We start from the raw sequence: 113075 nt of genomic DNA, 5'->3' as shown, positions 1-113075 counted from the left end.
GCAGAAGACACAGCATTTTTGGCCCTCAGAATCGCTTGTTCCTGATCGCCTTCTTCAAAGCCGTTTGTCACCATGACAGCCTGTTGAACAAATGATTTCGCCTGCTGAAACAGTTCGTTTCTCATTTAATATTCAACCTGTCTTTCGGCCGAATCTCGTGCCGCGGCATGCTGGTGAGCTTCTTCTAATGTAGCCCGATATGGAAATCTTGCGGCGTGTAGCCCGATGGAGTCTTTACCCTGCTGAATAAACCTTCTGGATTTGCTTCGTTTACCCATTGTGAGACTGCCCCCTTCCATACTTTGACGAGATGAGTCGTCTCCCATAGTATGCTGGGGCGGGTAAAGGTTTATAAGTGGGAAAAATTAAAACACTCCGCTCTTTATATTGAGAAATATTCTTTCAAAAATTGGGCGACCCCATCTTCTTCATTGGAACCCGTCGTTTTGTCAGCGATCTGCTTGACTGCGTCAATTCCATTTCCCATGGCGACGCCGCATCCTGCAAATTCAAGCATTTCTAAGTCGTTATCTTCATCGCCAAAAGCGATGATCCGTTCTCGCGGCACGCCGTAGTAATCACTGATTTTCTGCAAGCCAATCGCTTTGTTCATGCCGCTTTTAATAATCTCAATCACATGCCACGGGGCTGCCCATCTTCTGTGATCAATCACCTCGGCGTGCACATCTGTTAGATAAGCGCGTATCTCTGGCACATCTTCCTCTTTCGCATGGATGAGCACAGAGGTGACATCCTCACCGAGATTTTCACGCAAATCGCCTACGGTGACATTTGTTGTGTTCATGTTAAAGGCATCAATCAGATGCTCATCATGATAATGGAAGTACACATCATCGATGACTTCAGCAAGTATATTATGTACGTTGTAGGTCTCGCTGATATCCACAAGCTGTTTGACAACTTGAAGCGGCAGTGAGGTATGATACCGTCCCCAGCTGTCATCTTGGGGATGGTGGACAAACGCTCCGTTGAAATTGACGATCGGCGTTGTCAGATTCATCTGCTCATAGTACATGGAACTTGAACGGTACGGCCGGCCGGTGGAGATGCAGACGTAATGTCCGCCATTTTTTAGGCGCTGTATCGTTTGAAGGGTGTTTTCTGATATTGTTTTATCGTCCTTTAATAATGTTCCATCTAAATCTAATGCGATTACATAGGGTTTTGTCTCCATGAAAAGCTCCTTTAACCATAGATTTTACGTGAGTTGCCTTAATTACAGTGTAGCTTTTTACCATCTTTATTGTCTACATGTTACACTTATGATTATGGTTATCCTAAGGAGGGGACATTGTGATTCAAATTGAAAATCAAACCGTTTCCGGCATTCCGTTTTTACATATTGTAAAAGAAGAGAACAGGCACCGTGCCGTTCCTCTTGTTTTCTTTATACATGGCTTTACAAGCGCAAAGGAACACAACCTTCATATTGCCTATCTGCTTGCGGAGAAGGGCTTTAGAGCCGTTCTGCCGGAGGCGCTGCACCATGGTGAACGGGGAGAGCAAATGGCTGTTGAAAAGCTGGCCGGCCATTTTTGGGACATCGTGCTAAACGAGATTGAAGAGCTTGAAGTACTCAAGAACCATTTTGAGAAGGAAGGCCTGATAGACGGCGGCCGTATCGGGCTTGCGGGTACATCAATGGGCGGCATTACAACACTTGGCGCCTTAACGGTTTATGACTGGGTACAAGCCGGCGTCAGCCTGATGGGAAGCCCGAATTATGTCGAGCTGTTTCAGCAGCAGATCGACCACATCAAATCTCAGGGCATCGATATCGATGTGCCGGAGGAAAGGGTGCGGGAGCTCATGGAGCGCCTTAAAGTGCTGGATCTCAGCCTTCAGCCGGAGAAACTTCGCCAGCGCCCGCTTTTATTTTGGCATGGCGTTAAAGATCAAGTCGTGCCTTACGCGCCGACCCGGAAATTTTATGACACGATTAAATCTTATTACAGCGAGCAGCCGGAACATCTCCAGTTTATTGCGGATGAACGAGCCGATCACAAAGTGCCGCGGGCCGCTGTGTTAAAAACCATTGAATGGTTTGAAACGCATTTATAAAGCACAAAGGTGTAAACACAGGCCGGATTTACGTTATACTGTAGAAAAAAGGAGTGAGGGAATGTGGAAGAAGCATTAAAAGAAAACATTATGGGCGCCCTGGAACAGGTTGTCGACCCTGAGCTTGGCGTTGATATCGTAAACCTCGGGTTAGTATACGATGTTGATATGGATGAAGACGGCTTAACGCACGTCACAATGACACTGACGTCAATGGGATGCCCTTTAGCGCCGATTATTGTTGATGAAGTGAAAAAAGCGCTTGCGGACATTCCGGAAGTGAAAGAGACGGAAGTTCACATTGTGTGGAATCCGCCGTGGACTCGGGACAAAATGTCAAGATATGCAAAAATCGCGCTTGGCATACAATAAAACAAAAGAGGACAGCCTTACTGTGAGGCTGTCCTTTTTACAGCTGAAAAGGAGTGAAGCAAAATGATGTACCTGCTTGCCGTTCTATGCCCGCCGCTTGCTGTTTTGTTTACGGGAAAGCCGTTTCAGGCACTCCTCAACCTCATATTGACATGCATCTTTTGGCTGCCGGGCGCCATTCACGCTTGTTTTATCGTGGCTGACCGCCGCGCTGAAAAACGGGCAAGACGATAATCTGGAAAAAAGAGGACGCAAACATGGTATAATGGCCATAAAAAACAGCAGGGAGAGCGCCATGAAAAAGAAATTGCTTGCATTCGCGCTGTGCACCGGTGCGTATGCGGCCCTGTTTGCGTACTCTGTTCACTCAGAGCAAAAAAGCGGCTCCGGCGAGATGACCGATGTCAGCCGCTTGATGCCGGTGAAAATTAAGCAGACAGTGAAAGGTCAGGAAGAAAATAACCTCATTGACACAGTCAAAGAGGCCAATCGAAAAAACATAAAAATCTCAATAGCCGGAACCCAGCATTCGATGGGCGGCCATACATATTACGAGGACAGCATCGTTCTCGACATGACAGGCTACAACAAAATCCTCGCTTTCGATAAAGAGAAAAAAACCATCAGGGTCCAAAGCGGGGCGACGTGGAATGACATACAGAAATACGTAAATCCATACGGGCTTGCGGTAAAAGTCATGCAGTCACAAAATATTTTTACAATCGGAGGATCTCTCAGCGCCAATGCCCACGGGCGTGATATCCGCTATGGGTCGCTGATTGATACAGTCAAATCATTCCGTCTTTTAAAAGCCGACGGCACAATTGTCACCGTCACTCCAAAAGATGATTTATTTTCAGCAGTTATCGGCGGGTACGGTCTTTTTGGCGTGATTCTCGATGCTGAGCTTGAATTAACGGATGACGAGCTGTACGTCATGCAGACGGAAAAAATGAACTACAGTACATACGCTGACTATTTTACAAAGCATGTCAAAGGCAATCCCGGTGTCCGCATGCACCTCGCTCGCATCTCAACAGCAGAAAAAGGATTTCTGAAAGACATGTATGTCACAAATTACGTATTATCAGAAGAGCAGGATCAGCTGACATCTTACAGCGATCTCAAAAAGGATGAGCATACACAGGTGACGAAATTCGCGCTCGGCCTGTCAAGACGGTACAGGTGGGGCAGAAACTGGCTGTGGAACACCCAGCAATCCTATTTTCTAAGCCAAAATGGAACAAAGATCTCACGGAATAACGTCATGCGGTCAGAATCAAAATTTCTCGAATACGAAAACAATGAAAATACAGACGTGCTGCAGGAATACTTTGTGCCGGTGAAGGAGTACGCTTCCTATATTGATGACCTGAGACAAACGCTGTCACACGAAGACCTGAATCTGCTTAATATCACGATCCGGTATGTGCAAAAAAACGAAAAGGCTGACCTGTCTTATGCGAAGGATGATATGTTTTCGCTCGTGCTTTTAATCAACGAGGGCTTTTCAAAAGAAGACCAGGCTGACGCTGCGAGAATCATCAGGCGCATGACAGACGTTGCGCTCAAACACGGAGGAAGCTATTATCTGCCGTATATGACATATCAGACAAAAGCGCAAATGAGACAGGCGTATCCGAAAAGCGAAGCGTTTTTTCAGAAAAAACGGGCGTATGATCCGGATGAGCGGTTTATGAATTACTTTTATCAGAGGTATAAATAATGGGGAAAAACAAATTAAAATGGCTGACACTTTCACAAAGCAGCGTGTTTTTCGCAAGCAGTTTAATCTTTCCGTTTTATATTCTGTTTGTGAAGAATATCGGCTCAAGCTACACGCAGTTCGGGTTTTCCTACGGATTATTCGGACTGAGCGGAGCGCTCATTTACCCGCTCCTCGGCCGGCTTTCTGAAAGGATCGACAGCCGCTATTATCTGCTTGCGAACTCATGGGGCATGGCGGTTCTGCTTTTGTATGTCCCGCATGTAAACAGCGTTCTTCAAGTGTACATCGTGCAAGTGCTGTTAGGTCTCTTTGGGGCGATGCAAAAACACGGAGAAAAAGTATTAATCGCCGACTTTACAGACACCGGGGAACGCGGAAAAAAGATTGGGAATTATCATTTTTGGACCGCTGTTTTTTCAGCGGCTGCCATTATGCTCGGCGGTTTTCTCGCCGACTTTTTTACGGTGCAAATGATTTTTTATACAAGCTCTATTCTATATTTTCTGAGCGGATTGATGATGATGAAAACAGGCTGACACGGTCAGCCTGTTTTTTTATGCAGCTGTAAATGGCGCCGGATCAACAACTTGAAGCGATTTATGCCTGCTTTTTATGAGCCGGTTTTTTTATTGAACAGAAAATTTATAAATGAATAAAAATATTAAATATACGATTGAATTAATTTTTATTCATGTTATAATGTTAAATAATTTCACAAAGACCAAGAAGGTGAATTCGTTTTGAAAATAGGAATTGTAGGCGCTACGGGTTATGGAGGCGCCGAACTTGTCAGGATTCTTACACATCATCCTCATGCAGAAGAATGTATACTTTATTCATCCAGCGGGGAAGGAAAGGTCTATAGTAATGCTTACCCTCATCTTACCGGCTTGGCTGAGCAGAGGCTGAAGCCCATTGATATGAATACAATCAAACAGGAAATCGATGTCATGTTTCTTGCTGCGCCCCCGGGAGTATCAAGTGAACTGACTCCGCAGCTTGCAGAGGCGGGAATTCCGGTTATTGACCTGTCAGGTGATCTGAGGATCAAAGAGCCTGCTGTATATGAAAAGTGGTATAAACGGACAGCGGCACCAAAAGAAACAATTCAAGAGGCGGTTTACGGTCTTTCGGAGCTGAATCAAAGGAACATTCAGCAGGCGAAGCTCATCGCCAATCCGGGGTGTTTCCCGACGGCTGTGCTGCTAGGCCTCGCGCCTTTGGCTCAAAAAAAGCTGCTTGATGAATCGTTCGTTATCGTTGATGCGAAAACAGGCGTTTCCGGTGCGGGGAGGAAAGCATCCATGGGAACCCATTTTTCTGAGCTTAACGACAATTTTAAAATTTATAAGGTAAATGAACATCAGCACACCCCTGAGATTGAACAGACGTTAAAAGAATGGCAGCCAGAGTTGAAGGCTATTACATTTTCTGCTCACTTGGTTCCGATGACAAGGGGAATCATGGCGACGATGTATACGCAATTAACATCTGACCTATCTGCAGAAGATCTGCACGATTTATATTCGGAATTTTACCAAGATTCATATTTTGTGAGAGTGAGGCCAAAGGGTCATTACCCGCAAACGAAGGAAGTGTTCGGCAGCAATTTCTGCGATGTATCTGTTACCCTCGACGAAAGAACGAACAGGGTCACGATCGTATCGGTAATTGATAATCTGATGAAGGGTGCCGCTGGGCAGGCAGTACAAAATTTCAATATCATGAATGGCTGGAACGAAGAGACAGGTCTTACCATGACACCAATTTATCCATAGAACAGGAGAGAATCGAACCATGATTCAGTTGAGTGAAGATCAAATAGTGAAAGTAAAAGGCGATGTATCCTCGCCAAAAGGATTTCAGGCAAAGGGCGTGCATTGCGGGCTGCGCTACTCGAAAAAAGACCTTGGCGTCATCCTCAGCGAGACACCGGCAGTGAGCGCGGCAGTTTATACGCAAAGCCACTTTCAGGCGGCTCCGATTAAAGTCACACAGGACAGCTTAAAGCATGGATCAGCTCTGAAAGCAGTCATTGTCAACAGTGCCATTGCCAATGCTTGTACAGGGGAACAGGGCTTAGAGGATGCATACAAAATGCGGGAGAGCCTCGCTTTACAGCTGGGCATTGAGCCGGAGCTTGTCGCCGTTTCTTCAACTGGTGTCATCGGCGAACATTTAAATATGGAAAACATTCAGGCCGGCATCGAGCTTTTGAAAGAAACGCCTGCGGGATCTGGAGATTTCGAGGAAGCGATTTTAACGACAGATACCGTCATCAAGCAAACGTGCTATGAACTGACAATCGGCGGTCAAAAAGTCACCATCGGCGGAGCGGCTAAAGGCTCCGGAATGATTCACCCAAACATGGCAACGATGCTGGGGTTTGTGACAACAGACGCGGCAATCGAAGAAAAAACGCTGCAAAAAGCGCTCCGCGACATCACTGACGTCTCTTTTAATCAAATTACAGTTGACGGAGAAACCTCTACCAATGACATGGTATTGGTCATGGCAAATGGCTGCGCGGAAAATGAGTGCCTTACGGAAGATCATAAAGACTGGCCGCTCTTTAAAAAAGCGCTTCTGATGGCTTGCGAAGATTTGGCTAAGGAGATTGCCAGAGACGGAGAAGGCGCGACAAAACTAATCGAAGCCCAAGTAAAAGGGGCGAAAAACAATCTTGATGCAAACGTAATTGCCAAGAAAATTGTCGGTTCGAACCTCGTAAAAACCGCTGTATACGGAACAGACGCGAACTGGGGGCGCATTATCGGGGCTATCGGGCACAGCGCGGCTCAGGTGAAGGCTGAAGAAGTAGAGGTTTATCTCGGGGGCCAATGCCTGTTTAAAAACAACGAGCCTCAGCCATTCTCTGAATCTCTCGCGAAAGAATATCTCGAAGGAGATGAGATTGCCATTGTCATCAAGATGCATGAAGGAGACGGGAACGGAAGAGCATGGGGCTGTGATCTGACCTATGATTATATCAAAATTAATGCGAGCTATCGCACGTAATAAAGGGGAGCGCAATGAAGAAAACAATCGTTTTTAAATGCGGGGGAAGTGTCATCCGTGAGCTGTCGGAAGAATTTTTTCAAAACCTGAAAGAATTGATGGAATCAGGATGGAAATTGGCAATCGTGCACGGCGGCGGACCGGAAATTACACATATGCTGAGACGGTTAAACATCAAAACAGAGTTTTCAGGCGGACAGCGGAAAACAACCAAACCGGTATTGGAAGTCGCTGAAATGGTACTGTCCGGCTCAGTGAATAAATTTTTCGTTGCCGAGCTTGCAAAACACGGGCTCCGGGCTGCGGGAGTGTCCGGCAAGGATGGGGGCCTTCTCGAAGCAGACTATCTCGATCCGGACACATACGGGGAAGTCGGAGAAATTAAAAAGGTTAATGCCTCTATGGTAAACGCGCTGATGGATGAAGGCATTATCCCGGTAATCGCGCCCCTGTCCTTGACGAGCGATTACAAAACACTGAATGTCAATGCTGATCTTGCGGCTTCGGCAGTCGCCGGGGCGCTGAAAGCCGATAAGCTGATGTTCGTCACAGACGTGGAAGGAATTATGAAGGAAAAACAGCGTCTCGACATCCTGACCCCTGAGGAAATTCAGACTCTCATTAAACAGGAAGTGATCACAGGCGGGATGATACCAAAGGTCAATTCAGCCTTGTCAGCATTATCGGATCAGGTATCAGAAGTGATGATTGTAAATGGAAAAGGATCGTTTTTCTCTGATCAAACATTTCAAGGAACAAAAATCGTCAAAGCAAAGGAGGCTGTTTCATGAGCAGCTTGTTTCAAACCTACGGACGGTGGAACATTGAGATAAAGAAAGCGAAGGGAACTTGCGTTGAGGATCAAAACGGCAAAACATACCTCGATTTCATTCAAGGGATTGCGGTTTCCAACCTAGGCCACTGCCATGAAGCGGTCACAGAAGAGGTCAAAAAACAGCTCGACAGCGTATGGCACGTATCCAATCTGTTTGAAAACAGTCTTCAGGAGCAAGCGGCACAGCAGTTAGCTGCAAACAGTGCCGGGGATCTCGTTTTTTTCTGCAACAGCGGAGCGGAAGCGAATGAAGGCGCGATTAAGCTGGCGCGAAAAGCAACTGGAAAAACGAAAATCATCACATTTCTTCAATCATTCCACGGCCGCACCTATGCAGGGATGGCAGCTACCGGACAGGATAAAATCAAAACAGGCTTCGGCCCGATGCTGGAAGGCTTTCACTACCTCCCGTACAATGATCCTGCCGCTTTTGATGCTCTTGGGGAGGAAGACGGTATAGCCGCGGTAATGCTTGAGACCGTACAGGGAGAAGGCGGAGTCAATCCGGCCAGTGCAGAATTTTTAACAGCCGTACAGTCATTTTGCAAGGAAAAGCAGGCGCTTCTGATCGTAGATGAAATTCAGACCGGTATTGGACGGACAGGAAAAGGCTTCGCATACGAATACTTCGGCCTCTCACCTGATATCATCACAGCTGCAAAAGGATTGGGGAACGGCTTTCCAGTCGGTGCGGTAATCGGCAAGAAAGAGCTGGGAGCAGCGTTTACTCCTGGATCTCACGGAACGACCTTCGGAGGGAATATGCTGGCGATGGCCGCCGTCAATGCAACATTGCAGGTTGTATTCCAGCCTGAATTTCTGCAAGAGGCTGCTGATAAGGGTGCGTTTTTGAAAGAACAGCTGGAGGCTGAACTGAAGAGTCCTTTTGTGAGGCAAATCCGCGGCAAAGGATTAATGCTTGGAATTGAGTGTGATGGGCCTGTTGCAGACATCATTGCTGAATTGCAGACATTAGGCTTGCTCGTACTGCCGGCCGGACCGAACGTGATTCGTCTGCTGCCGCCGCTCACCGTGACAAAGGATGAAATAACAGAAGCCGTCAGTAAGCTGAAACAAGCGATTGCTCAGCATACCGCTGTTAATTTGTGATTTTTTTTTCGATATGAAAGCATAAAAATTCATTTTTGTAATTAATTATTCATCAAGAGGTGGGCTTTTAGATGGAAGGTTATTTAGTATTAGAAGATGGAACGGTGTTCAGCGGAGAACTGGACGGACATGAAAACTGCACGGGCGAAGCTGTGTTTTTCACAGGAATGACGGGCTATCAGGAAGTGCTGACAGACCCGTCATACAAAGGACAGATTATCGTATTTACGTACCCGCTGATCGGCAACTACGGTATTAATGAAAACGACTTTGAAAGCAAAAAACCGCAAGTGAAAGCAGCGGTTGTTTACGAGGCGTGCGATCATTTTTCTCATCATGAAGCGGTATACAGCCTTAAGGAATATCTGAAAAAATGGAACATCCCGCTTTTGTCCCATGTCGATACGAGGGCTGTCGTCAAAAAAATCCGAGCGAATGGAACGATGGGGGCGGCTGTCACTGCCTCTAAAGAAGCGAATGAGATTGCCCTGCAGCCTGAGAACGTCGCAGAACAGGCGTCCGCACAGGACATCAGCACAATCGGTGAAGGAAATAAACATATCGCTCTCATTGACTTTGGCTTTAAAAAATCAATTGCAGCCTCACTCGTGAAACGAGGCTGCAAGGTCACAGTTATACCGTATCAGCAAATGGAATCGGTTTACGGCATAAAGCCGGACGGTGTCGTGTTATCCAACGGACCCGGAGATCCGAAAGCCATTACACCGTATATGGAACAAATCAAAAACATTGTCAGCCGCTTTCCGACACTCGGCATATGTCTCGGCCACCAGCTGATTGCGCTCGCTTTCGGCGGAAATACGTTTAAGCTGCCGTTCGGACACAGGGGCGCAAACCATCCGGTCATCGACCGTGAAACGAAGCGGGTGTTCATGACCAGCCAAAATCACAGCTATGTGGTCGATGAAAAATCCATTAATCAAGAAGAGCTGACGATCAGATTCCACCATGTCAATGACACGTCAGTTGAAGGGCTTTCCCATAAAAAGCTGCCTGTCATGAGTGTGCAATTTCACCCGGAAGCCCATCCCGGGCCGGCGGAAAGCGAATGGATTTTTGATGATTATTTAAAGAATGTGATACCAGCAAGGAGAGAAATCGCCCATGCCTAAAGACACCAGTATTTCAAGCATATTAGTAATCGGCTCAGGCCCGATCATCATCGGCCAGGCGGCAGAATTTGATTATTCAGGCACTCAAGGGTGCATCGCGCTCAAGGAAGAAGGCTATCGGGTTATTCTCGTCAACAACAACCCGGCAACAATTATGACCGATGAAGCTTTCGCGGATGACATATATTTTGAACCGCTGACGGTAGAAAGCCTGACAGACATTATTAAGAAAGAAAAGCCCGACGGACTTCTGGCCAATTTAGGCGGGCAGACTGCACTGAATCTAGCAGTTGAACTTGAAGAAGCAGGTATCTTAAAGGCGCACGGCGTCAAACTTCTGGGTACATCCGTTGATACAATACAAAAAGGAGAGGACCGGGAAAAATTTCGTTCTTTAATGAACGAGCTGAATCAGCCAGTTCCAGAGAGCGAAATTGTCGATAACGAAACAGATGCCCTTCGTTTTGCGGAATCCATCGGCTTTCCTGTCATTATCCGGCCTGCTTACACGTTAGGCGGAAAAGGCGGGGGCATCGCGCCTACGAAAGAAGCATTTACCGCCATGATCAAGCAAGCGCTCCTGGCTAGCCCGATCAATCAATGTCTGGTAGAAAAGAGCATTGCCGGCTTTAAAGAAATTGAATATGAAGTGATGCGCGACAGCAACAACACATGCATTACCGTCTGTAATATGGAAAACATTGATCCGGTCGGTGTGCATACAGGCGATTCGATCGTAGTGGCGCCTTCACAAACATTAACTGATGAAGACTATCAAATGCTCCGGACGGCAAGTCTGACGATCATTTCGGCACTTGATGTCGTAGGCGGGTGCAACATTCAGTTTGCGCTTGATCCGTTCAGCAAGCAATACTACGTCATTGAAGTGAATCCGCGTGTGAGCCGTTCATCTGCTCTCGCGTCAAAAGCAACAGGTTATCCCATTGCGAAAATGGCTGCGAAATTGGCGGTCGGATACACGCTTGACGAATTAAAAAACCCGCTTACAGGCTCCACTTATGCGAGCTTCGAACCGGCATTGGACTATGTCATCGTCAAGTTTCCGCGCTGGCCGTTTGATAAATTCAAAAACGCGGACCGCAAGCTCGGCACAAAAATGAAAGCCACCGGAGAAGTGATGGCGATTGAACGTAATGTAGAAGCGGCGCTCCAAAAGGCGGCAGCCTCCCTTGAGCTGAAAAACGTCGGCACGCATCTGCCGGAGCTCGGCGGCTTATCAATTGAAGCGCTCTGGGAGCTGGCAATCACACCTGACGATCGAAGATTTTTCGTTGTGATGGAGCTGTTAAGCCGAAGCCTATCAATAGAAGAAATCCATGCAAAAACAAAAATCGACCCGTTTTTCCTTCACACCTTTAACAATATCATCAAGCTGGAAAATCAGATCATGGAAGCGGGGAGCGACCTCTCTTTTGATTTATTGAAAAAGGCAAAGGAAAAAGGGTTTTCAGACGCAACGATTGCCTCGCTTATCGGCAAGACAGAGGTAGAGGTGCGCGCTCTTCGCAAAGAGAAGGGGATAACGCCTTCCTTCAAAATTGTTGATACTTGCGCAGCTGAGTTTGATGCGAAAACCAACTATTTCTACTCCACGTATTTCGGAGAAACCGATGGAGACATCAGCCGCAAAGAGAAAAAGCGCGCGCTGATTATCGGCTCAGGACCGATTCGCATCGGGCAGGGCGTTGAATTCGATTACAGTGCTGTTCATGGGGTGTTAACGCTGCAAAATCTTGGGTTCGAAACGATTATGATTAACAACAACCCGGAAACCGTGAGCACTGATTATGAAATTGCGGACCGCCTGTATTTTGAACCGCTGACAACGGAGCACATATTAAACGTGGCGGAACAGGAAAACATTGACTTTGCGATCGTGCAGTTCGGCGGCCAAACCGCGATCAATGCTGCTGAAGCGCTCGAAAAAGCCGGAATCACGCTTCTCGGCACATCGTTTGAAACGCTCGACGTGTTAGAGGATCGCGATCAATTTTATCAGCTTCTTGATGAACTCGGATTGCAGCACGCTAAAGGAGAAATTGCTTATACAAAAGAAGAGGCTGCAGAGAAAGCAAACGGCATCGGCTATCCGGTATTAATCCGTCCTTCTTATGTCATTGGCGGAATGGGCATGATCATCGTTGAATCGGAAGCTGCGCTTTCTCAGCTGCTGGACGGAGAAGACAGCATGCCGTACCCCATTTTAATTGATCAGTACGTGTCAGGAAAAGAAGTCGAAATTGATCTGATTTCCGATGGTGAAGAAGTCTTTATCCCGACATATACCGAACATATTGAGCGGGCGGGCGTCCACTCAGGAGACAGCTTCGCCATTCTCCCGGGGCCTTCCGTCACAAACAAGCTGCAGCAGGGAATAAAAGATGCTGCGCAAAAAATTGCCCAAAAGCTTTCGTTTAAAGGCATTATGAACATCCAATTTGTGATCGATAACGAAACCATTCTCGTTCTTGAAGTGAACCCGAGAGCGAGCCGTACAGTTCCGGTCGTCAGCAAAGTCATGGGCGTCCCGATGATTCCGCTCGCCACACGGCTGCTGGCGGGGGCATCTCTAAAAGATGTAAACCCGGCAATTCAAAATCACCATGGTGTTGCTGTAAAGTTCCCGGTCTTTTCATCACATGCGATTCAAGATGTAGATGTGAAGCTTGGACCGGAAATGAAATCGACAGGAGAAGGCATGTGTGTTGCATACGACGCCGACAGCGCCTTGAAAAAAATCTACACGCGTGTTTGGAATCAAAAAGGAAGCATTTATTTGCAAAACGGACCGGAGGACTTGAAGACATTAGCGGAAAACGCCGGCTTTACAGTTCATGAAGGCACATTCGCCTCATGGATGGAACAGGATGAAAAAGCGCTCCATATCCATTTGAACGGCTCTGAAGAAGCACGCAAAGAGCGTTTGGAAGCCATGACACACGGCATTACCGTCTTTACTGAAGAGGAAACCGTACGGGCGTTTTTGCAAAGCGGATCAGGCAGTCCGCACCCTGTTTCCCTCAGAGATCTTTATAAAAAGGAAGTGGCATCATGCACACAGTGAATATGGGAGAAATGCAAACCAATCTATTCGGAAAAGACCTATTAACGCTAAAAGATCTCAGTGAACAGGATATAAGCGCGTTGCTTGCTGAAGCCAGTGTACTGAAACAAAACAAGATTCAGCCTATTTTTCAAGGCAAAACCCTTGCGATGATTTTTGAAAAATCATCCACGCGGACACGTGTTTCATTTGAGGCCGGCATGGCGCAGCTTGGCGGAAACGCCCTCTTTTTAAGCCAGAAAGATCTGCAGCTGGGCCGCGGTGAAACTGTGGCTGACACGGCAAAAGTGCTCTCGGGCTATGTAGATGCAATCATGATCCGGACCTTCGAGCATGAAAAGGTGGAGGAGCTTGCTGAACACGCTGATATTCCGGTCATCAACGGGCTTACTGATAAATATCATCCTTGCCAAGCGCTGGCGGACCTATTGACGATCAAGGAAATCAAAGGCGATCTCAAAGGTGTGAAAGTCGCATATATCGGTGACGGAAATAATGTGGCGCACTCCCTGATGATCGGCTGCGCAAAAATGGGCTGTGATATCTCGATTGCTTCACCTGAGGGATACGAAGTGTTAGACGAAGCGGCGGAAGCAGCCAAGGCATCAGCCCTTCAATCCGGTGCTTCCATTACACTTACAGCTGATCCGATTGAAGCCGTAAAACATGCGGACGTCATTTATTCAGATGTATTCACAAGCATGGGACAGGAAGCGGAAGAGCAAGAGCGTCTCGCAGTCTTCGCGCCTTACCAGGTGAATGCATCGCTTGTCAGCCATGCTAAACCTGACTATACATTTTTGCACTGTCTTCCTGCACACCGTGAAGAAGAAGTGACGGCAGAGATTATTGACGGTCCGAATTCCGCTGTATTCCAGCAGGCCGAAAACCGTCTCCATGTGCAAAAAGCGCTGTTAAAGGCGATCCTTTACAAAGGGAAATAACCGAAAAAACTGCTGAGCCGGGTCTCAGCAGTTTTTTTATGGAAACATATTCACACCCGCTTAGGCGCATACTACACGAAAAAGGAAAAGGAGGAAAAACAGTGGGACAGCAGCATCAATTCCGGCCCGGGCAGAAAGCGCCCAACAACGGCATCTACGTAGAAATCGGCGAGACGGGGAGTATGGTCAAAAACCCGCAAAAGGTCCATCTGTCAGCAGGAGATATGTTTCCTGAAACATCTAATCACAACCGCCTGTGGACGTATAAAAGAAAACCGTGAAAACGAAAAAACCCAAAACAATACATGTTTTGGGTTTTTGGCTTATTAATGCTGGCTGGCATTGTTGTTCATAGGCATGATTGCTGCTAGCGCCATGATCAGCACATATAAAACGACAGCAATTACGGATGATGTTGTGAAGTTATACGCTACACTGTTCATGCTGGCAATCAAATAGCATGCCATATGCGATAAAAGGAACGTCCAAATAAAAGCAATAATAAATCGCACGTTTCCACCTCGTCCTTCTCATTCTATTCTAGAAGTTATCATACCATACATAAAGCTAAGGGGGAATCTAATTTTAGAAGAAAGTGAGGTGACAAAAGAGTCTGATTCGTCACATTTTTAATGGTAAAATATAAAAAATAAATATCTTCAATTGGTATAATAGCCAAAACATAGAAAGGCTAGGACTTTACCTTATTCGTTTCTTTTCTTTTTACATAAGATAGCGTGAGATGAAGTGTGAAAGGAGGCGGGCAAGCGATGGGAATAACGGAAAGGTATTTTCAATTGGGAACGGAGCATAACGTGATTCATCTGCCCTATCGTCCGAACGGCTTTGGCATCTTTGTCCTCGGGGACAGAACCCACTTTGTCGGTAATGATTCAAGCTTTTGGCTTCAGCATTACGGCAGAAATCAGCTTTTAAATATGCTGAGGGACGAAGGCTATACCATTTTTAACAGCAATCTGTTCGGAAGGCACTGGGGCGCGGAAAAAGCGGTCACCTATGCCAAACAGCTGATACATTTCGTGTTGAAGCAGGAAATACTCAATCCGAAGATTCATATTTTAGCAGAAGGGATGGGCGCTCTCGTGGCCGATGAACTGCTTCGTTTTTCCCCGGATCATATCCGCTCAGCCGCGATGTTGAATCCTTGTCTCGATCTTCAGGCGCATTATGAATCAGAAAAAGAAAATAAATTTTTCTATAAACAATTTTTGAAAGAGGTATCGGAAAGCTACGAAATCTCCGAAAAAGAAGCGGCTTCACTCCGTTATAAAACAATCGAAAGCTATCCGAGCAGCGTACCGGTTCATATATGGCAGCGGATGACCGGAGCACCGTATCCGTACAGCCTGCATGCGGAAGTATTTAAGGAAAAGCAGCAGCAAAACCAAGGCTGTCCGGTTGACATAACGTTTCATTTATTTGAGCACCCAAGCAGGATCTATGCATCAATCTGCAAATTCTTTCACAGGCATGAAAAAGAGTTATAAAGAATACAATAACAATAGCCTTCTCTTTTGCGGAGGCTGTTTTGCTTTGGATAAATGAAAAACCGGAAGGGCGGCAGATGAAATGGAATCAACGCTGATTGTAGGGGCGGATGAATTTTTCGGCCTTTCTTTATGCGAGCGAATGATGGATGAAGGCATATACGTCGATGTCGTTTTGGCTGAAACAGATGATGAAAACAGACAAATGTACTTAGAAGAAAGACTCATGTGGCTTGGAAGAAACGAGCACTTTCGGCAGCTTGAGCACATTGAGGATCAAAAGTATGATACAATTTGTATCCAATATGACTGCGGCTTTTTGCCTTTGGACCAATATAAATCCGCTTATGTATTGGTATACGAACAAGACCGAAAAGAGTGGGAGAAACGTAAAAAGACAGGTTCAGAAAAAGCGGTGATCCTTCCTAAAATGTATGGGCCGTGGAAAGAAGAACAGGAGGAAGAGGGCTTTTATACAGAAGATGTAGCTGACGAGCTGTTGAGATTCCTGCTTGAGCCCGGCCGTGATACCGGCAAAGATTGCATTTTTGATTTGCAAGTCACGAAAAAAACTTCAAAAGATGAAGCGAAAACAAAAATTCTCGAGTGGAAAAGACAATTTTCATCAATTTTCGACAAATATTAAGAAAAACCTTCCATGTTTCGAGTTTTCTAGATACAATAAACGTATCATTTGAATACATGTGATAGCTTGTCAAAAGGAGTTGAACATGACTTGATCACAAGGCTTGTCATGATCTTTTCTGTCCTCCTTTTATTAAGCGGATGTGGACAAACTCCGTTTAAAGGAAAAATTGAGAAGGTCGGCATGCTCTTTCCTGATACGATTAATGACCTCGTATGGGGCACAAAAGGGTATAAAGGATTACTGAATATACAATCTAAATACAATGTGGACGTCTACTATAAAGAAGGCGTAAAAACAGATGAAGATATTATAAATGCGATTGAAGATTTTCATAAGCGCGGCGTCAATCTCCTCTTTGGCCATGGAAGTGAGTATGAAGAAGTATTTAACTTGGTGAGTGAAGACTATCCGGATATGCAGTTTGTGATTTCAAATGCAAAAGCAAAAGCGGACAATGTCACAAGCGTTCATCTCAGCGGGGAAGCAATCGGCTTTTTCGGCGGAATGACCGCTGCCCATATGTCAAAAACCAATCAGGTCGGCGTCATCGCTTCTTTTTCATGGCAGCCAGAAGTGGACGGCTTTATAAAAGGGGCTAAGTATGAAAATCCTAATATAGAAGTGAATACAAAATATACGGATCACTGGGATGATGATTCGACTGCGGTGAACCTTTATCAAAAAATGAAGAATGAAGGCGCGGATGTTGTGTATCCAGCCGGAGACGGGTATAATGTTCCTGTCATTCAGCAAATCAAAAAAGACGGCCTATATGCGATCGGCTATGTCACAGATCAATCCGATCTTGGCGAGAACACCGTGTTAACCAGCACGGTGCAAAATGTGGACAAGGCCTATGAAATTATAGCTGAGCAATTCGACAAAGGGACTTTAAAAGGCGGCGATCACTATTACGATCTGAAAAGCCGAGTTGTCGAAATGGGAACCTTCAGTCCGCTTGTGGACAAAGCCTTTCAGGAAAAAATCGCTAAACTGGTCAAAACATATAACAAAACAGGTGAACTGCCAAAAAACGAGTAACGGGGTGACTTTACATGCAGCACGAAAAATCACTTGAGTTTCTGCAAATAGCAATGAAATATCTGCCTGAAGCGAAAGAGCAGCTTGAAAAATCAGGAATAGAGCTGTCGATGGAGGCCATTCAGCCGTTTATGAATTTATTTACAACGGTAATGGCTGAAGCCTATGAGCTGGGTAAATGCGACGCGAAATCTGAAACCGAATAAGAAGAAGCCACTTTCTCGAAAGTGGCTTTTCACATGATTTTCTTTTTAATAGCGGATACCATAGGCGCGAGCTCCTTCAGAGCGGGCTTGATTTGATCGAGAGAGTTCATAATCGAACCGATTTGGTTCATAATATACATGTAATCAATCGTCTCTTCTTCGTTTGCCGGGGAAACCCCCTCCTCCTGCACTTCTTCTTTTTCTGTTTTTTGTTTGGCGTTATCGCCGAACATCATTTTTGAAAACACATCCACCTGCATACGCCTCCTTTTCCATATACCATACTCTATGAGTAAGATGGACCGATAGTTTAGACGAATATATTGCCATGTGAAAAAAAATAAGATAGAATTAGTACCTGATACTAATAATTGATCATAACCTGATTGATCTTCTAAATTAACTATATAAAGGAGTCTTCCCTTATGAAAGCTGGAATACTTGGAGTTGGACGTTATATCCCTGAGAAGGTTTTAACAAATCATGATTTAGAAAAAATGGTTGAAACTTCTGACGAGTGGATTCGTACAAGAACAGGAATAGAAGAAAGAAGAATTGCCGCTGATGACGTATATTCATCACATATGGCTGTTGCAGCAGCGAAAAAAGCGCTGGAACAAGCTGAAGTGTCCGCTGAGGATCTCGATATGATTCTCGTTGCGACTGTCACACCTGATCAGTCATTTCCTACAGTTTCTTGTATGATTCAAGAACAGCTCGGCGCAAAGAAAGCATGTGCCATGGATATCAGCGCGGCTTGTGCAGGCTTTATGTACGGGGTTGTAACGGGTAAACAATTTATTGAATCCGGAACTTATAAGCATGTCCTTGTTGTCGGTGTAGAAAAGCTCTCAAGCATTACAGACTGGGAAGACCGCAACACAGCCGTTCTGTTTGGTGACGGAGCGGGCGCTGCGGTAGTCGGGCCAGTCAGTGATGACAGAGGAATCCTTTCATTTGAACTAGGAGCAGACGGCACAGGCGGTCAGCACTTGTATCTAAATGAAAAAGGACATACAATCATGAATGGACGTGAAGTTTTCAAATTTGCGGTCCGCCAAATGGGTGAATCATGCGTAAACGTCATTGAAAAAGCCGGGCTCTCAAAAGAGGACGTCGACTTTTTAATTCCGCATCAGGCGAACATCCGCATCATGGAAGCTGCACGTGAGCGTTTAGAGCTTCCTGTCGAAAAGATGTCTAAAACTGTTCATAAATATGGAAACACTTCTGCCGCATCCATTCCTATTTCTCTAGTAGAAGAATTGGAAGCCGGTAAAATCAAAGATGGCGATGTGATCGTCATGGTAGGATTCGGCGGAGGATTAACTTGGGGCGCCATTGCAATCCGCTGGGGCCGATAAAAAAAGGTGAGGTGCACACAAGATGAGTAAAAAAAGAGTAGTTGTTACAGGGCTCGGGGCATTGTCTCCGCTTGGCAACGACGTCGATACAAGTTGGAATAACGCAATCAACGGTGTGTCCGGGATCGGTCCGATCACTCGTGTTGATTCTGAAGAATATCCGGCTAAAGTAGCCGCTGAATTAAAAGACTTTAATGTTGAAGATTACATGGACAAAAAAGAAGCAAGAAAAATGGACCGTTTCACTCAATATGCGGTTGTCGCTGCGAAAATGGCAGTTGAAGACGCAGGTCTTGAAATTACTGATGAAATCGCGCCGAGAGTCGGTGTTTGGGTTGGTTCCGGAATCGGAGGGCTTGAAACGCTTGAGTCTCAGTTTGAAATCTTCTTAACAAAAGGCCCAAGACGGGTAAGCCCGTTTTTTGTGCCGATGATGATTCCTGATATGGCGACAGGGCAAATTTCTATCGCTTTAGGAGCAAAGGGAGTTAACTCTTGTACGGTAACTGCATGTGCAACAGGAACAAACTCTATCGGTGACGCATTTAAAGTGATTCAGCGCGGCGATGCAGACGCTATGATCACAGGCGGAACAGAAGCGCCGCTGACTAGAATGTCATTCGCGGGCTTCAGTGCCAACAAAGCGCTTTCTACAAATCCGGATCCGAAAACAGCGAGCCGTCCGTTTGATAAAAACCGTGATGGATTCGTTATGGGTGAAGGTGCGGGTATTATCGTTCTTGAAGAACTTGAGCATGCACTTGCACGCGGCGCCAAAATTTACGGAGAAATCGTCGGTTACGGTTCGACGGGAGACGCTTATCATATCACAGCGCCTGCCCAAGACGGCGAAGGCGGAGCGAGAGCGATGCAAGAAGCCATTAAAGATGCGGGCATTGCGCCTGAAGAGATTGACTATATCAATGCTCACGGCACAAGCACATATTACAATGACAAATATGAAACAATGGCGATTAAGACAGTTTTTGGCGAGCATGCCTATAAACTTGCGGTAAGCTCTACAAAATCTATGACGGGCCACCTTCTAGGCGCGGCGGGCGGTATTGAAGCCATTTTCTCTATCCTTGCCATTAAAGAAGGCATGATCCCGCCAACAATCAATATTGAAACACCTGACGAAGAATGCGATTTAGATTATGTGCCTGATGAAGCACGCAGACAGGATCTCAGCTATGTTCTCAGCAACTCACTGGGATTCGGCGGACATAATGCAACGCTAATCTTCAAAAAATATCAGTAATCATGACGCCAAACCGGCTGCCCTAAAAGGGTAGCCGGTTTTTTTCGTGCGCATAGGATAAAAAAGAGGAGGCGATAGCATGAGCGTGGAACAAACATACAAATGGTTTGAAAAAGCCGCTTCAATAGATGATCTGGCGCATTACATTGTCCCACTCTTTTCAGGAACAAAGAAAGAAGACTGGAAAGGCATCTTGGGACATTTGCAGCATCACGGAATGTTTAAAAACATAAAAGAGGGTATAAGCACGTCTTCCATTCTGAAAGAAAAAGGACTTTTCAGGCATATACAAAAAGAGGAGCAGTATCTCAGAAAGAAGTGGCAAGGGCCTGACGTGCCAATCGTAGCACTGCCGGTTGATGAACGTAACAGAAGAATCCGTTTAGAATTCGGGTCAAAATCAGGGCTCGCCTTCCCAGATAAAATGTTTCTCTTTCTCTCGTCAGATATCGAATTGTCCTCGGTTTCAGCCCTTATGACACATGAATATCATCATGTTTGCCGGTTAGATCATATGACAAAAGAGGAAAAAGACGTCACATTACTTGATACAATCATCATGGAAGGGCTGGCAGAATATGCTGTTTATGAGAGGTTAGGCCAAAGCCAAACGGCTGAATGGACCACCTGGTATACCCCTCTGCAGCTTGAGGTTTTTTACGAAAAAAAGATTGCACCTCATCTGAACATCAAACGGGGTCATCGGTTGTTCGATCAGCTTTTATACGGCAAAGGATATCAGCCGAAAATGCTTGGATACGCAGTCGGATTCAATATTGTAAAAAAATATTTAACAGAGAACAGAGCCAGTACAACAGAAGGGTTGTCCATCTCTCCTGAAACCTTTTTGAAAGCAACGCTTTAAAAGAATAAAATAATGGAATTCCATTAATAATATTACAATTATCCTAAAAAATTCTTGATTTTGCAAAATGATTGTAATAATATACAACTATAAAATTTTTCGATAATTCAATATTATTTATTATTTCTGAATAGAGGGATTACTTTCTCTTGAAAACGTTTGGCGACAAGAGGGGGAAAGGGGAGCTAGCATGAGCACACTTTTAGAAGTGAATAATTTAAAGACTTATTTTTTTAGAAAAAAGGAGCCGATCCCTGCGGTGGACGGAGTCGATTTCTACATCAAAAAAGGCGAAACCGTCGCGCTTGTAGGCGAATCGGGCTCCGGCAAAAGTATTACTTCATTGTCTATTATGGGTCTCGTCCAGAGCTCAGGCGGGAAAATCATGGACGGTACGATTAAACTCGAAGACAAGGACCTCACCACATTCACTGAAAATGACTATTGCAAAATCCGCGGAAACGAAGTATCCATGATCTTTCAAGAACCAATGACCTCCCTTAATCCGGTGTTAACGATCGGAGAACAAATTACCGAAGTGCTGATTTACCATAAAAATATGAAGAAAAAAGAAGCGTATCAAAGAGCTGTCGAACTCTTGAAGATGGTTGGGTTTTCGAGAGCTGAGCAAATTATGAAGGAATATCCGCACCGTCTATCTGGCGGCATGAGACAGAGGGTAATGATTGCCATCGCGCTCAGCTGTAATCCAAAACTGCTTATTGCCGATGAACCGACAACGGCGTTAGACGTGACGATACAAGCCCAAGTGCTGGAGCTAATGAAAGATCTCTGCCAGAAGTTTGATACTTCAATTTTGCTGATTACACATGACTTAGGTGTCGTATCGGAAGCAGCCGACAGAGTCATTGTCATGTACTGCGGACAAGTCGTAGAAAATGCCTCAGTCGATGAGTTATTTTTAGAGCCCCTTCATCCTTATACAGAAGGCCTGCTTATGTCTATTCCAGTCATAGATGGAGAGATTGATAAATTAAATGCGATTAAAGGCAGCGTGCCGACACCGGATAATCTGCCGCCGGGGTGCCGTTTTGCTCCTAGGTGCCCAAAAGCGATGGATAAATGCTGGACCCATCAGCCTTCGCTTTTGACACACAAAAGCGGAAGGTCAGTGAGATGCTTTTTATATGAGGAAGAAGGTGCCGAACAATCATGACAGCAGCTAATCAGGAAACAATTTTAGAACTTCGGGACGTAAAAAAATATTTCCCGATCCGCTCAGGCTTTTTTCAAAGAAAAGTTGGTGATGTGAAAGCGGTGGACGGTGTTTCGTTTTCTTTAAAAAAAGGAGAAACACTCGGAATCGTTGGAGAGTCGGGCTGCGGAAAATCGACTGCCGGCCGAACGATGATCAGGCTGTACAAACCGACTGAAGGCCAGATTCTCTTTAAGGGACAGGATATTTCCAATCTGTCAGAGGAGAATTTACGAAAAAACGTTCGCAAAAATATTCAGATGGTCTTTCAAGATCCATTTGCTTCGCTGAATCCAAGAAAAACGCTGCGTTCTATTATTAAGGAGCCTTTTAACACACATCACATGTACACGATGCGAGAACGAAATGAGAAAGTCGAAGAGCTGCTTGCGAGAGTAGGCCTTCATCCGTCGTTTGCCTCACGCTATCCCCATGAATTTTCCGGCGGACAGCGTCAGCGGATTGGCATTGCGAGAGCCCTCACGCTGAATCCGGAGCTTATCATTGCAGACGAACCGGTTTCTGCACTTGATGTATCGATTCAGGCCCAGGTCATCAACTTAATGGAAGAATTGCAGGAAGAATTTAATCTGACGTATTTATTTATCTCTCACGATTTAAGTGTCGTCCGCCATATCAGCGACAGGGTCGGAGTAATGTACCTCGGTAAAATGATGGAATTGACCGACAAGCATGAGTTATATGACAACCCGCTGCACCCATACACCCAAGCCCTTTTATCATCTGTCCCGGTTACAAGAAAAAAAGGATCTGTCAAACGCGAACGCATCGTCCTGAAAGGAGAACTGCCCAGCCCGGCCAATCCGCCAAAAGGCTGTGTTTTCCATACAAGATGTCCTGTTGCAAAACCGATATGCAAGGAACAAATACCAGAATTCAAAGAAGCTGCTCCCAGCCATTTTGTGGCTTGTCACCTTTATAGCTAACTGTCGCGCGCACAGCTTTGAGAGGGGGTATGCTACTACATAAACAGCAGCTAAGAAGAACGAACATTTCAAGAGGGGGAATATCTAATGAAAAGACGTAAAACCGCACTGATGATGCTAAGTGTATTAATGGTGATGGCCATCTTTTTATCGGCCTGCTCGGGATCGAAGTCAAGCAGCAGCGAGAAAAAATCAACCGGCAAACCGCAGCAGGGCGGGGACTTGGTTGTTGGTTCAATCGGTGCCCCGACACTTTTCAACTCATTATATTCAACGGATGAATCGAGTACTGATATAGAACAAATGATTTACAGCTTTTTAACAAAAACAGATGAAAAATTAAATGTCAAAATGTCATTGGCTGAGAGTGTCAAAGAGCTGGATGGCGGACTGAAATATGATGTAAAAATCAAAAAAGGCGTTAAGTTTCATGACGGAGAAGAACTTACTGCTGACGATGTAGTATTTACGTTTAACATCCCGCTGAACAAGGATTACAAAGGTGAGCGCGGCTCTAACTTTGAAATGCTGAAATCAGTAGAGAAAAAGGGAGATTACGAGGTTTTATTTACCCTGAAATACAAAGACCCTAACTTCTATAACAATACATTAGACAGTTACGGTATTCTTCCGGAGCATATTTTAAAAGATGTACCGGTTGCGCAGCTTGAAGATAATGAATTTAACAGAAAAAATCCAATTGGATCAGGGCCTTTCAAATTTAAAGAATGGAAAGATGGGCAATACGTCAAGCTCGTTGCCAATGATGATTACTATGACGGGCGCCCGTATTTAGACAGTGTCACGTATAAAATCATCCCTGATGCCAATGCTGCGGTTGCCCAGCTTCAAGCGGGGGATATTGATTTCTTTAACGTTCCGTCAACTGATTATAAGACAGCCGAATCGTTTAATAATGTCAAGGTTGTAACAGACTTGGCGCTGAGCTACTCATATATCGGCTGGAATGAGAAAAACGAGCTCTTTAAAGATAAAAAAGTACGCCAAGCGCTCACCACCGCTTTAGACCGTGAAACGATGGTGCAAACTGTATTGGATGGAGACGCGGAAGTCGCTTATATTCCGGAAAGCCCGGCTTCCTGGAACTATCCGAAAGGCGTAGAAGTGGCTAAATTTAAATACAACGTGAAAAAAGCGAAGAAGATGCTCAAAGAAGCCGGCTGGGAAGATACTGACGGTGACGGCATCTTAGATAAAGACGGCAAAAAATTCGAATTCACGCTGAAAACGAACCAAGGAAATAAGGTGCGTGAGGATATTGCAGTTGTTGTCCAAGAACAGCTGAAGAAAGTCGGTATTAAAGTAACGCCGCAAATCGTGGAATGGAGTGCGCTTGTTGAACAAACCAGTGCCCCTAATTGGGACTATGACGCAATGGTGTTAGGCTGGAGTCTGTCCACTTTCCCGGATCATTACGATATCTTCCATTCAAGCCAGTCTGAAAAAGGCTTAAATAATATGTGGTACAAAAATCCAGAGGTTGATAAGCTTCTGAAAGCTGCAAAATCGATCAGTGACCGTGACGAATACTCTAAAGCCTATGAAAAGATTTACCAAAAGCTTGCTGAAGATCAGCCGTATACCTTCCTTTATTATCCGAACAACCATATGGCGATGCCAGCTAACTTAGAGGGGTATGTGTATCATCCGAAACGTACACTATATCAGATTGAAAAATGGTGGCTTGCCCAATAATTTTCCCTTGAAGGGGAGGGAGCGAATTTCCTTCCCCCTTCTATATTGAAAAAGAACCACAAAGGGGACAAGAATATGGTTACATATATCATTCGAAGAACATTAGCTTCGATTCCTATCCTACTAGGAATTACAATTTTGTCTTTCGTCATTATGAAAGCGGCTCCCGGAGATCCGATGACGCTTATGATGGACCCTACCATCAGCCAGGCAGACAGAGCGCAGTTTATTGAAAAATACGGCCTGAATGACCCGGAATACGTTCAATATTTAAAATGGCTCGGCAATATGGTTCAAGGGGATTTCGGAACGTCTATTATCAGAAAAGGAACGCCTGTTTCAGAGCTGATTATAGCAAGGCTGCCTAACACACTCCTCCTTATGCTGGTGTCGACGATTTTGGCGCTGATCATTTCAATCCCATTTGGTGTGATTTCTGCAAAAAAACCTTATTCCAAGCTGGATTATGGCATTACATTTACTTCATTTATCGGTTTAGCCATTCCGAACTTTTGGTTCGGTCTGATTTTAATTATGGTGTTTGCTGTGAACCTCGGCTGGTTCCCAACTGGGGGAGTCGCTACTCTTAACACGGATTTTAGCTTATTAGACCGGATTCATCATTTGTTATTACCCGCATTTGTGTTAGCTACGGCAGATATGGCTGGCTTAACGAGATATACAAGGTCAAATATGCTTGATGTGTTAAACCAAGACTATATCCGAACAGCCAGATCAAAAGGCTTTAAAGAAAATCGCGTGCTATTTAAGCATGGCTTGCGGAATGCGCTATTGCCTGTTATTACGATCTTCGGATTAATGATCCCCTCTTTTATCGGTGGAGCAGTTGTCGTAGAGCAGATTTTCACTTGGCCGGGGCTAGGAAAACTGTTTGTGGATTCGGCATTCCAGCGTGATTATCCGGTTATTATGGCAATGACCGTAATTTCAGCGGTGCTTGTCGTGGTCGGAAACCTCGTTGCAGACATCCTTTACGCGATTGTTGATCCGCGGATCGAATATTAAGAGGAGGAAAACAGAGATGTCAGAGCTGCAAACAACTCCCTCGCCGGAGATCAGACTGAAAGAAAACATTTCGAAAAAACCAGAGACGATGACCAAGATCTTCTGGGAAAAATTTTCGAAAAACAAGCTTGCCATTCTAGGTGCCGTCATTCTGTTTATCATTGTTATGTCGGCTGTTTTCGCTCCTTTGATTGCACCTTATCCCCAAGAGCAGCAAAGCTTGCTTGATAAGTATAAAGCGCCGGGCCTTGAACATTTGATGGGAACGGATAAATTCGGCCGCGATATTTTCAGCCGGATTTTATATGGAGCGCGCGTCTCTTTATTGGTCGGTTTTGCTTCTGTAGTCGGTTCTATTTTAATCGGAACTGTATTAGGAGCGTTAGCAGGTTATTTCAGAGGAATTGTCGACGCTGTCATTATGCGTTTAGTCGACATTGTATTATCCATTCCGGATATTTTCTTGCTGATCACGCTGGTTACCATTTTCAAGCCTGGCGTGGACAAACTGATTTTAATTTTCTGTCTCACCGGCTGGACAACAACGGCACGATTGGTAAGAGGAGAGTTTCTATCGCTTCGTTCAAGGGAATATGTTCTGGCTGCTAAAACAATCGGAACGAAGACTCACAAAATTATCTTTTCACATATTCTCCCCAATGCATTAGGACCGATTATTGTGTCAGCAACATTAAAGGTAGGTTCAGTTATTCTCGCTGAGTCCGCGCTGAGCTACTTAGGCTTTGGGATTCAGCCGCCAATCGCAAGCTGGGGAAATATGCTTCAAGACGCACAAAATTTCACAGTGATGATTCAAGCATGGTGGTACCCATTATTTCCCGGGCTATTTATTTTAATTACCGTGCTGTGCTTCAACTTTGTCGGAGACGGTTTGCGGGATGCTCTTGATCCTAAAAATATTAAATAAAAATGAAAATCATGTTTGTTAGAAAATGTAACGAATTCCTAAAGTAAGCAGATTTCCTTTGTCAGAAAATATACGAGGAAGTCTGCTTTTTATGTTTATAACAGAAACCCAGTTATTCCAGATTTCCTCAATCTCTATGGAATAATTTCTCTGCACCTTGCCTATACTGTGGACAACAGTTTTTATAAAGTGAGGGGTTAGAGATGTTATTTCTTCATGATGTGTGGGTCAATTGGTTTGAAGGGGAAGAAAATGGCTACAATGTATGCCACTTTCATGAATGGCGCAAGGAAGATACGGTTGAGCTTTTGGATCAGGTGCCTCTCTTAAGGGTGCCGTCAGTATTGTTTCATTACATAGAAAACGATTTGTCAGAGCTTCCAAAAGATTTGCTTGAAGAGGTTCATCAAAAATCGTACATTCGCAAAAATCATGAACGCACAAAGCTGGAGTATTGTTTTGTTGTGACGGACGGAATCGGCATTTTGGCTGTTGATACAATCGGCTACACGATCCCTGTCCGAAAAAGCCGCCTTATTCCGCGCCAGGAGCAGCTCGTGTATGAAATGGTGAAAGATGTAGAGCCGGAAACGTATGAATTTGAGCCGAAGAAGCTGGAGTCCTCAAAAGAATATCATATCTTATCATTGGCACCAGAGCACGTCAGAGGATTAACGAGAAAAGAGCGGCAAATTAAGCAGCTTATGTTTATGGCGCTCGATCAATTAAAAGGGCTGAAAAACCGTGCGGAGATTGGCTACTGGTACACAGAGTGGAACCCGCATATGTATGAGCAAATCAAACGGATGAGCTTTGAAGAGATTTGGGACATGCTGTATAACGAAACCATTGAAGGCTGGTCGGACAAGCATTTGGCTTTTTGCGAAAACCTGATCAAAGGACAGCCTTTTTTCGAGAAGCTTTGGGAAATAGAAAATGAATCAAAGGTAAATTAAAAAAAACCGCTCTTTGCAAATCGCAAGAGCGGTCTTTTTGTTATCGTCTTTTTCGGCCGAGACCCATGGCATTTTCCATTTTTTTGAGCATTTTGTTTGCTGTTCGGTTCGCCCGCTCAGCGCCTTCATCAAGAATCCGGTCTAATTCTTCGGACTCAATCAGTTCATGATAACGGTCTTGAATTGGCTTCAATGCACTGACTACCACTTCTGCTAAATCACCTTTAAACTCGCCATAGCCTTTTCCTTCGTATTTCGCTTCAAGTTCTTCAATCGTCGTATTGCCGAGAATTGAATAAATCGTAAGAAGGTTGGAAACGCCCGGTTTGTTTTCTTTATCAAATTTTACAATACCTTCAGAATCTGTCACAGCGCTTTTGATTTTCTTTTCAAGCTGCTTTGGTTCGTCCAGCAATGTAATAAAAGATTTCTGGTTCGGATCAGATTTACTCATTTTCTTCAGCGGGTCAGTCAGAGACATGATCCGGGCGCCTACTTTTGGAATCTTCACTTCCGGAATTGTAAAGATGTCGTTATATTTTTTGTTAAATCGCTCTGCAAGGTTTCGTGTCAGCTCAAGATGCTGCTTTTGATCCTCGCCGACAGGCACAAGATCTGTTCCGTACAGCAGAATGTCAGCAGCCATCAGCGGCGGGTACGTTAACAGGCCCGAGACAACTGCTTCTTTGCCATTTGACTTGTCCTTAAATTGAGTCATTCGTTCAAGCTCACCGATATAAGCGACGCACTGCATCATCCATCCGGCCTGTGCATGTGCGGGAACCTCTGATTGAATAAACAGTGTTGCCTTTTCAGGGTCGAGACCGACAGCTAGATAAAGCGCAGCCAGACTGCGGATGTTTTTTCTCAGCTGAAGCCGATCCTGAGGCACTGTGATCGCATGCTGGTCTACGATGCAAAAATAGCTGTGATAATCATGCTGCAGTTCGACAAACTGCTTCATTGCACCGATGTAGTTGCCGAGTGTAACGGAACCGCTTGGCTGGATGCCTGAAAAAATCGTCTGTTTCATTGGAAAATCAACCTCATTTCTTAGAACATAATAAAAAAGGCTCATTCTTCCCCTATAAAAAAGGGACGAATGAACCGTGGTACCACCCTGATTATTCCATTAAAATGGAATCACTCTGACGTTTGTAACGGAGACTGCTCCGGCTGAGCCTACTTTTTGGTTCGGTCAGCTGCTCCAAAGTCCATTCCACATTGCCCGATATCTGCTCCCAGCACCGCAGACTCTCTTCAAACGGGTGAAATGTGTACTACTCTTTTTCATAGCAAGCTTTTCTTTTGATTGCTTCATTATAAATCAATTATAACCAATTGTCATCCTGAAAAAACGTTCTTTTTGCATGAAAATTGTAATGATATAAATAAAAGAACAGTTGTAAATCGCCCAAATGATAACCGCTCTCAGCAGTTAAACAGCTAGATATTATATGTATAAAGCAATATGGATTGGAAACTCCTAAAATAGTTTTTAATCAATTTATGCTTTAAACGGTAGAAGGATATCGCGTTATTGGCAGAAAAACTAACGAAGTTTAAAAATTTTAAATTGATAAAATAATATTGCAATAAAGAATTTGTTTCATTATAATGAACTTGTTCACTCTATTGTTACAGCTTTTTTACAAAAATAATCAGAAAAGACGGAACAGAATAAAAGTTATGTAAACTCAGGTTCATTTGTCTGATATTTCTGAGGATTTGGCCGTAAGGAGCTGAAAAAATGATTATTAGGGGGTTTGTGGATATGAAAAAACGTTGGTCGATTGTCACGTTAATGCTCATTTTCACTCTCGTGCTGAGCGCATGCGGCTTTGGCGGCAGCGGTTCAAACGGTGATGGGAAAAAAGACAGCAAAGGGAAGACGACTCTTAACATTAATATTAAAACTGAGCCGTTCTCCTTACATCCCGGCTTGGCAAATGACTCGGTATCAGGCGGGGTTATCCGTCAGACTTTTGAAGGATTGACACGTATTAATGCAGAGGGTGAGCCTGAAGAAGGCGCAGCTTCTAAAATTGAAACAAGCAAAGATGGAAAAACCTATACGTTTACGATTCGTGATGATGCAAAGTGGTCAAACGGTGACCCTGTCACAGCGCAAGATTTTGAATATGCATGGAAATGGGCGCTTGATCCTAATAACGAATCACAATACGCTTACCAGCTCTACTACATAAAAGGTGCTGAGGCGGCAAATACCGGTAAAGGCAGCCTTGATGATGTGGCAGTGAAAGCAGAAAACGATAAGACATTAAAGGTTGAACTAAACAACCCGACTCCATACTTCACTGAATTAACAGCATTTTATACTTATATGCCGATTAACAAAAAAATTGCAGAGAAAAACAAAAAGTGGAACACAAATGCCGGAGACGATTATGTGTCAAACGGGCCATTTAAGATGACGGCATGGAAACACAGCGGGTCTATCGATCTTGAAAAGAATGATCAATACTGGGAAAAAGACAAAGTCAAACTGAAGAAAATCAATATGGTTATGATCAACAACAACAATACTGAACTGAAAAAATTCCAAGCTGGCGAACTTGATTGGGCCGGTTTGCCGCTCGGACAGCTTCCGACTGAATCGCTCCCTAGCTTGAAAAAAGACGGTTCTTTACATGTTGAGCCAATGGCGGGTGTGTATTGGTACAAATTCAATACTGAAGCGAAGCCGTTAGACAACGTCAATATCCGTAAAGCATTATCTTATGCGATTGACCGCCAATCGATTGTTAAAAACATTACACAGGGTGAACAAATCCCGGCAATGGCTGCGGTGCCGCCGACAATGAAGGGGTTTGAAGATAACAAAGAAGGCTACTACAAAGACAACGATGTCAAAACGGCAAAAGAATACCTTGAAAAAGGCCTGAAGGAAATGGGCTTAAGCAAAGCATCTGATCTGCCGAAAATCAAATTGTCTTATAACACAGATGACGCACATGCGAAAATCGCTCAAGCCGTACAAGAAATGTGGAAGAAAAATTTAGGCCTGAATGTTGAGCTTGATAACTCGGAGTGGAATGTATATATTGATAAGCTTCACAGCCAAGATTATCAAATCGGCCGTATGGGCTGGCTTGCCGACTTCAATGATCCTATGAACTTCCTTGAAATGTTCCGTGACAAAGACGGAGGTAATAACGATACCGGCTGGGAAAATCCGGAATTCAAGAAGCTTTTGAACCAGTCACAAACTGAAACTGATCCAACTAAACGTGCTGAGCTGCTGAAAAAAGCAGAAAGTATTTTCATTGATGAAATGCCAGTAGCGCCAGTTTATTTTTATACGATTCCTTGGGTGCAAGACGAAAATCTGAAAGGAACCATCATTACTGGAACCGGAGAAATTTATTTCAGAAACGCGTACTTTCAATAAGTCTTATTTGTGAAAACAAAAACCTCAAGGTATATGGGGACTTATTTCCCATATACCTTTCTTACTGATGGATTGTAAAAATGTAAAAATCATGGAGGTGTTCCCCCTTGCTAAAATATATTGGAAGACGTTTAGTCTATATGATTATCACATTATTTGTGATTGTAACCGTGACATTCTTCTTAATGCAAGCAGCACCGGGCGGGCCGTTTTCGGGTGAGAAAAAGCTTCCGCCTGAAATTGAAGCAAACTTAAATGCGCATTATGGTTTGGACAAGCCGCTGTTTGTACAATACGCGAGCTATTTGAAATCTGTTGCAATGTGGGATTTCGGACCGTCATTTAAATATAAAGGTCAGAGTGTCAATGACCTGATCAGTTCAGGTTTCCCCGTTTCATTCACTCTTGGAGCAGAAGCTATTCTCCTCGCTTTAGCGTTTGGTGTATTGTTTGGGGTGATTGCAGCCCTTTACCATAATAAGTGGCAGGATTATACCGTCGCGATTTTAACGATCTTTGGTATTTCAGTTCCGAGCTTTATCATGGCGGCTGTGCTGCAATATGTGTTCTCCATGAAGCTTGAGCTGTTTCCGGTCGCGGGGTGGGAGTCCTGGTCATACACCTTTTTGCCTTCCATCGCACTTGCTTCCATGCCGATGGCGTTTATTGCCAGACTTTCCCGTTCAAGCATGATCGAAGTGTTAAACAGTGATTATATTCGCACAGCGAAAGCAAAAGGGCTGTCGCGTCCTGCAGTTACAGTGCGGCACGCCATCCGAAACGCGCTGTTGCCAGTCGTTACATATATGGGCCCTATGGCCGCTCAAGTTTTAACTGGAAGCTTTATCATTGAAACCATTTTTGGAATCCCGGGGCTTGGTTCACACTTCGTAAACAGTATTACAAACCGTGATTATACAGTCATTATGGGTGTAACGGTGTTCTTCAGTGTCATCCTGCTTTTATGTGTATTAATCGTAGACGTGTTATACGGCATTATTGATCCAAGAATTAAGCTTTCCAAAGCAAAGAAAGGAGCCTAGGCCATGCAGAACATTCCAAAAAACATGTTTGAACCAGCCGCAGCGAATGCCGGCGATGCTGAGAAAATAAGTAAAAAGAGCCTTTCCCTCTGGAAAGATGCGATGTTACGCTTCCGCAGCAATAAGCTTGCGATGGTCGGGCTTGTTATTATTGTTCTCATTATTCTCATGGCGATTTTTGCGCCTGTTTTCTCAAAATATGATTATTCGACTACCAATCTCTTAAATGCGGATAAGCCGCCTTCAAAAGATCACTGGTTCGGGACTGATGATCTAGGAAGGGACATTTTCGTCCGTACATGGGTAGGTGCGCGAATTTCAATCTTTATCGGTGTCGCAGCCGCTGTTCTTGACTTGCTGATCGGTGTTATTTGGGGCAGTATTTCAGGGTTCCGCGGAGGCAGAACAGATGAGATTATGATGCGTATCGCAGATATCCTTTGGGCTGTTCCTTCATTATTAATGGTTATCCTGCTGATGGTCGTTCTTCCGAAAGGGCTGTTAACAATTATTATTGCTATGACGATTACGGGCTGGATTAACATGGCCAGAATCGTTCGCGGACAAGTGCTGCAGCTGAAGAACCAGGAATACGTGCTTGCGTCGCAGACACTCGGGGCGAAAACATCCCGTCTGCTGTTTAAACATATCGTGCCGAACGCAATGGGCTCTATTTTAGTCACGATGACACTAACTGTTCCAACCGCGATTTTTACAGAAGCCTTTTTAAGCTATTTAGGACTTGGTGTTCCGGCTCCTCTTGCAAGCTGGGGAACGATGGCTTCTGACGGATTGCCTGCATTGACCTATTATCCGTGGCGTTTGTTTTTCCCTGCCGGTTTTATCTGCATTACGATGTTTGGTTTTAACGTTGTCGGCGACGGATTAAGAGACGCATTGGATCCTAAGTTACGTAAATAAGGGAGTGATACGGGTGACACGCCTATTAGAAGTAAAAGATTTAGCGATTTCATTTAAAACATACGGCGGAGAGGTCCAGGCGATCCGCGGAGTGAATTTCCATCTGAATAAAGGAGAAACATTGGCAATCGTCGGGGAGTCAGGCTCCGGAAAAAGTGTGACATCTCAAGCGATCATGAAGCTGATACCGATGCCCCCGGGTTATTTTAAACGCGGTGAGATTTTATTTGACGGCAAGGATTTAGTGCCGCTGTCCGAAAAAGAGATGCAAAATGTACGGGGGAAAGAGATCGGAATGATATTCCAAGATCCGATGACCTCTTTAAATCCGACAATGAAAGTCGGCAAACAAATTACGGAAGTGCTTTTTAAACACGAAAACATTTCAAAGGAAGCTGCGAAAAAACGTGCTGTTGAGCTGCTGGATTTAGTAGGGATCCCAATGCCGGAAAAACGGGTCAACCAATTTCCGCACGAGTTTTCAGGCGGGATGAGACAGCGTGTTGTCATTGCGATGGCACTTGCGGCGAATCCGAAGCTGTTAATTGCCGATGAACCGACAACTGCTCTCGACGTGACCATCCAAGCGCAGATTCTTGAATTGATGAAAGAATTGCAAAAGAAAATCGACACTTCCATCATCTTTATCACTCACGATCTCGGTGTTGTGGCAAACGTTGCTGACCGGGTCGCTGTCATGTACGCGGGACAGATTGTAGAAACCGGTACGGTAGACGAAATTTTTTACGATCCGAGACATCCGTATACTTGGGGGCTGCTGGCATCCATGCCGACACTTGACAGCTCAGGAGACGAACAGCTGACGGCAATCCCGGGCACGCCGCCTGATTTGACAAATCCTCCAAAAGGAGATGCCTTTGCGCTCCGGAGCTCATATGCGATGAAAATTGATTTTGAACAGGAGCCGCCAATGTTTAAGGTTTCCGATACTCATTATGTGAAATCGTGGCTGCTTCATCCTGATGCGCCAAAGGCAGAGCCGCCTGAAACGGTAAAAGCGAAAATGCGTACGCTGGCGAATACGTATCAAAAACCTGTCTTAGTGAGAGAAGGTGAATAAATTGACGGAGAAATTATTAGAAATCAAACATTTAAAACAGCACTTTGTTACGCCGAGAGGAACGGTTAAAGCCGTAGATGACCTGTCGTTTGATATCTATAGGGGCGAAACATTAGGTCTGGTTGGTGAATCTGGCTGCGGTAAATCGACAACAGGCCGAAGTATCATTCGGCTGTACGAAGCAACTGATGGCGAGGTGCTGTTTAACGGTGAAAATGTTCACGGTAAAAAATCCCGCAAAAAGCTGCTCGAATTCAACCGAAAAATGCAAATGATTTTCCAGGATCCATATGCATCGCTGAATCCGAGAATGACAGTCGCAGATATTATTGCAGAAGGCCTCGACATTCATAAGCTGACGAAAACGAAGAAAGAGCGTATGCAGCGGGTTCATGAGCTCCTGCAAACAGTCGGTTTAAACAAGGAGCATGCCAACCGTTATCCGCATGAATTTTCCGGCGGACAGCGGCAAAGAATCGGGATCGCGAGAGCTCTTGCCGTTGATCCTGAATTTATTATCGCGGATGAACCGATTTCTGCATTGGATGTGTCTATTCAGGCACAGGTCGTGAACTTAATGAAAGAACTCCAAAAGGAAAAAGGGCTCACCTACTTGTTTATCGCTCATGATTTATCAATGGTCAAATACATCAGCGACCGTATCGGAGTGATGTATTTCGGAAAGCTGGTTGAACTTGCGCCGGCAGATGAACTTTACGAAAACCCGCTACATCCGTATACAAAATCATTGCTTTCTGCCATTCCGCTTCCTGACCCGGATTATGAGAGAAATCGTGTCCGCCAGAAATACGATCCGTCCGTGCATCGGCTAAAGGATGGAGAAAAGATGGAATTCCGTGAAGTAAAACCAGGTCATTTTGTGATGTGCACGGAAGAAGAATTTAAAGCCTACTCATAATAAGTTGAAAATCCTTCAAAACAAATGTTTTGAAGGATTTTTTGATTTGGCTGATAGAAAGTAAGAGTCATATATTTTACAATTAGAGGAAAAACGGAGGCGGACACTATTCAAATTATTCATCAGAAAAATGTCTTTGCGCTGCTTCTGTCGCAATCTCTGCAATCTTTAGCTGGAGTACTGGTGACAATCGTTTTAATGGTAAGGGTCTATCAAATGACCGACTCTGTCTTTTTTTCGGGTCTTATTTTATCATTCATGTCGTTTGCAAGTGTTGCGGCAAGCTTTTGCATTTCAGATGCACTCCATAAGCTTGGTTTTAAAAAGGTGCTTGCCGGTGCAAGTCTGCTGAGAGCGGTCTTTGCGATGCTAATCGCATACAGTGTCAGCCAAAACGGAATTTCCTCCTTGACCTTGACGCTTCTGTTTGTTTTTTGTTTTTCATTTTCGGGCGCCTTTTTTCAGCCGGCAAGGTTCGCGCTGCTGCCTGTCATTGTTTCAAAAGAGCATTACGTGAAAGCAAACGGCGTGATTTCACTCGCTAATCAATTGTTTTTAACAGCTGGCTGGGGACTTGGAGGTCTTCTTACATATGCTGTATCTTTTGAGTTCGTTGTCGGCAGTGCCATTTGCCTGTTTGTCTTTTCCGGAGCTTTCATCAGCCTGCTTCATGTGAACGATGAAGGAATGAAAAGAACAGCTGAAACAGCATCTGCCAGAAGTGTATGGAAGGATCTGATGACAACCCCGATTGTAAGAGACATCACTGCAATGGACATGATAGAAGCTCTTGCCGGCTCAGTTTGGTCATCTGCCATTCTTTTGGCTTTTACAGTGGCTGTTCTGCATGAAACAGAAGTGTGGTGGGGAATCTTTAACGCTTCTTATTTTATAGGTGCTTTGATCGGCAGTGTCATTGCCATCCATTTTTCTGCATTTTTTGAGCGAAACATGGGGTGCGCGATTATATTCAGCTCACTTGTGATGTCAGTGCTGACATTTTTCTTTGCGGTTTCTCCCTTGCCGCTTTTATGCGCCCTGGCTTGCGCGGCGATGGGGCCTTTTTATCAGGTCAGAGATATTTGTCAGGAAACCGTATTGCAGGAGGTCATTCCGGCACATAAGCGCATCGGGATCATGGCTGCCAAAAACGCGATGTTGACTCCTTGGTCTGGTGTTACCTATTCCATCATGGGACTGCTGGCTGATGCTGCTGGTGCAAAAACAGCTTTTATTTCGGCGGCTGTATTATACGGCATTACTTTTTTGATTGCGTTGGCGCATCCCGGCCTGATTCATTACAAACGGGAAAAACACGCGAATTGAGCATGATCAAACATCTCCGGTGGAACGACGAATCGTCTTACTTGCCGAAAAAAAAATGAAACCATGCGGAAAGTTCGTACGTCTTTATAGATGTAAGGCTGTTTAAACAAGAAGAAATGGGGTATATCTAAAAGTATGAAGACAACGAACTCATAAGGAGCAAATCAATGAACTGGTACGAAAAGCTTAGCGAGTACTTTCCAATTGAAGAATTGAAATCAAAAGCGCATATGGAAGCTCTTTTGAAAGAGCGAAGCGATATTTATCATAAAGACGAAGGCAAGCATCATATTTTAATGTTTGCGGAATTTGAATCTTTTATCTTCGTTGATTATCTGTATGTGTCAAAAGATGCAAGAGGGCAGGGGCTTGGCGGCAAACTGATTGCCAAGCTGAAAAAGAAAAATAAGCCGATATTGCTTGAGGTGGAGCCTGTGGATGAAGATGATGCTGATACAGAAAAACGCCTGAGATTTTATCAAAGAGAGCATTTTAAGCATGCTCAGTCAATTGGGTACCGGCGCCGGTCATTGGCTACGAATGAAGTCAACAAGATGGAGATTCTGTACTGGTCACCGAAAACAGAATCAGAAGAAGAAATCCTTGAAGCCATGAAACAGACATATGAAAACATTCATACTTATAAAGATGAGAAATGGTACGGGGAATCATACGAAAAAACGGATGAAGTCCTGACACTCATTGATGAAGAAAAGCAAAAAAATATTTTCGATGAGTTAAGCTAATTGAGAATGCAAACACATGAATAAAATAAAAATTTGCTGGATTGACACATTTTTTTCTTAGGATACTGTTCACACTTACTTTTTTATAGTATAATACCTATAAAGATTCCTTTTTTAGAGTAATTTCAATTTAAGAATAAAATAGATGTTCATCCTACTAATTAGAGGAGTGAAGATGAATGGTTACATTATACACATCACCAAGCTGTACTTCATGCAGAAAGGCGAGAGCGTGGCTCGAGGAGCATGAGATTCCTTATGTAGAAAGAAACATTTTCTCTGAACCTTTATCAATTGATGAAATAAAACAAATCTTAAGAATGACTGAGGACGGAACAGATGAAATCATCTCAACCCGTTCAAAAGTATTCCAAAAATTGAATGTGAACGTTGAATCAATGCCGCTGCAAGACTTGTACCGCTTGATCAACGAGCACCCAGGTTTGCTTCGCCGTCCGATCATCATCGATGAAAAACGTTTGCAGGTCGGATACAATGAAGACGAAATCAGACGTTTCCTGCCAAGAAAAGTCCGCTCTTTCCAATTAAGAGAAGCACAGCGTTTGGCAAACTAATAGATCGCACGTTAAAAAGAAGGCTGAGACATCATCAGCCTTCTTTTATTTTTCAACCTGCTGATAATAAATGCTGGCAAGGATGACAAAGACGACAGTTAAAATGGGGAGAAGCGCTTCAACGGCGCCGTGCTGAGCCATAAAAAAAGACAGCTTTTTATCCCGGACAATCATTTCTCCGCCTGTATAAGCCAATAATCCGCTTCCCGCATAAATCAATAAAGGTATTTTCTCAAGCGCGATGTGGATAAGTTTGCTTCCCCAAATAATTACCGGCACCGATACACACAGACCAATCATAACGAGAGAAAGCTCACCGTGCGACGCTCCTGCGACAGCAATTACATTGTCCAGCGACATAAACAGGTCTGCGAGTACAATTGTTCGTATGGCTTTCCACAGAGAGGTGCTGCTTTTGACGTGCTGGGCGTCTTTTTTTTCAATTAATAGCTGGTATCCCAAATATAGAAGGAAAATTCCGCCGGCGCATTGCAGGAAAGGAATATTTAAAAGATAAACTGCTGCGCTTGTTAATCCGATTCTCATCGCAACGGCGATAAATGTTCCGAGAATAATGGCTTGCTGTCTTTGCTTGTCCGGTAAATTTCGGCTGGCCATGGCGATCACGACTGCATTATCGCCGCCGAGAATCAGATCAATTCCGACGATAAGCAGCAGCGATATCAGATAGTCATGCTCCATGAATCGGCACCTCGCTTTCGTTCCATCGCTTGTACCACTAATATATGAAGCGGGAGGCAATTTATGATAGCGGAGCGGAAGACAAGCCATTTTTTGGCCGAAGATGCATTTTTATTTCTTTTGTGACTGATTTATCATAAAATAGAAATACAAAGGAATTCACACTTGCCTTGGTTCAAGGTTAAGATGTGGACGGAATGGGTAAAGTGTAGTAAAGTACTATTAATCGGGAGCTTAGATGTCCCTTCAACATCTTATATAGAAGGGAAGGTTGGCAAATGGAAATTGAAAGAATTAACGAGCATACAGTAAAATTTTATATGTCTTATGGAGATATTGAAGATCGCGGTTTTGACAGAGAAGAAATTTGGTATAACCGTGAGCGCAGTGAAGAACTATTCTGGGAAGTTATGGATGAAGTTCATGAGGAAGAGGAATTCGCTGTTGAAGGTCCTCTTTGGATTCAAGTTCAGGCACTGGACAAAGGATTAGAAATTATCGTCACCAAAGCCCAGCTTTCCAAAGACGGACAAAAGCTCGAACTGCCGATTCCTGAGGATAAAAAGCAAGAACCAGCATCTGAGGATCTTGACGCCTTGCTGGATGATTTTCAAAAAGAAGAGCAAGAAGTCAATCAGGAAGAGAAGGAGCAAAAGCTTCAATTTGTCTTGCGGTTTGATGACTTCGAAGATGTAATTTCTCTATCTAAATTAAACGTTAACGGAAGTAAAACGACTTTATATTCGTTTGAGAACCGATATTATTTATATGTGGATTTTTACAATTTGACTGATGAAGAGGTTGAAAATCAGCTAAGCATCCTGTTGGAGTACGCGTCTGAATCCTCAATCAGCATACACCGTCTTGAAGAATACGGCAAGCTGGTTGTATCAGAGCACGCTCTTGAAACGATAAAAAAACACTTTGCATCATAGCAGACCGATTTCTTGCCGGAAATCGGTTTTTTTCTATTTCAAAACAACATATTGAAGCTGGAAAATCAAAAACATACATATAGGCAAAACATCAGCGAACAGGAGTTCATCGGTTATTTCCAGAAAGAGTTATGAATCTGGAAAGGAGAGATGACAATTGTTTAGTGCTGTGACAGAAGACGGCCAAGTGTTTCACCTCATAGGCAGGCAGAGGAGAGAACAATTAAAGCAGACCAGGTTTTTCTGCCCGGTGTGTGCAGAGGAGCTCGATGTGAAGCTAGGGTCTCAGAAAGCGCCGCATTTTGCCCATAAACAGAACAAGTCCTGCACGATAGACATAGAACCTGAGAGCGCCTATCACTTAGAAGGAAAACGGCAGCTTTATGTATGGCTGAAAACGCAAAAGGCTTCCCCGCTCTTAGAGCCGTACGTGAAAGAGATTAAACAAAGGCCCGACATCTTGGCAAAAGTAAAGGGGGATACGCTTGCAGTTGAATACCAATGCGCGACTCTCGCTCCAGATGTCTTTCAAAAAAGAACAGCCGGTTTCAAACAAGCAGGAATGATACCGCAGTGGATTCTTGGGGGCAGCCGCTTAAAACGGACATCATCATCCTTTTACCAGCTGTCCGCTTTCCATTGGCAGTTTATCAATGCCAGTCCGAACAGTGATCTGTTATGTTACTGCCCCGAAACACATTCTTTCCTGAGGCTCAGCCACATGATCCCGTTTTACACAACCCATTTTTACTGCTCCGTTCAAACGATTCCAATCCGCCAGGCAGCGGCTGAAGATTTATTTTTCACTGAACCAAATTCGTCGTTTAAGCACTCAGATTGGACAGGGGCCATTCTCCGTTTTCGCCGCAAAACTCATCGGTTTCTCTCTAAAGATATGAATCGGATCAGGCTTCTGTTTTATGAAAAACGGCAAACACCTCTCTCTTTTCTTCCGACAGAGGTGTTTGTTCCTGTAAAGAAAGGAGCTGTTTTTAAGAGTCCCGTTTTTGTATGGCAGGGCTATCTTTATCTGTTTATTACGGATCTTGGATATAAACATGCGCCCATTCGCTTTTCAGCCGTTTTGCAGCACTGCAAAATACACATTCATAAAAAGAACATTCTGCTAAGAGGCGTATACAGGGATCAGGATTTCATTGAGGCGGTTAAACAGTACATTGAGTTTTTGTGCAAGAAGGGATTTTTGAGGGAGACTCAGAAAGAAGTATATGTGCTGAATCAGCCCGCAAAGCGCAGCCAATCATTACAGGATCTCATTGAAAAAGACAGAAGCTGTTTTATCGAATGAGTTTTCCTGATTTGGCTCACCCTAAGACAAAGGTGGTGGGCTGGTTGTGAGAAGCACAAAAGGAAAGGTTTTTCGTGTTTTTACTGCTTTTTTGGCATTCGTTCTCTTCATAACTGCATATGATTTGACAAATGGCAGTGAAAAACCGGAAGATATTCACAACACAAGTTTATTGAGAAACAACCGTTTTTTCAATTGGCTTGAATCAAAGAAAACGAGGGGGATCACCATGGCTGAGGAAAAAAAAGCTAATCAACTGCCTGACCGAAGCGAGGTAAAGGTAGAGGACACATGGAGACTAGAGGATATTTTTCCTAGTGATGAGGCCTGGAATAAAGAATTTCAAGCTGTCAAAGAATTAATACCGGAATTATCTAAGTATAAAGGCAAGCTGGCTGATTCAGCTGATCATTTATACGAAGCCCTTACTTACCAAGATAAGGTGATGGAGCGTTTGGGCAAACTTTACACATACGCGCATATGCGCTCAGACCAAGATACCGGGAACTCCTTTTATCAGGGGCTTAATGATAAGGCTGGAAATCTGTATACACAGGCCGCAAGCGCAACAGCCTATCTTGTTCCGGAGATTTTATCCATAGAGGAAGACAAACTGCAGCAGTTTATTCTTGAAAAAGAAGAGCTGAAGCTTTACTCACACGCGATTGAAGAAATCACAAAGGAACGCCCGCACGTGCTGAGCGAGAAGGAAGAAGCGCTGCTGGCTGAAGCTTCTGAGGTGCTGTCTTCGTCGTCAAATACGTTCAGCGTGTTAAATAATGCCGATATTACATTCCCATCAATTAAAGATGAAGAGGGAAAAGAAAAACAGATCACTCACGGCAATTTTATTAATTTCTTAGAAAGCGAAAACCGCGAAGTCCGCAAAAATGCGTTTGACGCTGTATATAAAACATACGGTCAATATAAAAACACAATGGCGACTACCTTGAGCGGGACTGTGAAAAAAGACAACTTCTACGCAAGAATGAAAAAGTACAAATCAGCACGCGAAGCTGCGCTTTCTAACAACAGTATCCCTGAAGAGGTATACGACAATCTCGTCAAAACGATTAACAAGCATCTTCCGCTGCTGCATCGTTATATTGCACTGAGAAAGAAAGTGCTTGAGCTGGATGAAGTGCATATCTATGATCTGTATACACCGCTTGTGAAGGATGCGGGAATGAAGGTTACGTACGAACAAGCTAAAGATTATATGCTAAAGGGGCTTGCACCTTTAGGAGAAGAATACCGCTCTATCTTAAAAGAGGGGCTTGAAAACCGCTGGGTTGATGTTTATGAAAATAAAGGGAAACGCAACGGCGCTTACTCTTCTGGAACATACGGCACAAATCCGTATATTTTAATGAACTGGCATGATAACGTCAATAATCTCTTTACGCTAGTCCATGAGTTCGGCCACTCTGTTCACAGCTACTATACGAGAAAACATCAGCCATATCCTTACGGCAATTACAGCATCTTTGTCGCGGAAGTTGCCTCCACGACAAATGAAGCGCTGCTTGGTGAATATTTGCTGAACAATTTAGAGGACGAAAAACAGCGTTTATATATTCTCAACCATATGCTTGAGGGCTTTAGAGGAACTGTCTTCAGACAAACGATGTTTGCAGAATTTGAACATCTTATCCATATAAAAGCGCAAGAAGGAGAGCCGCTCACACCTGAGCTCTTGACCAATGTATATTATGATCTGAATAAAAAGTATTTCGGAAACGACATGGTGATTGATAAAGAAATCGGACTCGAATGGTCACGGATTCCGCATTTCTATTACAACTACTATGTATATCAGTATGCGACAGGGTACAGTGCGGCCCAGGCGTTAAGCAGCCAAATTTTGAAGGAAGGCAAGCCTGCGGTTGACCGTTATATTGACTTCCTGAAAGCGGGCAGCTCACAATATCCGATCGACATCTTGAAAAAAGCGGGCGTTGATATGACGTCTCCAGAACCGATTGAAGCTGCGTGCAAAATGTTTGAGGAAAAACTTGATGAGATGGAAGAACTGCTGTTAAAAGTAAAGCAGTCTTAAAAAAATTGCCTGTGCATAAATGATGCACAGGCTTTTTAAAATCCTTTAAAGGTTTTCCGATGGTTCAGGCGGTACAAGGTAAACAGAATAGAGAGAAATAGCAGAGGGGATGTAATGTAAAGAGGCAGCATATGCATCATAGCTAATAAATTTAAACAGAAAAAAACAACAATGCACACAATTGAGATTACATTAAACATCATGGCGATCCTCCTCGTCCTTGTTCCTTACAAGCATATGAATGAAATCTGTCAGTTATGTTTTGTGACAAAAATATGAACATTAAGCTTAATGGTTGTCAACAGTCGACAACTTTTGATATGATAAGGATGTGAAATTGATCACAAACAAACATTACCCCTTTGTTTGACCGTGAAAAATTTCTCCCATCCCCTTTGTTGTCGTTAAGACATATGAAACCGCGCTTATCCCGGCGCGGTTTCTTTAGTGCTTTGAACAGAACATATGTTTTATTTTTGCGCAAAAAAACAGCCTCAAGCATATACACGCCTGCGGCTATTTTTCACATGATTGGTATTCATCAGAACTGCTTGTGAGGGACTGCCAAAACATTCCGTGCTTGGCCTCTACTTTGGCAACCTTTTTAGCAAACGCCAATTTTTTCATTTCCTTTTCTACCTCTTCAAGACTCAAATCATATACAAGAGCGATTTCCTTAGAGGCAACGAAACGGAAATATTCAATAAAACATTCCAGAGGCGGTGTTTCCGACGGCTTCGGCTCGTCGCCAAGCATCTCAAATAAGATTTCTTCATATACATGATATGAATAGCTGCCGGGGACTTTAAGTCCTTCATCTTCATGCTGCGTATTAAAAAACGTCAGCGTCGGGGTGGCTGTAACATCCATCTCAGCCGCGATTTTCATGTCGCATTGAAGCGCCTTTACCGCGCTTTGGGAGTGAAGGTCTTTTTGAAATTCCTCGAGATCTAGGCTTGTTTTTGACGCTATTTCCAAAAGCACGTTTTCATCCGTTATATTCTTCTTCGAAACGAACAGACTCTCTTGCATATTCCGAAGAAATTGCATACCGGCTCTTCTTCCTTGAAGTTCGGCTGCCTTAAATGCGAGAGCGGCCATATATGGAGAAGAGAGCGGCTGATCTTGCTCAAACCATACACTGCCGTCACACGGCATACCGGAGCGGCTAGCGATCTTTTCCCAGGCTTCTGCCAGAAGATGCTTTTTGCGTTTCTTATTTAACGCTGTAAGGCTTGCGGATGCGATGATGCGTAAGGTGAAAAAACGTCCGTATCTGATTTTCATTTTTTTTATGACAGGCTCTAAGGACCAGCATTCGGGACATAAAGGGTCAACAAACATGTAGATTTCCAGCGGTTTTTTTGGATGGCCGTGGCAATGGGCGAAGTATTGCTCATGCTGATAGTTTGTCAATATGATCGATCCTCCGCTTCTGTTTGATTCACCATATGCCTTGCTGTCAACTCCAGCCGGCCAAACAAAAATTCACGAATATCGCCCTCTAGTCCTACATGGTCCATTGCGTCTTTCATACAGTTGAGCCACGCATCGGCCCTCTCGTTTGTAATTGGAAAGGGAAGATGTCTTGCCCTGAGCATGGGATGGCCGTGTTCCTCAGTATAAAGGGGAGGCCCGCCTAAATACTGTGTCAAAAATTGCTTCTGTTTCCTGGCCGTTTCTGTTAAATCGCTCGGAAATATGGGCTTAAGCAAAGGATGAGACGCGACACGCTCATAAAAAGTATCAACAAGTTGCGATAGAAGTTCTTCTCCAATCGCTTCATAAGGTGCGTTAAACGATTGTCCCATGTTGACTACTCCTTTAAATATGGCTAATAGGAATCATAATTCCTATTGCAAAAAGTTATTTTCTGTATTTATTTCAATTCATCTATGATTTATTTTAGCAACAAGGCATCATTTCTACAAACAAACTGCCTTTTATGTGCTTGAAGACAGGGTTCGGCTTTAGAGCCGGGTTTGTAATTCATATCATATCACATACAAATCATGAATGTGTAAGATTTCACTCCGCAAAAAAACCGGAGGGCAAGAGCCGCTCCGGTTACGCGTAATAGGTTGCTGTTATTTTTTTTACATAGTTTTGAGTTTCTCTGAAAGGCGGAATGCCTCCGTATCGATCAACGTTTCCAGGTCCGGCGTTATAAGCTGCTAACGCCATCGATACATTGCCATCATATTTATCCAGCATTTGTTTTAAATACTTCGTTCCGCCCTCAACGTTTTGCTGCGGATTAAGCGGATTGGAAACACCAAGTGAGGTTGCTGTTGACGGCATCAGCTGCATTAAGCCCATTGCGCCTGCACCGCTGACGGCTTTTGCATTAAAGCCTGATTCCTGTTTGATGACAGCGCGGATTAATTTTTCATCGACTCCGTATTTGTCAGAGGCTTTTTTTATAGCGCTGTCGATTGAGAGGTCACCCGAACTGATGTTTTTATCCTCTTGTTTGTTTGAGGAGACATCAACAGCGGCTGTTTCAGTGCTTTCACTCGCTTTTGTCATTTGGCCGGCATTGCCGTTTGAATAGGAGGTAAGCCCGTAAGCTGAAAGCAGTGACGGCGATGTCCCGTAAACGCTGTTCAGCTGGCTGAGCGGGCTTGAAGATGCTGCTGACGCTGTTGTTTGCTGGGACAGTCCATTTGTATATTGGCTGAGCAAGGAGCTGAAGCTTGAAAGCGGGCTTTCGGCATTCTGACTGCCCGTGCTGCTTGCATTTGATATAGACTGTAATGCCTGAAGCTGAAGGAGAGCCGCCCAATTCGTTACGTTCACTATGTCATTCCACCTTATATAGACTTTCGTTTTTCTTCATAAAAACGCTGAATTTTATTTTTGGTTTCACGCAGAGGAATACTGAATTGCTGAAGCAGCTTTTCAAAGGCCAGTTTGCCTTCATGCCAGTCAGCCGCCTCAAATTCGATTTCATAATCCTCTTTATTTAAATATCGGCTGTGATCTAAAACTATTAAACCTTTTTCTGTTTCTTTTTCTGCACGATTTGTTGCTAAAGATCCAAAATAATGAATCGCGTCTGTATCGATGTGAAGCTTCTTCAGCTGGTCCTCGACAGGTCCTTTCGGAATCGTGAAACGTGTAAAGTCGGATACGCCGGAAAGTTTCTGGTGGGTTTCCAGAAGTCCAACTTCAGCCGGTTCTTTTAACGTCAGCACATACTCGCCATTTTTCTTGCGTATTCGAAGCGCCGCATGTTTTTGTTTCAGTGCGAAGCTGTTGGTATCAAAATAGTGATTCTCTTGATTTGTAAATTCTTTTTCTGTCAAGTGCAGTGCTGCAGCTATGTTTTCAAATTCATGTTTTGTCAGCAGATTTTTAAATTCAATTTCAATTTCTTGGCTCATGATTGTCTTCCTTTCAGCTCTGTAAATCTCATTTTTACTATTATCTCTTTAGATGTTAGGTTTATCAATATCGAGCTTGATATGATAAAATGAATCTGTACTTTGTTTATAAAGGAGAGCATTATGCAAAACAGAATCGAAATCGTAAATGCAACACTATCGGATGATGAGCTTCGCCTAACCTGTGAGACAGAAGGAATCGAAGCAGAGCGCAAGCCGTCAGGTCAAATGCTTGTTGATTCTGACAACATTGCTTTTGTATACATACTTGAATTAGCTGATTCTTTTGAATATGTCATGATAAAGGAACATATATGGCCTGAACTGAAGCAGGCCTATGATCAAAGAAAACCGATTGTTTTAGAGGCAGGGAAGGAAAGCATTGAGCTGTCAGGCCTTTATGAGGAGCTGGAGTATCTTTTAGAAAATATTAAAGATAATGCGAACTACGGAGAAGAAATGGAAGAAAAAGTGAAACGCGTATTTCTATAGAAACTGGTGCTGAATTGGGGGATGTATGATGGATGACAAGCAATGGGAGCGTTTTTTAGTGCCGTACCGCCAGGCTGTTGAAGAATTAAAAGTGAAGCTCAAGGGGATCCGCACGCTTTATGAATATGAGGATGACCATTCACCGATTGAGTTTGTGACAGGACGCGTCAAGCCTGTGGCGAGTATACTCGAAAAAGCCAGACGGAAAAGCATACCGTTACATGAAATTGAAACCATGCAGGATATCGCAGGCCTTAGGATCATGTGCCAATTTGTCGATGACATCCAATTTGTAAAGGAAATGCTGTTTGCCCGAAAAGATTTCACCGTTGTGGATCAGAGAGATTATATTGCAGAACATAAAGAGAGCGGGTATCGGTCATATCACCTTGTCGTGATGTATCCTTTGCAGACGATATCCGGAGAGAAACATGTTCTTGTTGAAATACAGATCCGTACGCTGGCGATGAATTTTTGGGCGACCATTGAGCATTCATTAAATTATAAATACAGCGGAAACATTCCTGAAAAAGTAAAACTGAGGCTCCAGCGCGCTTCTGAAGCGGCTTCGCGGCTTGATGAAGAGATGTCGGAGATCAAGGGTGAAATACAGGAAGCTCAAGCTGCCTTTTCCAGAAAGAAAAAAGGAAGCGAGCATCAATAGGTAAAGGGGAAGAAAAAGCATGAAATTTGCCGTATCGTCAAAAGGAGATAATGTTTCTGATACGCTGAAAAGCAAAATACAGGCGTATTTATTGGATTTTGACATGGAACTGGATGAAAATGAACCGGAAATCGTCATTTCAGTCGGGGGCGACGGGACGCTTTTATACGCTTTTCACAGATACAGCGACAGGTTAGATAAAACAGCTTTTGTCGGCGTTCACACGGGTCATCTTGGGTTTTATGCGGACTGGGTTCCTCATGAAATTGAAAAACTGGTGCTCGCAATTGCGAAAACACCGTATCATACTGTGGAATATCCGCTCCTTGAAGTGATAGTGACCTATCATGAAAATGAGCGAGAGGAAAGATATTTGGCGTTAAATGAATGTACGATTAAAAGCATAGAAGGAAGCCTTGTGGCGGATGTGGAAATCAAAGGGCAGCTCTTTGAAACGTTCCGAGGCGACGGCCTTTGCCTGTCCACGCCTTCCGGGAGCACAGCCTATAATAAAGCGCTGGGCGGAGCAATTATCCACCCATCCATCAGAGCGATTCAGCTGGCGGAAATGGCATCTATCAATAACCGCGTATTCCGGACGGTCGGATCACCGCTCCTTCTCCCTTCCCATCATGATTGCATGATTAAACCGAGAAACGAAGTTGACTTTCAAGTAACAATTGACCATTTAACCCTGCTTCATAAGGATGTAAAGTCCATCCGCTGCCAGGTTGCATCCGAAAATGTAAGATTTGCAAGATTCCGTCCGTTTCCGTTTTGGAAAAGAGTCCAGGATTCATTTATCGGAAAAGGTGAGTAGAAAGAGGACGTATCGTGGAGCAATTTATTATTGAAAAGAACATCACTTCCGCTGAAGACGGAATGACCTTAAAGGAATATGCGGGCGAGCTGGGGATTTCGAAACGTCTGCTGACCGATATCAAGTTTAGCGGAGGAGATCTTCTCATTAACGGTGAGCATGTGACTGTTAAATACGTATTGAGAGACGGAGACCTTCTAGTTGTAAAGTTTCCTGAGGAACAGGTGAGCGAGACGCTTTTGGCCGAGCCTGTTCCGCTCGATATTCTGTATGAGGATGAACACGTGCTTGTGATAAACAAACAGCCGTATGTGTCATCTATTCCGTCGCGAGAGCACCCGGCGGGAAGCATCGCAAATGGCATCATCCATCACTACCAAAAAAACGGAGTGCGGGCCACAGTGCATCTTGTCACCCGGCTAGACCGGGACACGTCTGGTGTCATGCTGATTGCCAAGCATCGCTTTGCCCACTCCATTTTATCGTCGGCACAAAAAAACGGCCTTGTGAAACGCAGATATGTTGCGGTTGTGCATGGACGTATGACAGAGACAGAGGGAAAGATAGACGCCCCGATTGACAGACATCCTGACAGTATCATTGAACGGATGGTGACACCGGGCGGTCAGAAGGCTGTTACTCACTTTCGTGTCACACGTATAACAGATGACTTAACCTCGGTGGCATTGCAGCTTGAGACAGGGCGGACCCACCAGATTCGCGTCCATATGAGCTACCTCGGACACCCGCTGTGCGGCGATACGTTGTACGGCGGAACGAGACAAAAGATTGACAGGCAGGCGCTGCACAGTGAGCAGCTGTCGTTTATCCACCCGCTGACGCAGGAGAAAATGACGTTTCATGCGGCTCTGCCGCACGATATGCAAGAATTAGTTAAAGGAGAGAATCATTAAAACGATTCTCTCCTTTTTTATATGGCGCGAAATCTAGATTCGTCATAGGGCATAGAGCTTGGAACGGAGACTGTCTCCAGTTCGGGAAAACGCAAGGCCGTCAGTTCATTCCCAAACACACAGCCTGTATCAATGTTAATGGTGCGATTTATGATGCGGGGCTCTTTAACAGGTGTGTGTCCGTATACAACCCATGCTTTCCCGTTATAGGCGGCGGCCCAATCCCTCCTGACGGGTCTTCCGTCCGGATACGTTTCACCCGTCACATCGCCGTAAAGCACAAAGTCCTTTACTCTTCTTGTGTTTTTGCCGATATCGTCAGCCTTTATGCCAGCATGGGCGACAACCAATTCTCCATTATGTAAGATGTCGTAAAGCGGCGCAGTTTCATAAAGCTTCATAAATTGTTCGCTGACTTTTTTTCTTTCTTCCTCAGAAAGTGCTTTAAGCTCTGCCGCAGTTGTTTCAAGACCGTGCATTACTTTAACAGGATTTCCTTTTAAGTAGCGGTATAGCTTGTTGCAATGATTTCCCGGGACATAACGCACTGCTCCTTGTTCATAAGCGCGGGCTACAAAGCGGATGACTTCAATTGATTTAGGGCCTCGGTCTGTCAAATCTCCGGCAAAAACAAGCATCCTGCCTTCATCATGTACAGGCAATCCATTTTTTATTGTGTATCCAAGTTTTTCTATCAGGGCTGTCATTTCATCGTAGCAGCCATGAATATCGCTGATAATATCGTAGTAAGCCATGCAGCATCCTCCTTACTCATGATTTTATTTATTATGAAGCAAATTGCTGTGAGTCATCACCAGCTTTTATGTGCAAATTATAGAAGAATCATTTTCTAAAAAAAATGAGACCTTATTACTTTATTTTTTATCATCACCCTTGTTAAAATCGCGTTATGTTTTTTTAAAAGGAGGTTCAGATTATGGCGCATACATCTGTCGCATCATTAGTTGTCGTACTTATCGTTGCATTTTTAACTCCCATCCTTTTGCATCGGTTTAAACTCAGCATCCCTGTTGTAGTTGCTGAAATTATTATGGGATTGATTATAGGAAAAAGCGGCCTTAATTTAGTTGTGGAGGGTGATACTTGGCTTCAGACGCTCTCTATGCTCGGATTTATCTTTTTAATGTTTTTAAGCGGGCTTGAAATTGATTTTTCATCCTTTGAGAGAGGAAAGAAAAAGCAGTTTTTGCAAAACGGCAAGGAAGCACCCAATACATTTGCCACAGCATCCATTATTTTTATCGGTATTTTTATTTTATCATTGCTGCTGTCCTATGGGTTCGTCTTGGCAGGATTTATCCAAAATGCTTTTTTAATGACGCTTATTATTTCTACGATTTCGTTAGGTGTTGTTGTTCCAACCTTAAAGGAAGAACGGATCATGGATTCAAACATCGGGCAGATTATCCTGCTTGTTGCTGTGATTGCTGACTTGGTCACTATGATTCTTCTTGCTGTATTTTCTTCTCTATACGGAGAGGACAGCGGAAACATGTGGCTCTTGATGATCCTGTTCGCAGCCGGAGTAGTGCTTTACTTTTTCGGCCGGGTCTTCAAACACCGTTCTTTTGTTCAGTCCATGTCAAAAGGGACGATCCAGATCGGGACTCGTGCTATTTTCACCTTAATTATCGTACTGGTGGCTCTGTCTGAATCACTGGGGGCAGAAAATATTCTCGGCGCTTTCTTAGCGGGCGTACTTGTTTCCCTGCTCTCGCCGAACAAGGAATTGGTTCAGCAGCTTGATTCCTTCGGCTACGGGTTCTTAATACCGATTTTCTTTGTGATGGTCGGTGTAAAATTGGATATTTGGACACTTTTTCAGGACCCGAAAATTTTAGTGATGATTCCGCTGCTGCTTATGGCGCTGTTAGTAAGCAAAATTCTTCCTGTCCTGTACTTGAAGAAATGGTATGATAACCGCACAATATTGGCGTCTGGTTTCCTGCTGACATCAACGCTTTCTCTTGTGATTGCCGCTGCGACAATCGGCCAGCAGCTTCATGTAATCAGCGCGAATATGTCAGGAGCGCTTACGCTGGTTGCGGTTATTGCAAGTATTTTTACGCCGGTCGGTTTTAAAAAGCTGTACAAAAAACAGGAGCAGCCGGAGGAGAAAAAGAAGATCACATTTATCGGCGCTAATCAAATGACACTGCCTGTGACACTTGAATTGCCTGAGAACGAGTATGAAGTGCGTGTCGTGCACGTTTATCAAGAAAACGCTGAGGAAAAGCTGTCAGACTCAGTATTTTCCGTCGAACCGATTTCTGATTATGAGCATCAAACCCTTGAATCTCTCGGTATATTTGATACAGAAATCCTTGTAGTGGCGACAGGGGATGAAGACATGAATACGGACATCGCATTATACGCCAAAGAAAAAGGAACAGAAAGAGTCATTGCCAGCACCGGATCACCGGAGAACGAAGCGAAATTGAAAGAGCAGGGCATCAGCATCTTTTCCATCTTGCTGTCGACCAAAACGCTGCTTCGCGCGCTGATAGAAGCGCCTGGCGTCATGAAACTGCTCACGAACCAGGAGTCTTCGCTGTATCAAATTAATATGGAAAACAGCAAATACGATGGCGTGATTCTCCGTGAATTTCCTTTAACAGGGGACGTGATTTTTGTCAGGATTTTCCGGGGTGTCGACAGCATCGTTCCTCACGGCGATACAAGACTGAAAATCGGAGACCGCTTAATTGTCACCGGATCACGCGGGTACGTAACCGATCTTAAGAAAACATTGGAAGGATAATATCTTGACCAAATAAGGATTCGTGTTAAGATAGAGGTGCAGAACAATTCAATATGTATTCGTAAAACCACTAGGGGTGTCCTTTATAAGGGCTGAGATAAAAGTGTGACTTTTAGACCCTCATAACTTGAACAGGTTCAGACCTGCGTAGGGAAGTGGAGCGGTATTTGTGTTATATAACTATGCCAATTCCAAACCACTTTTCCTTGCGGGAAAGTGGTTTTTTTATTATCAGACAGGGGGAATGACGTGTGAAGTTTTCAGAAGAATGCCGCAGTGCAGCCGCAGAATGGTGGGAAGGCAGCTTTGTCCATCCATTTGTTCAGGGGATCGGTGACGGAACTCTTCCGATCGACCGCTTTAAATATTACGTGCTTCAGGATTCTTACTATTTAACTCATTTTGCAAAGGTGCAATCGTTCGGTGCCGCTTATGCAAAGGATCTTTATACAACAGGACGCATGGCCAGCCATGCTCAAGGTACATATGAAGCGGAAATGGCGCTTCATCGAGAGTTTACGGAGCTTTTGGAAATCAGTGAGGAAGAACGGAAGTCATTTAAGCCATCTCCTACCGCTTACTCCTATACATCCCATATGTACCGTTCGGTTTTGAGCGGGAATTTTGCAGAAATCTTGGCAGCTCTTCTCCCGTGCTATTGGCTTTATTATGAGGTTGGTGAGAAATTGCTGACATGTGATCCGGGGCATCCGATTTATCAGAAGTGGATTAGCACATACGGCGGTGACTGGTTCAGACAGCAGGTGGAAGAACAAATTAACCGCCTGGATGAGCTGGCGGAAAACAGCACGGAGGAAGTGCGTGCCAAAATGAAAGAGAATTTCGTTATTTCGAGCTATTATGAATATCAGTTCTGGGGAATGGCTTATCGAAAAGAAGGCTGGTCAGACAGCGGCGTAAAAGAGGTGGAAGGGCTTGGAGCTGCACGCCATAACTGATGACCGCAAGCCGGTTGAAGATCTAGCGAGATCAATTATAGCCATTCAGGATGAGGTTGATTTCATCCATATTCGTGAACGGTCTAAATCGGCGGCTGACATTTTGAAACTGCTGGAGCTTATTTCTGAAGACGGTGTTGATAAGCAAAAGCTGGTGATGAATGGCCGGGTTGATATTGCGCTTTTTTCAAATATTCATCGCGTTCAGCTGCCGAGCAGCAGCTTTTCGCCAAAACAAGTAAGAGCCAGATTTCCTCACCTGCACATTGGGCGATCGGTGCATTCACTGGAGGAAGCGCTTCAGGCAGAAAAGGAAGACGCTGATTATGTTTTGTTCGGCCATGTGTTTGAAACGGATTGCAAACAAGGCCTTGAGGGCAGAGGCATGTCTTTGCTTTCAGAAATCAAACAGAGGATCTCGATTCCGGTTATTGCAATTGGCGGAATGACACCTGCCAGATTAAGAGAAGTGAAACAAGCAGGTTCAGACGGTATCGCTGTCATGTCCGGAATTTTTTCTTCCGATGATCCTTTGGAAGCTGCCAGACGATATTCCCGCAAGCTAAAGGAGATTCAGTATGAAAAGGCATTATGATGCAGTTGTCATTGGAGGCGGAATGATTGGTTCCGCGATAGCTTATCAGTTGGCAAAAGAAAAGAAAAACACCGCATTGCTTGAAAGCGGAACAATCGGCGGCAGAACAACAAGCGCCGCGGCAGGGATGCTTGGCGCCCATGCCGAGTGCGAGGAGCGGGATGCGTTTTTTGATTTCGCCATGCACAGTCAGCGTTTGTATCAGGGGCTTGGAGAGGAGCTATTTGCATTATCCGGCATTGATATCAGAAGGCATGATGGCGGTATGTTTAAGCTTGCATTCTCCGAAGAAGACGTGTCACGCCTGAGACGGATGGACGATTTGGATTCTGTCAGCTGGCATACAAAAGAAGAAGTGCTGGAAAAAGAGCCGTATACGGCCGGTGAGATTTACGGGGCGAGCTTTATTCAGGACGATGTTCATGTTGAGCCTTATTTTGTATGCAAGGCATACGCTAAATCGGCTAAAGCGCTTGGTACGGAAATTTTTGAGCATACTCCCGTTCTCGATGTGACACGTGGCGGTGAATCCATTTTGATCAAAACAGGTTCCGGTGACGTGCATGCGGACCATGTCGTGGTTGCCAGCGGGGTCTGGAGCGGGATGTTTTTTAAACAGCTCGGGTTGAACCAGTCATTTTTTCCTGTAAAAGGAGAGTGCCTGTCTGTTTGGAATGATGATATTCCGCTGACAAAAACACTTTATCATGATCATTGCTATATCGTACCGAGAAAAAGCGGCAGACTGGTTGTCGGCGCGACGATGAAGCCTGGTGATTGGAGCGATAAGCCGGATCTTGGCGGACTTCAGTCGGTTATGGAAAAAGCGAAAACGATGCTGCCGGCGATTCAGAATATGAAGGTTGATCGTTTTTGGGCGGGACTGCGTCCGGGGACAAAGGACGGAAAACCATACATTGGCAGACACCCTGAGGACAGCCGCATTTTATTTGCGGCGGGCCATTTCAGAAACGGGATTCTGCTTGCTCCTGCAACGGGTGCTTTAATCGGTGATCTCATTATGAATAAAGAGGTCAAGGCAGACTGGCTGCACGCCTTTCGAATTGATCGCAAGGAGGCGGTTCAGATATGATGCTTCAGCTGAACGGTAAACAAGTTGAGTGGGATAGAGACACAGGTACGATTCAGGATCTGCTTGCGTCTTATCAGCTTGAAAATAAAATCGTGATCGTTGAAAGAAATAAAGAAATTATCGGTAAAGAACAATATCACGAGGTAGAGCTTTCTGATCGTGATGTCATCGAAATTGTTCATTTTGTAGGAGGCGGATGAGAATGTTAACAATTGGCGGGAAACAATTTCAATCAAGGCTGCTGCTGGGCACGGGAAAATATCCATCGTTTGACATTCAAAAGGAAGCGGTGGCTGTTTCAGAGTCTGATATTTTAACATTTGCTGTGCGGAGAATGAATATTTTTGAAGCGTCTCAGCCTAATTTTCTGGAGCAGCTTGATTTATCCAAATATACGCTGCTGCCAAATACAGCAGGCGCCAGCACGGCGGAAGAAGCAGTTCGAATTGCACGGCTTGCGAAGGCATCCGGGCTTTGTGACATGATTAAAGTCGAAGTCATCGGGTGCAGCCGCTCCTTGCTGCCCGATCCTGTGGAAACGTTAAAAGCGTCTGAACAGCTTCTTGAAGAAGGATTCATTGTACTGCCGTACACCTCGGATGATGTGGTGCTGGCGAGAAAGCTTGAGGAGCTTGGTGTTCATGCCATTATGCCGGGGGCTTCTCCGATTGGATCGGGACAGGGGATTTTAAATCCTTTGAATCTGTCATTTATCATTGAACAGGCGAAAGTGCCGGTCATCGTGGATGCCGGAATCGGATCGCCAAAAGATGCGGCATATGCAATGGAGCTTGGAGCGGACGGCGTACTGCTGAATACGGCCGTATCAGGTGCGAACGATCCGGTGAAAATGGCACACGCCATGAAGCTTGCGGTAGAAGCAGGCCGTCTATCTTATGAAGCAGGCCGTATTCCAGCCAAGTCATATGGGACGGCTAGCAGTCCGGGAGAAGGTCTTCCTGTATGACGGACAGGTATTCCAGACAGGAGCTGTTTGCTCCAATCGGCCGCGAAGGCCAGAAGAAACTGAGAGAGGCGCGCGTTGTGATCATCGGCGCCGGCGCACTGGGAACAGCCAGCGCAGAGATGCTGGTGAGAGCGGGAGTCGGATCGGTGAAAATCGCCGATAGAGATTACGTCGAATGGAGCAATCTTCAGCGCCAGCAGCTTTACACAGAAAATGATGTCAAAAAGGAACTGCCGAAAGCAGCAGCAGCTGAGCAGCGTCTTCGTTCCATTAACAGTGATGTGGATGTGACCGGACTTGTCATGGATGTCACAGCAGAAAACGTATCCGAGCTGATTCGCGGCGCATCAATCATTGTAGATGCCGCCGATAATTTTGAAACCCGGCTCATTGTTAACGATGCTGCGGTGAAAGAAGGCATTCCGTTTCTTTACGGCGCTTGTGTGGGGAGCTACGGTCTCACGTTTACTGTATTGCCGGGAGTAACACCCTGCCTTCATTGTTTACTCGATACTCTTCCGATTGGCGGTGCGACATGCGACACAGCCGGCATTATCAGCCCGGCTGTTCTGCAGGTTGCTGTTCTTCAGGTGACAGACGCCCTGAAACTGCTGACGGGAGAGGAATGCGAGCCTGTGCTGCGCTCCTTTGATCTGTGGAAAAATGAGCGGTCAGAGGTAGGAGCAGCGGGACTTAAAGATGACTCGTGTCCAAGCTGCGGCACAAAGGATTTTCCGTTTTTATCATATGAAAATCAAACGAAAGCAGCAGTATTGTGCGGCAGAAACACGGTGCAAATCAGATCCTCTTTCACAAAAGAAGCAGATCTTGACGTGATGGCGGGGCAGCTGAGGCAGGCGGGGCTGGAAGTAGCAGCGAATCCGTATTTAATTTCCTGCCGCTCGGATGACATGAAAATGGTGCTGTTTAGGGACGGCAGAGCATTGATCCATGGAACAAATGATATTGCCAGGGCAAAATCCATCTATCATAAATGGATCGGGTAATAAAAGGAGTGTAGTTTGATGAGTATATATAAAGCCTTGACGATCGCCGGCTCTGACTCAGGCGGCGGCGCGGGGATACAGGCAGATATTAAAACCTTTCAGGAGCTTGGTGTATTCGGAATGTCTGCCATCACGGCGGTAACTGCTCAAAATACACTTGGCGTCCACGGCGTGTATCCGCTGACTGCAGAGGCATTGAGAGAGCAAATTGACGCTGTGGCGGAGGATTTGAGACCGGACGCCGTAAAAACAGGAATGCTTTGGAATGCGGAAATGATTGAAGAAGTGGCAAGGAAAATTGATCAATACGAATTAAGCCGGGTGATCGTTGATCCGGTTATGATCGCGAAGGGCGGGGCGTCCTTGCTTCGCGATGAATCAATCGCTACGCTGAAGGAGCTGCTGATTCCAAGAAGCTATGCGATCACGCCGAATGTGCCGGAAGCAGAAGCGCTGACGGGTATGGCGATCCGTTCGCTTGATGACCGGAAGAAAGCTGCGGAACAGCTGGTGAAGATGGGTGCACAGCATGTGATTATCAAAGGCGGGCACCAGCCTGAGGACAATCACATTACTGACCTTCTTTTTGATGGAAACATGTTTATGCAAATCAGCCATCCTTATATCGATACGAAGCATACGCATGGCACAGGCTGCACCTTTGCTGCGGCTTTAACAGCCCAAACCACTAAAGGAGACAGCATCCAGCAGGCATTCGAGGTTGCTGCCAACTTTGTCCGCGAAGCTGTGGAAAATACGCTTTGCATCGGATCGGGCCACGGACCGACAAATCATTTCGCTTTTAAACGAAACAGTATAAAAATAAACCGATGAGACCACCTGCTTATGGGGGTCTCTTTTGTGTTTGACTTTGGTATGCGCTTTTCATCTGGACAAGGTTATGATATGATAGGTATTAAGATCAGGTACTAATACTATGTCTTTAACAAATATAGGAGGCTTTATACATATGAATTTTTCACTTGAAGGCCGCAACATTGTTGTTATGGGAGTAGCCAACAAACGCAGTATCGCTTGGGGAATTGCGCGCTCTTTACATGAAGCGGGCGCACGTTTGATTTTCACATATGCAGGTGAACGCCTGGAGAAATCTGTTCATGAACTCGCTGGAACTTTGGAGCGAAACGATTCCATTATCCTTCCTTGCGACGTGACAAACGACGCGGAAATCGAAACTTGTTTCGCAAGCATTAAGGAGCAGGTCGGTGTGATCCACGGTATCGCGCATTGTATCGCGTTTGCCAACAAAGAAGAGCTTGTCGGCGAATACTTAAACACAAATCGTGAGGGCTTCCTTCTAGCTCACAACATCAGCTCATACTCACTGACCGCTGTCGCAAAAGCGGCGCGTCCGATGATGACTGAAGGCGGAAGCATCGTAACGCTGACTTACCTTGGCGGAGAGCTCGTTATGCCGAACTACAACGTGATGGGTGTAGCGAAAGCTTCTCTTGACGCAAGTGTGAAGTACTTAGCTGCTGACTTAGGAAAAGAAAATATCCGCGTTAACAGCATTTCTGCCGGTCCGATCAGAACATTGTCTGCTAAAGGCATCAGTGACTTCAACTCCATCTTAAAAGACATCGAAGAGCGTGCGCCGCTACGCCGCACGACTACACCTGAAGAGGTGGGAGATACAGCAGCATTTTTATTTAGCGATATGTCCCGAGGCATCACAGGTGAAAACCTTCATGTTGATTCAGGTTTCCATATCACTGCCCGCTAAGCAGATTCACCATCAAGCAGTCCCTAACAGGGATTGCTTTTTTATTTCTTCTGATTTTCAGCATTCTGTCATATAGATAGAATATGACAGAATCGGAGGGATGAAGATGTCTAATAAGAAAAGAAACGCGGATAAAAAACCGCTCATGTATATTGTTCAGCCGGATTATATGGAAACACGCTCGTCCATGCAGGAGATTGTCATTAAAAGAAAAGCCAAACCGGCTCCGCCAAAAGCAGAGGAACAGCCGGTTTACCATGAAAAAGAGCGGGAAGACATTCAGGTAAAAGGTGCCATGGAAACAGAGGAAAAAGAGCGGGAAGACATTCAGGCAAAAGATGATCAGCAAACAGAGAAAAAACAGGTAGAGGAACAAGTGAGTCAGCAAAAACAAGAGGCGAGAGAGCCGGATAACCAGAAAAAGCAGCAGGAACCGTTAGAAGAGCCGCAGGCAATTGAAGACACCGCCAAACAGCAACCTCAGGAAGCGGAAAAAAAGGAAGAGCCTGCACCTGAAGCCCGTATGCCTGAAAAGGAACCGGAGGCCGTTCATAATGCAGCTAAAGCTGAAGAAAAGACACCGCCGGCCAGAAAAGTGAAAAAACCGATGAGCAAGATGTCCATCCATGAAAAAATCGACTTTTTAACAAAACTGCCGCATAACATGCCCAGAGCACTTTGTCTGATCGAAGCCAATGGGAAAACGTACAGAGGCGTGATTGTCGGAAGAAGAAATGATTCCGTTCTGCTTCGGACGACCGGAAACGGCGCTCCGACTGAGCTGGCGATCGATGATATCACATCTCTGCACCCGTTAGGTTTTTAATGAAAGCAAAAAGCTGCCCGGCAGATCGTTCCGGCAGCTTTTTTACATAGAGAAAAGCCTGCAAATCTGCAAGCTTTTCCGCCTTATCATGAATGATGATGTGTGCGATTGATTAAACGGGGATTTAAGCAATTGATCGCGCAGAAGCAGTCTAAATCCACTTCAATGCAGTAGTGCGTTTTTTCAAGTCGGAACACTTCACAAATCGTGTCTTTATCGGTGAAGTCCAAAATGTGTTTGTGTTCGTCAAAAGCGATTAATAAGGATAGCGTTGCGCAGCTGCCATGAACTTTTTCCACTCTAAAAAATACTGTATTAAAGCAAGGTCCGTTATCCAGCTCGCCGACATTACCGAAGGCGACTAAAGGCTTTGATTTTGATGTAAATATTGCAAAAGGCACTGTATCGCCTAATGAATGGCTTACAGATAAAAGCTTGGAGTGGCAGCCGGTCGGGCAATCCTCTTCAACCGCGTTTTGCAGATCTTCAATTTGTTCTACCGCTTCACGCACGCAGCTTGATGTTTTCTGGCTCATATATTATCCCTCCTGCCTTATAATTTTGAGACTGGCGAAATGATGGAGAGTCAGCTGCCTCACTTTCGAAGCAGCTGAATGATTTGCACTTGTAATAGAGCTTGGAAGGGGATTCCTCTTTACAAGTGTTTATCCATTGTGATGATGCTTTTTATCCTTATGAGGCGAAGTTCTGTCAACTAATTCTGGTGACAGGCATTGAATCGCACAGAAGCATCCGAGGTCCACTTCGATGCAAAAATCTGTTTTTTCGAGCCCGAAGAAATCTGGGTCACAAGGGTGGCAAACACTTAAGGTATCGCCTTTGATATCGACCGGGCGTAAAATAGACAGTGTTGCACAGCAATCGCATAATTTTTCAACGCGGAAGAAAATGGATTCAAAGCATTGCATATCATCCACAAATCCCCCCACGTTTCCGAATGTGGAGAACAATCCGCCTTTTTTATCAAAAACGAGAAACGGAATTGTGTCTTTTCCAGCAATCGTAGGGTTTAAAAGGTTTGTATAGCAGCCAGTCGGACACTGTTCCTCCACTGCCTCCTGCTCTGCTAAAATCTTTTCCACTGCATCGCATACACAGTTCTCATGCCGGCCATGGGTTTTTCCGCAGCTCATTGATTTCAGCTCCTTCTTTATAGGGTATTTGACTTTAGTCCTTAACAACATATGTACTCGTGCCTCACTTGGTGTGGGTGAACGTCTATATAATCATCATATGCTGGGAAAATAAGAAAAAGCAGAGCGTTTTAGCTCTGCTTTTAGGTCCTAGAGGACGAGTGTGATAACTAGGATGGCAATGAGAGTGTTTGTTGCTGTAGAGACAAGTGTTGCAATATCGACATCTACTGTTGAGACGTTTACGCCGCGGGAGCATTCGATGAGAAGTTTTTGGCGGTTTACTTGTTTGTTAGCTGTCAGCTGCAGTAAATCTTGTGCGACTAATTCAGCAATTACACCATCTGCAATGGATGTGAGAGTTGCTGTCACGACAGCGGCATTAATTGCAGTTACAACTGATGTAACGGCTTGAACGTCTGTTGATGTAACGTTGATGTCACAAGAGTCTCTGATAATAATTGTCTCATCGGAGACCTGTTTGTTAAGATTTGCCTGAGCCAGATCTTGATTGATAAAAGCATTGTCGTCGCCGAATCCATTGCCATTGCAGCAAATATCGCAATTGCATTTTCTTTCTTCTTTTTTATCTTTTTCGTCTAACGGATGGTCACAGTCAGGATCAAGTGCAACCCAAGAGTATGGTCTGCTTTCCATATCTATTCCTCCTTTTCTTTTACTGTTATTAAATGAGCGAGCCTCTTACTTTGACTGAGGCATATATCCTGATGAAGAACCCTATTTTTTATGATTGGTTTGAATTGTTATTGTTTTGCCGTCTTTGTCTGAGCTGTTCAATTAATTGCTCTCTGCGGCTTAGCGGTTTTTCGTTCTTTTTCTCTTGCGCGGCTGCTTCTTCTTTTTTCTTCTTTTGATTTTCAACTAATGCAGCTGATTTAGCCTGCAAGTCTTTTACCAGATTCAAGAGCATTTCTTTTTCTTCATCTGATACTTTTTTCATTTTGTCTTTCGTGACGCCGTGTTTAAGAAAGATATTTTGAACAAGCATTTTCGTCATTGGATCAGCTTCCGGCAGCTTTGCAAGCTCTTCTTTGAATTTATCGTTATCTGACATTTGTTTTCACCTCGACTTTTAAGTTTATGAAAAGAAAGGGTTAAAGGACGTCAAGTTCATTGAGAATGCTGTTTAGCACCTGAAGCAAAATTTGTACAAAGGTTATTATTTCGTCGGCAGATAAAGTAATTTTGATGTTTCGACTGTTGATAATTTTAATGATGGTTCTTTTTTTGATTTGGGAGTTATCGAGGATGAGTATTTCGCTTGCGACTGCGTCAGCTAAGTTCTCGTCGGCGATGACGAGCTGTGTTGCCAGGATAATCATTGTTGTGACCAAGGCTTGTATAGAAAGGGCAGCTGTTATATGTGACGTATCTATTGTGATATTTTCGCAATCAATGACTTCGATCTGCTGCTCGAATTCGCTAGATAATTGCTCAAATATTTCAGGATGCAGGGATTCAACTTTTTCTTCAAATGACATAACCTTCACTCCTTTCTTATCCATACTGTATATAATGCAGAACAAGTGCAGAGCGGAATAAGAAAAATAACCAATTTTCAACAGGACAAGATACAAATTCATGAAAGCTAGGGTTTCTGCATATATGTGAAGGGGATGATGAAAGGAGTGAACAAGTGGTTATCAATTGGCTGTCTCTTTTCCTTCTTTCGCTTGCGGTCTTCCGGCTCGCGCGTCTTTTCGTGTTTGATACGATTATGGCGCCGCTTCGCAGCCTTTTTCATGAAGAGAAGGAGGAAAAGGATGCGGACGGGAACATTGAAACGTATATTGTCATAAAGGGAACGGGTGTGAGGGCGTTTATCGGTGAATTGCTGAGCTGCTATTGGTGCACAGGCGTGTGGTGCGCCGGCTTTTTGATTTTGTGCCAGGTCTTTATTCCAGAGGCGGCCCAGTGGCTGGTTTTGCTGCTTGCGATCGCAGGGCTGGCCGGTATTATTGAAACCCTTGTATCAAAATGGCTGCAGGAATAAGGCATTCCCATCAGCAACTTTCCGTCAGTATCCGCATAAAGTAGTATATATGACATAAGGAAAGGAAGGGATCAAAGTGAATCAATTTAACAAACCTTCCCAAAAAACTCCATATACAGATTCATCGTATCAAACAAAAAAGATCAAAAAGAAAGGCTGCGGGTGCGGCAGTAAAAAGAAAAAACCTCAATAGCCTGACCCTTACAAGAGACCGGAGATGTCCGGTTTTTTGTTTTTTTAACAATGCTGATTCGCTCAGCATATATCATAAGAGGGGGGATCTCATGAACGAGTTTGAAAAATTCATAGAGGGCAGGTATGGACCGCACGATCAAAAGCAAAACAAACATGACAAGACGATCAAACGTATTGAAAAGGAATTGGCTTTATTTGACGAAGCCGGCCTGTCGTTTGAACAAGAAATAGAAGAATTGGCTGAAAAGACGGAAGACTTACTGAAAAAACGGCAGGCTCAGCATGATCCATCATAAATCCGCAAACGCCCTATGCGGATATCCAATCCGATCATGATGTCTCACATAGTGTATAGAGAGTAAAGGAGGTGCTTAGTTATGGGCTTTGGTTACGGAGGCTGCTGCTACGGCGGCGGTTATTCTGGAGGATATTCAGGCGGTTACGGTTCAACATTCGTTCTTGTGGTCGTACTGTTCATTCTTCTCATCATCGTAGGTGCATCTTTTTTTAACTACTAAGAAATGAATGAAGGAGGAAGTGCGGATGATTCCCGTGCTTCTTCCTTACATTGTGTACCCTTTGCTGCTTTTTAAATCAGTAACTTATTTTTTGATTGCAAATCATCACATTATGCGTAAAGCGTTCATACAATACTGTATTACTCCGCCAAAAGGAGGCGTATCATGGATAATCAATTTTTTAAGAACATTGAAAAGAAAACAGGCGTGAACATGCAGGATGTCATGAATCTTGCAGGATCACTTCAAAACGCCAATTTTAAAGATGAAAACACAGTCCGCAGCGTCATTAAACGCGTGGCGCAGCTGGCAAACAGACGCGTGCCGAAAGAACTGGAAGATAAGATTGTCCAGTCCATTACAAGCGGAAAAGAAAAGCTTGATTTTGGAACAATTTCTAAAATGTTGGATAGTAAATAAGCGGATGGCCTGGGCAGCGGGCCTTTTTTACAGTGAAAAACCCGGCAGTATCACTGCCGGGCTGTTTATTTGGGCAAGGGCTGTCTCGTTTGCTGCAAAAGAGGATACAAAAACCTTGAACGGTGGGCGGTTTTGCCGCGCCTGTTTGCGGGACAAGACAAATATAAATGCTGTTTGGCCCGTGTCATTGCAACATACAGAAGGCGTCTTTCTTCCTCAAGCGGAGCTTCGTCTCCCTTTCTCGCTGTTTCTAGTGAGAAATCATGCGGGATGGAGCCGTCTACCGTGCCTAATACATAGACGGTTTTGAATTCGAGGCCCTTTGACCGGTGAATGGTCATCAGCTGCACGCCGTTTTCATCCATTTTGTTTTTTTCAGCAGCCCGCATGTGATCAACATGGGCGAGAAAGTCAGGGATGGTTTTGAATTTTTTGGCGACAACCTTGACGTCACGCAGGTCATCAGAGCCTTTTTCCAGCTTATTTCCTTCGTTGCCCCGTTTTTTTAAGTATTCGGAGAAGCCCATTTTTCCTTCGGCAAAGGTAATGGCTTCCACCGGCTTCATGGTGCGGATGCTTGCGAAAAAGGGCACGATTTTTTTGATTTTATCCAGCTGGAACGGCTTCAGATCCGGCAGTTTGGCCAGCGCCTTGATCATGGAGCAGTCCTCGGTAATCGAGAGCGCCTTCAGCGTGTTTAAAGCAGACTGTTTTAGAAATAAGGCAGGCAGCAAGTGTTTAATCGCTTCAGCATCATCCTCGTTTTGGCTCGCGTATAAGTATGCGAGTATCTGGCGGACGATCCTTCTGCTGTAAAAGGACTGGACGCCGCGATCTGCGGTATACGGAATTGATGATTGATGAAGCCTTTCATAAATGGCGCGGCCGGCGCTGTTTGTCCGGTAGAGAACCGCAAAATCTTCAGGGTTTGCGCCGTTTTGAATTTTTTCTTTCATATCGGAAACCACCATTGTCGCTTCTTCTTCTTCGTCATAAGGATAAAACAGCACAGGGACCTGCGCATCGTCACGTGCGGCTTCCAGCATCTTGGCATACCTGTTTTTGTTCTTTTTCACGACAATATCAGCACTGGAAACGATCGGATGTGTTGAACGGTAGTTCGCTGTTAAATAGATTGTTTTGGCACCGGGATAATCCTTTTGAAAATCCAGAATAAAAGAAGGGCTGCTGCCGCGAAACGCATAGATTGACTGATCGTCGTCACCGACACAGCACAGGTTTTGTTCCGGACTCGCCAGCATTTGCATGATTTTATATTGAACCGGATTAATGTCCTGAAACTCATCGATTAAAATATACGTAAACCTAGATTGATATTGCTTCAGAAGGTCAGGCCGTTCTATAAACAGTTCATAGCAGGCTGATGCCATATCATCAAAATCAAATTGGCGGTGTTCTTTTTTCTGTCGCTCATAATATTCGTATAGGCGGTAGACTTGTTTTTCCCACTCATCCTTTAAAGTAATACGTTCATTCGGCAAATAAGTGTTCTTCCAGAACCCGATTTGCTGCAAGGCCTGATCGACGGGGAACTCTTTCTCATCTACGCCTTCTTCATAGAGTGCTTTTTTCATATATTGTTCCTTTTGCCACTCCATTTTCAGCAAATGTTCGCCATTCCATTTGGCAGAATCATAGTGATACAGGATTTTATAAAACAAACTGTGGAATGTCCCGGTGACAAGTCTTCTGACTTTTGACGGCTGTAATCCGTACTGCTTCGCCATGCGATCTTTCATTTCCGCGACGGCTTTTGTTGTAAAGGTGACAAGCAGCATATGTTCAGGCGGTATGTCTAAGTGTTCGATCATGTGGGCAGCGCGCGCGGTCAGCACACGTGTTTTTCCGCTTCCTGCACCGGCAAGCACCAATAAAGGGCCTTCCGTTTCCGTGACAGCTTTCAGCTGATCTGTGTTTAAGCCGACAGTCGGAAAAAGGCTCATATCAGGTGTTTCCGGTCTTTTTATAAAAGGTGTACCAGGTTTAATATGTCTTGGAGTCTGCCAATCCGTGACACCGGGTGCCGGATCAGCTGATATCGCTTTTCCTTTAGGCAAACGAAAGACGCCGGATTCCTGAAAGTCTTCTTTTCTCTCTTCTTTCGCCGGTTTCGGTTCGCAGGCTTCCTCACACGCCGGGAAATCACCAGGCTGCCGGTGAATAAATGCAGGCGGTTCAGCGATGTTGAGCCTTAACAAAACAGGCTTTCCGCAATGAGAACAAAATAAATTCCCTTTTATTCCTTCTTCATAGAGGAATTGATAATGTTCTCTCGAATATGTATGTAAATGTATTGTTCGATCATTCAGTCGGGCGCATTTCAAAAAGGGGTCCTCCCAATAAAAAGGTGTTCATTACAGACAAAGACTATCATATCAAAAGAAACGTGTTTCAAAAAGTAAGTTTAAGGGAAAAGAACAGCAGAAGGGTGGGTATCGTATGATATATGCAGGTCAGATTCAGAACCAGCAATACGCTCAATATGCCAATCGCACAATAGGCCATAAACAGGATTATGCCGGAACAGAGAAGATCAGCTATGTTTCGTTTCAGCGGGTATACAAGGAACTTGAAAAACAGCAGGAGAATCTAACGGCTGCTGAAAGGAAAGTAAATGAGGCAAAACGTAAGCGCTCTCTTTATAAAAGATTGCGAGAAAAAGGGATAGGCACATCTATTAATCGATATGTATAAAAAACCGTTCACATGAGAGAGCGGTTTTTTAGATGCGAAAAATCCGGATCTCAGAAGACCCGGATGGTGTTTAATCCTTAATCATTTGCAAATGGGGTATGCCAGCATCGAGAAATTCCTCTTCAGACAGCACCCGATATCCATGTTTTTTGTAAAATGGCACTGCTTGTGTCTGCGCATTTAACATAAAACCTGAAGCACCGCCGTCTGCTGCCGCTTTTTCCAGCGCTTTCATAATGATGCCGCCGACACCGGCTGAGCGGTGGCTTTTTAAGACACAAATTCGCTCTAATTTGCCGTATCCGTTCTTTAGCCGCCATCTTCCGGCGCCGACCGGCTGATCTCCGTCATATACCACAATATGCTCTGATTCGTTTTCGAGCTCATCAATTTCTTCTTCAACTGGTACGTTTTGTTCTTTGACAAAGACTTCTTTTCTTACATAATATGCATCTTTCATTTGTTTTTCATTTTTAGCGATAACTGCTTCCAATCGTTTATTCTCCTCCGCCTAACAGGAACGTTTCATATACCGTCCACGAACCGTTTTCCAATTGATACAGCAGATGAAAACGGTCAACAATTTCTTCATGAGATACTTCCTGCATTTTTAACTGCCCTAATACATCCGAATGCTCATCGTCGGAAAGGTTTTGGCCGACCGTCACATGCGGAACAAAATTGTATTCCTGATTACCGGCTAATACACCGGTGTAAAGTTTTTCATTCAGTGTTTTTAATTCTTCCGTCGGTTCTGCTTTAATGTAAATGACATTATTGACAGGCGCAAAAGAACTGTATTTGGTCATTTTGAGAACAATCGGATGAGATTCTTTAGCGATTTCTCTCAATTGTGATACCAATTCACCGGCTTCCTCTTCCGTAAATTCAAATGAAGATCTCAGCGTCAAATGAGGCGGGATCAGGGAATAGCTCGGATCATAGCGCTTTCTGTAAGAGTTCGCGAGATCTTGCAGTTTTTTTGATGGAAATAAAACAATTCCGTATTTCATAGTATGTCCCTCCTGAAAATAAAGTATGTTAGAGCATTTTTTTCAGAGCCGGCGTAATGAGCGGCTGCCAGTATGTCCACTTGTGGTCTCCGTCAAATGGCTCAAAATAATAATCGGAAAGCTTTTCCTCCAAAAGCTTTTTCAGCTCCTGATTCGGTTCTGTGAAGTCCAAAATATTGCCGTCTGTCGTATGGACGTCTGTTTCTTTTGTTCCGATTTGGTGATAAAGAGAGAGGTGTTTGATGTCGTCTGACTGTTTCACGGCTTTTAATACATGTTGATCTACATAGGGAGACTGCATGATGATGTTACCAAACATATTCGGATAATCAAGCGCTGTCATAAGAGAAACGGTCGCTCCGAGAGAATCACCGATCAGTGTCCGCCCGTAGCCGACTTGGTACGTCGGAAATTCATGGTCCGCAAAAGGAACTAGCTCGTGGGCAATAAATCGTTTATATGCCGAAAACTTAGAACCTTCCGGATGATAGGTTTTTCTGCGTTCTTTTACATCCTTGTAAGGAACACCGATAATAATGCATCGGTCTATTTCTCTTTTGGACAGCAATTCCTCCACTTGTCTGCCGATTCTCCCCAGCCTGAAATAATCGTGGCCGTCCTGCGCGATAATAAGATGATATTTATAAAGAGGGGAGTAGTTTGACGGCAGATAAACGAGTACTGTCATTTCCTCGTTAAGCTCTTTTGAAAAGAGCTTCTTTTCTTGAACTGTGCCGTTTTTCGGTGCCATAATACATTCCTCCAGGACATCACTAGACTTTCTTGCGTTTGAAATTATTGTACCATGAATTATTAGAAATTTCTCTCTTTAAACAGTTCGGTGCCCGAAGAAAAAAGTATTGAAATAAACTGCAAATTGCGCTAATATAAAACAATCAGAAAATTGAAATCGATATTTCTTATCGTGAGAGGTGGAGGGACTGGCCCTTAGAAACCTCAGCAACCGGCTTGTTTTGCATACGTGCAAAGCGCCAAGGTGCTAAATCCAGCAAGCGAACTATGCTTGGAAGATAAGAAGAAGCGTTAAACCCCTTCTTCTTATGAAGAAGGGGTTTTTATTTTGAAAAGGGAAGGTGTCAGCTATATGTCACAGCACGTTGAAACGAAATTAGCCCAAATCGGAAACCGAAGCGACGAAGTAACGGGAACAGTGAGTCCCCCTATTTATTTATCAACTGCATACCGCCACAGAGGGATCGGCGAATCGACCGGATTTGATTATGTTCGGACAAAAAACCCGACACGCCAGCTTGTTGAGGACGCGATTGCCAGTTTAGAAAACGGAGCGAGAGGGCTTGCCTTCAGTTCAGGAATGGCAGCGATTCAAACCATTATGGCGCTGTTTAAAAGCGGGGATGAACTGATCGTTTCATCGGATTTGTATGGCGGCACGTACCGTCTGTTTGAAAATGAATGGAAAAAATACGGCTTGACCTTTTATTATGATGATTTCAGCGATGAGGACTGTTTACGCTCCAAGATTACACCAAATACAAAAGCGGTGTTTGTGGAAACACCGACAAATCCGCTGATGCAGGAGGCGGACATTGAAAAGATCGTCCGGATCTCAAAAGAGCACGGTCTTCTGGTGATTGTTGATAACACATTTTATACACCGGTTTTGCAGCGCCCGCTTGAGCTTGGCGCCGACATTGTCATTCACAGCGCAACCAAATATTTAGGCGGCCATAACGATTTGCTCGCGGGCCTTGTTGTTGTAAAGGATGAACAGCTTGGAGAAGAAATGTTTCAGCATCAAAACGCCATCGGCGCCGTCCTGCCTCCGTTTGACTCATGGCTTTTGATGAGAGGAATGAAGACACTCAGTCTCAGAATGCGCCAGCATCAGGCGAACGCGCAAGAGCTTGCGGCCTTTTTAGAGAAGCAAGAAGAAATCAAGGATGTGCTTTACCCGGGAAAAGGAGGCATGCTGTCCTTCCGTCTGCAAAAAGAAGAGTGGGTGAATCCATTTCTAAAAGCACTGAAAACGATTTGCTTTGCAGAAAGCCTCGGCGGGGTGGAGAGCTTTATTACATACCCTGCCACACAGACGCACATGGATATTCCTGAAGACATCCGTATCGCAAACGGCGTCTGTAACCGTCTTCTGCGTTTTTCAGTCGGAATTGAACATGCGGAAGATTTAAAAGAGGACCTAAAGCAGGCGTTATGTCAGGTCAAAGAGGGAGCTGTTTCATTTGAGTAATCACAATTGGACGCTGGAAACCCAGCTCGTGCACAATCCATTTAAAACAGACGGCGCAACCGGGGCGGTCAGTGTACCGATCCAGCACGCATCGACCTTCCATCAATCTTCATTTGAAGAATTTGGCGCATATGATTACAGCCGCTCAGGCACGCCGACAAGAACAGCTCTCGAAGAAACAATTGCCGCCCTGGAAGGCGGAACGAGAGGGTTTGCTTTCAGTTCAGGCATGGCTGCGATCTCAACAGCATTTTTACTTCTCTCACAGGGCGATCACGTTCTTGTGACAGAAGATGTATACGGCGGAACTTTCCGCATGGTGACAGAGGTTTTGACCCGTTTTGGCATTGAGCACACGTTTGTTGATATGACGGATATCAACGAAGTGGCGCGGAATATCCAGCCAAACACAAAGGTCATTTATATGGAGACGCCGTCAAATCCGACACTTGGAATTACTGATATTAAAGCGGTTGTCCAGCTTGCAAAAGAAAACGGCTGTCTGACCTTTCTGGATAATACATTCATGACACCGGCACTGCAGCGTCCGCTTGATCTCGGCGTTGATATCGTGCTTCACAGCGCAACAAAATTCCTGAGCGGACACAGCGATGTGCTGTCAGGACTGGCTGCTGTCAAGGATGAAGAGCTTGGGAAACAGCTGTATAAGCTGCAAAACTCGTTCGGCGCCGTCCTTGGCGTGCAAGATTGCTGGCTCGTGCTGCGCGGCTTAAAAACATTGCAGGTCCGTTTAGAAAAAGCGAGCCAAACAGCGCAGCGGCTTGCGGAATTTTTCCAGAAGCATCCGGCGGTGAAACGCGTGTATTATCCGGGGCTGTCTGATCATCCGGGAGCCGAAACCCATAAAAGTCAGTCGATAGGAGCGGGTGCTGTGCTTTCTTTTGAGCTTGAAAGCAAAAAGGCCGTTAAGAAATTAGTAGAGAATGTATCACTTCCGGTCTTTGCTGTGAGCCTTGGCGCCGTGGAATCGATTTTGTCCTATCCGGCAACGATGTCTCACGCAGCAATGCCTAAGGAAGAACGTGAAAAACGCGGCATCACAGACGGCCTGCTCCGTCTAAGTGTGGGAGTCGAACATGCAGATGATTTAGAACGCGATTTCGAACAAGCGCTGAAAGAAATTGCGCCTGTAGCTGCGCGTTAAAAAAGAAGCCGGGCGATATCCCGGCTTCTTTTTACTTTTCATCAACAGGATTCAGAATCGCCAGTACTTGATGATCCTCCCATTTTCCGTTGATTTTCACGTTTTTTCGGGCAATGCCCTCTTTATGAAATCCCGCTTTTTCTAATACGCGCATGGACCCCAGATTGCGAGGCATGACACCGGCTTCAATACGATGCAGCTTCAGATCGTAAAACGCATAATCAACAATCAGTCTGACCGCCTCTGTCATAAGGCCCTTTCCGTTATGGGCTTTATCTAAAAAGTATCCAATAAACGCGCATTGCAGCGCTCCGCGGATGATTTGGAAAAGGGAAACCGTCCCGATTAATGTATGGTCTTTATTTGTGAAGATGCCGAAGTGATACTCTTGGTCATTTTCCAGTCTTTGCTGATATTGTTCGATCCTTTTTCTCTGCCCTTCAATCGTATAGTAATCGTCTGCGCGAATCATGGAGAACTGTTCAAAAAATGCCCGGTTTTCGCTTTGCAGCCGAAGATTCTCTTCAGCATCTTCTGTTTCTAAAGGTCTTATATAAATGGTATGTCCTTTTAACATACAGTGATCTCTCCGTTCTCGCATCAGCAATTTCTCTTACATAGTATTCTGAGGAAAGTGTGAAAATCCTTTTTATAAAAAGGAAGAAAACCAATTTCCCATAAAGGTGCCAACATAATTGCCGATCAAGTAGCCGAGTGTGCCGACCAGCATAATCGGTGCAACAAGCTCCCGCCATCCTTTGGCAATCGCCATCGCAGCTGCTGTTGTAGGGCCGCCGACTGTGGCGTTTACGGCAAGCAGAATTTCCTCAAGGCGCACGCGGAACAATTTACCGACAGCTAAGGAAACCGCTAAATTGCTGATGGCGATGATAAAGACAAATAAGAGAATAAGAGGCGCATTTGTGATGATTAACCGGAGATCTGCAGGAATGCCAATCACCACAAAAAACAAATAAATCAAGTAGGTGCCAAGCTCCTGAGATCCATTGAGCCTTTCAAAAAAACGAGGGAACAGAAAGATGATAAGAACGGTTAAAGACGTAAGCACAAGGTACTGATCGCCAAGCGTCCCGGTCAAAAGGGGATGAGAAAACGTAATTTTGAAATAGCCGGAAATCTTACCGCTTACCGCAACAAGGGCAAAAGCAGCTCCAGCGTTAAAGGCAATATCCTTTAATGAAATGTCTTTCCGCTTCCAATAGCTTTCCGCGCTGTTACCGCTGTTTCCTTCCGCTTTTGCCTGATCTTCAAACGGCATCGCATAATGCCGGCGAAACCATTTGAGTGCGGGAATGCTGATTAAAATAAAAAACAACAGCGCCATCATAAAGTTATCTGCCACAACCGTTGCCGACACATATTCGCCCGGTGTCTTAAATTTCGCAGCCATCGCCGCAAAATTAATCCCGCCGCCAATATAGGAGGCACTGATCATCCCGCCGATCTTATCTAGATAGGGAATATGCTGTTTTAATAGAAAAAAAGCGATGATGCTGCCAACCACTGTCCCTAAGGAGCTTATAAGAAAAATAAACAGCAACCGCCTGCTTTCCTTAAATATCTGCCGCACATTGATCTGAAACAGCAAAAGAGGAATCGCAAGCGGCACCACATATGACCATACGGTATCGTAAACAGGGGATTCAACAGGAAGCACTCCTATATTTGTAAACACCATTGCGCCTGCCAGCGCGATAATAGCGCCAGACACAGCGGACGCCCACTTAAAGCGCTGCTCCAGCCCGATGCTCACTGCCGCCCACACCGCAATAAACCCCCATAATACCCATACATCATCAGAAGAAATCAAAGAATGCAAAACCCCATCACCTCTATTGTTAGAAAATTAAGACATATTATAATAGCTGATGAACATAACAGCAAGTCCGAAAAAAAGTTTTTCTAAAAAAGAAGTTGACGAATAGAAGGGAAGATTATATAATAGAACTTGTCAGAAAGACAACAATATACCCAGCAACACATACATATCATGATTCCGTAGCTCAGCTGGGAGAGCGCTACCTTGACAGGGTAGAGGTCGCTGGTTCGAGCCCAGTCGGAATCATAGCTTAAACCCTTGCGCAGCAAGGGTTTTTTACTTTTTGTAGGGGTTGTCGGTTTTATTAATGCAGTATATGATTTAATGAAAACCCAAGAATAAAAATTGAGTTGAGAAAGATAAAATAAAAACCCCATTTGTAAAGTCCAAAATGGGGTTATTTCTTAATTTCATATTAAGTTGCTGCTCTATCTGCGACCTTATAAGTGGACTGCTCAGAAAGAGCGTATGAAGCGCTAGATACTCCAACAACGCCAAGCAAGAGCGCTAAACAAATTGCAATTTTACATTTTTTCATTTAAATGTTTCCCCCTTTGAATTTGTTTGCGTGCTTCAATTGCCATTTGATAAAAATCGACCGCATCATGTCTGTCTTCTTTGTTGGTCAAAAAATCAGCAACAGCAACAGCGTATTCTTCCATATCACCGTAAAGGTTTTTCTCTACGAAGAACTTGAACACTTCTCTAAGTGTTTGTAAGTCGAATGATAAATAAAGACCTTTAACCAGTTTTAATTTCTCGGTTACTTCCTGGTTGTTGTGTCGGGCAGCAACCTTTTGACCTTCCTGGTATAATTCTAATGCAGTCTTTAAATCATTTTTCTTTGCTTTGACATATGCCAGATTAAAAATCGCTTTGGACTCATAAATGTGTTTTCGATCTTTATGAATTTCATAGGCAATTTGAAAATGTTTCTCAGCATTGTCAAGTTCTTCAAGGTTATTATAACATAATCCCACGTTAAAATGAGCTGAACCAATTAAATGTTGCTCCCCTATTTTTATAGCATCATGCTGTTTCTAAAGCATCCTCATAACACATTTTATCTAGCCAATTCCCAAAGATAACAAACTGACATTGGACCATTTCTTTGCCATATGTAAGGTTACCCTGAGCATCTTTTTGCTCTTTAAATATAGAATATGCTCGCTGAGCATAATTCATTGAGAAATGAGTCTCTTTCATATAGTAATAGACCTCTGATACTTTAAAATAGAACTCGGCCTTATCTGTATTTGCGTTTTCATCTAATAAATCAAGATATTTTTCGGCTTCGCGATAATATGTTAAGGCAATAACTAAATCTCTTGTTCTGAAATGATACATACCGGTAAAAAAATGATAATAGAACTCTATTGTATTCGTAAGGGATTCAGGGGCCATATTCTCCCTTGTCTTTTTAAGAGCAGAATAAACACCATCTATATTTTTAACAGAGTCAGGTTCGAGATACGACAGCATTATTTCGTGCCGTAGCTTTAGTAGCTGAAGATAGACTGCAACCTTTTCATTTTTCTCCATCATATCGAATTCTTTTTCAACTTTTCTTTTCATTTCTTTTGCTTTCTCAACTCGACCCTGCTTTATGACAACATACCAATGATTAATGTCTGTAGTTACATAATGATATGGGATTAAATCCGAAACAGACGATCAAATACCTCCTTTTATTTACATATATTTAATTTCATACCACTAAGGACCCCTCTAATAGATTATTTTTTGAAAAGTCCCTCTATTTAGATTAAAAATGGTCGGAATAAACATAAATAAGGACCATATCGTCTGATATCGACCCTTTAGCTTGCTTTAGAATTTATAGAAAATTGGTCTAAAAGGCTATCGATGTCGTTTAATGATTTATAAATGACATCTACATTTTTCAAGAAAATGTTATAATGAAAAGTCATAAAATGATGTGAGGAGGAATTTCGATGCATTACATAACGGCATGCTTAAAAATCATCAGTGATAAAGAACTTAATGAAATAATGAAGGAATTTAAAAAACTTGAGGAAGAAACAAACAAAGAAGAAGGGTGTATTCAATTCCATGCATATCCGCTTGAACCATCAGAACGCAAAATAATGCTTTGGGAGATTTGGGAAAACGAAGAAGCTGTTAAAGAACATTTCACGAAAAAACACACAAAAGACGTTCAAAAACAAGAATTAACGGAAGTAGAATGGTTAATGAAAAGCAATGTGAATGAGTAAAAGGTTCCTTAAAAAAGAGACATTCAATGGCTAAGAATAACCACCTGTAATTAAGTAGTAAAATATGTTGGCGGATTGTTGTCCAACTCTGCCAACAATCATCATTTTCATTCAGAAGTAATCAGATGTACAATTCAATAGGCTTTGAAATAAAAGGGCAAACTTGATTTTTTGGCTTAGAAATTCATTGAGCCTGTCTCTTTTAGGGTCAAAATCATTGAAAAGTTCAGCGGTGTTTAATTTGAACCTGGATAGGAACATAAAATCTCAATTTTCTAAGAAAAGCTCCCACACAATAGGGAGCTTTTCTATTTTCACATCACTTGTTATAAAGCGTATTAAATATAAGAAACTTTTATAGATATTTAAGAGATTTAGTGATGTTTTTTATACGATTCGACAAAATCATAATAATGATCATCGTCATCATAATACTTTTTATCGTAATGGTAATCGTGATCATCATCATACTTCTTGTCATGATCAAAATCATAATACTTATTGTCGCAATCATAATGCTTCTTATCGCAGTCATAATACTTATTGTCGCAATCATAATGCTTCTTATCGCAGTCATAATACTTTTTGTCGCAATCATAATGCTTCTTATCGTGGTCATAATACTTTTTGTAATAAGTTTTTTTCCAAGTGTAACACTCTTCTTTATATTTTTTATAATAACCCAATTTAAGCCCTCCTATTATTTTAATCAATATTAATATATGAAGTTTATATGATATGGTATGGCCAAATTCACTAATAATTTATTAATAGGGCTATTTCTGATAACCAAATATAAGTTAGGTGAAAGGATTCGATCACAGTGAATAGACGAAGTATGTTGTAATGCCATTTGGGAACAGATGGGGACGAATAGGGGACAAACTTTTTAGTCAAAACAAAAGGTTTTTTATCAGAAATTCTTGTTAGAAAACCCTATAAAATATGGTTTTTAAAATAAAACGTCAGTTCGTATCGGCATATAGTCCCTACCTCCTTGACAGGGGAGAGGCCACTGGTTCGAACCCAGGCGGAATCATACACGAAAAAAACGGCAGGAAACGCTGATAAAGGCGTTCCTGCCGTTTTTGTTTTGTGTTATCTTTTCGCAATGAGATAAAGTGATATAGCTCTTTGGGTTTGAAGAGGATTATGAATCGTAATCACCCACTGGTTTCTTCGCCTCGGAAAACTGCCTATTGCATACATTGGAGCATAATCACGTGGAGTAAACCCGCCATTTATTACCTTTATATCTCTTCCTTCAAGATAACAAACAAGGTATTCACCGGGATCTATGACCTGTTGGTTAGTCCATGCGTAAGAAGAAAAGCCGTCTCCGAGATCCTCGGTGGAAGATGGCGGTATAAAGCCATCTACATTCAATGTTATTTCTCTTCTTCGCTGTCTTTCTGAAAAGTCTTGATTTCTTTGCGTGTGATGAGCAGGTGGTAAGTGAGGAATTAACACAGGAACATAAAAGTAATGATACAAAGTAACCACTCCTTCGTTTACATTCATACAAAGTGTATGTTGGCGTATTTCGTTAATTCCTGTTTTGTTGTCAGTTGACTAAGAATGGAACTAAAGGAGTGAGGACAATCAGCTTGTCCATTTTTGTTTTAAAGACTGCCTTCATTTTTTGTATAGAAAGTTTCTTTGATAATAAGGTCTTTTTGCCATTGACTAGTTTTATAGCCCTCGCTATTTTTAATCATTTTTATGATATAATGGATATGTTTTTCAGTAATTTACAGTGTTGGTAACGGAGGAAATGATATGAAATGGTATTGGAATGGCTTAAAGAACTATGTCAATTTTGAAGGGAGAGCTCGGCGAAAGGAATATTGGATGTTTCATCTCTTTAATGGCATCATTTGTTTTATTTTATTACTGCTATCATTAATACTAGTTGGATTATTAACATCAGGCCCATTGGCGGCAGAAGGATATGCCGGTTCTCAAGTAGGATATGTAATTGGATATGGCGGGGGATTACTGGCATATATTCTGATCTTTCTTTATCAGTTAGCTGTTTTTCTTCCGTCTCTTGCTCTCAGTATCCGCAGATTGCATGATATCGGCAAAAGTGGCTGGTGGATATTTATAGGCTTTATTCCAGTGGTCGGTCCTATTATTATGCTGATCTTTAACTGCCAAGATAGTGAAACAATAGAGAATCAATATGGAGCAAATCCTAAGATTATAAATGAATCGTAAATTGCGCCCCAATTGTTAGACAATGAGTTTAGCGATTGGGGTGTTTTTTATAGCCTGAAGAACTCATAAGGTAACTACATATTCAAGATAGAGAACAACTTTTAAAGAATTTTGTGCTGCAGGATATCGGCATGAATGATCTTACATTATTTGGTTTAACATGGTTAACTGCATATTGAATAGTTATTTCTTTTTCTTCTTAACCACTTTCTAAGCACCTTTGTTTATAGTTTTCGCAAAGGATTGAATTAATATGCTCAAGAAGACATTTAGAATGGAACGAATCAAAGTGAAATTAATGGACAAACTTATATGGATTAAAAAGAAGAGAGGAGGGTGGAAATGAGTAAAAAATGGTTGCAAATAATAACTGCGTTATGTCTATCCACTTTTATATTAATGGGCTGTAATAATGATCAAAATAATAATGATCAAGACAACACTCCAGATGTTGAGGAGAACGATCAGGATAATAACGGTAACAATGCGCCGGGTGTTGATGAGGACGATACGATCAATAAAGATGATGAAAAAGATAATGAGACTGATCCCGAAGATCCGGTTGAGGATAATGAAGATGCCGATAAAGATAAAAAAGATGAGTAAGGAAACAGCACATCACCATTGTTTGCAGAAGAACCGACTCTTCGTGCAGAGAAGTTTTAGTATTCTTTTCTGATGCTTTCTGCTGGCGGTGCTACAGACGAAAAACGTGCTTGAAAGGCTCTAAAATGACAAAAAGCTCTGTCCTTAGTGGATGGGGCTTATTGTGTGTTTGTGACACGTTTTTGAAATGAATACTTTTTACCGAATTTAAAACATAAGAAAAATTCAAATAATACTTTAGAAACAAAATGTGTGAAGTTTGTAAAAATGACATTGATTTCAACTCGAATTTTTGATAACTAATAATTGTCTATATTGTCAAAAGGAGTTGGAATCATGAACAAATTTTTCTTGGCTCTCTTTTTATCCGTTTTCGCTTCTGTCAGCATTGTTTCAACAGCGAATGCAGCAGTAATCGATCATGACAAGGTTGTCGGCTTTAAAGAGGTAGTGCCTGCCACTGTTACTCAAAAAGCGGCGAAACGTTTTCAGCCATATTTGAAGGTTTATAGCGGGTGCGTGCCTTTTCCTGCAGTCGATGCACAAGGCAATACAAGTGGAGGTTTAGAGCCTACTGGAGCGCCTGAAGGACATTGCAGCAAAAATACTGGACAAGTATATTCGCGTTCTGCTTGGTACAATGGTGTTTGGGCAATTATGTATTCCTGGTATTTTCCAAAAGATGAAGCCTCTCCAAAATTAGGTCACAGACATGACTGGGAAGGAATCGTTGTATGGATTGATAATCCAGCAAATCAACATCCAAAAGTTTTATCCATTGCATATTCCGGACACGGAAAATTCACAAATGCAGCACCAAGTGGAAGCAACATGAGAGATCATCATCCTTTGATTGCATATGACAGCACTTGGCCGCTGAACCATGAATTACTTATGAGCGATGATGTAGTAGGCGGAACTCAACCGTTAATCGGATGGGATGATTTAACTCCTGCCGCAAGGAATGCATTACATACAACAGATTTCGGTAAAGCAAATGTTCCTTTTAATGATAATAACTTTACCAGCAATTTAAAGAAAGCATGGTTTAAATAAAAACATCTTGGTATTGGGAAGAGTCCTTACAAAGAAGGATTCTTTTTTTTTTGACTTACATGAATTCCTATTCGTTACAGTTTCTCCGATAGCTGATTGGCAATGATTACTTTTAAAAATGGAACGAATGATAACAAGAGAAGTCCTTGTCGGAAAGCCTTTTCTCTCAAGAATCTCTCTGGGGTGAAAATGATGTCTGTCTTTTAAATGAGAGGATAAGGTTCAAGCCGCAATCTATTACCATTAAGAGTAGTAATTAAGATTCAAAATATTGACAAATCGATGTATTTTCAACAAAAGGGCAACCCCTTCATGTATACTGAGTCCGTAATTACAATATATAGAAAGGGGTAATAGAATGAAAATCAGTTTAGAGAAAAAAGCAGGTTTCTGGAAGAAGGCAGCGATTTCATCATTTATGTTCACCATGTTTTTTACCCTGATGATGAGTGATACGGTTTTTGCGGCCGGACTGAACAAGGATCAAAAGCGCCGGGCGGAACAGCTGACCAGTATCTTTGAAAACGGCACGACGGAAATCCAATACGGATATGTGGAACCCTTGGGTGATGGAAGAGGCTATACATGCGGACGGGCAGGCTTTACAACGGCTACCGGGGATGCATTGGAAGTAGTTGAAGTATACACAAAGGCAGTACCGAATAACAAACTGAAAAAGTATCTTCCTGAATTGCGCCGTCTGGCCGAAGAAGAAAGCGATGACATAAGCAACCTCAAGGGATTTGCTTCTGCCTGGCGTTCGCTTGGAAATGATAAAGATTTCCGTGCTGCCCAAGACAAGGTAAATGATCGCTTGTATTATCAGCCTGCCATGAAACGATCAGAGAATGCCGGATTGAAAACGGCACTGGCAAAAGCTGTGATGTACGATACAGTTATTCAGCATGGCAATGGTGATGACCCTGACTCTTTTTATGCCTTGATCAAACGCACGAACAAAAAGGCAGGCGGCTCACCTAAAGACGGAATAGATGAGAAGAAATGGTTAAATAAATTTCTGGACGTGCGTTATGACGACCTGATGAATCCAGCAGATCCGGACACCCGTGATGAGTGGAGAGAATCGGTTGCCCGTGTGGACGTGCTTCGCTCTATCGCCAAGTCGAACAACTACAATCTGAACGGACCGATCAATATCCATTCAGCAGAATACGGTGATTTCGTAATCAAATAAGCAGCAAGTGTAAAGAAACCGGCTGCACCCTTTGCGAATACACCCGCCGCCTTCATTAATATGGCGGGGTTTAACGTATGAACCGATTGTGTAAATGTCATTATCATTACTTAGCCCTTCTCAGAGAGAAGGGTTTTTTCAATCTAATCTGCTGTTCCAATTCAATGAAAAAAACCAGATTTACTAGGCATGAATGTATCTGGTCCAACGGCAGTCACATCAGCAGTTAGGCTTAATACATAATTCTAGACTTGTTTTCATGCTGGCTGATCCTCTAAATAAAGAGTGTTTTTCTTACAGTAAACGGAACAGTTTCTGGCATATTACATTCTTTAAACTTATTGTGTTGACTGAAAGATAAATTATGCTTTGGCAGATACAGAACTAATGACGAATGGTCACTCTTAAGAGTTTTTTTGTTATTGGTCAAAAGGGGTGAATGAATGCCTGCTCAAAAGACAGAATAAGGGGGAAGCTGATATTCCAATGTTTTCAGAAAAGAGGTGAAAGCATGACTAAAAAAGGGATTCAAAATTCAAGTATTGAACAAATAAGAAATGATCATGAGACTGAAACAGCATTCAAAGCAGATGACCCTAAAAAACATGGCACAGGTTCAAAGAGGACCAAATAAGTTTTGTTTCAATGGAAAGCCTGATATCAAGATCTGGGCCAATTGTTTTTGGCCTGTCATATTGATTGATAAGGAATGGGAGTGGATGATGTGACTCAAAAAAATGGAGCAGACAGACCTGATGATTATAAAAGATTTTCTGAAATCGACAAGGATTTTGATTTTAATCAAAATGGCGATCCTAAGTCAGAGACATTAGGTAAGAACGAGCAAACCAATAACAAAGAAGAAGCAAACGAAAATATGGATGTCGCAGGAAGATATTTTGAACCGTCAGATTACAAAGGAACCACACAATTGGAACAGGGTTTGGCTGAAACGCATGAACAAGTCAGTGATGACTATTTTGAGGGAACCATCGACCAAAACTTGGACTAATAATCAAGCGGAGCTGACTCGAATGAACTTGAGTTAGTTCCGTTTTTCGTACAAAGATGAAACTGGTTGGCAGAGGCTGTTTTCATAAAGGGGTATGTAAATAGTGGTATCCACGCTTTATGTGAACGCCTGACAGCTGCCGGCTTTTGCGAAACAAAAGGAAATTATTCTATTAAAAGAAGAGAATGCAACTATTTAATCTTTTTCAGTCTTCTTTGGATTCCTTGATTTTGAATAGAGAAAAAAGGTTCAAGCTGATGCATGACTTATTCTTTAATATCTTTTCTCTAAAGGGAAAAATTGATAAAATTTAAGCAGAAGAATGAAAAAACACGATTCGGTTGGTAGTCCGAATGCATTTTTATCATGTCAGTAACCTTCCCCTCCTCGGGATGTCCATCATTCTTTCATCATTTAAAAGAGGGGGGAATCGTTATGAAATTAACGATTTACTACAATGGTCAGTTTTGGGTAGGAGTTATTGAGGTTTTGAAAAACGGAAAACTAAAGGCCTCTCAGCATTTGTTTGGAAAAGAGCCGAAGGATTCTGAAGTATTAGATTTTGTTAATAGACAACTCTTAAAGACTCTGTCCCAGTCTGAGCAGGAAGGAGTTAGTGTAAAGGCCCAAGATCAGAAAAAGATAAATCCGAAAAGATTGCAACGTCAGGTTTCGAAGGAATTGAAACGTGCCGGAGCATCCTTAAAGGCACAGGATGCGATGAAACAAGAGTTGGAAGCGAAGAAGCAAAAGAAAAAACATATAACGAAAGAACAAAGAGAAAAAAGAAAAGAACAAAAGTATCTCATCAGAAAGCAAAAAGCTAAAAAAAAGCATAGAGGAAAATAGCTTGAAAAAGCAGGCATAGAGCCTGCTTTCTTATAAGTGAAGTATATGTTTTACACTTTAGCGTATCTCCAATGGATAAAGTCTTTTTCTTCACGGTCCAGTTTAAACCCTAACTTCTTCAAAATATGCTGTGATCCCATATTGCCATGTTCACATCTTGCCGCAATACAGTTAACATTCTCTTCGCTTAATGCCCAGTTGATTAACTTTTGAGCAGCCTCAAAACAATAACCTTTACGGCGGTGACTTTTATTTGTTGCAAAACCGATTTCAACCATGCCATCCGTATCAGGGTCGCCTAAAAACCCAGTTCCTCCGACAATTTCATAATCATCCTTCTTTAAAATGATCCATGAATCAAATCCTCTTGTTCCTTTATTTTTGATTAAAATCTCGCGGAAATAAGGAATTGCTTCAAAAAAATCGGAGTTTGGCCATTCCCCATTTGTTTTATAACCCAGGTCTATAATAGCCTGATGATCCAGTTTAGATGCAGCGTCTAGAAGGTTAACATCAATCGTTTTTAATAGTAACCGATCCGTTTCAAGGAGAACCATCTCTTTAGCCTCTCTTCTATTTGATATCCATACATGTGATTCTTTTTATGTTCATTTACCATGAATCGAGAATTAATTGTCCTCTCTATAACAAGTTTGTCACAATGCATATTCATTATTTTCTCTCTATATAACGTATCCGTAATATGTGCCGCACCAAAAAAATTCATGAACTTGATAACAGAAAAAAACGATAAAGAAATCAGTATGATTTCAAATAGTAAGAAACCGTCTGGGTCCAAATAAACGGATGATAAGGAGTAAAGGGGGAGCAGAGATGGTGCCTGCTCTTAATTATGAAAAGCTATTTGCAGCTAACAGGAATATGCATAAGTTTGGCGGTGAGAACAAAGCAGTAGCAGACTTCCTTAAGACATACTCATCCTTTGATGCTCACTAATCGTCATCAGCAGGCTGCGCATCGAATTTGTCATGTAAGCGTCTTTGTGCCGAATAAAGATGGTTGAGATCATGCTATATTTCTCAGGCAGCGGGTGACAATAAACCTTACCTGCGGCTGAAAGATGTGTTATGGCAGATTCGGGTACGACTGTGATTCCAAGACCAAGTGCAACACTATTTAAAATGGTCTCTAGAATGTTAAACTCCAAAATTCTTTTTGGCAGTAAACCTTCATCTTTGAGCCAATGTTCCAGTCTGGAACGATATCCGCATCCTTGATTAGACACAAGGATCGGCGTCGTCATAAAATCCTCTATTTGAAACGTTTTATTTGCAGTTACTAGAGTAAGTTTTTCAGTATAGACATCATATTGTTCGAGAAATGAATGCTTAATTGGCCCTGATATAAAAGCCCCGTCTAATTCGTGGTTGGTTACCTTCTCAATAAGCTCCTCCGTTAAACCAGCCTGCAATGATAAATCCACGTTTGGATACTTTTTATAATAGGAGGCTAAGATGGTCGGCAGTATCCTCACTGTTTCCACTGTACCGATTTTTAATATTCCAGAGGGGATATCACTATCAAGAAAGACTTGTTTTAGCTCTTCAACATCTTTCAAGATTTTGTTAACGTATTCAAGCATTTTTCGGCCCTCAGGATTTAATGTTACCCCTTTTTTATGCCGATTGAAAAGAGGTGTTTTGAGTTCGTTTTCTAATTGCTTAATACGTGCTGTTACATTGGATTGTACATAGCTTAATTCCTTTGCAGCGCCGGTAATACTTTTGTGATGGGCAACGCTTTGGAAAATTTGTAAGTCTCGCAGTTCCATTTAGTATCCCTCCTTCATTTAAAATATCATTATAAATGATGTTTTTCATCATTTTTATTCATTTTACATGATGTCATCCTTCTTTTTATAATTCTCATTGTCAATACAAGAAAAGGAGGGGAATGACAATGAAAAACGGTCAATTATTCATTGGTGTCCTCACATGTTTAGTAGCAAGTATGTCGTGGGGCGCAATGTTTCCAGTTGCAGATCATGCATTAGCATTTGTTGATCCATTATATTTTTCATCTATTCGATATGGCGTGGTAGCAGTTATCTTAGTGATTTTATTATTGGTAAGGGAGGGGAAGAAATCATTTCGTTTAGAGGGTAAAGCAAAATTGCTCATTTTTTTTGGTGTAATGGCGTTTACTGTATACAACGTTTTTATTTTTTGGGGCCAAAGGTTGATGGGGAAGTCTGGAATCATGACTGCGTCTATTGCAGAGGCACTTATGCCAATCATTTCTATTTTTATCCTGTGGGGATATAAACATGTGAAACCGAAAAAATATAAGATTATATCTATTATAATTGCTTTTCTTGGAGCCGCATTCGTTATTACCAAAGGCGATATGGGTTTCTTTTATACATTGAGAGATAACCTGTTTTCGCTAACCTTTATTTTAATGGGTGTTGTGGGATGGGTAATCTATACAATGGGGGGACAGCTATTTCAAGAATGGTCTACACTTCGCTATTCAACATTGACGTGTTTATTCGGTACAGCTGTAACAGGTATTCTAACAGCTGTGCTCACCGCTCAAAGATACGTGTCCATACCTAGTATAAATGTGATTGCTGAAATTAAGTATGACTTATTATTTATGATTACTTTACCAGGTATCGTAGCTCTCCTTAGCTGGAACTATGGTGTTAAAATTTTATCACCCATTAACGGGATTTTATTTATTAACTTTGTTCCCATTACTACATTGTTAATCATGATGATACAAGGATCTAAAATAACCACTTTTGATGTAGCAGGAACACTGCTTGTCATGACAGCGCTTATTCTAAATAACATTTTTCAGCGTAAGGAAGATAAAAATGATAAGCAGTCTTTAGAAAATGAACAAACACGGTTGACTATCTCTTAGACGTTGGAGGATGCTATATGCTTGAAGGTTTATTGTTTTTCATTTCGGCTGGAATTGTCTGTGAACTAGCAGCAATTAATCGAAATGGCCGCAAAAATATAAAACAACAGGAGGAGTTCAATCAACTTTTAAAAGAACTTCTTAATAGAGCCATCAAATAAGTTTCGGTATATGACATGTTGCAGATAAATCATCTCCTTGAAAATTCAAGGAGATCTTTTTTTAAAAAAAAAGCTTTGACATTCACGTTACGTCAAAGTGTACGGTTAATGTATAAGGAGGGAGAAGAAATGGAATATACCGTTCAGAAGTTAGCCAAATTAGCGGGAGTCAGCACAAGAACGCTTAGGTATTATGATGAGATTAACCTTTTAAAGCCAGCACGGATTAATTCATCAGGATACCGAATTTATGGGGAAAAAGAAATCAACGAATTACAGCACATTTTATTTTATCGAGAGTTAGGTTTCCAATTAGAGGAGATAAAAAAATTAATCTTTTCCCCATCTTTTAATCGTCATAAAGCATTAAAGAATCATCATGCAGAGCTTCTAGAAGAAAGAGCCCGGATTGATAGCCTTATACAAAATGTAGAAAAAACAATTCATGCAGAGGAGAGAAACGAAAAGATGAGAGATGAAGAGAAATTTATAGGATTTAAAAAAGAGCTTGTGGAAGAAAATGAGCGGAAATACGGAGCGGAAATACGCCAAAAGTATGGAGAAGAAGCGGTGGAAGAAACTAACCAAAAAGTGTTGAATATGACAAAGGAGCAATATGAAGAGCTGACCGCTACAGAAAAAGAAATGTTTGAAAAACTTAAAAAAGCATTTGAAGAAGGAGATCCAAAAAGTGAAGATGCCTTGAAAGCGGCGGAATTACACAAAAAATGGCTTCTTTATCATTGGAGCGACTACAGCAAAGAAGCTCATGCAGGTCTAGGGGAGATGTATGTATCAGATGAGCGCTTTAAGCGATATTACGATCAACATGGTGAGGGATTAGCTGAATTTCTAAGACAGGTGATCTATGCGTATACTGGGAAAGTTAATGATTAAGCATTGAACTGATGCATGGACTTTATCGAGCGAAAACGAAAGCGAAGTTTGAAGCACGATTGAAAAAACTAGAGTATTTCTTTGTCATGAAGGGTCAAAAAAGCTTACTCATTGTAAGCTTTTTATGATTTGTCATTTATAAATATGAGTTACTCAATGGTAAGAATGCTTAGCCATAAAGACTAAGCATCTTCCCCATCTCTTTCAAATATCATTTCAAAATAAGCAGCTGCTCCATACCCGTCTATACTAGGGGCGAAAACCTGAATAAACTTCCATCCTTTTTGAGCATAGTCACGAATGATTTGTTGGTAGTCTTCTTTGGGTCTTCTTCTCATGGTACTAAGTTCGACTCTAACGAATTCATACTCTTTCATCATGTGATACCTCCTGTAAGGTTATACGAAAGAGCGAGAGAAAAGTTCCGAAAGATGGAAAAACAAAAGGTGAAACCGAAAATAACCAATGAGGCAAGAACATTCAAGTTCGGATCATATAAACGCAGTTCTGATTGACCATACGAATATAGAGAAGATGTAAATCGCGTACCTAATCGTGGAATGCTTAGAAATCAAGTACGCGGAGCGAGCTACGCCTTGTCATATCCTCTAGATGAACTGGCGATTAAAGAAAAAAAAGGGGGAGGATCATAACGGTGCTCCTTTTATGGTATTTCAATGGGGCATGTGGTAATGACATATTCTTTACCGAGCCGTGTGACAATCGCGAATCAGCAAAAAAAGTGATACTAACACATATAAAAACGAACAGATCATCAGTATACTTATGACCGGATAGTGTTTCGCAGAGTATATGAAAAAGTCCAGCTGTGAAATTTGTTTGGGGTTGGTGATGGTGTCAATGCCGTTAAGGAGCTTTGAAAATTTGTCTGTGTAATTCCAATCGAATTGATCTGAAACAAGCTCGCTTCCTTGATACCAACTGACAGCGGCTAAAAACAGAAAAGCCATGAATGAAAATCCAAGCTGAACAGCTAAAACAATCTCTTTCATCGTGCGCCTTTAAATAAATGAACATGAGAAAAGCAGATCATATATTACCATCATGTAGGTGGTTGGACAATTTTTTCTTTATTCCGGATTGGGATAGCTGACAATGGAAAGGATCTTAATCTGTAATATATTCATATCGTAGAATGGAGAGCCAATATGTATTTCATTGGAGTTTTGGTTCAGGCTGGGCTGGTATTTTTTTGCTCTTTCGGCTTTTGTCGCTCTCAGCTATGTGTTATTTTGGATATTGGTGATCATATCCAGAAAGTGATGGTGTCCATGAACAAAGAAATCCTAAAATACATACTCACTATTTTTTCAATATGTGCAGCCCTCCAGGAAACCGATGATATCAGTATTGCCCATAGCTGGATTTTGACTGAAATCGTCCGATTTTTGATTTGCGCGGCTGTGTTTGTTATCCTGACTTTTCTATTAGAGACTGTTTTTCCAAACAAAAAAGAGTCACATTAATGTGTGGCTCTTTTTGCATAAAATCATCTGATTAAAAACATTACAAATGAATCAATCATCATGACAAAAAACAGCAAGCAAAAATAAATGAGTGAGTAGACAAACATATCCTTTGCCCACTTTACGTCATCGTCTGTTTTGAATCCTTGCATGCTTTTTTTGATCCATATACCTCCGAGAACGAAGGCAGTTAAAAAATAAAATGGGCTTATATGGCCGGTGCCGAGAGAAAAAGGAAATAATAGCGTGACTGGCACCAGGACAGCAATATATTGAATCATTTTTACTTTCGTTACATGATTTCCTTTTACAACAGGCAAGAGCGGGACACCAGCCGCCCGATATTCCTCTTTGCGTCTTATCCCAATAGCCCAAAAATGCGGGGGCTGCCACAGAAACATAATGGCATATAACATGACGGCGGTTACATTGATTTCTCCTGTGATGGCACAATAACCCATCAGCGGCGGAGCAGCTCCCGGAAAGCTTCCGACAAACGTGCTCCATACCGAGGCCCGTTTCACCCATACTGTATAGATAATGGCATAAAAAATAAAGGCGGCCAGTCCGAGAATTGCAGTTAAAGGGTTGAGGGAATACAGCATGGCAAGACCTGCTATTCCTAAAACAGAGCCATACGTTAAGATCAAAGCCGGCGGCATTTTTCCTGTGACTGAGGCCCTGCTGCGGGTGCGTTCCATTTTTGCATCCATATGCCGATCAAAATAGTTGTTGTAGACAGTGCCGGAGGCCATGACGAACGCGGTTCCAAGCATTGCCGTTATCATTGTCATAAAAAAAGCGAGTCCTGTTAATGGTTTTTCTGAGCCCACAAATGCGATCCAAAATCCGCCGAAGGCTGCTATCGAGTTTGATACGATAATGCCGGGTTTTGCAAGCTTTATAAAATCGTAAACGGATACCCGGTTCGAGGCTTTTATGTATTTTGTTTCAGAAATCGGAGCAGAAACTCTTGAATTCTCCAAAAATAGACGCCTCCCCCAAAACTGCATGCTTTTGTTATCGTACCAAGAGGCCAGTCAGATCACAATTATTTCCTGTATTTGTCATGATATTGTCAATTTTTATACAAAAAAAAGGGGAGCTGGACTGCCCCCATTTTCGGTAAACACCGCCTGCTATCTGTTGTATCCTCCATATCCGCCGCCGTATCCGCCGCCGTATCCGTACCAAGGGTAGTAAGGAGGGCGCGGGTAGTAGTAAGGCGGACGCGGATAAAACGGATAAAACGGTCTTGGGTAATAATAAGGCGGATAAAATGGCGGTCTAGGGCGCGGACGCGGGTAGTAATATGGCTGTCTTTCATCAAAAGGTGAAACTTGCTCAAACTGATCGTAATTAACAGGAAATTCCAATAGGGTTACCTCCCTAGCATTTTTTATTCTGTTTACCTTATTCCTGATATGAGAAATGGGTGTATGTCCATCGACCAAATTGTTTTTTTAATTGAGTAAATCCTCAGAAAGGGATTGACAAGAACTTCTAAATCTCCTATTATTACAAAAGTGAAATAAATGTTACTTTAATGTTACAAAAATATTTCTAATTGAGTACGAATGAGCATAAAGAACATCATCTGAATCTTTTGATGGGATATAAATCGAAGTGATTACGAAAGAAGGAGTTTGTGTTGTTGGCGAGAAGAATCAAATGGTTTCAAGTATTATTAGCAGTTGTTTGTGCGGCAGGGCTTATTGGCTTTTGCCATAATACATCAAAAAAAGAAACGGTCATGAATCAAGTGAAAACCGATTCTCAGTATGGAGATGTGGAGATCGCAACGCTTGTGAATGACGGGAAAACCTTCAATTACGCGGTCAACTACCCTGTTTTCAAAAATAAAAAAATGGATGCGGCATTAAAGAGTTTCGCAGAGAAAGAGGTTCGCCAATTTCAGAAGGAAACGAAAGATGCTGACCAGGAGCATACAAAAAAGCGCAATGAACTCAACATCGATTATGAAATTGTTCATTATGCCAAGCAGACAGCGGCAGTGGTCTTTAATGAATATAAATACATAGGCGGCGCGCATGGACAAACCGTAAAAAAAACATTTAACTTTGATTTTAGCAAGGAAGCCTTTCTTTCTATTGATGATATTTTCAAAAAGGACTCTGATTATTTACAAAAGCTTTCGCTGATCGCTTATCATGAGCTTAAAAAGAATAAGGACATTGCAGCGGACGACGAATTGTTAAAAGAAGGAACTGCACCGGCAAAAGAAAATTTCAGCCGTTTTGCCGTCAAGGAAGATTATATTGAGTTTTATTTTGATACATATCAAGTCGCTGCGGGCTATCTTGGAGAGCAGTCGATTGCGATTAAGAAAAATCTTTTGAAAGATATATTGAAAGAACAGTATATTGATAAAGCGAAAAACAAAAATAAAATCAAAGAACAAAAACCGAAGCACGAAGTCATTTCATTACCTAAAGAAGAAACAGTTGATCCGAATAAAAAAGTCATTGCGCTTACTTTCGACGACGGCCCGAATCCTGCGACAACAAATCAGATTCTGGACTCCTTGAAGAAATATGAAGGGCATGCAACGTTTTTTGTGCTGGGCAGCAGGGTTCAATATTATCCGGAAACGTTAAAAAGAATGCTGAAAGAAGGAAATGAAGTGGGGAACCACTCATGGAGCCATCCGCTTCTCACAAGGCTTTCAGTGAAAGAGGCTGTAAAGCAGATCAATGACACGCAGGACATGATTGAAAAAATAAGCGGGTATCGTCCGACGCTTGTGCGTCCTCCATATGGCGGCATTAATGATGAACTGCGCAGCAAGCTGAAAATGGATGTCGCGTTATGGGACATTGATCCGGAAGATTGGAAAGACCGAAATAAAAATACAATTGTCAACCGAGTCATGAGCCACGCGGCTGACGGAAAGACGATTTTAATTCACGATATTTACGGCACATCTGCTGATGCGGCCGATGAGATTATCAAAAGACTGACCGATCAAGGCTATCAATTGGTGACGGTCACTCAGCTTGAAGAGGTAAAAAAACAAAGGGAAGCGAAATAAATGTGGAAAGGCTGTCGCGGGAAATGCCCGTTGGACAGCCTTTTTTCTTTTTAATAAGAGCCTGTGGTTGCCCATACATTCAGGTTGGGGCCTGAATATTTACCGAAAGCGTAGGAGGTTCTCGGGTCTAAGTCATAGACCATAGGCGTATAACAAGATTTTTGGCCTGCCACCGCTTTGCCATTGCCGCCTGCAGAGTCACAGTTATATCTCTTTTTGTCTGTGTTCCGGGTTATTTCAGCGTTTGCTTCATAGCCTGTTGTCAAGGTGTTGTTCATCGTTATTTTTGCCCATGCCGTTTTGCATGTACTGCTGAACTTGAGCTCGACGACTCCGATGACTTGATTGTTTGCGTTCACTAAGTTAGAAGATTTTTTTGTGGCGGCGCTGGACGCACAATCATTGTAATAAGGGCTTTTTCCATCGTAGGCATGTGTTTCCGCATGAGCGGGTGCTCCCTTTATGGCAAAAATAAATACGAATGCGAACAACACCAAAGACACCTTTTGAACCATTCTTTTCATTTCTTCCTGACCTCCTTAAAATGACAAACAATAAATCATACGGAGGAAAGGCCAAAACATGCATGCTTTTTTGTGAAAAATAAAGGCGGCCGGGAGGATGGAGTACTTGGCCGCCTGGGTGTGAAGCTAAGCTTTCAGGTCAATGGTTTGTCCGAGCGTCGGATGCTGAATCAGCTTAAGGGTTTGATCAGCATTTTGCTGGGCAGTGTCCAGCATCTTTTTCGTTAAAGCGATATCAACATTTTGGGCCAGATTTGCTTGATGCATGGCAACTGATAATGCAGGAATATCCATTGCTACACCTCCTATGCCTTACCTATCGGCGGCCGGCTTCGATTTTATAGGGCAGAAAGGCTTAAATTTTTCTGTTGACCCTTACGCTGCGGCACACCGTATATTTTTCGTGAGGAGGGATTAGGATGAATATCGTAATAGAACAGACCTTTCAGCAATATGAAAAGCTGTTTTCGATGGAAGAACACGAAAGAGAGGACGAGTTTCGATATACGATGATGGGACCGTTTGGAAAAATGTGGAGCGCCATACAGGTTCCCCTAAAAGCGAAGACACCGAATGGATATGATGTGATCATGGCTGTAAAGATGCTTGGTTATTTGGATGTGTGTGATGCTGAAACCGGACAGAAAGCATTAAGAAAACTGCAGCAATTGCATATTGCCGAGACTGCTGAATCTGCGCTGCAGCAGTGTATACATTTTGCCGAGCGTGAAAAGCTGCGAGTAAATGCGGAAGAAATGAGGTTCGGGCTTTACATTGCTGATCCAAACAAGCTGAAGCTGCAAAAAGGGTATTGCGGGTTTGGGGGAATTCCAGGCTTTATTCACGTTTGGATGTATCCGAACAGCTATAACCTTCTGAGGATTTCATCGATGATTGCCCATGAATTTCACCATAATCTGCGGTTTTCGTATTTTGATTTTCAGCGAGGTTCTGTGTCGGTCGGGGATTATCTTGTCATTGAAGGGCTGGCTGAGTCATTTGCGCGGGAGCTCTTTGGCGAAGAACAATTAGGTCCTTGGGTTACTCGCTTTGATCGGGACGATTTGCAATATTCCATTGAAGTCATAAAAGAGGTGATTGATGTAAAAGGCTTTTCGGAGGTGAGCCGTTACATGTTTGGAGATCAAATAGCGAAAGCGCAAGGCTTTGAGCCGGCGGGATTATCTGCTTTTGCCGGATATGCGGTTGGATATCACGCTGTTCAGTCTTTTATGAATAAACACCGGGTCGATATAAAGGAGGCCACACTCTTGGATACAGAGACGATTCTGTCTCAGTGCGGGCTGTTCTCGACATAAGAAAAAGCGTCACGTCAGCGGCGCTTTTTGATGTTTTGATGGATCAGCTCTAAGAGTGTGCAGGTGACAATTCCCATCGTATAAGCTATGATATCGCTCCATAAAAATCCGTACCCCAGCACGAGGCCGCCGAGCGAAGTGCCCCTGATCCGGTCGATCCACTCAGCATGGTACAGCTGGCTGCATTCGATAATAACGCAAAATAAAAGGCTGATAATGCCTGTTGTGATGGTTTTCATCGTCTGAAACAGAAAGCCGCAGCCCGTAAAAATCATTGCGGCCCACAGTGCATCTCCGAGATAGGCATTGACGATATCCGGGAGAAAACTGGAGAATGCTCTTGACCCCAGTCCCAACCCAATGATGAGGATTGTAAAGGCCGCATATATGAACCGTTTCCTACTCATTAATGATTGATACCTCTTCTCGTATTTTCCTCCCATGTATTGTAAAGAATCCATCCTCACTTTGTCCATAAAAAAAGCGGCTGAGCCGCAAGTGCTTTTATCTTGCTCTTAGATTGACATGGTCGGCTGTCTGGTCTTTTCCAACGACGAAATGGAGCTCATAACGGCCTGTATCATAGATATAGTCGATTTCATCCGTGAATGGGACGGTTAAAATTCGGTCGGCGGGGCCAATTTGATCGCTCAGCACATCCGGTGTAACCCCTCCAAGATTCAGACGGCGTTCTACTCCGGTTCCAAAGTAACGGATTTCTGAAATGGTCATGTCTTTGTTATAGGAAAAGCCGTAGCCGGGATTTCCCATATTCCAGCTGTATAGATCAAACATATTGTTTCCTCCAGCCGGTCTTTCCGGTTCTCCCATCTTGGCATGGACATCCCCTTTTGTGCTTTTGTTAATCGTAAGACCTTGTACCTGCTGCGGCAGTTCACCTGTAAAAGCGGTATTATAAAGATTTTTTACAAGCTCAGCGGATGATGAGGTTGTTTCTTCAGCAGGCGGATTTGTCTGAGCGGCAGCTTTTTCCGGAATTGCCGTCCCCAAGCCAAAAACAGTGCCTGACAGTGCTGCTGCCGCTGTTAATGCGGAAATGGTTTTCTTCATGGTTATCCCTCCCTTTTTTGTCTATCATGACGTTTCCCGGTGTTCGTGCATTAAAACATTTGTATGCGCTCTGTATGTTTTAATCAGCACATGTAAGGGAACTGAAATGGGTAATTCGGTATATAAACGCAAGAAAGGGGAATGGAGATGGCGGACACAAAAAAAGTAACCATAAACGGCGTTGAGATGGAGACAGCCGGAGACCAGACGGTGCTGCAGCTTTTGAATAACAGTTCAATCGAAGTGCCGCAAGTATGCTATCATCCGAGCCTTGGGCCGATAGAAACATGTGATACGTGTATCGTCAGCATCAATGGTGAACTGAAGAGATCGTGTTCAGCTGAAATAAAGGATGGCGATGTCATTGATACGCTTGCGTCTGACGTGAAAAAGGCACAGGTCATCGGGATGGATAAAATCTTATATAATCATGAGCTTTACTGTACAGTTTGCGATTACAACAATGGAGGATGCGAAATACATAATACGGTGAAGGAAATGAAAATCAATCACCAAAGCATCCCGTTTGATCAAAAGCCTTATCATAAGGATGAATCCCATCCATTTTACCGGTATGATCCTGATCAATGTATTTTGTGCGGCCGCTGTGTCGAAGCATGCCAAGACGTACAGGTGACAGAAACACTGACGATTGACTGGGAGCGGGAACGCCCGCGCGTCATTTGGGATCATGACGTGCCGATTAACGAGTCGTCATGTGTGTCTTGCGGCCATTGCTCAACCGTATGTCCATGCAACGCGATGATGGAAAAAGGAATGGAAGGGGAAGCCGGATATTTAACAGGCATCAATAACGAATCACTGCGTCCGATGATCGAGATTACGAAAGGCGTAGAGACAGGATACGGCTCGATTCTCGCCATTTCTGACATGGAATCTGCCATGCGTGATGAACGAATCAAAAAAACCAAAACCGTCTGCACCTATTGTGGTGTCGGCTGCAGTTTTGATGTTTGGACAAAAGGCAGAGATATTCTGAAAGTGGAGCCACAGGAGGAGGCGCCTGCCAATGGCATTTCCACTTGTGTAAAAGGCAAGTTCGGCTGGGATTTTGTAAACAGCGAGGAGCGTCTGACAAAACCGCTCATCCGCGAAGGCGACCATTTCCGGGAAGCAGAGTGGGAGGAAGCCTTAACACTGATCGCAAGCAAGTTCACTGAATTGAAAGAAGAATGTGGCCCTGACTCACTTGCTTTTATCACGTCGTCTAAATGTACGAATGAAGAATCCTACCTGATGCAAAAGCTGGCCAGAGGGGTTATCGGCACAAATAATGTGGATAACTGCTCGCGCTATTGCCAGTCTCCGGCTACTGCCGGCCTGTTCCGGACAGTCGGATACGGCGGTGACTCAGGATCGATTACAGATATCGCCCAGGCAGATCTTGTTTTAATTATCGGTTCGAACACATCAGAGTCGCACCCGGTATTGTCTACCCGCATTAAACGGGCTCACAAGCTGAGAGGGCAGAAGGTTATCGTGGCTGATATCAGAAAACACGAAATGGCTGAGCGTTCTGATCTATTTGTTCAGCCGCGTGCCGGATCAGATATCGTCTGGCTGAATGCCATCGCCAAATATCTGATTGAAAACGGCAAGGCCGATGAACGCTTTTTGCAGGAAAGGGTCAACGGCCGGGATGAATACGTGAAAAGCCTTGCGCCGTACACACTTGAATATGCAGAGGAGAAAACCGGAATTGATAAACAAACCCTGATTCAAATGGCTGAAATGATTCATGAGGCTGACAGTGTGTGCGCGTTGTGGGCCATGGGCGTGACACAGCACATTGGAGGCAGCGATACAAGCACTGCGATTTCAAATTTGCTGCTTGTCACAGGAAACTACGGAAAACCGGGTGCGGGTTCTTATCCATTACGCGGCCATAACAACGTGCAGGGAGCAAGTGACTTCGGAAGCATGCCAGACAGCCTGCCGGGCTATGAAAAAGTGAAGGATGAACAAGTCCGCAAGAAATACGAACAAGCTTGGGGTGTGCAGCTGCCGAAGGAGCCGGGCATGACCAACCATGAAATGATTGAAAAAATCCATTCCGGCCAGCTGAAAGCGATGTATGTAAAAGGGGAAGAAATGGGCCTTGTCGATTCTAATATCAATCATGTACACGCCGCATATGAAAAACTTGATTTCTTTGTTGTGCAGGACATTTTCCTATCTCGGACGGCAGAATTTGCAGATGTTGTTCTTCCTGCGAGCCCGAGCCTTGAAAAAGAAGGAACCTTTACAAACACTGAACGCCGTATTCAGCGTTTATACCAGGTATTTGAACCTATGGGTGAATCAAAGCCGGACTGGCAGATTATTATGGAGGTAGCGAATAAGCTTGGGGCCAATTGGAATTATGAGCATCCTTCCGACATTATGGAAGAAGCTGCAATGCTGTCACCAATTTATGCAGGAGTAACTTATGAACGTCTTGAGGGCTACAACTCCCTGCAATGGCCTGTAAGTGCTGATGGGAAGGATTCACCTTTACTCTTTACAGAACGCTTTCCTTTTCCGGACGGCAAAGCGATTCTTTATCCGGTTCAATGGACTGAGCCTGAGGAGTTCGGTGAGGAATATGACATCCATGTAAATAACGGCAGACTCTTGGAGCATTTCCATGAAGGAAACCTGACGTATAAATCAAAAGGCATTTCTGAAAAAACGCCGCATGTATTCTTAGAAATTTCTCCAGAGCTTGCGGCAGAACGGGGGATCCAGAACGGGACCCTTGTCAGACTCACGTCGCCTTTTGGAAATGTGAAGGTGAAATGCCTGATCACTGATCGTGTCAAAGGGAAGGAAGTGTATCTGCCAATGAACGATTCTGGGGAAGCGGCGATCAACCTGTTAACAGGCAGCCACGCGGACAAGGATACCGACACGCCTGCGTACAAAGAAACATCAGCGAAGATGGAAATTTTGAAGCAGGATGGAATCAATCCGCTGCCTAAAATCAATCACCGCAACGGAAATCCGCAGCCGCAAATCGGTGTGCAGGTTCATAAAAAATGGGCGCGGAAGGATTACATCTTCCCTGGCGATGCTGTGAAAAGGGGGATTGGGCACAATGGCTAAAGCGATTAAACGCATTCAGAAAGTACAGGTGACCGAAGAAGATCAGCGCAAACGTGATTTGGAAGAAATCGAAGATGCCTTAGTCGACAACAAAGAAGCCGTTCTGGAGACCCTGCATATGCTTGGGCACATGAACGAACGGGGCGTGCTGCCTTTGCTCCGCGGCCTTTTTGGCCAAGGTGATAAAGTCCTTGACATCCTAGTGAAAAAGGCAGATACAGAGGAAATGGCCAATATGCTTAAAAACCTGCTTCTCTTGTTTGGAACGCTCGGCATGCTGGATGTCAAACAGCTGGAGCCGCTCATTTTGAAAGTGAATGCCGGTGTGGCGAACGCGGTAGAACAGAAGAACAGCGAAGAGAAAACAGGTTATTTTGATATCATCCGTTCGCTTAAAGACCCGGAAATCAACAAAGCGGTTACGCTGCTCTTCTCCTTTTTAAAAGGAATGGGACAAGATACAAAGGAGCTGGAACGCACAACTCAGCCTCCGGAACATCAAAAACATCATCAGGAACCCCGAGAGAAAAGGGGAATGGATAAGCGAGATTGACACCCGCCCGAGCCGGCTAATGCCAGCTCGGGTTTTTGTATGAGATGAGTCTTTAGAACTGGGAGGAAATATCTAAATTAGAAACAAGACAAAGAAGCTTTTGTTTTGGAAAATGATAAGCCATCACCGGCCTGTCCAGTATTTTTTCCAGTAAAGGATAAATATCTATGTCATTGGCTGACCTATACTATGAATGGATATGATAGAGTAATTTGTTACTTTGTTCCCTGTTAAGAAAAGGAAAAGCGTGATTATAATAGAAAACGATTACTTTAGATGGAGGAACAGCAATGAAAAAAGCATTATTCATTTTGTTTGTGCTAACGATTGGATTTGCGCTTTCTGCATGTAGCCAGTCCAGTGATGCGTCAGCTGAGCAAAAGACAGAAAAGAAAGAAGCAACAGCAACGGAAAAGAAAACAGAGGAAAAAGAAACCAAAACGGATGAAAAGGTGCATAAAGTAGGCGAAACTTTTAAAGCTTCCAGCACAAATTTCTCGGTCAATAAAGTATATACGACGGCAGAACAAGGCGAGTATAAGACAAAAATTGGGGAGAAAGAAAAAACAATAAATAATAATCAAGAATTTTTAATAGCTGAGGTAACGATCGAAAATACAAGCGACAAGTCTTTCAATTATACGAGTGGCGGTTTTGAATTGAAAGATGGCAAAGATCAATCAATCAGAGCAAACATAGTATCTACTGCTGACCTGAAAACAAGCCTTAAATCAGGAAAGTTAGCCTCGGGTAAAAAGGTAACAGGCACAGTCAGTTTCGTGATTCCAAAAGGAGAAAAAAACCTTAATCTGTCATATAGTCCATCATTTTTAAATTTTGAAACAGAGGATATTACATATTTCGTAAAACTGAATTAAGGTATCTTTTGAGCATGTCACCGGAAAATCGGAGCATGCTTTTTTAATTTAAAAGAGATTGATAGTATAAAATGGTAGTGAGGTGATCAATTATGCAAACCAAATGGCTGGAACGGGCCCAGCGGATTCAGGCGATCGCACAGGCGGGGCTTGCTTTTTCCAAGGATGTTTATGACAGGGAAAGGTACGAAGAGCTGATGAAGCTCAGCGCAGAGATGATGGCGGATTACTCGGAGAAGGACATTGAAGTCATCACTGATTTATGGAAGGGCGAGAAAGGCTATCCGACACCGAAGGCGGATGTTCGCGGCGCGGTATTTCGAGAGAATCGCATATTGCTTGTCCGGGAGAAGCATGACGAGCTGTGGTCACTCCCAGGCGGGTTTTGTGAAATTGGTTTATCACCCGCTGAAAATGTGATCAAGGAAATCAAAGAAGAGTCGGGTTACGATACAGTGCCTTCTCGATTACTGGCCGTGCTGGACAGCCATAAGCATCCTCACCCCCCTCAGCCTTATCATTACTATAAGATCTTCATTGAATGCAGCATAACGGGCGGGCAGCAGAAAACCGGGATTGAGACGAACCATGCCGCTTTTTTTCCGGAAGACAGGCTCCCCCCGCTTTCTCCAAAACGAAACACACAGTCACAGCTCAGCATGCTTTTTGACTTTCAGCGTCATCCGGATAAGAAAACCGTATTTGATTAAACAAAAAAAGAGCCGGAGGCTCTTTTTTTGTTTTTACAGGGCAATATGTTTTTCGCTGGCTAGCTTCAAAAGGGTTAGTACCGAATCGGCTTGTTTATGGCCGAGCTTTTGTTTTAGTTTGCTTTCTTCCACTAAACGGCTTCCATATATATCGACAGAGGCTTTGTCGACGACAGTATGCCAGTTTTCCTGTTTTTTTCCCTCAACGAGCGGTTTTGAATGTCTCTCAGAAAAAGAGAACACAAACAATACAAATGCAAGTGAAAGTACGATGCCGACAACTAGTTTTTTACGGTTGATCTGTGCAGTCATTTGTTCTCTCCTTCACCATTTTACTTTCTATTTAATCATATCTTCAGCATGCTTTACATAATGGAAAAGTCATCTTTTAGAGTAGTGCTTACGTTGCGGATGAGGGCGACGTGTGAGATTTTCATAAGCTATTGATTGCGTTTCTAAAATCGATGAGCATGCCTAAGGTCACGTTGTGAACCAAATCGGGTGTGCGTAATAGAAAAAAATTGAAAGATTATGGTAAGATGAACAACATTCGAGGGGGATTATATGATGCCTGCACCGGCATCTTGAAGACCTGCCTGCTGTTTCAGACGACAAAATGGATGTCCCTCTCTTTTTCGATAGCAGGAGGTGGTGAAGTTCGTCAATTGCTGAATCTTTTCTTTCATGGGGAGGGGAAAAGCATGAATGTGGTAAATCGGCGACAAGCTTTGCAGCGTGCACTGATGAACGGAAAAAATAAACAGGATGCTTATCATCCGTTTCCGTGGTACGAGTCGATGAGAAAGGAAGCTCCTGTTACCTATGATGAAGACAATCAAGTATGGAGTGTTTTTCTTTATGATGATGTCAAAAAAGTGATTGGGGATAAAGAGCTTTTCTCCAGTTATATGCCGGAGCAGATAAGTTCTATCGGGAATTCGATCATTAATATGGACCCCCCAAGACACGCGCAAATCCGTTCTGTTGTCAATAGAGCGTTTACACCGCGTGTCATGAAGCAGTGGGAACCAAGAATTCAAGACATCGCAGATGATCTGATACATCGTTTTCATGGGCGAAGCGAGTTTGATTTGGTCCAGGATTTCTCATATCCGCTTCCTGTCATTGTGATATCTGAGCTTTTAGGCGTTCCTTCAGAGCATATGGATGCGTTTAAGACATGGTCTGATATTTTGGTGAGCACACCAAGAGATGGAAGTGAGGAAGCGGAGAAAGCCTTTCTGAAAGAGCGGAACAAGTGCGAGGAAGAGCTAGCCGCGTTTTTTGCCGGCATCATAGAAGAAAAACGGAAGAAACCGGAACAGGACATCATCTCCATTTTAGTTAAAGCGGAAGAAACCGGCGAGAAGCTTTCCGGAGAAGAGCTGATTCCGTTTTGTACATTGCTGCTGGTGGCGGGAAACGAAACGACAACGAACTTGATTTCAAACGCGATGTACAGCATTTTAGACACGCCGGGCGTTTATAACGAATTGCGGCGGCATCCAGAGCTGGTGCCTCAGGCGGTGGAGGAAGCTCTGCGTTTCAGGGCGCCTGCACCTGTCTTGCGGCGAATTGCCAAACGGGATACAGAGATTGGTGGCCAGCAGATGAAAGAAGGCGACATGGTGTTAGCGTTTGTGGCGTCTGCAAATCGTGATGAAGCGAAGTTTGACAGGGCGCACATGTTTGATATTCACCGCCATCCCAATCCGCATATTGCGTTTGGCCACGGCATTCATTTTTGTCTTGGGGCTCCGCTTGCACGGCTTGAAGCAGCCATTGCGTTAACGGATTTGACTCAAACGTTTTCTCATATGGAGCCAGTCAGTATCACCCCGATTGAAAATAGTGTGATATACGGACTAAAGAGTTTTCGTGTCAACATATAATATGAAAATTGGAGGCTGAAATGATGAGACAGCATCATATCTCAATTATTAATATCCCGGCATACGGACATGTGAATCCCACTCTTGCGTTAGTGGAGAAGCTTTGTGAAAAAGGGCACCGTGTCACTTATGCGACGACTGAGGAATTCGCGCCTGCGGTGAAGCAAGCCGGGGCAAGCCCGCTTTTATATCAAACTACGATTAACGTGGAACCGGAACGCATTAGGGAAATGATAGAGAAAAATGAAACACCGATTAGCATTTTAAAAGAATCGCTCGAAATCTTGCCTCAGCTTGAAGAATTATATCAAAATGACCAGCCTGATCTTATCGTTTATGATTTTATCGCATTTGCGGGAAAATTGTTTGCTGATAAGCTGAATGTGCCGGCCATCAGGCTTTGTTCTTCCTATGCGCAAAATGAATCCTTCCAGCTTGGAAGTGAAGAGATGCTCAAGCAACTCAAACAAGCGGAGGCCGATTTCCAGGTTTACCTTGAGAAAGAAAACTTACCGGCTGTCTCATTTGAACACTTAGCTATACCGGAAGCGTTAAATATTGTCTTTATGCCGCGGTCTTTTCAGATTAAAAACGAAACCTTTGATGAGCGATTCTGCTTTGTCGGCCCTTCACTTGGAAAACGAGGTGAACAAGAGAGCCTGCTGCCGGAAACAGGCAATCGTCCGCTCATGCTGATTTCATTGGGAACCGCTTTTAACGCATGGCCGGAATTTTATCGTATGTGTATAGATGCATTTCGGAATTCCGACTGGCATGTTGTGATGTCAACAGGGATATCAATTGAACCTGACAGTCTAGGTGACATTCCTGACAACTTTACAGTACGCCAGCGCGTTCCGCAGTTGGATATCTTAGCGAAAGCCGATCTGTTTGTTTCTCACGGGGGAATGAACAGTACGATGGAGGCAATGAATGCGGGGGTACCGCTTGTTGTGATTCCGCAAATGTATGAGCAGGAGCTCACTGCCCGGCGTGTTGATGAATTAGGCCTCGGCGTCTATTTGCCGAAAGAAGAGGTCAGCGTCTCCCGTTTGCAGAAGGCAGTTCAGGACGTATCCGGAGATAAAGAAATGCACAACCGTGTAAAAGACATGCAGAAAGACGTAAAAGAAGCAGGCGGAGCGGAGAAGGCAGCTGCGGAAATTGAAGCCTTCATAAAAAAGTCTGTCGTTCCGCAATAACACATTTGCACCCGAAATCTGCTGAGATTTCGGTTTTTCTTCTTTTAAAAAGGATGGGATGCAATGAGTAAAGAAAACGCCGTCTATCTGATTACAGGGGTGATGGCAGCGGGGAAGTCCACAGTTGCCCAGCTTCTTTCTGAGCGTTTAGACAAGAGCGTTCATGTCAGGGGAGATGTATTTAGAAAAATGATCGTAAACGGCGAAATGCAAATGTCAGACACTCCTTCAGCTGAGGCGCTGGAACAGTTGCGTCTTCGCTACCGGCTGGCGGCTAACGTATCGGATATGTATGCTGAAGCGGGGTTTCATACGGTGGTGCAGGATGTGATCATCGGACCTATGTTAGAAGAAATGGTGAAGTTGATCAGTTATCGTCCATTGTATGTGATCGTGTTGGCACCCCGAGCTGACATAATAGCCGCAAGAGAATCAGCACGCAAGAAAAAAGGATATGGAGATATCAGCATTGAATCTCTCGATGCCGTCTTGCAGTCAGAAACACCGCGTCTTGGCCTGTGGCTGGATTCGTCAGAGATGACGCCGGAAGAGACGGTGGGAATGATATACAAAGGGCTGGAGACTGCAGCGAAAATAAAATAATGTATCCTGCTTTCTCCAGCTTGTTCTGGGGTGCAGAGGCCAGCCCCCGCCCCGCGAACATCTTCTATTAAATATTCTTTTTCATCCCGCATCTCCGGCATTCTCTCAAAAACTTTCCGCCTTTTACGGAGCTTTTAAAAAGCGTATAGTCACAATTATCACAGCGTCCGCTATGGACGTCGGGATATTCGTTGAATTCATAAATAACCGATGTGTCGTAGCCTTTTGTTTCGTATTCTTCTTTTGTTTCCATGGTCGATCCTCCGTTAAAGCGTGTCTGTTGTTTATATTACAGCATGCATCCGGTGTATTCAACGGGTAATGAGAGGCATTTGGTTCATCTTGATTTCTCCCTTGGTTTGCGACACAATAGCTTTATTAAAGGTTATATACATATAAAGCCTAAGCTGGCAAAGAGGAGAGGAACGGATATGGGTAAAGGTTTACATGGAAAACGCGTTGCGATCGGCGGTTCTCGGAAAACGGAAGAAATCAGCACAATCATTGAAAAACAGGGCGGAATTCCTGTCGTCCGGCCTCTCCAAGGAACGGTGTACTTGGCAGAGGAGCAGGTGGAGCCGGAGCTGCGCAAATTTGCGGAAGAAAAAGCCGACTGGGTGATCTTTACGACAGGCATCGGTACGGAGACGCTTGTGAAGATGGCAGAGAAAATCGGAGTAAAGGACGAGTTTCTGCTGGCGATTCGCCAGGCTAAAGCGGCGTGCCGAGGGTACAAAACATTGTCTGCGTTAAAAAAGCTTGGCATCACCGCAGAGGCTTCTGATGAAGATGGGACAACCAGCGGATTGATCCGGTCCTTGGAGCCTTACGACTTTTCAGGAAAAAAAGTAATGGTGCAGCTTCACGGAGAAAATGCACCTGCCCTCATAGCATTTTTGAAAGAAAAAGGAGCTTCAGTTTTGCCGATTCTCCCTTATCAGCATATCCCGCCAGAGGAGGAAACGGTGGAACAGTTATGCCGGGAACTGCTGAATGGTGAATTGGATGCTGTTTGTTTTACCACGGCCATTCAGGTTCGTTCTCTGTTTCAATTTGCCAAGGAGCGCGACTTTATCAATGAAGTGAAGGCTGTATTCGAAGAGCATGCCATCGCAGCGGCTGTCGGAAAAGTGACAGCTGAAGCGCTGCGGGAAGAAGGGATCACAAGGCTGCTTGCTCCGGAGATTGAGCGGATGGGCGCGATGATTATTGAACTTTCACGGTATTATGAAGAAATGGCTGGGGAATAAACAGCACAAAAGCCGCTTTTCTGTTGAGAAGCGGCTTTTATGTGATCTGCAAATCCCGAAATCGCTGTCATAATGTTAACCATTTTGCTTCAGCTGCTGATGCGCGGTAAATAATGACGGGTATGTCAGCACGCTGAGTATGACACAAGTCAGCGCGGCGGACGCCATCGTTGTAAAAACAATCAAAAGCTGAAAGCGAACTGCCTGAATCGGGTCCGCGCCCGCTAAGATCTGGCCGGTCATCATGCCGGGAAGCTGGACGAGCCCTAATGTCTTCTGGCTTTCGAGCGTTGGGATCATACTCATTTTCATAGCGGAAGTCAGGATATGCTGTATGGATTGTTTTGGTGTGCCGCCAAGCGACAAAATCAATTGAATTTCTTCCTTGCGCACCCCGATCTCGGAGCTGAGCCGGTTTAAAAACAGGCTCGCGAGCACCATTGAATTTCCGATGACCATTCCGCTGATCGGGATGACATACCGTGCGGTAAGCGGGATGATGTGAAGCGCCAGAAGAATGCCTTGGGTGACGATTTCTACAATCGCTAATGCCACAAACACCCTCCAAAAAGAACCGATTTTCATTTTCTTTCGTTTGACGACGTTTTGCGCCGCCACCGCCAGCATTAACAGCACCATCAGCAGGATAAACACAGGGTGATCCCCATGAAATATCAGCGACAGCACATAACCGATCACAAGCAGCTGTAACGCGGCCCGGATGGTGGCAATGATCATGTCTTTTTCTACGCCGGCTTTAAAGGATTTTGATAAAAACAAGGCGATCAAAACAAAGATCATCGTTAAAGAGAGGGAAAGATAATCCATTATTGAGTGCCTCCCTTCAAAAACTCCTTGGCTGCTTCATGCTGCGGATTAGAGAAAAATGTTTCAGTTTCTGCGATTTCCAGCAGCTGACCATCCGCCATAAACCAAATGGAATCGGCTACTCGTTTTGCCTGCTCCATATTATGAGTCACCCACATGACCGTCAGCTTTTTCTCTTGATGCTGCCTTTTGATCAGCTCTTCAATCTCCAGAGCAGAAACAGGGTCCAGGGCAGATGTAATTTCGTCCAATAATAGGATGGAGGAAGGGTTTGCGAGTGTTCTGGCAAGTGAAAGCCTTTGCCGCTGTCCGCCGGATAAATCCTTGGCGCTCCTGTCTAACAGCTCTGGAGACAGGCCTGTCAGTGAAGCGAGCTCTTCAGGAGAGTAAAGCTGGGTTTGGTGGAGCTTTTGTACCAGATTCAGATTGTCACGCACCGTTCCGTCAAGGACGGGGGCGGATTGAAAGGCAAGGGAGGCCGTCCGCCTCAGTTCATTCACATTCCAGTCTCTGACTTCCTTTCCGTAAATCTTCACTTCACCGTGATCCGGTGTTTTCATCAAATTACACATTGACAGCAGTGTGCTTTTTCCTGAACCGGAAGGGCCCAAAACGGCCACGGTTGCACCCTGTTTAATGTCTCCGGTGACATCCTTTAATACATCATAGGTTTGTCCCTCTTGTTCATAGCTTTTTCGCACAGATGTGAATGAGATTGCTGGTATATCGTCTTTTTGATTGTTTGCTTCCATTAAAATATCACCTTTCAGTTAAGTGGGCTTAGACTATACATAAATATAACGTGAAACAGGTCTCTTTTGGAAGGCGTTAAAAAGAAAGGAGAACGGGCTTTCGCCCATTCTCCAGAAGCTGCTAAGCAGTCAGATTTGACTGAGTTTTCTCTTTAGGTTTTTGTTGGGAAGCGAAGGTATGTAACACCATTCCGGCAATAATAATCATTAAGCCGGCAAACGATAAAATGGAAGGGAAAACACCTGACAGCAGGATTATTTCACCAAGCAAAGCGAATATCACTTCCCCGGATTGTGTTGCTTCAACAGCAGCAAGCTTTTGGGGATGATCTCTTACCATATCCGTTGCCCGGAAAAATAAAACGGTCGCAATGATGCCTGAGCTGACGGCAACGATAAAGGATTGAACGGTTTGCCCCGCGGTCGGGAGGCCATCTGACCACCAACCGTAAGTTGCCAATACAAGCCAGAATGGAAGGCTTGCAAGGGTCATTCCCAGCACACGCTGGAACGTATCAAGCCTGCCTCCGTATTGCTCAAGCATTCTCCGGTTTCCCAGCGGATAGGCGAAAGCAGCAATGACAACCGGCAACACGCTGAAGAGCAGCATTTTTCCGGAAAGCGATTCTGCATGCTGGAGCTGAATCAGCGCTGCCCCAATCAGAATGACGACGGAAGTGCCCAGCGAAACAAGGGGAATCTTTTGCCGAACGAGCAAAGTGCCTCCAGGCGTGTCTTTTTTCTCATAGAAAAATGGAGACAGCAGCACACCGGCTACAATGGTAATTTGCCATGTTCCGGCTACGAGCCAGCCCGGCCCGAATGCGGCGGCAAACGTGATCGGCGCATAAAAAAGAACAAAACCGACGAAGCTCCACTTTATCCAAAAAAACGGCTTTTTCCGCATCTCTTGTAAAAGAGGAACGAACTTCCCTTTCATTATGACAATCAGACATAAAAACGGAACCATAAAAATAAAGCGTAACGAGGCGCTCCAAAGCCAGCTGCCTCCGGATAATTCCATCGCCCTGTTTAAAATAAAGGTAACGGCGAAAAAGAGAGAAGCCAATATTCCGATTACGATCGCTTTCATCAAATCCCTCATTCTGGCATTATTTTTTTATACTATACTACCCGGGATGATACAGATCAACGGAATTGTGAGAAAATAATGATGTTTTACGGATCAATATAAGTGGAAGACAGAAATAGGGAGGTGAAAATGATGGAAACAGAAACGTACTTTTTTCAGGATGACGGCAGGATTCCAAATCACCCTGATTTTCCGCTCGTTATCTATAAAAATGTTTTTATGGGACGTGCTGAACAGGCAGAGCGGATCGTCAACCGGCATGGCTGGCTAAACAGCTGGTCGGGCAGTGTTTTTCCGTACCATCATTATCACAGCAACACGCATGAAGTCCTAATCGCAGTCCGAGGGGAGGCTGTTATTCAATTTGGGGGAGAAAAAGGAGCTGCTGTTCCTGTCAAAACAGGCGACGCAGCGGTCATTCCAGCCGGTGTCGGCCATAAAAAGCTAAGCGCGAGCCCCGATTTTACAGTAATCGGCGCTTATCCAGATGGTTCTCGGTATGATATGAAGACGGGAAAGCCGGATGAAAGAGCGGCTGCGCTAGAGAATATAGAGCAAGCAGTACTTCCGGCATTGGATCCAGTTACAGGAAAAAGAGAACCTCTATTAGACATATGGGTAACGCGTAGGGGAGAAAATTGATGGATTGTCAATAACTAGTGCTGAAGAAATGTTATGACACGGGCACCATATAAATTAATTTCATAATCGAAGCAATTCACGTTCAAATTTTGTTCAAAAAGTGTTATCATATAGAAGGTAATCAAATTGGAGTTTTTTATGTTTGCTATTTTCAGAGAGAGTAAAGGATTTTGACTTATTCAATGGTTTATTTTTGAGATAAAAATAATACTGAATATGGCAAGATGAAAAACTGGGTAGTAAACATTTATTTTTGCGAATGATTGTGCACGAATTCACAATCCTTCTTCTCATGCTTTCAAACATGAGATCAGGGAGAGGCACTACCCTTTCCAAAAAATCAGCATACTGCTTATAGTAAAGGAGAATTGGATATGCCAGAAACAATCGATCAAACAAATGCGTCTGTCAGCCAAAGCCAGCAAGATCTTATTGATCAGCTGTTAAAGCCAGAAGTTCAAGAATCACTGACTGTTTTAGTTGACCAGCTTCCAAAGCTGACTGAGTTAGTGAATATTTTAACGAAGTCTTACGATTTCGCTCAGTCTGTTGCGACTGACGAAGTATTGAAAAGCGATACAGTCGGTGCAATCACTGAAATTCTTGAGCCTGTAAAAGAAACAGCAAAAGAAGTGGCTGCGACTGCAATCGAAGCGAAAGACCGCGCGGATGCTAGCAACGAAACGATTGGACTTTTCGGCCTGTTGCGCATGCTGAAAGATCCTCAAGCTCAAAAGCTGTTCCGTTTTGCTAACAGCTACCTTGAAATCATGAACGAAAAACAAAAATAATCTCAGATTCAAATTGATATAAAGGACGGAGGATATACGATGTCAAAACATATTGTCATTTTAGGCGCTGGTTATGGCGGTGTTCTTTCTGCTTTAACAGTTCGCAAACATTACACAAAAGAACAAGCACGCGTGACAGTGGTAAACAAATACCCAACTCACCAAATCATTACGGAATTACACCGTCTTGCAGCAGGCAACGTGTCTGAAAAAGCGGTTGCAATGCCGTTAGAAAAACTTTTCAAAGGCAAAGACATTGATCTTAAAATCGCGGAAGTCAGCTCTTTCTCTGTTGATAAGAAAGAGGTTGCGCTTGCTGACGGTTCTGCATTAACTTACGATGCGCTAGTAGTAGGCCTTGGTTCTGTCACTGCTTACTTCGGCATCCCAGGACTTGAAGAAAACAGCATGGTTCTTAAATCTGCTGCTGATGCTAACAAAGTTTTCAGCCACGTTGAAGACCGTGTGCGTGAGTACTCTAAAACGAAAAACGAAGCGGATGCAACAATCCTTATCGGCGGAGGCGGCTTAACAGGCGTTGAGCTTGTCGGTGAGCTTGCTGACATCATGCCGAACCTTGCGAAAAAATACGGCGTAGATCATAAAGAAATCAAATTGAAATTGGTTGAAGCAGGTCCGAAAATCCTTCCTGTTCTTCCGGATGATCTTATCGAACGCGCGACTAAAAGCCTTGAAAAACGCGGCGTTGAGTTCTTAACAGGCCTTCCTGTTACAAATGTAGAAGGAAACGTGATTGATCTGAAAGACGGATCAAAAGTTGTTGCCAACACATTTGTTTGGACTGGCGGCGTACAAGGAAATCCTTTAGTCGGCGAATCAGGTCTAGAAGTGAACCGCGGCCGTGCGACAGTTAACGATTTCCTTCAATCTACATCTCATGAAGATGTATTTGTTGCCGGTGACAGCGCAGTTTACTTTGCGGCAGACGGCCGTCCATACCCGCCAACTGCACAAATCGCATGGCAAATGGGTGAGCTGATCGGTTACAACCTTTTCGCTTACTTAGAAGGAAAAACACTTGAAACATTCCAGCCAGTAAACTCTGGTACACTTGCAAGTCTTGGACGCAAAGATGCGGTAGCCATCATTGGTGCTAATTCTACACCGCTTAAAGGTCTTCCTGCTTCCTTGATGAAAGAAGCAAGTAACGTACGCTACTTAACACACATTAAAGGACTATTCAGCCTGGCTTACTAATCCTTTCTTGTAAAATCGGACATTGCCAAAAAGAGGTCTTTTCAGGCAGCTTTACGGCAATGTCTTTTTTGCGCTTATTTGCTAACGTTCACATTTAAATTTTAAAAAGAGATTGATCACAGAGGAATATAAAGGTAAAATAAAAACAAATCAAAATGTTAACGTTAACATTTTGAAATAGAATGAAAGACGGTGAGGACATGGAACCCTTTATGGGAGAAAACTTTTTGCTGAAAAATGAAACCGCTGTCAACCTCTATCACAATTATGCGAAAGACATGCCGATTATTGATTATCACTGCCATTTGAGTCCGAAAGAAATCTATGAAAATAAGAGATTTCAAAACATGACAGAAGCCTGGCTGTATGGAGACCATTACAAATGGCGCATCATGAGAGCCAATGGAATTGAAGAAACATACATTACAGGCGATGCAGCTGATGAGGAGAAGTTCATGGCATGGGCGAGAACAGTGCCGATGGCGATTGGCAATCCGCTCTACAATTGGACCCATTTAGAGCTGCAGCGATTTTTTGGGATTTACGAGATATTAAATGAGCAATCGGCGCCAAATATTTGGAAACGGACGAATGAACTGCTGCAAGGAGAAGGCTTCGGGGCAAGGGATTTCATTGTGAAATCAAATGTAAAAGTAGTATGCACAACCGATGACCCTGTCGATTCCCTCGAGTACCACCTATTATTAAAAGAGGACAAAGATTTTCCTGTCAGTGTGCTGCCGGGATTTCGGCCGGATAAAGGGCTGGAAATCAATCGCGAAGGCTTCCCGGGTTGGGTGCAGGCGCTTGAAAAGGCTGCGTCACTTTCGATTACAACCTATGATGAGTTTTTGAAGGCTCTTGAAGAACGAGTGCGTTTCTTCCATTCAGTCGGCGGCAGAGTATCTGATCATGCGATTGATTCAATGGTGTTTGCCGAAACGGACAAAGAGGAAGCGGGCCTCATTTTTACCGCAAGATTAAACGGGGAACAGGTTTCTTACGAAGATGAGAAGAAATTCAAGACATATACGCTTCAATTTCTTTGCGGATTGTATGCTGAGCTCGACTGGGCGATGCAGTTTCATATCAATGCACTCAGAAATACGAATACGAAAATGATGAAGAAATTGGGGCCGGATACAGGCTATGATTCTATGAATGACGAAGAAATTGCGAAGCCTTTGTACAGGCTGCTGAATTCAATCGAAATGAAAAACCAGCTGCCGAAAACGATTTTATATTCGCTCAACCCAAATGATAACTATGTCATTGCCAGCATGATAAATAGCTTTCAAGACGGCATCACGCCTGGGAAAATACAATTTGGCACAGCATGGTGGTTTAACGATTCCAAGGATGGAATGCTTGATCAAATGAAAGCGTTGTCAAACGTTGGGCTTTTCAGCCGTTTTATCGGCATGCTGACTGATTCCAGAAGCTTTTTGTCGTATACACGCCATGAATACTTCAGACGGATTGTCTGCAATCTGATCGGCGAATGGGCTGAAAACGGTGAAGTGCCGAAGGATATGGAGCTTCTTGGCGGTATCGTACAAGGCATTTGCTATCACAATGCGAAACAATATTTTCAATTTCAAGAAGAAAAGGCAAACGTATAAAATAAGTTCCGCTCAGATACGTCATACTGAGCGGACATCTCATCGAAAATTCTTAAGACACAGAGGTGGAAGATGCGAGCAGAACTGGAAAATAAGGTTGTGTCGATTGAAACGGAGAAGAGGCTTTCACTGAAAGAGAAAATTTCCTATGGTTTTGGTGATTTTGGGAACGGTTTTATGTTTGATTTAGGCCAAATCTATTTATTAAAGTATTTTACTGATGTGGCGGGAATTCCGGCTGCAATGGCGGGAAGTATTTTTTTAGTCAGCAAGCTCTTTGCGGCTGTAACAGACCCCATTGTCGGCTCATCAATTGATTATCGCAAAAACATCGGCAGGCGTGGGAAATTCAGGCCTTATTTATTAATCGGCAGCATTGTTCTTGCGGTGCTTACTGTTCTTATTTTTCTGTCCCCGAATGTATCAACGATAGGCAAGCTGATTTATGCGTATGCATCCTATATACTGTGGGGCGTGGGCTATTCATTTGTAAACATTCCGTACGGTTCATTGGGAGCGGCGATGACTCAAAATACCGAAGACCGGACTTCTATCTCTACTTTTCGCCAAATCGGTTCACTCGGGGCTTTGTTTATCACGAGCGTGGCCGTCATGCCGCTGCTCGTCAAATTTGATAACCCGAAGGTAGGCTATCCGGTGGTCATGGGATTGTTTGCTGTTCTCGGTGTGCTTTGGTTTTATATTTGCTATCGCAACTGCAAGGAACGTATTGTTATTGCGGAAGCGCCAAAAGAGAAATTAACATTTTCATCTGTCGTCAAAACGTTTATAACGAACAAACCGCTGTTAACCCTTGTCCTGATGACCATTTTTTCGATTTCCGCATACAACATTAAATCCGCAATGCTCGTATACTTCGCACAATATAACCTAGGCAATGTCGAACTGATGGCTTATATGAACTTTATCATTATTGGATCTTCCTTTTTGGGCGTCGTGTTTCTGCCAAAGCTCGTTAAGATGTTTGGAAAGAAACAAACCGCAATGATCGGTTTCGGCATCAGCGTTGCCGCGGACCTGATCAACTTTATGCTTCCTTCAAATGTATATGTGTTTACCATCCTTGCAAGCATCGCGTTTATTGGGATCAGTATTCCCAATGGGATTACGTGGGCGCTTGTCTCAGATATCATTGACTACGGCGAGTGGAAATCCGGTGAGCGGAAAGAAGCAACGACATATTCCCTCTTTAACTTCTCGCGAAAGCTTGCTCAGTCATTGTCTGGATTTCTCTCGGGGATCGGATTGGGGCTTGTCGGATACATGCCGAACGTAGCCCAGACGGCACAGGCGCTGCTCGGCATTAAAGCGCTTCTTCTTCTGTATCCCGCCATTGCTTTGGCATTAGCTATGGTCATTATCGGTTTTCTTTATAAACTGACAGATCAGCAGCATGCACAGATTGTCGAAGAGCTTCAGCATAGAAACTGATCAAACAACCATATAAAGAATATTTTGAATAGTTAGCAAGTAATAATAATTTGTAAGGGTTTTCGCTAAGTGATGAAACTGAAAGAAAGGAGGCTCTTTATTGAATTGAATACGGTAACGATTTCCGCTGAAGAAGCGAAGGAACTGGTTCAGCAAAAGCTGATCGGCGCCAATTTGAATGAACGAGATGCCGAAAAAGTAGCAGACGTGCTCATACACGCCGATTTACGTAATGTGAATTCTCATGGTGTTTTGCGAACAGAACATTATGTGAACAGGCTGAGGGCTGGAGGCATCAATCCAAAAGCGTGTCCCATTTTTAAAGAAACGGGGCCGGTGACAGGAGTGCTGGACGGTGATGACGGGTTCGGCCATGTGATTGCCGATAAGGCGATGACTCATGCCATTGAAATGGCAAAGAAAAATGGTGTTGGCATGGTCACCGCGACAAACAGCAGCCATTGCGGAGCGTTAAGTTATTTTGTGCAAAAAGCGGCTGAGGAAAAACTGATCGGAATCGCTATGTCTCATACTGACAGTATTGTCGTCCCGTTTGGCGGGAGGTCTCCTTTTTTAGGCACGAATCCAATTGCTTACGGTGTGCCGGCAAAGCATAAAAAACCGTTTATCCTAGATATGGCGACGTCAAAAGTGGCATTTGGAAAGATTCTGCAGGCGCGTGAAGAGGGCGCAGAAATACCAGAAGGATGGGGAGTCGATGAAAACGGAGAGACGGTAACAGACCCTCACAAGGTCGTCTCACTTTCAGCGTTCGGGGGTCCTAAAGGCTACGGGCTGTCTGTTGTGGTGGATGTGTTTTCAGGTTTGCTGGCTGGGGCGGCTTTTGGGCCGCATATCGCTAAAATGTATGGCGATCTTGATCAAAATAGGAAGCTTGGACATTATGTTTGCGCGATCCATCCGTCCTATTTTACCGGACAAGATACGTTTTTAGAGCAGATGGACGCCATGCTTGATGAACTGCAGCAATCACCTCCGGCTAGAGGAGCCGGGCGAGTGTATGTGCCTGGCGAATTGGAGCAGCTGCATGAGGAAAGAAACAGGAAACACGGAATTTCAATTGCTCGGAGCGTGTATGAATTTTTAAAAAGCAGGTGAGAAAATGAAAGCGGTTCAAGTGCGAAAAGCGTATGATTTGGTGACAGCAGACATGGAAAAGCCTGTTCTTTCAAAGACTGATGAGGTGCTCGTCAAAGTAAAACGAGTCGGAATTTGCGGTTCTGACATGCATATTTATCATGGCACGAATCCGCTTGCGACCCTTCCGAGAGTAATCGGACACGAGGTAACGGGAGAAGTGGAGGAGGTTGGTGCGAATGTTAAAGGCCTGAAAGCCGGAGACCATGTTGTGAT

Annotated in this window: 130 protein-coding genes, 1 tRNA gene, 1 pseudogene, 2 riboswitches and 1 other annotated feature (2 of these 135 running past the window's edge); of the genes and pseudogenes, 89 read left to right on the top strand and 43 right to left on the bottom strand. The window is 43.6% G+C overall.

Annotated elements, in window-relative coordinates; translation table 11 throughout:
- From WA325_RS11885 to WA325_RS11875, 3 genes are all read right to left on the bottom strand, one after another.
- Positions 1-125, bottom strand: the 5' portion of a protein-coding gene (locus tag WA325_RS11885) for a DUF3813 domain-containing protein (protein ID WP_003224518.1). The gene continues 73 nt to the left of window position 1, outside the view; only the first 125 of its 198 coding nucleotides appear in the window; it begins with the start codon at positions 123-125; the stop codon falls past the left edge of the window.
- On the bottom strand, positions 126-278 hold the full coding sequence (locus WA325_RS11880) for a hypothetical protein (RefSeq protein ID WP_181185655.1): 153 nt from the start codon (positions 276-278) through the stop codon (positions 126-128). It lies immediately after the preceding gene.
- Positions 279-382: 104 nt separating this feature from the next.
- Complete coding sequence (locus WA325_RS11875) at positions 383-1195, bottom strand: Cof-type HAD-IIB family hydrolase (RefSeq protein WP_227598272.1); 813 nt, start codon at positions 1193-1195, stop codon at positions 383-385.
- Positions 1196-1314: 119 nt separating this feature from the next.
- On the opposite strand from WA325_RS11875, the gene WA325_RS11870 reads away from it, so the two are divergent.
- The 13 genes and pseudogenes from WA325_RS11870 (at position 1315) to WA325_RS11810 (ending at position 14589) form a co-directional block, all read left to right on the top strand.
- Positions 1315-2082 carry a prolyl oligopeptidase family serine peptidase gene (locus tag WA325_RS11870; RefSeq protein ID WP_336183666.1) on the top strand — a complete coding sequence of 256 codons (768 nt, stop codon included), beginning with the start codon at positions 1315-1317 and terminating at the stop codon, positions 2080-2082.
- A gap of 63 nt (positions 2083-2145) precedes the next feature.
- Positions 2146-2454, top strand: coding sequence for a metal-sulfur cluster assembly factor (locus WA325_RS11865; protein ID WP_003224525.1), 309 nt, complete (start codon positions 2146-2148; stop codon positions 2452-2454).
- A gap of 63 nt (positions 2455-2517) precedes the next feature.
- Positions 2518-2688 carry a YqaE/Pmp3 family membrane protein gene (locus WA325_RS11860; protein ID WP_003224527.1) on the top strand — a complete coding sequence of 57 codons (171 nt, stop codon included), beginning with the start codon at positions 2518-2520 and terminating at the stop codon, positions 2686-2688.
- Between the two features lie 61 nt (positions 2689-2749).
- Positions 2750-4180, top strand: coding sequence for an FAD-binding oxidoreductase (locus WA325_RS11855; protein WP_336183665.1), 1431 nt, complete (start codon positions 2750-2752; stop codon positions 4178-4180).
- Entirely contained in the window at positions 4180-4719 is a 540-nt protein-coding gene (locus WA325_RS11850) for an MFS transporter (protein WP_044156416.1), read from the top strand. The genes WA325_RS11855 and WA325_RS11850 overlap by 1 nt, the downstream gene beginning before the upstream one ends.
- 204 nt (positions 4720-4923) lie before the next feature.
- Positions 4924-5961 (top strand): N-acetyl-gamma-glutamyl-phosphate reductase, encoded by a 1038-nt coding sequence (gene argC, locus WA325_RS11845; protein WP_105953739.1) that lies wholly within the window; start codon positions 4924-4926, stop codon positions 5959-5961.
- Positions 5962-5980: 19 nt separating this feature from the next.
- Complete coding sequence (gene argJ, locus WA325_RS11840) at positions 5981-7201, top strand: bifunctional ornithine acetyltransferase/N-acetylglutamate synthase (protein WP_202853795.1); 1221 nt, start codon at positions 5981-5983, stop codon at positions 7199-7201.
- A gap of 14 nt (positions 7202-7215) precedes the next feature.
- Positions 7216-7992 carry an acetylglutamate kinase gene (gene argB, locus WA325_RS11835; protein WP_202853794.1) on the top strand — a complete coding sequence of 259 codons (777 nt, stop codon included), beginning with the start codon at positions 7216-7218 and terminating at the stop codon, positions 7990-7992.
- Positions 7989-9146, top strand: coding sequence for an acetylornithine transaminase (locus tag WA325_RS11830; RefSeq protein WP_202853793.1), 1158 nt, complete (start codon positions 7989-7991; stop codon positions 9144-9146). The genes argB and WA325_RS11830 overlap by 4 nt, the downstream gene beginning before the upstream one ends.
- A gap of 71 nt (positions 9147-9217) precedes the next feature.
- A complete protein-coding gene (locus WA325_RS11825; protein ID WP_202853792.1) occupies positions 9218-10279 on the top strand; it encodes a carbamoyl phosphate synthase small subunit in 1062 nt (353 codons plus the stop codon).
- On the top strand, positions 10272-13364 hold the full coding sequence (locus WA325_RS11820; RefSeq protein ID WP_336183664.1) for a carbamoyl phosphate synthase large subunit: 3093 nt from the start codon (positions 10272-10274) through the stop codon (positions 13362-13364). Before WA325_RS11825 ends, WA325_RS11820 begins: the two co-directional genes overlap by 8 nt.
- A 2-nt stretch (positions 13365-13366) precedes the next feature.
- A pseudogene (argF, locus tag WA325_RS11815) lies at positions 13367-14324 on the top strand (ornithine carbamoyltransferase).
- A gap of 85 nt (positions 14325-14409) precedes the next feature.
- Positions 14410-14589: a YjzC family protein gene (locus tag WA325_RS11810; RefSeq protein WP_003239319.1), complete on the top strand. Its 180-nt coding sequence runs from the start codon at positions 14410-14412 to the stop codon at positions 14587-14589.
- A gap of 45 nt (positions 14590-14634) precedes the next feature.
- Here WA325_RS11810 and WA325_RS11805 read toward each other — a convergent pair whose 3' ends face one another.
- Complete coding sequence (locus tag WA325_RS11805; RefSeq protein WP_010333727.1) at positions 14635-14820, bottom strand: YjzD family protein; 186 nt, start codon at positions 14818-14820, stop codon at positions 14635-14637.
- Positions 14821-15078: 258 nt separating this feature from the next.
- On the opposite strand from WA325_RS11805, the gene WA325_RS11800 reads away from it, so the two are divergent.
- From WA325_RS11800 to comZ, 4 genes are all read left to right on the top strand, one after another.
- Entirely contained in the window at positions 15079-15816 is a 738-nt protein-coding gene (locus tag WA325_RS11800) for a hypothetical protein (protein ID WP_024120901.1), read from the top strand.
- Between the two features lie 82 nt (positions 15817-15898).
- A complete protein-coding gene (locus tag WA325_RS11795; RefSeq protein ID WP_105953733.1) occupies positions 15899-16462 on the top strand; it encodes a hypothetical protein in 564 nt (187 codons plus the stop codon).
- 90 nt (positions 16463-16552) lie between these two features.
- Positions 16553-17506 (top strand): BMP family ABC transporter substrate-binding protein, encoded by a 954-nt coding sequence (locus WA325_RS11790; RefSeq protein ID WP_248338285.1) that lies wholly within the window; start codon positions 16553-16555, stop codon positions 17504-17506.
- Between the two features lie 14 nt (positions 17507-17520).
- Entirely contained in the window at positions 17521-17712 is a 192-nt protein-coding gene (comZ, locus tag WA325_RS11785) for a ComG operon transcriptional repressor ComZ (protein WP_105953731.1), read from the top strand.
- 29 nt (positions 17713-17741) lie between these two features.
- Here comZ and WA325_RS11780 read toward each other — a convergent pair whose 3' ends face one another.
- Positions 17742-17972: a hypothetical protein gene (locus tag WA325_RS11780; RefSeq protein WP_105953730.1), complete on the bottom strand. Its 231-nt coding sequence runs from the start codon at positions 17970-17972 to the stop codon at positions 17742-17744.
- Positions 17973-18137: 165 nt separating this feature from the next.
- Between WA325_RS11780 and fabH the strand changes: the two genes are divergently transcribed.
- From fabH to WA325_RS11735, 9 genes are all read left to right on the top strand, one after another.
- Positions 18138-19076: a beta-ketoacyl-ACP synthase III gene (gene fabH / locus WA325_RS11775; protein ID WP_010333732.1), complete on the top strand. Its 939-nt coding sequence runs from the start codon at positions 18138-18140 to the stop codon at positions 19074-19076.
- A 22-nt stretch (positions 19077-19098) separates the two neighbouring features.
- Positions 19099-20337: a beta-ketoacyl-ACP synthase II gene (fabF, locus tag WA325_RS11770; RefSeq protein WP_024120905.1), complete on the top strand. Its 1239-nt coding sequence runs from the start codon at positions 19099-19101 to the stop codon at positions 20335-20337.
- Positions 20338-20416: 79 nt separating this feature from the next.
- Complete coding sequence (locus WA325_RS11765) at positions 20417-21202, top strand: DUF2268 domain-containing protein (protein WP_105953729.1); 786 nt, start codon at positions 20417-20419, stop codon at positions 21200-21202.
- Positions 21203-21392: 190 nt separating this feature from the next.
- Positions 21393-22379 carry an oligopeptide ABC transporter ATP-binding protein AppD gene (gene appD / locus WA325_RS11760; protein ID WP_105953728.1) on the top strand — a complete coding sequence of 329 codons (987 nt, stop codon included), beginning with the start codon at positions 21393-21395 and terminating at the stop codon, positions 22377-22379.
- Positions 22376-23365, top strand: a complete 990-nt coding sequence (gene appF, locus WA325_RS11755) for an oligopeptide ABC transporter ATP-binding protein AppF (protein ID WP_044156397.1) — start codon at positions 22376-22378, stop codon at positions 23363-23365. Before appD ends, appF begins: the two co-directional genes overlap by 4 nt.
- Positions 23366-23452: 87 nt before the next feature.
- Positions 23453-25081 (top strand): peptide-binding protein, encoded by a 1629-nt coding sequence (locus WA325_RS11750; protein WP_336183662.1) that lies wholly within the window; start codon positions 23453-23455, stop codon positions 25079-25081.
- Between the two features lie 75 nt (positions 25082-25156).
- A complete protein-coding gene (locus WA325_RS11745) occupies positions 25157-26107 on the top strand; it encodes an ABC transporter permease (protein WP_105953727.1) in 951 nt (316 codons plus the stop codon).
- Positions 26108-26123: 16 nt separating this feature from the next.
- Positions 26124-27035: an oligopeptide ABC transporter permease AppC gene (gene appC / locus WA325_RS11740; protein ID WP_024120911.1), complete on the top strand. Its 912-nt coding sequence runs from the start codon at positions 26124-26126 to the stop codon at positions 27033-27035.
- 203 nt (positions 27036-27238) lie between these two features.
- Positions 27239-27991 carry a YjbA family protein gene (locus tag WA325_RS11735; RefSeq protein ID WP_024120912.1) on the top strand — a complete coding sequence of 251 codons (753 nt, stop codon included), beginning with the start codon at positions 27239-27241 and terminating at the stop codon, positions 27989-27991.
- Between the two features lie 40 nt (positions 27992-28031).
- On the opposite strand, the gene trpS is transcribed toward WA325_RS11735, so the two are convergent.
- Positions 28032-29024: a tryptophan--tRNA ligase gene (trpS, locus tag WA325_RS11730; RefSeq protein ID WP_105990750.1), complete on the bottom strand. Its 993-nt coding sequence runs from the start codon at positions 29022-29024 to the stop codon at positions 28032-28034.
- 58 nt (positions 29025-29082) lie between these two features.
- Positions 29083-29294 (bottom strand) — a binding site (T-box leader).
- Between the two features lie 471 nt (positions 29295-29765).
- Between trpS and WA325_RS11725 the strand changes: the two genes are divergently transcribed.
- The 8 genes from WA325_RS11725 to spx all read left to right on the top strand — a co-directional run bounded on the left by WA325_RS11725 (position 29766) and on the right by spx (position 38014).
- Entirely contained in the window at positions 29766-31403 is a 1638-nt protein-coding gene (locus tag WA325_RS11725) for a peptide ABC transporter substrate-binding protein (protein ID WP_336183660.1), read from the top strand.
- 107 nt (positions 31404-31510) lie between these two features.
- The gene (gene oppB, locus WA325_RS11720) at positions 31511-32446 is read left to right on the top strand and encodes an oligopeptide ABC transporter permease OppB (protein ID WP_024120914.1); all 936 of its coding nucleotides are present in this window, start codon (positions 31511-31513) and stop codon (positions 32444-32446) included.
- A 3-nt stretch (positions 32447-32449) separates the two neighbouring features.
- Positions 32450-33367: an oligopeptide ABC transporter permease OppC gene (oppC, locus tag WA325_RS11715; RefSeq protein WP_024120915.1), complete on the top strand. Its 918-nt coding sequence runs from the start codon at positions 32450-32452 to the stop codon at positions 33365-33367.
- 4 nt (positions 33368-33371) lie between these two features.
- Entirely contained in the window at positions 33372-34448 is a 1077-nt protein-coding gene (gene oppD, locus WA325_RS11710) for an oligopeptide ABC transporter ATP-binding protein OppD (protein WP_105953725.1), read from the top strand.
- A gap of 1 nt (position 34449) precedes the next feature.
- Positions 34450-35367 (top strand): oligopeptide ABC transporter ATP-binding protein OppF, encoded by a 918-nt coding sequence (oppF, locus tag WA325_RS11705; RefSeq protein WP_024120917.1) that lies wholly within the window; start codon positions 34450-34452, stop codon positions 35365-35367.
- A gap of 108 nt (positions 35368-35475) precedes the next feature.
- Entirely contained in the window at positions 35476-36693 is a 1218-nt protein-coding gene (locus tag WA325_RS11700; protein WP_336183684.1) for an MFS transporter, read from the top strand.
- Positions 36694-36860: 167 nt separating this feature from the next.
- Complete coding sequence (locus WA325_RS11695) at positions 36861-37439, top strand: GNAT family N-acetyltransferase (RefSeq protein ID WP_010333747.1); 579 nt, start codon at positions 36861-36863, stop codon at positions 37437-37439.
- Positions 37440-37618: 179 nt separating this feature from the next.
- The gene (gene spx / locus WA325_RS11690) at positions 37619-38014 is read left to right on the top strand and encodes a transcriptional regulator Spx (RefSeq protein ID WP_024120919.1); all 396 of its coding nucleotides are present in this window, start codon (positions 37619-37621) and stop codon (positions 38012-38014) included.
- A gap of 45 nt (positions 38015-38059) precedes the next feature.
- Here spx and WA325_RS11685 read toward each other — a convergent pair whose 3' ends face one another.
- Positions 38060-38716: a TerC family protein gene (locus tag WA325_RS11685; RefSeq protein WP_044156385.1), complete on the bottom strand. Its 657-nt coding sequence runs from the start codon at positions 38714-38716 to the stop codon at positions 38060-38062.
- Between the two features lie 186 nt (positions 38717-38902).
- Here WA325_RS11685 and WA325_RS11680 point away from each other — a divergent pair, with 186 nt between their 5' ends.
- From WA325_RS11680 to pepF, 4 genes are all read left to right on the top strand, one after another.
- Complete coding sequence (locus WA325_RS11680; protein ID WP_120698858.1) at positions 38903-39028, top strand: hypothetical protein; 126 nt, start codon at positions 38903-38905, stop codon at positions 39026-39028.
- A complete protein-coding gene (gene mecA / locus WA325_RS11675; protein WP_024120921.1) occupies positions 38995-39651 on the top strand; it encodes an adaptor protein MecA in 657 nt (218 codons plus the stop codon). Before WA325_RS11680 ends, mecA begins: the two co-directional genes overlap by 34 nt.
- Positions 39652-39808: 157 nt before the next feature.
- On the top strand, positions 39809-40960 hold the full coding sequence (locus WA325_RS11670; RefSeq protein ID WP_227598261.1) for a competence protein CoiA family protein: 1152 nt from the start codon (positions 39809-39811) through the stop codon (positions 40958-40960).
- A gap of 229 nt (positions 40961-41189) precedes the next feature.
- Complete coding sequence (gene pepF, locus WA325_RS11665; protein WP_181185656.1) at positions 41190-43019, top strand: oligoendopeptidase F; 1830 nt, start codon at positions 41190-41192, stop codon at positions 43017-43019.
- A gap of 35 nt (positions 43020-43054) precedes the next feature.
- On the opposite strand, the gene WA325_RS11660 is transcribed toward pepF, so the two are convergent.
- From WA325_RS11660 to WA325_RS11640, 5 genes are all read right to left on the bottom strand, one after another.
- A complete protein-coding gene (locus WA325_RS11660) occupies positions 43055-43222 on the bottom strand; it encodes a hypothetical protein (protein ID WP_024120925.1) in 168 nt (55 codons plus the stop codon).
- 313 nt (positions 43223-43535) lie between these two features.
- Positions 43536-44435 carry a protease adaptor protein SpxH gene (gene spxH / locus WA325_RS11655; protein WP_024120926.1) on the bottom strand — a complete coding sequence of 300 codons (900 nt, stop codon included), beginning with the start codon at positions 44433-44435 and terminating at the stop codon, positions 43536-43538.
- A complete protein-coding gene (locus WA325_RS11650; protein WP_336183659.1) occupies positions 44432-44830 on the bottom strand; it encodes a globin domain-containing protein in 399 nt (132 codons plus the stop codon). The genes spxH and WA325_RS11650 overlap by 4 nt, the downstream gene beginning before the upstream one ends.
- 256 nt (positions 44831-45086) lie before the next feature.
- Positions 45087-45818 carry a lytic transglycosylase domain-containing protein gene (locus WA325_RS11645; RefSeq protein WP_326325898.1) on the bottom strand — a complete coding sequence of 244 codons (732 nt, stop codon included), beginning with the start codon at positions 45816-45818 and terminating at the stop codon, positions 45087-45089.
- Positions 45819-45832: 14 nt separating this feature from the next.
- On the bottom strand, positions 45833-46405 hold the full coding sequence (locus WA325_RS11640; RefSeq protein ID WP_024120928.1) for a CYTH domain-containing protein: 573 nt from the start codon (positions 46403-46405) through the stop codon (positions 45833-45835).
- A gap of 123 nt (positions 46406-46528) precedes the next feature.
- Here WA325_RS11640 and WA325_RS11635 point away from each other — a divergent pair, with 123 nt between their 5' ends.
- From WA325_RS11635 to WA325_RS11620, 4 genes are read left to right on the top strand one after another with little or no spacing between them, the layout of a single operon-like run.
- Positions 46529-46897, top strand: a complete 369-nt coding sequence (locus tag WA325_RS11635; protein WP_248338269.1) for a hypothetical protein — start codon at positions 46529-46531, stop codon at positions 46895-46897.
- A gap of 28 nt (positions 46898-46925) precedes the next feature.
- The gene (yjbM, locus tag WA325_RS11630) at positions 46926-47561 is read left to right on the top strand and encodes a GTP diphosphokinase (RefSeq protein WP_024120930.1); all 636 of its coding nucleotides are present in this window, start codon (positions 46926-46928) and stop codon (positions 47559-47561) included.
- A 19-nt stretch (positions 47562-47580) separates the two neighbouring features.
- Entirely contained in the window at positions 47581-48381 is an 801-nt protein-coding gene (locus WA325_RS11625; RefSeq protein WP_010333761.1) for an NAD kinase, read from the top strand.
- A 14-nt stretch (positions 48382-48395) separates the two neighbouring features.
- Positions 48396-49295: an RluA family pseudouridine synthase gene (locus WA325_RS11620; RefSeq protein ID WP_202853253.1), complete on the top strand. Its 900-nt coding sequence runs from the start codon at positions 48396-48398 to the stop codon at positions 49293-49295.
- A gap of 17 nt (positions 49296-49312) precedes the next feature.
- On the opposite strand, the gene prpE is transcribed toward WA325_RS11620, so the two are convergent.
- A complete protein-coding gene (prpE, locus tag WA325_RS11615) occupies positions 49313-50050 on the bottom strand; it encodes a bis(5'-nucleosyl)-tetraphosphatase PrpE (protein WP_248338267.1) in 738 nt (245 codons plus the stop codon).
- Between the two features lie 182 nt (positions 50051-50232).
- Here prpE and WA325_RS11610 point away from each other — a divergent pair, with 182 nt between their 5' ends.
- The 10 genes from WA325_RS11610 (at position 50233) to cotO (ending at position 59271) form a co-directional block, all read left to right on the top strand.
- On the top strand, positions 50233-52077 hold the full coding sequence (locus WA325_RS11610) for a monovalent cation:proton antiporter family protein (protein ID WP_248338265.1): 1845 nt from the start codon (positions 50233-50235) through the stop codon (positions 52075-52077).
- Positions 52078-52139: 62 nt separating this feature from the next.
- Positions 52140-52248: riboswitch (TPP riboswitch) on the top strand.
- Between the two features lie 80 nt (positions 52249-52328).
- Entirely contained in the window at positions 52329-53036 is a 708-nt protein-coding gene (gene tenA, locus WA325_RS11605; RefSeq protein ID WP_044156371.1) for a thiaminase II, read from the top strand.
- Positions 53014-53631 carry a thiazole tautomerase TenI gene (tenI, locus tag WA325_RS11600; protein WP_105953716.1) on the top strand — a complete coding sequence of 206 codons (618 nt, stop codon included), beginning with the start codon at positions 53014-53016 and terminating at the stop codon, positions 53629-53631. The genes tenA and tenI overlap by 23 nt, the downstream gene beginning before the upstream one ends.
- Positions 53615-54724, top strand: a complete 1110-nt coding sequence (thiO, locus tag WA325_RS11595) for a glycine oxidase ThiO (RefSeq protein ID WP_326325896.1) — start codon at positions 53615-53617, stop codon at positions 54722-54724. Before tenI ends, thiO begins: the two co-directional genes overlap by 17 nt.
- Positions 54724-54924, top strand: a complete 201-nt coding sequence (gene thiS, locus WA325_RS11590; protein WP_081638285.1) for a sulfur carrier protein ThiS — start codon at positions 54724-54726, stop codon at positions 54922-54924. Before thiO ends, thiS begins: the two co-directional genes overlap by 1 nt.
- Positions 54921-55691, top strand: coding sequence for a thiazole synthase (thiG, locus tag WA325_RS11585; protein ID WP_081638278.1), 771 nt, complete (start codon positions 54921-54923; stop codon positions 55689-55691). Before thiS ends, thiG begins: the two co-directional genes overlap by 4 nt.
- Positions 55688-56698 (top strand): thiazole biosynthesis adenylyltransferase ThiF, encoded by a 1011-nt coding sequence (gene thiF / locus WA325_RS11580; protein ID WP_326325895.1) that lies wholly within the window; start codon positions 55688-55690, stop codon positions 56696-56698. Before thiG ends, thiF begins: the two co-directional genes overlap by 4 nt.
- An 18-nt stretch (positions 56699-56716) precedes the next feature.
- Positions 56717-57532: a bifunctional hydroxymethylpyrimidine kinase/phosphomethylpyrimidine kinase gene (gene thiD, locus WA325_RS11575; RefSeq protein WP_336183658.1), complete on the top strand. Its 816-nt coding sequence runs from the start codon at positions 56717-56719 to the stop codon at positions 57530-57532.
- Positions 57533-57668: 136 nt separating this feature from the next.
- Positions 57669-58445, top strand: a complete 777-nt coding sequence (fabI, locus tag WA325_RS11570; protein ID WP_024120941.1) for an enoyl-ACP reductase FabI — start codon at positions 57669-57671, stop codon at positions 58443-58445.
- Positions 58446-58545: 100 nt separating this feature from the next.
- Positions 58546-59271 carry a spore coat protein CotO gene (cotO, locus tag WA325_RS11565; protein WP_326325894.1) on the top strand — a complete coding sequence of 242 codons (726 nt, stop codon included), beginning with the start codon at positions 58546-58548 and terminating at the stop codon, positions 59269-59271.
- An 86-nt stretch (positions 59272-59357) separates the two neighbouring features.
- On the opposite strand, the gene cotZ is transcribed toward cotO, so the two are convergent.
- The 5 genes from cotZ to cotV form a co-directional block, all read right to left on the bottom strand.
- The gene (gene cotZ / locus WA325_RS11560) at positions 59358-59807 is read right to left on the bottom strand and encodes a spore coat protein CotZ (RefSeq protein ID WP_095713608.1); all 450 of its coding nucleotides are present in this window, start codon (positions 59805-59807) and stop codon (positions 59358-59360) included.
- A gap of 129 nt (positions 59808-59936) precedes the next feature.
- A complete protein-coding gene (gene cotY, locus WA325_RS11555; RefSeq protein ID WP_105953711.1) occupies positions 59937-60425 on the bottom strand; it encodes a spore coat protein CotY in 489 nt (162 codons plus the stop codon).
- A 150-nt stretch (positions 60426-60575) separates the two neighbouring features.
- Positions 60576-61082 (bottom strand): spore coat protein CotX, encoded by a 507-nt coding sequence (gene cotX, locus WA325_RS11550; RefSeq protein WP_095713607.1) that lies wholly within the window; start codon positions 61080-61082, stop codon positions 60576-60578.
- Positions 61083-61170: 88 nt separating this feature from the next.
- A complete protein-coding gene (cotW, locus tag WA325_RS11545; protein WP_095713606.1) occupies positions 61171-61500 on the bottom strand; it encodes a spore coat protein CotW in 330 nt (109 codons plus the stop codon).
- Positions 61501-61540: 40 nt separating this feature from the next.
- Complete coding sequence (gene cotV, locus WA325_RS11540; protein ID WP_105953710.1) at positions 61541-61927, bottom strand: spore coat protein CotV; 387 nt, start codon at positions 61925-61927, stop codon at positions 61541-61543.
- A gap of 155 nt (positions 61928-62082) precedes the next feature.
- Between cotV and WA325_RS11535 the strand changes: the two genes are divergently transcribed.
- The 4 genes from WA325_RS11535 to WA325_RS11520 all read left to right on the top strand — a co-directional run bounded on the left by WA325_RS11535 (position 62083) and on the right by WA325_RS11520 (position 63572).
- Entirely contained in the window at positions 62083-62439 is a 357-nt protein-coding gene (locus tag WA325_RS11535; RefSeq protein ID WP_105953709.1) for a DUF1360 domain-containing protein, read from the top strand.
- Between the two features lie 284 nt (positions 62440-62723).
- Entirely contained in the window at positions 62724-62930 is a 207-nt protein-coding gene (locus tag WA325_RS11530) for a hypothetical protein (RefSeq protein ID WP_105953708.1), read from the top strand.
- 81 nt (positions 62931-63011) lie between these two features.
- Complete coding sequence (locus WA325_RS11525; protein ID WP_105953707.1) at positions 63012-63152, top strand: YjcZ family sporulation protein; 141 nt, start codon at positions 63012-63014, stop codon at positions 63150-63152.
- Positions 63153-63317: 165 nt separating this feature from the next.
- The gene (locus tag WA325_RS11520) at positions 63318-63572 is read left to right on the top strand and encodes a stage VI sporulation protein F (protein WP_024120950.1); all 255 of its coding nucleotides are present in this window, start codon (positions 63318-63320) and stop codon (positions 63570-63572) included.
- 65 nt (positions 63573-63637) lie between these two features.
- Here the strand turns inward: WA325_RS11520 and WA325_RS11515 are convergent, their stop codons facing one another.
- Positions 63638-65917 carry an ATP-dependent helicase gene (locus WA325_RS11515; RefSeq protein WP_336183654.1) on the bottom strand — a complete coding sequence of 760 codons (2280 nt, stop codon included), beginning with the start codon at positions 65915-65917 and terminating at the stop codon, positions 63638-63640.
- Positions 65918-66032: 115 nt separating this feature from the next.
- Here WA325_RS11515 and WA325_RS11510 point away from each other — a divergent pair, with 115 nt between their 5' ends.
- Positions 66033-66287: a hypothetical protein gene (locus WA325_RS11510; RefSeq protein ID WP_336183653.1), complete on the top strand. Its 255-nt coding sequence runs from the start codon at positions 66033-66035 to the stop codon at positions 66285-66287.
- A 70-nt stretch (positions 66288-66357) separates the two neighbouring features.
- Here the strand turns inward: WA325_RS11510 and WA325_RS11505 are convergent, their stop codons facing one another.
- From WA325_RS11505 to WA325_RS11495, 3 genes are read right to left on the bottom strand one after another with little or no spacing between them, the layout of a single operon-like run.
- A complete protein-coding gene (locus tag WA325_RS11505; protein ID WP_336183652.1) occupies positions 66358-66780 on the bottom strand; it encodes a GNAT family N-acetyltransferase in 423 nt (140 codons plus the stop codon).
- A 4-nt stretch (positions 66781-66784) separates the two neighbouring features.
- Positions 66785-67300, bottom strand: coding sequence for a YjcG family protein (locus WA325_RS11500; RefSeq protein WP_010333788.1), 516 nt, complete (start codon positions 67298-67300; stop codon positions 66785-66787).
- Positions 67301-67328: 28 nt separating this feature from the next.
- Positions 67329-68051 carry an esterase family protein gene (locus tag WA325_RS11495; RefSeq protein ID WP_095713602.1) on the bottom strand — a complete coding sequence of 241 codons (723 nt, stop codon included), beginning with the start codon at positions 68049-68051 and terminating at the stop codon, positions 67329-67331.
- Between the two features lie 166 nt (positions 68052-68217).
- Positions 68218-68338: riboswitch (SAM riboswitch) on the top strand.
- A 67-nt stretch (positions 68339-68405) separates the two neighbouring features.
- Between WA325_RS11495 and metI the strand changes: the two genes are divergently transcribed.
- Positions 68406-69527 (top strand): cystathionine gamma-synthase/O-acetylhomoserine thiolyase, encoded by a 1122-nt coding sequence (metI, locus tag WA325_RS11490; RefSeq protein ID WP_105990753.1) that lies wholly within the window; start codon positions 68406-68408, stop codon positions 69525-69527.
- The gene (metC, locus tag WA325_RS11485) at positions 69520-70692 is read left to right on the top strand and encodes a cystathionine beta-lyase (protein ID WP_336183651.1); all 1173 of its coding nucleotides are present in this window, start codon (positions 69520-69522) and stop codon (positions 70690-70692) included. The genes metI and metC overlap by 8 nt, the downstream gene beginning before the upstream one ends.
- 31 nt (positions 70693-70723) lie before the next feature.
- Here metC and WA325_RS11480 read toward each other — a convergent pair whose 3' ends face one another.
- Both WA325_RS11480 and WA325_RS11475 read right to left on the bottom strand, forming a co-directional pair.
- Positions 70724-71269 (bottom strand): GNAT family N-acetyltransferase, encoded by a 546-nt coding sequence (locus WA325_RS11480; protein WP_336183650.1) that lies wholly within the window; start codon positions 71267-71269, stop codon positions 70724-70726.
- Between the two features lie 72 nt (positions 71270-71341).
- Positions 71342-72532 (bottom strand): DUF819 family protein, encoded by a 1191-nt coding sequence (locus tag WA325_RS11475; RefSeq protein ID WP_105953703.1) that lies wholly within the window; start codon positions 72530-72532, stop codon positions 71342-71344.
- A 173-nt stretch (positions 72533-72705) separates the two neighbouring features.
- On the opposite strand from WA325_RS11475, the gene WA325_RS11470 reads away from it, so the two are divergent.
- Positions 72706-72778 (top strand) — tRNA-Val (locus tag WA325_RS11470).
- 278 nt (positions 72779-73056) lie between these two features.
- Here the strand turns inward: WA325_RS11470 and WA325_RS11465 are convergent.
- Both WA325_RS11465 and WA325_RS11460 read right to left on the bottom strand, forming a co-directional pair.
- The gene (locus tag WA325_RS11465; RefSeq protein ID WP_336183649.1) at positions 73057-73512 is read right to left on the bottom strand and encodes a tetratricopeptide repeat protein; all 456 of its coding nucleotides are present in this window, start codon (positions 73510-73512) and stop codon (positions 73057-73059) included.
- Between the two features lie 49 nt (positions 73513-73561).
- Positions 73562-74140, bottom strand: coding sequence for a response regulator aspartate phosphatase (locus tag WA325_RS11460; protein ID WP_336183683.1), 579 nt, complete (start codon positions 74138-74140; stop codon positions 73562-73564).
- Positions 74141-74487: 347 nt separating this feature from the next.
- On the opposite strand from WA325_RS11460, the gene WA325_RS11455 reads away from it, so the two are divergent.
- Positions 74488-74769: a putative quinol monooxygenase gene (locus WA325_RS11455; RefSeq protein ID WP_227598249.1), complete on the top strand. Its 282-nt coding sequence runs from the start codon at positions 74488-74490 to the stop codon at positions 74767-74769.
- A 374-nt stretch (positions 74770-75143) separates the two neighbouring features.
- Here the strand turns inward: WA325_RS11455 and WA325_RS11450 are convergent, their stop codons facing one another.
- Together WA325_RS11450 and WA325_RS11445 are read right to left on the bottom strand one after the other, a co-directional pair.
- Positions 75144-75455 carry a hypothetical protein gene (locus tag WA325_RS11450; RefSeq protein WP_336183647.1) on the bottom strand — a complete coding sequence of 104 codons (312 nt, stop codon included), beginning with the start codon at positions 75453-75455 and terminating at the stop codon, positions 75144-75146.
- A gap of 412 nt (positions 75456-75867) precedes the next feature.
- Positions 75868-76263 carry a hypothetical protein gene (locus WA325_RS11445; RefSeq protein WP_336183646.1) on the bottom strand — a complete coding sequence of 132 codons (396 nt, stop codon included), beginning with the start codon at positions 76261-76263 and terminating at the stop codon, positions 75868-75870.
- A gap of 285 nt (positions 76264-76548) precedes the next feature.
- On the opposite strand from WA325_RS11445, the gene WA325_RS11440 reads away from it, so the two are divergent.
- The 7 genes from WA325_RS11440 (at position 76549) to WA325_RS11410 (ending at position 81707) form a co-directional block, all read left to right on the top strand.
- Positions 76549-76989: a DUF805 domain-containing protein gene (locus tag WA325_RS11440; RefSeq protein ID WP_024120995.1), complete on the top strand. Its 441-nt coding sequence runs from the start codon at positions 76549-76551 to the stop codon at positions 76987-76989.
- A gap of 342 nt (positions 76990-77331) precedes the next feature.
- Positions 77332-77595, top strand: a complete 264-nt coding sequence (locus WA325_RS11435; protein ID WP_336183645.1) for a hypothetical protein — start codon at positions 77332-77334, stop codon at positions 77593-77595.
- 336 nt (positions 77596-77931) lie between these two features.
- Positions 77932-78651 (top strand): NPP1 family protein, encoded by a 720-nt coding sequence (locus WA325_RS11430; RefSeq protein WP_202852860.1) that lies wholly within the window; start codon positions 77932-77934, stop codon positions 78649-78651.
- A 358-nt stretch (positions 78652-79009) separates the two neighbouring features.
- Positions 79010-79846 carry a chitosanase gene (gene csn / locus WA325_RS11425; protein ID WP_336183644.1) on the top strand — a complete coding sequence of 279 codons (837 nt, stop codon included), beginning with the start codon at positions 79010-79012 and terminating at the stop codon, positions 79844-79846.
- Positions 79847-80357: 511 nt separating this feature from the next.
- On the top strand, positions 80358-80480 hold the full coding sequence (locus WA325_RS11420) for a hypothetical protein (protein ID WP_059292995.1): 123 nt from the start codon (positions 80358-80360) through the stop codon (positions 80478-80480).
- A gap of 90 nt (positions 80481-80570) precedes the next feature.
- Complete coding sequence (locus WA325_RS11415) at positions 80571-80858, top strand: YozQ family protein (protein WP_024121001.1); 288 nt, start codon at positions 80571-80573, stop codon at positions 80856-80858.
- Between the two features lie 435 nt (positions 80859-81293).
- Positions 81294-81707: a YjdF family protein gene (locus WA325_RS11410; RefSeq protein WP_336183643.1), complete on the top strand. Its 414-nt coding sequence runs from the start codon at positions 81294-81296 to the stop codon at positions 81705-81707.
- Positions 81708-81757: 50 nt separating this feature from the next.
- On the opposite strand, the gene WA325_RS11405 is transcribed toward WA325_RS11410, so the two are convergent.
- Positions 81758-82264 carry a GNAT family N-acetyltransferase gene (locus tag WA325_RS11405; protein ID WP_105990618.1) on the bottom strand — a complete coding sequence of 169 codons (507 nt, stop codon included), beginning with the start codon at positions 82262-82264 and terminating at the stop codon, positions 81758-81760.
- A gap of 368 nt (positions 82265-82632) precedes the next feature.
- The gene (locus WA325_RS11400; protein WP_105990620.1) at positions 82633-83499 is read right to left on the bottom strand and encodes a LysR family transcriptional regulator; all 867 of its coding nucleotides are present in this window, start codon (positions 83497-83499) and stop codon (positions 82633-82635) included.
- 128 nt (positions 83500-83627) lie between these two features.
- On the opposite strand from WA325_RS11400, the gene WA325_RS11395 reads away from it, so the two are divergent.
- From WA325_RS11395 to WA325_RS11385, 3 genes are all read left to right on the top strand, one after another.
- On the top strand, positions 83628-84599 hold the full coding sequence (locus WA325_RS11395; RefSeq protein WP_336183642.1) for a DMT family transporter: 972 nt from the start codon (positions 83628-83630) through the stop codon (positions 84597-84599).
- Positions 84600-84616: 17 nt separating this feature from the next.
- Positions 84617-84760: a YrzO family protein gene (locus WA325_RS11390; protein WP_202852856.1), complete on the top strand. Its 144-nt coding sequence runs from the start codon at positions 84617-84619 to the stop codon at positions 84758-84760.
- Positions 84761-84889: 129 nt separating this feature from the next.
- Positions 84890-85657 carry a MerR family transcriptional regulator gene (locus WA325_RS11385; RefSeq protein WP_202656910.1) on the top strand — a complete coding sequence of 256 codons (768 nt, stop codon included), beginning with the start codon at positions 84890-84892 and terminating at the stop codon, positions 85655-85657.
- 182 nt (positions 85658-85839) lie between these two features.
- Here the strand turns inward: WA325_RS11385 and WA325_RS11380 are convergent, their stop codons facing one another.
- Together WA325_RS11380 and WA325_RS11375 are read right to left on the bottom strand one after the other, a co-directional pair.
- Positions 85840-86034 (bottom strand): DUF4177 domain-containing protein, encoded by a 195-nt coding sequence (locus WA325_RS11380; protein WP_336183641.1) that lies wholly within the window; start codon positions 86032-86034, stop codon positions 85840-85842.
- Positions 86035-86361: 327 nt separating this feature from the next.
- On the bottom strand, positions 86362-86670 hold the full coding sequence (locus tag WA325_RS11375; RefSeq protein WP_105953693.1) for a YjdJ family protein: 309 nt from the start codon (positions 86668-86670) through the stop codon (positions 86362-86364).
- Between the two features lie 156 nt (positions 86671-86826).
- Between WA325_RS11375 and WA325_RS11370 the strand changes: the two genes are divergently transcribed.
- Positions 86827-87144 carry a hypothetical protein gene (locus WA325_RS11370; RefSeq protein ID WP_336183640.1) on the top strand — a complete coding sequence of 106 codons (318 nt, stop codon included), beginning with the start codon at positions 86827-86829 and terminating at the stop codon, positions 87142-87144.
- Between the two features lie 23 nt (positions 87145-87167).
- On the opposite strand, the gene cyoE is transcribed toward WA325_RS11370, so the two are convergent.
- Both cyoE and WA325_RS11360 read right to left on the bottom strand, forming a co-directional pair.
- Entirely contained in the window at positions 87168-88157 is a 990-nt protein-coding gene (gene cyoE / locus WA325_RS11365) for a heme o synthase (protein WP_336183639.1), read from the bottom strand.
- Positions 88158-88283: 126 nt separating this feature from the next.
- A complete protein-coding gene (locus WA325_RS11360) occupies positions 88284-88520 on the bottom strand; it encodes a hypothetical protein (RefSeq protein WP_024121014.1) in 237 nt (78 codons plus the stop codon).
- 275 nt (positions 88521-88795) lie between these two features.
- Between WA325_RS11360 and WA325_RS11355 the strand changes: the two genes are divergently transcribed.
- Entirely contained in the window at positions 88796-90196 is a 1401-nt protein-coding gene (locus WA325_RS11355) for a polysaccharide deacetylase family protein (RefSeq protein WP_105953691.1), read from the top strand.
- Positions 90197-90246: 50 nt separating this feature from the next.
- On the opposite strand, the gene WA325_RS11350 is transcribed toward WA325_RS11355, so the two are convergent.
- Both WA325_RS11350 and WA325_RS11345 read right to left on the bottom strand, forming a co-directional pair.
- Positions 90247-90720 (bottom strand): YjfA family protein, encoded by a 474-nt coding sequence (locus WA325_RS11350; protein WP_336183638.1) that lies wholly within the window; start codon positions 90718-90720, stop codon positions 90247-90249.
- A gap of 126 nt (positions 90721-90846) precedes the next feature.
- Complete coding sequence (locus WA325_RS11345; RefSeq protein ID WP_105953689.1) at positions 90847-91014, bottom strand: YjfB family protein; 168 nt, start codon at positions 91012-91014, stop codon at positions 90847-90849.
- 125 nt (positions 91015-91139) lie between these two features.
- On the opposite strand from WA325_RS11345, the gene WA325_RS11340 reads away from it, so the two are divergent.
- On the top strand, positions 91140-92039 hold the full coding sequence (locus WA325_RS11340) for a DUF2268 domain-containing protein (protein WP_336183637.1): 900 nt from the start codon (positions 91140-91142) through the stop codon (positions 92037-92039).
- A 14-nt stretch (positions 92040-92053) separates the two neighbouring features.
- On the opposite strand, the gene WA325_RS11335 is transcribed toward WA325_RS11340, so the two are convergent.
- Positions 92054-92446: a ribosomal maturation YjgA family protein gene (locus WA325_RS11335; protein ID WP_227598240.1), complete on the bottom strand. Its 393-nt coding sequence runs from the start codon at positions 92444-92446 to the stop codon at positions 92054-92056.
- Between the two features lie 97 nt (positions 92447-92543).
- Positions 92544-93110 (bottom strand): YjgB family protein, encoded by a 567-nt coding sequence (locus WA325_RS11330; RefSeq protein ID WP_105953686.1) that lies wholly within the window; start codon positions 93108-93110, stop codon positions 92544-92546.
- Positions 93111-93257: 147 nt separating this feature from the next.
- On the opposite strand from WA325_RS11330, the gene fdhF reads away from it, so the two are divergent.
- The 4 genes from fdhF to WA325_RS11310 all read left to right on the top strand — a co-directional run bounded on the left by fdhF (position 93258) and on the right by WA325_RS11310 (position 98356).
- Positions 93258-96215 (top strand): formate dehydrogenase subunit alpha, encoded by a 2958-nt coding sequence (gene fdhF / locus WA325_RS11325; protein ID WP_336183636.1) that lies wholly within the window; start codon positions 93258-93260, stop codon positions 96213-96215.
- Positions 96208-96768 (top strand): DUF1641 domain-containing protein, encoded by a 561-nt coding sequence (locus WA325_RS11320; protein WP_105953684.1) that lies wholly within the window; start codon positions 96208-96210, stop codon positions 96766-96768. The genes fdhF and WA325_RS11320 overlap by 8 nt, the downstream gene beginning before the upstream one ends.
- Positions 96769-97058: 290 nt before the next feature.
- On the top strand, positions 97059-97646 hold the full coding sequence (locus WA325_RS11315; RefSeq protein WP_248338225.1) for a DUF4352 domain-containing protein: 588 nt from the start codon (positions 97059-97061) through the stop codon (positions 97644-97646).
- 92 nt (positions 97647-97738) lie between these two features.
- The gene (locus WA325_RS11310) at positions 97739-98356 is read left to right on the top strand and encodes an NUDIX hydrolase (protein WP_336183635.1); all 618 of its coding nucleotides are present in this window, start codon (positions 97739-97741) and stop codon (positions 98354-98356) included.
- Positions 98357-98389: 33 nt separating this feature from the next.
- Here WA325_RS11310 and WA325_RS11305 read toward each other — a convergent pair whose 3' ends face one another.
- Complete coding sequence (locus tag WA325_RS11305) at positions 98390-98668, bottom strand: hypothetical protein (protein WP_024121023.1); 279 nt, start codon at positions 98666-98668, stop codon at positions 98390-98392.
- 389 nt (positions 98669-99057) lie between these two features.
- Between WA325_RS11305 and WA325_RS11300 the strand changes: the two genes are divergently transcribed.
- The 3 genes from WA325_RS11300 to WA325_RS11290 all read left to right on the top strand — a co-directional run bounded on the left by WA325_RS11300 (position 99058) and on the right by WA325_RS11290 (position 102053).
- Entirely contained in the window at positions 99058-100248 is a 1191-nt protein-coding gene (locus tag WA325_RS11300; RefSeq protein WP_336183634.1) for a cytochrome P450, read from the top strand.
- A gap of 23 nt (positions 100249-100271) precedes the next feature.
- Positions 100272-101450: a macrolide family glycosyltransferase gene (locus tag WA325_RS11295; RefSeq protein ID WP_336183633.1), complete on the top strand. Its 1179-nt coding sequence runs from the start codon at positions 100272-100274 to the stop codon at positions 101448-101450.
- Between the two features lie 63 nt (positions 101451-101513).
- Positions 101514-102053: an AAA family ATPase gene (locus WA325_RS11290; protein ID WP_105953680.1), complete on the top strand. Its 540-nt coding sequence runs from the start codon at positions 101514-101516 to the stop codon at positions 102051-102053.
- 67 nt (positions 102054-102120) lie between these two features.
- Here the strand turns inward: WA325_RS11290 and WA325_RS11285 are convergent, their stop codons facing one another.
- The gene (locus WA325_RS11285; protein ID WP_010333860.1) at positions 102121-102306 is read right to left on the bottom strand and encodes a hypothetical protein; all 186 of its coding nucleotides are present in this window, start codon (positions 102304-102306) and stop codon (positions 102121-102123) included.
- A 178-nt stretch (positions 102307-102484) separates the two neighbouring features.
- Between WA325_RS11285 and WA325_RS11280 the strand changes: the two genes are divergently transcribed.
- Entirely contained in the window at positions 102485-103303 is an 819-nt protein-coding gene (locus WA325_RS11280) for a uroporphyrinogen-III synthase (protein ID WP_336183632.1), read from the top strand.
- 75 nt (positions 103304-103378) lie between these two features.
- Here the strand turns inward: WA325_RS11280 and WA325_RS11275 are convergent, their stop codons facing one another.
- The 3 genes from WA325_RS11275 to WA325_RS11265 all read right to left on the bottom strand — a co-directional run bounded on the left by WA325_RS11275 (position 103379) and on the right by WA325_RS11265 (position 105976).
- On the bottom strand, positions 103379-104131 hold the full coding sequence (locus WA325_RS11275; protein ID WP_248339182.1) for an ABC transporter permease: 753 nt from the start codon (positions 104129-104131) through the stop codon (positions 103379-103381).
- Complete coding sequence (locus tag WA325_RS11270; protein WP_336183631.1) at positions 104131-104883, bottom strand: ABC transporter ATP-binding protein; 753 nt, start codon at positions 104881-104883, stop codon at positions 104131-104133. Before WA325_RS11270 ends, WA325_RS11275 begins: the two co-directional genes overlap by 1 nt.
- A gap of 121 nt (positions 104884-105004) precedes the next feature.
- On the bottom strand, positions 105005-105976 hold the full coding sequence (locus tag WA325_RS11265) for a DMT family transporter (protein ID WP_336183630.1): 972 nt from the start codon (positions 105974-105976) through the stop codon (positions 105005-105007).
- Between the two features lie 129 nt (positions 105977-106105).
- On the opposite strand from WA325_RS11265, the gene WA325_RS11260 reads away from it, so the two are divergent.
- The 7 genes from WA325_RS11260 to WA325_RS11230 form a co-directional block, all read left to right on the top strand.
- Positions 106106-106618, top strand: coding sequence for a cupin domain-containing protein (locus WA325_RS11260; RefSeq protein WP_442895279.1), 513 nt, complete (start codon positions 106106-106108; stop codon positions 106616-106618).
- A gap of 374 nt (positions 106619-106992) precedes the next feature.
- A complete protein-coding gene (locus WA325_RS11255; protein ID WP_010333866.1) occupies positions 106993-107409 on the top strand; it encodes a DUF1641 domain-containing protein in 417 nt (138 codons plus the stop codon).
- Between the two features lie 39 nt (positions 107410-107448).
- On the top strand, positions 107449-108627 hold the full coding sequence (locus WA325_RS11250; protein WP_336183628.1) for an NAD(P)/FAD-dependent oxidoreductase: 1179 nt from the start codon (positions 107449-107451) through the stop codon (positions 108625-108627).
- A gap of 200 nt (positions 108628-108827) precedes the next feature.
- A complete protein-coding gene (gene uxaC / locus WA325_RS11245; RefSeq protein ID WP_336183627.1) occupies positions 108828-110249 on the top strand; it encodes a glucuronate isomerase in 1422 nt (473 codons plus the stop codon).
- Between the two features lie 72 nt (positions 110250-110321).
- Positions 110322-111701 (top strand): MFS transporter, encoded by a 1380-nt coding sequence (locus tag WA325_RS11240; RefSeq protein WP_336183626.1) that lies wholly within the window; start codon positions 110322-110324, stop codon positions 111699-111701.
- A 105-nt stretch (positions 111702-111806) separates the two neighbouring features.
- Complete coding sequence (gene allD, locus WA325_RS11235; protein WP_336183625.1) at positions 111807-112820, top strand: ureidoglycolate dehydrogenase; 1014 nt, start codon at positions 111807-111809, stop codon at positions 112818-112820.
- Between the two features lie 4 nt (positions 112821-112824).
- On the top strand, positions 112825-113075 hold the beginning of the coding sequence (locus WA325_RS11230; RefSeq protein WP_326325837.1) for a zinc-binding alcohol dehydrogenase family protein. The gene runs 769 nt beyond the window's last position; only the first 251 of its 1020 coding nucleotides appear in the window; the start codon lies at positions 112825-112827; the stop codon falls past the right edge of the window.

This window comes from Bacillus sp. 205(2023), assembly GCF_037027485.1.
GTDB classification, from domain to species: Bacteria; Bacillota; Bacilli; order Bacillales; family Bacillaceae; genus Bacillus; species Bacillus halotolerans.
Note: the sequence above shows the minus strand (reverse complement) of the source record. Positions and strands in the feature narration are given on the sequence as shown.

Excerpts from the sequence above, each read along its gene's own strand:
- WA325_RS11880 (WP_181185655.1), bottom strand. The coding sequence starts at position 278 with ATGGGTAAACGAAGCAAATCCAGAAGGTTTATTCAGCAGGGTAAAGAC.
- WA325_RS11875 (WP_227598272.1), bottom strand. The coding sequence starts at position 1,195 with ATGGAGACAAAACCCTATGTAATCGCATTAGATTTAGATGGAACATTA.
- WA325_RS11860 (WP_003224527.1), top strand. The coding sequence starts at position 2,518 with ATGATGTACCTGCTTGCCGTTCTATGCCCGCCGCTTGCTGTTTTGTTT.
- WA325_RS11855 (WP_336183665.1), top strand. The coding sequence starts at position 2,750 with ATGAAAAAGAAATTGCTTGCATTCGCGCTGTGCACCGGTGCGTATGCG.
- WA325_RS11850 (WP_044156416.1), top strand. The coding sequence starts at position 4,180 with ATGGGGAAAAACAAATTAAAATGGCTGACACTTTCACAAAGCAGCGTG.
- argJ (WP_202853795.1), top strand. The coding sequence starts at position 5,981 with ATGATTCAGTTGAGTGAAGATCAAATAGTGAAAGTAAAAGGCGATGTA.
- argB (WP_202853794.1), top strand. The coding sequence starts at position 7,216 with ATGAAGAAAACAATCGTTTTTAAATGCGGGGGAAGTGTCATCCGTGAG.
- WA325_RS11830 (WP_202853793.1), top strand. The coding sequence starts at position 7,989 with ATGAGCAGCTTGTTTCAAACCTACGGACGGTGGAACATTGAGATAAAG.
- WA325_RS11825 (WP_202853792.1), top strand. The coding sequence starts at position 9,218 with ATGGAAGGTTATTTAGTATTAGAAGATGGAACGGTGTTCAGCGGAGAA.
- WA325_RS11820 (WP_336183664.1), top strand. The coding sequence starts at position 10,272 with ATGCCTAAAGACACCAGTATTTCAAGCATATTAGTAATCGGCTCAGGC.
- WA325_RS11800 (WP_024120901.1), top strand. The coding sequence starts at position 15,079 with ATGGGAATAACGGAAAGGTATTTTCAATTGGGAACGGAGCATAACGTG.
- WA325_RS11795 (WP_105953733.1), top strand. The coding sequence starts at position 15,899 with ATGGAATCAACGCTGATTGTAGGGGCGGATGAATTTTTCGGCCTTTCT.
- comZ (WP_105953731.1), top strand. The coding sequence starts at position 17,521 with ATGCAGCACGAAAAATCACTTGAGTTTCTGCAAATAGCAATGAAATAT.
- WA325_RS11780 (WP_105953730.1), bottom strand. The coding sequence starts at position 17,972 with ATGCAGGTGGATGTGTTTTCAAAAATGATGTTCGGCGATAACGCCAAA.
- fabH (WP_010333732.1), top strand. The coding sequence starts at position 18,138 with ATGAAAGCTGGAATACTTGGAGTTGGACGTTATATCCCTGAGAAGGTT.
- fabF (WP_024120905.1), top strand. The coding sequence starts at position 19,099 with ATGAGTAAAAAAAGAGTAGTTGTTACAGGGCTCGGGGCATTGTCTCCG.
- WA325_RS11765 (WP_105953729.1), top strand. The coding sequence starts at position 20,417 with ATGAGCGTGGAACAAACATACAAATGGTTTGAAAAAGCCGCTTCAATA.
- appD (WP_105953728.1), top strand. The coding sequence starts at position 21,393 with ATGAGCACACTTTTAGAAGTGAATAATTTAAAGACTTATTTTTTTAGA.
- appF (WP_044156397.1), top strand. The coding sequence starts at position 22,376 with ATGACAGCAGCTAATCAGGAAACAATTTTAGAACTTCGGGACGTAAAA.
- WA325_RS11750 (WP_336183662.1), top strand. The coding sequence starts at position 23,453 with ATGAAAAGACGTAAAACCGCACTGATGATGCTAAGTGTATTAATGGTG.
- WA325_RS11745 (WP_105953727.1), top strand. The coding sequence starts at position 25,157 with ATGGTTACATATATCATTCGAAGAACATTAGCTTCGATTCCTATCCTA.
- appC (WP_024120911.1), top strand. The coding sequence starts at position 26,124 with ATGTCAGAGCTGCAAACAACTCCCTCGCCGGAGATCAGACTGAAAGAA.
- WA325_RS11735 (WP_024120912.1), top strand. The coding sequence starts at position 27,239 with ATGTTATTTCTTCATGATGTGTGGGTCAATTGGTTTGAAGGGGAAGAA.
- trpS (WP_105990750.1), bottom strand. The coding sequence starts at position 29,024 with ATGAAACAGACGATTTTTTCAGGCATCCAGCCAAGCGGTTCCGTTACA.
- WA325_RS11725 (WP_336183660.1), top strand. The coding sequence starts at position 29,766 with ATGAAAAAACGTTGGTCGATTGTCACGTTAATGCTCATTTTCACTCTC.
- oppC (WP_024120915.1), top strand. The coding sequence starts at position 32,450 with ATGCAGAACATTCCAAAAAACATGTTTGAACCAGCCGCAGCGAATGCC.
- WA325_RS11695 (WP_010333747.1), top strand. The coding sequence starts at position 36,861 with ATGAACTGGTACGAAAAGCTTAGCGAGTACTTTCCAATTGAAGAATTG.
- spx (WP_024120919.1), top strand. The coding sequence starts at position 37,619 with ATGGTTACATTATACACATCACCAAGCTGTACTTCATGCAGAAAGGCG.
- WA325_RS11685 (WP_044156385.1), bottom strand. The coding sequence starts at position 38,716 with ATGGAGCATGACTATCTGATATCGCTGCTGCTTATCGTCGGAATTGAT.
- WA325_RS11680 (WP_120698858.1), top strand. The coding sequence starts at position 38,903 with ATGTGGACGGAATGGGTAAAGTGTAGTAAAGTACTATTAATCGGGAGC.
- mecA (WP_024120921.1), top strand. The coding sequence starts at position 38,995 with ATGGAAATTGAAAGAATTAACGAGCATACAGTAAAATTTTATATGTCT.
- pepF (WP_181185656.1), top strand. The coding sequence starts at position 41,190 with ATGGCTGAGGAAAAAAAAGCTAATCAACTGCCTGACCGAAGCGAGGTA.
- WA325_RS11660 (WP_024120925.1), bottom strand. The coding sequence starts at position 43,222 with ATGATGTTTAATGTAATCTCAATTGTGTGCATTGTTGTTTTTTTCTGT.
- WA325_RS11650 (WP_336183659.1), bottom strand. The coding sequence starts at position 44,830 with ATGGGACAATCGTTTAACGCACCTTATGAAGCGATTGGAGAAGAACTT.
- WA325_RS11640 (WP_024120928.1), bottom strand. The coding sequence starts at position 46,405 with ATGAGCCAAGAAATTGAAATTGAATTTAAAAATCTGCTGACAAAACAT.
- WA325_RS11635 (WP_248338269.1), top strand. The coding sequence starts at position 46,529 with ATGCAAAACAGAATCGAAATCGTAAATGCAACACTATCGGATGATGAG.
- yjbM (WP_024120930.1), top strand. The coding sequence starts at position 46,926 with ATGGATGACAAGCAATGGGAGCGTTTTTTAGTGCCGTACCGCCAGGCT.
- WA325_RS11625 (WP_010333761.1), top strand. The coding sequence starts at position 47,581 with ATGAAATTTGCCGTATCGTCAAAAGGAGATAATGTTTCTGATACGCTG.
- prpE (WP_248338267.1), bottom strand. The coding sequence starts at position 50,050 with ATGGCTTACTACGATATTATCAGCGATATTCATGGCTGCTACGATGAA.
- WA325_RS11610 (WP_248338265.1), top strand. The coding sequence starts at position 50,233 with ATGGCGCATACATCTGTCGCATCATTAGTTGTCGTACTTATCGTTGCA.
- thiO (WP_326325896.1), top strand. The coding sequence starts at position 53,615 with ATGAAAAGGCATTATGATGCAGTTGTCATTGGAGGCGGAATGATTGGT.
- thiS (WP_081638285.1), top strand. The coding sequence starts at position 54,724 with ATGCTTCAGCTGAACGGTAAACAAGTTGAGTGGGATAGAGACACAGGT.
- thiG (WP_081638278.1), top strand. The coding sequence starts at position 54,921 with ATGAGAATGTTAACAATTGGCGGGAAACAATTTCAATCAAGGCTGCTG.
- thiF (WP_326325895.1), top strand. The coding sequence starts at position 55,688 with ATGACGGACAGGTATTCCAGACAGGAGCTGTTTGCTCCAATCGGCCGC.
- thiD (WP_336183658.1), top strand. The coding sequence starts at position 56,717 with ATGAGTATATATAAAGCCTTGACGATCGCCGGCTCTGACTCAGGCGGC.
- fabI (WP_024120941.1), top strand. The coding sequence starts at position 57,669 with ATGAATTTTTCACTTGAAGGCCGCAACATTGTTGTTATGGGAGTAGCC.
- cotO (WP_326325894.1), top strand. The coding sequence starts at position 58,546 with ATGAAGATGTCTAATAAGAAAAGAAACGCGGATAAAAAACCGCTCATG.
- cotZ (WP_095713608.1), bottom strand. The coding sequence starts at position 59,807 with ATGAGCCAGAAAACATCAAGCTGCGTGCGTGAAGCGGTAGAACAAATT.
- cotY (WP_105953711.1), bottom strand. The coding sequence starts at position 60,425 with ATGAGCTGCGGAAAAACCCATGGCCGGCATGAGAACTGTGTATGCGAT.
- cotX (WP_095713607.1), bottom strand. The coding sequence starts at position 61,082 with ATGGAAAGCAGACCATACTCTTGGGTTGCACTTGATCCTGACTGTGAC.
- cotW (WP_095713606.1), bottom strand. The coding sequence starts at position 61,500 with ATGTCAGATAACGATAAATTCAAAGAAGAGCTTGCAAAGCTGCCGGAA.
- cotV (WP_105953710.1), bottom strand. The coding sequence starts at position 61,927 with ATGTCATTTGAAGAAAAAGTTGAATCCCTGCATCCTGAAATATTTGAG.
- WA325_RS11530 (WP_105953708.1), top strand. The coding sequence starts at position 62,724 with ATGAACGAGTTTGAAAAATTCATAGAGGGCAGGTATGGACCGCACGAT.
- WA325_RS11525 (WP_105953707.1), top strand. The coding sequence starts at position 63,012 with ATGGGCTTTGGTTACGGAGGCTGCTGCTACGGCGGCGGTTATTCTGGA.
- WA325_RS11520 (WP_024120950.1), top strand. The coding sequence starts at position 63,318 with ATGGATAATCAATTTTTTAAGAACATTGAAAAGAAAACAGGCGTGAAC.
- WA325_RS11510 (WP_336183653.1), top strand. The coding sequence starts at position 66,033 with ATGATATATGCAGGTCAGATTCAGAACCAGCAATACGCTCAATATGCC.
- WA325_RS11500 (WP_010333788.1), bottom strand. The coding sequence starts at position 67,300 with ATGAAATACGGAATTGTTTTATTTCCATCAAAAAAACTGCAAGATCTC.
- WA325_RS11495 (WP_095713602.1), bottom strand. The coding sequence starts at position 68,051 with ATGGCACCGAAAAACGGCACAGTTCAAGAAAAGAAGCTCTTTTCAAAA.
- metI (WP_105990753.1), top strand. The coding sequence starts at position 68,406 with ATGTCACAGCACGTTGAAACGAAATTAGCCCAAATCGGAAACCGAAGC.
- WA325_RS11480 (WP_336183650.1), bottom strand. The coding sequence starts at position 71,269 with ATGTTAAAAGGACATACCATTTATATAAGACCTTTAGAAACAGAAGAT.
- WA325_RS11455 (WP_227598249.1), top strand. The coding sequence starts at position 74,488 with ATGCATTACATAACGGCATGCTTAAAAATCATCAGTGATAAAGAACTT.
- WA325_RS11440 (WP_024120995.1), top strand. The coding sequence starts at position 76,549 with ATGAAATGGTATTGGAATGGCTTAAAGAACTATGTCAATTTTGAAGGG.
- WA325_RS11435 (WP_336183645.1), top strand. The coding sequence starts at position 77,332 with ATGAGTAAAAAATGGTTGCAAATAATAACTGCGTTATGTCTATCCACT.
- WA325_RS11430 (WP_202852860.1), top strand. The coding sequence starts at position 77,932 with ATGAACAAATTTTTCTTGGCTCTCTTTTTATCCGTTTTCGCTTCTGTC.
- csn (WP_336183644.1), top strand. The coding sequence starts at position 79,010 with ATGAAAATCAGTTTAGAGAAAAAAGCAGGTTTCTGGAAGAAGGCAGCG.
- WA325_RS11420 (WP_059292995.1), top strand. The coding sequence starts at position 80,358 with ATGACTAAAAAAGGGATTCAAAATTCAAGTATTGAACAAATAAGAAAT.
- WA325_RS11410 (WP_336183643.1), top strand. The coding sequence starts at position 81,294 with ATGAAATTAACGATTTACTACAATGGTCAGTTTTGGGTAGGAGTTATT.
- WA325_RS11405 (WP_105990618.1), bottom strand. The coding sequence starts at position 82,264 with ATGGTTCTCCTTGAAACGGATCGGTTACTATTAAAAACGATTGATGTT.
- WA325_RS11400 (WP_105990620.1), bottom strand. The coding sequence starts at position 83,499 with ATGGAACTGCGAGACTTACAAATTTTCCAAAGCGTTGCCCATCACAAA.
- WA325_RS11395 (WP_336183642.1), top strand. The coding sequence starts at position 83,628 with ATGAAAAACGGTCAATTATTCATTGGTGTCCTCACATGTTTAGTAGCA.
- WA325_RS11390 (WP_202852856.1), top strand. The coding sequence starts at position 84,617 with ATGCTTGAAGGTTTATTGTTTTTCATTTCGGCTGGAATTGTCTGTGAA.
- WA325_RS11385 (WP_202656910.1), top strand. The coding sequence starts at position 84,890 with ATGGAATATACCGTTCAGAAGTTAGCCAAATTAGCGGGAGTCAGCACA.
- WA325_RS11380 (WP_336183641.1), bottom strand. The coding sequence starts at position 86,034 with ATGAAAGAGTATGAATTCGTTAGAGTCGAACTTAGTACCATGAGAAGA.
- WA325_RS11375 (WP_105953693.1), bottom strand. The coding sequence starts at position 86,670 with ATGAAAGAGATTGTTTTAGCTGTTCAGCTTGGATTTTCATTCATGGCT.
- WA325_RS11370 (WP_336183640.1), top strand. The coding sequence starts at position 86,827 with ATGTATTTCATTGGAGTTTTGGTTCAGGCTGGGCTGGTATTTTTTTGC.
- cyoE (WP_336183639.1), bottom strand. The coding sequence starts at position 88,157 with ATGCAGTTTTGGGGGAGGCGTCTATTTTTGGAGAATTCAAGAGTTTCT.
- WA325_RS11350 (WP_336183638.1), bottom strand. The coding sequence starts at position 90,720 with ATGAAAAGAATGGTTCAAAAGGTGTCTTTGGTGTTGTTCGCATTCGTA.
- WA325_RS11345 (WP_105953689.1), bottom strand. The coding sequence starts at position 91,014 with ATGGATATTCCTGCATTATCAGTTGCCATGCATCAAGCAAATCTGGCC.
- WA325_RS11340 (WP_336183637.1), top strand. The coding sequence starts at position 91,140 with ATGAATATCGTAATAGAACAGACCTTTCAGCAATATGAAAAGCTGTTT.
- WA325_RS11335 (WP_227598240.1), bottom strand. The coding sequence starts at position 92,446 with ATGAGTAGGAAACGGTTCATATATGCGGCCTTTACAATCCTCATCATT.
- WA325_RS11330 (WP_105953686.1), bottom strand. The coding sequence starts at position 93,110 with ATGAAGAAAACCATTTCCGCATTAACAGCGGCAGCAGCACTGTCAGGC.
- fdhF (WP_336183636.1), top strand. The coding sequence starts at position 93,258 with ATGGCGGACACAAAAAAAGTAACCATAAACGGCGTTGAGATGGAGACA.
- WA325_RS11320 (WP_105953684.1), top strand. The coding sequence starts at position 96,208 with ATGGCTAAAGCGATTAAACGCATTCAGAAAGTACAGGTGACCGAAGAA.
- WA325_RS11315 (WP_248338225.1), top strand. The coding sequence starts at position 97,059 with ATGAAAAAAGCATTATTCATTTTGTTTGTGCTAACGATTGGATTTGCG.
- WA325_RS11310 (WP_336183635.1), top strand. The coding sequence starts at position 97,739 with ATGCAAACCAAATGGCTGGAACGGGCCCAGCGGATTCAGGCGATCGCA.
- WA325_RS11305 (WP_024121023.1), bottom strand. The coding sequence starts at position 98,668 with ATGACTGCACAGATCAACCGTAAAAAACTAGTTGTCGGCATCGTACTT.
- WA325_RS11300 (WP_336183634.1), top strand. The coding sequence starts at position 99,058 with ATGAATGTGGTAAATCGGCGACAAGCTTTGCAGCGTGCACTGATGAAC.
- WA325_RS11295 (WP_336183633.1), top strand. The coding sequence starts at position 100,272 with ATGAGACAGCATCATATCTCAATTATTAATATCCCGGCATACGGACAT.
- WA325_RS11290 (WP_105953680.1), top strand. The coding sequence starts at position 101,514 with ATGAGTAAAGAAAACGCCGTCTATCTGATTACAGGGGTGATGGCAGCG.
- WA325_RS11285 (WP_010333860.1), bottom strand. The coding sequence starts at position 102,306 with ATGGAAACAAAAGAAGAATACGAAACAAAAGGCTACGACACATCGGTT.
- WA325_RS11280 (WP_336183632.1), top strand. The coding sequence starts at position 102,485 with ATGGGTAAAGGTTTACATGGAAAACGCGTTGCGATCGGCGGTTCTCGG.
- WA325_RS11275 (WP_248339182.1), bottom strand. The coding sequence starts at position 104,131 with ATGGATTATCTTTCCCTCTCTTTAACGATGATCTTTGTTTTGATCGCC.
- WA325_RS11270 (WP_336183631.1), bottom strand. The coding sequence starts at position 104,883 with ATGGAAGCAAACAATCAAAAAGACGATATACCAGCAATCTCATTCACA.
- WA325_RS11265 (WP_336183630.1), bottom strand. The coding sequence starts at position 105,976 with ATGAAAGCGATCGTAATCGGAATATTGGCTTCTCTCTTTTTCGCCGTT.
- WA325_RS11260 (WP_442895279.1), top strand. The coding sequence starts at position 106,106 with ATGATGGAAACAGAAACGTACTTTTTTCAGGATGACGGCAGGATTCCA.
- WA325_RS11255 (WP_010333866.1), top strand. The coding sequence starts at position 106,993 with ATGCCAGAAACAATCGATCAAACAAATGCGTCTGTCAGCCAAAGCCAG.
- WA325_RS11250 (WP_336183628.1), top strand. The coding sequence starts at position 107,449 with ATGTCAAAACATATTGTCATTTTAGGCGCTGGTTATGGCGGTGTTCTT.
- uxaC (WP_336183627.1), top strand. The coding sequence starts at position 108,828 with ATGGAACCCTTTATGGGAGAAAACTTTTTGCTGAAAAATGAAACCGCT.
- WA325_RS11240 (WP_336183626.1), top strand. The coding sequence starts at position 110,322 with ATGCGAGCAGAACTGGAAAATAAGGTTGTGTCGATTGAAACGGAGAAG.